Here is a 115,343-nt window from a genome sequence, read left to right as displayed (position 1 = left end):
GGACCTCCGGCGGTTCCGCCTCGGCGAGCCAGGCCCTCGCCCTGGCCCGGAAGGCGTCCAGGCTCTCCACCGCCGTCACCGTCCGGTGTAGACGGGAGCGCGCCTCTCGAGGAACGCGTTCACCGCCTCCTTGGAGTCCGCGTAGCCGGACAGCTCGTGGGTGAGGCTCTGTTCGAACTCGTAGCCCGGCTTGAGCTCCATGTACTCGATGCCGTTCAGGCTGCGCTTGGCCAGCTCGAGGGTGACCGGGCTGTGCCGCGCGATCGACCTCGCCAGGTCCTGGGCCGCCCCCAGCAGCCGCTCCTGCGGGACGATCTCCACGATCCCGCCGTAGGGCAGCAGCTTCTCCGCCGGGTAGAGATCGCCCGTGTAGTGCATCAGCCGGACCACGCCCTGGGGCACCAGCCGCGAGAGGTGCTTGGCGCCACCGAGCACGCCGACGTTGACCTCGGGCGTCGCGAACCGTGCGCCCTCGGCCGCGACGACCAGGTCGCAGGAGGCGGCGATCGCGAGACCGGATCCCACCGCGACCCCGTGGACCGCGGCGATCACCGGGTACGGCGAGTCGTAGATCGCCCAGAACGTCTCGCGGGCCAGCTGCAGCCGTTCCGGCGCGTTCTCCGGGTCCATGGTCTGGAACTCGGCGAGGTCGTTGCCCGCGCAGAAGTGCTTGCCCCTGCCCGCGAGCACGACGGCCCGGGCCCGGGGGAGGTACTCGGTGAGGTTGCGGAAGAACTCGCGGATCTCGCTGTAGAGCTGATGGTCGGTCGCGTTGACCGGCGGTCGATCGAGCCACACCGTGGCGATCGGGCCGTCTTCCTGCCAGTCGAGCAGCGTCAGGTCTCGCATCGGGCTCGTGGTCTCCTTCTCGATCCGGTCAGCGGTGATAGGCGGCGGCGAACGCCTCGAGCTCGCGCGGGATGTCGCGGCCTGCGGGCTGGAAGTGGACGAAGGAGCACCCGCCCTCCTCGAGCGCGGCGAACCTGTCCTGCCACTCCTTCGGGGTCAGCGCCGCGCCCGCGGATGCCATCACCTCGGCGGTGATGAAGGGTCGATCGACCTCGTTCACCCCGACCACGTGACGGTCGTGCAAGGCGATGTGGCGGACGTTCTCCGGGATGTGGTCGTAGGCGGCGGCCCAGATCCGGCCACCCTCGCCGAGCAACTCGTCGATCACGTCGTGCTCCACCGCCCAGTGCAGGAACAGGCCTGCCGCGTGACCCGCCGCGTCGATCGCCCGCTCGGAGCCGGGGTCCTCGCCCTCGTCGAGCACCGTGCCGATCACCATCATCATCTGCGGGTCGAACCCGGGTTCCGGTGCGGTGATCCGCAGGAGCTCGGCACCGAGGTCCCGTGCGACCGTGGTTCCCTTGGGGCCCTCGCCGGCCACGCCCCAGGCCACGGTGATCGGCAGGGCCGGGCCGAAGCGCTCGTCGGGGTGGATCAGCTGCATGATCGCCCCCTCCCACTCGACCTGCTCGCCGCGCAGCAGCGCCTGCACGATCCGCGCGTAGTGCTCGACCTTCGCCCACGGCACCGGCGGCCTGCCCATGGCCAGCCGCCCGGTGAACCCGCTGCCGATGCCCACCATCACGCGCTCCTGGCCCGCGGTGTGCACCAGCGTCGTGATCGCGGACGCGGTGACCATCGGGTGCCGCAGGCTCGGGATCAGCACTCCCGGTCCGAGCACGATCCGGTCGGTCAGCTCGGCGGAGCGGTTGAGCACCATCCATACATCGGGGTAGAGAGCGGGCGAGTCGTAGCACAGGGCCCGCTCGTAGCCGAGTTCCTCGGCGATGCGGATGTGCTCCGGAGTCTCCAGCGACGTGGCGAACGAGCATCCCAGCTTCATTGTCAGGGCCTCTCCGGGTCGTGGGGGACACACGCTCTCGGCCGCAGCGGTGCCAGGCGCACCAAGCTAGAGCCGGTGCTCGACGCTTGTCAATCGTCGATAACCAGCGTGTGCCATACCGGATGCCCTGAGATGTGAAAGCTGAGCCAATCAGGATGTGCCAGCTACGTTGGCTTGTGAGGATGAACTTGCAGATGGAGGCCATCTATGCCGTGTTCCGCTGGTCGCCCGAGAGTCGATCTCGCCGTCACCTCTCGTGCGACGGGAGCGCAGATGTCTATCATCGCTAACCTAGTCCTGTGCCTGCGACACGGAGGTCGCCATGCTGATCCACTGCCTCACCCTCAGGTTCACGAGGACGGCGACCGAGGCCGAGATCGAGGCGTTCCGCACTGCTCTCGCCGCGCTGCCGGACGAGCTGGACTTCATCGTCCGCATCCGCCAGGGCCGCGACCTCGGTGAGCGCCCGACGAACGCCGACTACGGGGTCGTCATGGAGTTCGAGAGCGCCGAGGACTTCCACGCCTACCTGACCCACCCTGCGCATCTCGCCCTGCCGCGGAGCCATGTCGAGTCCCTGCAGAGCGTTCAGTTCATGGTCGACGGTGGATGACGACGTCGGCCCCCGGTAACCCGGTGCGCCGATGCGACTTCGACGCGAAGGTGCTCGCGGGCGTCGAGTCCGTGCTTGTGGCCCACGGAACGCACGACGGCAGGAACTCCTCGGCTGAAGGAGGGTGCCCGCGATGCAGGATGTTGATCTCCGTCGTGACCGACTGGACGGTCAACGGTGCTCTCCGACGTGCCGTCGACATCAGCCGTCACGGACCGCCCAGTCGGAGCTGTCGAGGACGGTGCGCGGCCCGTGGAGCTCCGGGTGAGAATTCACCGGCGAGCAGGGGGGAGCTGACGGATGGCAGGACAGGGTTCGACCGCGGCACAGCATGGGCTGACCGGGCGGGACGTGACGGCGGTGCGCCAGGAGGTGTCCGCGGGCAAGACGGTGACGGTCTGGTTCACGACGGCCGCAGTCGGGGTGCCGGCGGGCGGGTCCGCCAAGGTCGTGGCCGTCGGTGATGTCGAGGAGGGTGACTTCATTCAGGTTCGCCCCGCAGGCTCGCGGGATGCGGTGTTCTGCTCGCCGAGCGAGCTCACGCGGAGCAGGCCGGCCCGCAGGCCGGCGACGTCGCGACAGCCGGCGGAGACGGCCGCGGACGACACGACGGCTCCACCTGCGACGCCCGCCCGTCCCGTCCGCGCTCGGCGGTCTGCCAGGTCCACGGCGTCGGCTGCGCCGTTGACCTCGACCCCCGACCTACCTGGGCCGGCAGAGTCGGCGCCCGAGCAGCCGACACCGGTGAAGTCCGGGAAAGCCGCCCCCGCGCGTACCCGTAAGCGAGGCGAGCGCTCGGGTGCGCTGACGGTCAGCCTGACCTCGAGCGCCGAAGGCGACTGGACGGTGGAGGTGTTGGTGGGCGCGAAGCGGGTCGTGTCGTCGACGCCGGTTCAGGCGACCGACGTCGCGGCGGTGTCCCGCTCCCTTCCACCGGCGGTCGCCGAGGTGATCACGTCGGCACTGGTCGAGGCCCGTCGGCGTCAGCAGGAGCGTGTGGCACAGCTGCGCGAGGAGCTCGCCGCCGCCCAGCGAACCCTCGAGCAGCTCGGCGTCGACTGAGGACAAGCGGAGGCTCTGACGGCGGCCACGGGACATCGCCGTCGGCGGCATGCGCGCCACGACTTCAACCCCGCGCTGTTCCGGGCGGCGGCCGAGGCCGGCAAGGCTCCGCCCCCGCTACCACGAGGGACTCGCCCGGCCGGACCTCCTGACCCCCGGCGAGGTCTACGAGATCGAGATCGACATGGCCGCCACGGCCAACGTGTTCCGCGCCGGGCACCGCATCCGAGTCGACGTCTCCAGCGGCAACTTCCCCCGCTTCGACCGCAACACCAACACGGACGGCAGGATCTGCGAGGAGTCGATCGACGACGCTGTGGTCGCGCGTAACACGGTGTGGACGGGTCCCCGACGTCCCAGCCGGGTCTGCCTGCCTCTTCGCCAGCCCGGGGGGACCGGATCAACGAGGACTCCCTAGCGCGCCGACACCTTCGCCCGTGTCGAGGTCAACCGGATCCCGACGCGACGAAGGCCGCGTTGACGTTCTGAGGAGGCCATCGCAGAGGAGTTGGCCGAGCGGTTTCGCTGTCCCTGCGAACCCCGGCGGTGACGGCAGCGGGGCCTGTGAGCACCTCGTCGGTCCGGAGGATTGACGGCGGTCGCACCGCGGGACGTAGAGTCGGACCACGGCCTCCGGGCCACCATCCAGAGCGGCCGAGAGACCTGGCTCGACGACGCCGCAGCAACCCGCCGGCCACGGCACGGGTGCTCACGCCGGGAGCGATGGGGGCAGTGGTGAGGGTCGGGGCAGCGGCGAGGGGCTCGTGGTCGCCGCCGACGGTGGGGTTCGTCGGCGCCCGCAGGCGACACGTCGACCTGCTCCGGGTCGCCAGCGCCTGCTGTCCGGGCTGACCGCCGGCTGCCCCCGCGGCAGCCCAGCCGCTCAGTCGCTCTGGTGGCCCGTCGTCGAACCGGGCCCCGTCCCGGAGGTACGCATGTCCGCCCACCGTCCGCCGCTGTCCGTGCTCGACCTCTCGCCGGTGCCCGCCGGCGGGACGGCCGGGGACGGGCTGCGCCATTCGATCGACCTGGCCCAGGTGGCCGAGCGGGCGGGCTACCACCGCTACTGGGTCGCCGAGCACCACCTCAACCCGGGCGTCGCCTCGTCGTCGACGCCGGTGCTGGTTGCCCTGATCGCCGCGGCCACGGAGCGGATCCGGGTCGGGTCGGGCGCGGTGCAGCTGCCGAACACGGCGCCGCTGTCGGTGGCCGAGCAGTTCGGGACGGTCGGCGCCGTGCATCCCGGGCGGATCGACGTGGGGCTCGGCCGGTTCGACCTGCACAAGCTGCTGACCCTGATCCGGCAGGGCCAGGCGGCAGGCGCGGCGGACGGTGCCCAGGCCCCGCCGCCTCCGCCCGCCCGGGTCGTCGACGGGCTGCTGATCCCGCCGCCCGCCCGGTTCGTCGGGGACCTGTCGCTGTTCGGGACCTTCGGCGAGCTCCTCGGCTTCAGCGCGGACGACCTCCCGCCGGACTACCGCGCGCAGGTCCTGGACATCCTGTCCTACTTCGACGGGACCTCCCGCCGCGCGGACGGGCGCCCGCTCGAGGTCACCCCGGCCAAGGGCGCGGACGTGGAGGTGCTGGTCCTGGGCGCGAGCGCCGGGGCGAGCGCGCAGGTGGCGGGTGAGCTGGGCCTGCCGTTCGCGGCGAGCTACCACACGGTGCCGAACGCGGTGCTCGACGCGGTGGAGGCGTACCGGGCTGCGTTCCGCCCCGGTCGGCTGGCGCGGCCGCAGGTGCTGGTCTCCGCGGACGTCGTCGTCGCGGACGACGACGAGCGGGCCCAAGAGCTCGCCGCGCCCTACGCGCAGTGGGTCCTCGACATCCGCAGCGGCCGCGGCGCACAGCCGTACGTCACGCCGGAGCAGGCGCGGGCCCGCGAGTGGACCGCCCAGGAGAGGGCCGCGGTGCAGGACCGGGTGGACACCCAGTTCGTCGGGTCGCCCGCCACGGTGACCGAGCGGCTGGAGACGCTGGCGCGGGTCACCGGCGCGGACGAGCTGATCGTCACGACGATCACCACCGAGCACGCCGACCGGGTGCGCAGCTACGAGCTGCTCGCGAAGGCGTGGGGCGTCTGATGAGCCGGGACGGGATCTTCCTCGCCTACAACCTGCGGACCTACGGCAACCTGCCCGAGGCCTGGCTCTCCCCGCGGCTGAAGCGGTTCTCGCTGTACGACCCCGCGTACTGGGCGGAGTTCGCGCAGCTCGCGGAGGCCGGGCTGCTCGACGCCGTGTTCACCGGGGACGGCTCGCAGATCACCGACCCGACCACCGCCGTCGCGGACGGGCTGGACCGCTTCACCGCGTGGACCGCCGCGATCGAGGCGACCGAGCACGTCGGCTTCATGCTGACCGCGTCGACCACCTACAACGACCCGTTCCGGCTGGCCGAGCGGCTGCTCTCGCTCGACGTGCTCAGCGGCGGCCGGCTGGCCTGGAATGTCGTGACCTCGCACTCCGGCGCCGCCGCGGCAAACTTCGGGCTCCCGGCGCACCCGCCGCGGGACACCCGCTACGCGCGCGCCGAGGAGTTCGTCGGGATCGTGACGGACCTGTGGTCGGGCGCCGCGGTGGACCACGAGAGCGACCAGTTCACGGTCCGCGGGCGGCTCGCCGTGCCGCCGTCGCGGCAGGGGCGGCCACCGATCGTGCGGGCCAGCACGTCCGACGCCGGCCGGTCCCTGGCCGGTCGGTACGCCAACGGGGTGTTCGCGGCAGACCTGACCCGGGCCGGGGCCGTCGAGCACAGGACGGCGTTCCGTGGGGACGCCCGCCGGTTCGGTCGCCCGCCCGAGCACCTCGACTACCTCTCGGGCCTGCGGCTGGTGCTGGGGAGCACGCAGGCCGAGGCGGAGGCCAAGGTCGCGGACGTCTACTCCCAGTCCCCGGACCAGACCGCCGAGCAGGTGGCCTGGCTGAGCTCGCTGATCGACTTCGACGTGTCGACGCTGGACCCGCAGGAGCCGCTGCCGGTGGAGCTGCTGTCCGCGCAGCGGCTGGCGGAGCTGCCCGCGAGCGAGACGGTCAGCCTCGGGTTCCGCGCGTCCGTGCACGGGTTCTTGCGGGAGCACGCCGGGCTGCCGCTGGCCCAGCTGCTGGTTCGCAGCCGGTTCGTCGGGTCCGGGCACTCGACGTTCGTCGGGACCCCCGAGCAGCTCGCCGACCGGCTGGAGGACTGGTACAAGGCGGGCGCGGCGGACGGGTTCGTGCTCGCCCCCGACCTGACGCTGGAGACCCTGCAGGTCCTGGTCGACGAGCTGGTCCCCGCGTTGCAGCGCAAGGGGCTCTACAAGCGTGGGTACACCTCGGACACCTTCGCGGGGCACCTGAACCTGCCGCCGTTCCCGGGCGCGGGCGAGCTCCGGTTCGACGCCGATCCCGCCCGCCGGGCGGCCGCCCGCGCGACCGTGCTGGCCCGGCGGGCCGATCCGCGCGCGGAGGATCCGTCCGCGGCGGCGCCCCACGGCGTGGCCGAGCCGTTCACCGCGCGGGGTCCACTGAACGTGGCCGCCCTGACCGGGAACGCCCTGCTCGAGGCGGTCGCGGACCCGGACCGGCTCTCCGCCGACCCGGACGTCTACGTGCTCGGCCTGGACCGGGTCCTCGGCCCGGCCCCCGAGTCCGCGCTGGACCCCACCACGGCCGCGGCGGTGCTGGGCCTGCGCCGCCCGGACCTGGCGTTCCTGCCGGTGGTCGCGGTCGAGCGCGAGCACCCCTGGAACCTGGCGCGCACTGTGGCCAGCCTGGAGCACTGGCTGCGCGGGCGGACCGGGGTGGTGCTCGCCGCCCACGACCGGCTCGCCGCCGAGGGCCGGCCCGGGGCCGGGGCGTGGGACCCGGGGCCGTTCGCCGCGCCCACGCCCTCCGGCCCCGCGACGACCGCCGAGGCGGCGCGGATCCTGCGCGCCCTGTGGGACTCGTACCCGAACTCGGCGCTGGTGGTCGACCGGGAGCGCGGCGTCTACGCGACGGGGGAGGGCATCGCCCCGATCGACCACGTCGGTGCCTACCGGGTGGCGGGGCCGGGGGCCGTGGCGTCGTCCTTCCACGGCCGACCCGTCGTCGCCCAGGTCGCCGGGGACCCGGCCGAGCTGCTCGACGCCTCCGACGCGATCGACCTCGCTCTGGTCGGCGCCTCGCGGCTGCCGTCGCTCCTCGCCCTGCTCGACCGGCTGCCCCCGCACCTGACGTTCCTCGTGGTCGGCGGCGCGGCACCCGCGGGCGAGCGGTTCCTCGGCTCGGTGAGCGTGGTCGATCAGGTGCCGCAGTAGGTGACGTGGGGGACCGCACCCGCCGGAGCGGGGCGGGTGAGGTCCTCCAGGCCGGGACGTGCGACGAAGGGGTCGCCGACCGCCCCGAGCAGGCGGTGGAACGGGGCGAGATCACCCTGCTCCGCGGCCTCCAGCGCGGCGTCGGTGACGTGGTTGCGCGGGATGTAGAGCGGGTTGACGCGGTCCATCGCCGCTGCGACGCCGGTGCGATCGGCGGGCAGCAGCGCCTCCCGGCGGGCGGCCCAGGCGTCGAACGCCTCCCGGTCGAGGAACAGGTCCCGTGCGGTGCCCGCGGCGAGCGCGCGGAAGAACGTGGTGAAGTCGACCCGCTGCGCGTGGAGCAACGCCATGAGGTCGGTGCTCAGGGCCACGTCCGGTGTGGACAGTCCGAGCTTCGCGGCCATGCCTTCCGCCCAGTACCGCTCGTAGGCGGCCGGGAACTCCTCCAGCACGTCCTCGACGTCGTCCAGCGGTCGGAGGCTCTCGCCGAACCGCGCGAGGTTCCACTGCAGAATCGCGGGCTGTGCGCCGTAGGCGTACCGGCCCGTCTTGTCCAGCGAGCTGAAGACGGTGCCCGGGTCGACGGCATCCATGAACGCGCAGGGCCCGTAGTCGATGGTCTCGCCCGAGATCGTCGTGTTGTCGGTGCTCATCACCCCGTGGACGAACCCGACGAGCATCCAGCGGGCCACGAGCGCGGCCTGCGCGTCGACCACCCGGCGGAACAGTTCCAGGTAGGGCCGGTCGGCGTCGGCTGCGTCCGGGAAGTGGCGGGCGATCGCGTGGTCGGCGAGGGCGCGCAGCGCGCCGGGCTCCGAGGCGGCGGCGTACTGGAACGTCCCGACCCGTAGGTGGCTCGCGGCGACCCGGCAGAGCACCGCACCCGGCAACGGCCGGTCCCGCTCGATCGTCTCCCCGGTCGCGACGACGGCGAGCGCCCGCGTCGTCGGGATGCCGAGGGCGTGCATGGTCTCGCCCAGGAGGTACTCGCGCAGCATCGGCCCGACGGCCGCCCTGCCGTCGTACCCGCGGGCGAACGGGGTGGCGCCGGTCCCCTTCAGGTGCAGGTCGCGCAGGCGACCGTGGGAGTCGACGACCTCCCCGAGCAGCAGGGCCCGCCCGTCGCCCAGCCGCGGCTTGTAGACGCCCCACTGGTGACCGGCGTAGACCAGCGCCCTCGTTCCCGCACCGGCGCCCACCAGCAGCGACACGTCCGCGCGCAGCGCGGCGGGATCGGCGCCCAGCTCGGCCGCGAGCTCGTCGTTGAGGACCAGCAGTCGCGGCGCCGGCGCGGTGACCGCGGGCCAGGGCACCGAGAGGGCCGGCACCTCGCGGGCGTACGTGTCGTCGAGATCGAGCAGGGTCCGCTCACCAACGACCACGGTGGACGACCTCCTCGAAGGGGCGGCGGTCGGGGGTCGCGATCGGACGCAGCGCCCGGTCGGCCGGGTGGCCGACGCCGAGCAGGAAGGAGACGACATGGGTGTCCGGCACCCCGAGGATCGCGCGCGCCTTGTCCTGCTCGCCCACCGAGGAGTGTCCGGTACCGATGCCCAGGTCGGCCGCGGCGAGCATCATCGCGAAGGTCGCCTGGCCGAGGTCGTACTGGTCGATGACCCGGGTCCGGTCGTCCGCCGGTTCGGGGACGACGAGGGCGATCGCGGCGGGCGCGTCGGCGATGTGCCGGGCGCCGCGCCACACGGTCGCGAGCTCGCGCAGCTGCGCGGGGTCGGTGACCAGGACGAAGTCCCAGTGCTGCCGGTTCGAGGCGGACGGCGCGCGCCACCCCGCCTCCAGGATCCGGGTGAGGTGCTCCTCGGACACCGGCTCGTCCGTGTAGCTGCGGACGTTGCGGCGGGCGCGGATCGCGTCCCAGGTCTCCATGGGTCCTCCTAGCTCGCCGACGCCTGGCGGGAGCGGCTCGGGTTGTGGGTGAGCGTGGGCAGCCCCAGGTTGTCCCGCAACGTGGTGCCGGTGTGGTCCGCGCGCAGCGAGCCGCGCTCCTGCAGGAGCGGGACCACCTTGTCGACGAACCCGTCGAGCCCGGTGGGGAAGCCGGCGCCGTCGAGCGCGACGCCGAGGGGCAGGGGATCGGGCATGGTTCTCCCTGATCGGAGGCGCGGGCAGGGTCCTGCCCGCGGCGGTGGAGCCTGATCAGGGACGACAGAGACCAGGCGGCGAGCCGAGGCCGTCCAGCCAGCGGCGCGCGACGAGGACAGCTGCCGGACCGGGCATCCGAACCTCCTCGGGACGTCGTCGTTCCAGCATCACCCGCGACGGACGCGCGCCGCGATGTGAGTCAGGGCACAGCGCGTCCGGAGTGGAGGTCCACGTATGGCCACACCATTGCCCGCCACCACCGCACGCAAGCGCCGATCATGGACGCGACTTCCTCTCATGATCGATATTCGGGGGGCACGTGCGGCTGGTCGAACGGTCACTGCCGCACGCCATCGCCGATCATGAGGCGGGGCTGCGTGGCCGGACGTTGATCATGGGCGACGCAGTTCCGGTGTCGAACGCGTGGCCGCGCCGCGACGGCCAGAAGCGTTCGAGGTCGACCGGGCGCACGACGGGCACCGCGCGGCCGCCGCTCCTGGTCCACACGGCCGTCATCGTGCGCGGAGGGGATCAACGGGACAACCCGGCGACCGTATCGCGGGACGACCGCCCTGACTGTCCGAACGCCCGAAGACCGGCTGGTCCCCGCTCGAGGAGTCAGGTTCGCGTGGCCCCGGCCAGCTGTTCGAGCTGCGCGACCCCGGTCGCGAAGTCGGCGGCGGTGACGCTGAGCCGGACGTGGTCCGCACCGGCCGCGTGATGGGCGCGGACCTCGCGAGCGACGTCCTCGGGGGTCCCGAAGGCCACGACTGCCTCCACGACCTCGTCCGCGACCTCCCGGACGGCGCGCTCGGGCAGGCCCAGCCGGACGAGGTTGGCCGCGTACGGCGAGTCCCCGCCGGCCAGCACCCCGGTGAGGAACCGGCGGGCCTCGGCCCGGGCGGCGTCCCGGTCCTCGTCCAGGACGACGGGCAGCCCGACGACCAGGATCTTCTCGGGGCCCAGCACCGCCCGGGCCTCCGCGGTGAACGCCGGTGGCTGGACCGTCGGGATCGCCCCGTCGGCGGCCTCGCGGGCCACGTCGAGCATCCGGGCGCCGTTGGCGGCCAGGATCGCGGCGTAGGGCGCGTCGAGCGCGGGCGTGATCGGCGGGACCTCCCGCAGCCGCTCCAGGTAGTGGCGGGCGGACGCCGCGGGCCGTCGGTACTCCCGCCCCACCGTCTCCGCCTGGAACGGGTAGCCGATGCCGAACCCCGCCACGAACCGCCCCGGGAACGCCTGCGCGAGATAGGTCGCCGCCCCGTGCGCCGTCTCCGGCGGCCGCGCCCACATGTTCAGGACGCCCGCCGCGAAGGTCATCCGCTCCGTGGCGGCGAGCAGGATCGCCAGCTGGGTGAACGCGTCCTTGCCGCCCACCCCCTCGTTGGTCCAGACCGTGGTGTGTCCGGCCTGCTCCCAGCGCGTCACGGCAGCCCGCTGCTCGGCCACCGTCGGCTGCGGGGCGAACGGGACGTTGGGCAGCATCACCCCGACCGGTCCGAGCGCTCTCCGCGCGGCCTCGACCGTCGCGCTGTCGGCCATGGATCCTCCTCGGGAGGGAAACGGCGGGGCCCGCCATTTCGGTCCGGCCACGATATGGCGGGCCCCGCCACTTCACAAGGCCGGGGAGAAGGTGCTCAGGAGTCGGCGCGCACGCCGCAACCGCGCGCGGATCCTCGCCGTCGCCGGCCCGGGCCCGCCCGCGCCGCCGTGACCGGCCGACGGTCAGGTGTCGACCAGGACGGTCCTCAGTGCCTCGGTCGCGATGTCGAGCAGGCGGGGGTCGGCGGCCTCGCGGGTCCGCAGGTGCAGTCGCTCCGGTGGTACGGCCGGGAGGTCGTCGCGGCGCTCCAGGCCTTCGGGGGCGTCGCCCGTGCCCGCCAGGAGGACGACGCCGAGGCCTGCCCGGGCGGCGTTGAGCACCCCGGCGAGATAGGCTGCCTCTCCGACGACGTTCGTCTTGAAGCCGTTGTGCGCCAGGGTTTCCAGCGCGCGTCGGCGGATCGTGCACGGACTGTCGATCACGACGAGCGGGATGGCCGCGCTCTTCGGTGGCCGCCGCCAGCCCGGTGCCGCGTACCAGGTCAGGGGGAGGGCTCCCACGGACACGCTGTCGGACCCGCGGATGTCACCGATGTACATCGCGAGGTCGAGCGTGCCGCGCTCGATGGCGTCGTTGAGCCGGCTGCTCCGGTCGAGCCGGAACCGGACGGCCGAGTCCGGGAACACCGAGCTGAGGGCGCCGGTGACCAGACCGAGCAGCTCGTCCGCCGCGTGCTCGGTGGTACCGAGGACGATCGACTCCCGCTCGTCGCCGACGCCGATGTGCCGCAGGGCTTCGTCGTGGACGGCCAGGATGCGCCGCGCCTCACCCACCAGGGCCTCGCCCTCGGGCGTGAAGCGGCTGTTGCGGCCCACCCGCTCGACGAGGGGGCGGCCGATCGTCTTCTCCAGCCGCCGGACGTGCTGGCTCACCGCGGACTGCGAGACGACGAGTTGCTCGGCGGCGCGATGGAAGCCACCACAGTCCGCGACCGCGACGAAGCTGCGCAGCGCGACGATGTCGAGGACGGCGGTGGGGCCAGGCATGGGAAGGACGCTCACACCGGTCGATCGCGCTCCCTGATCGATTGTGATGCGGATTCTTCGTTGGACACGGCGGTGGCCCCGCGGCTCACAGTCCTCCCATGCCCCGCACGACACCGACGCAGCACGCCGGACGCCGTCCGCGTTAGGTGGTGTCCCCGGCGGTGTGCCCCGGCCGCCGTGGGGGTCTGCCGCCGCGGGCCGGGCGCGGCCGCGGATCCGGGTGACCTTCCGACCGATCCTGGGGCCACCGAGGAGCAGGCCTGGGCGAAGGCGCACGACTACGCGGAGCGGATCGGCCGGACCTTCCGGGCGGGCAGCTACTTCCAGCGCGCCTTCGGCCGCGGCGCCGCCCCGGAGAACGTCGGCTCGCGGCGCGCGTTGGAGTTCGCGGAGCGCCGCGAGGTCGACGTGCGACCACCGTCCGGCAGGAGCGTCAGCGTAGAGCGAAGAGCAGATCGGTCCGGTCGTGTTCGAAGTGCAGGGAGCGGAACGCCTCCAGGAGGGCTTCGTCGTCGGCGTCCACCAGAGCTTCGACCATGGTGGCGCCCCGGTCCTTGAGCCAGGCCACGGCAGCCACGACGACTTCTCCGGCCGAGGCCTTCCGCTCGCTCGCGACACCGCGGATCTCTGCGACCCCGTCCCTGCCTGCCGGCCGTACCCGGGCGAGTCCCGAGTCCACGGCGAGCAGGACGGTCGAGGGGTCCTCCTCGCCGAGGTCGTCGAACGGCGGTGACGCAACGCCGTCGTCCGGGTGCAGCACCCGAGTTCCGGTGGGCGAGGCCCAGCTGGGTAGTTCCTCGCCGGCGGGCAGGACGAGGTGCGAGCGGGCCGAGGGGTTGCGCAGCCCGACACGGCGGGCGAGCCGCTCGGCCGCGGGGTGGCAGCCGTGGGCGACTGCCCACAGGGTGCGCAGCTCCGTGCCGACCCAGCCGGACGGGTTCGTGCCCAGGCGCTCGACGACCGCGGTGGCGACACCGATCGACCGGCGGTCGGGATCGACGACGAACCCGACGATGCCGACTCCCGGCCGGACCTCGCGCACGACCAGTACTGCCGCCGACACGTAGTCGTCGGGGTGGACGACGTCATGGCGGTGCAGGCAGGTGTCGACCTCGATCACTGTCGTCGGCCCGGGCTCCGCGCGGAGTGCGCTCCGCGGAGGACCGAAACCCATCTCCGTGTCGACGGCGGCGGCCCTGTCGAGCAGGCTGCGCGCTTCGGCCGAGACACCCGTCGCGGGGCGGAGCAGGACGAGGTCGGGTTCGGCGATGGTCGGTGGCATCAGTCCGTCGCCGGTTCGATCCTGACCAGGCGGTCGAGCTCACGTCGGAACAGGTGGTTCCCGAGCTCGTTGCGGCCCAGCAGCATCGTCCCGGCGTCCTGGCTGCGCATGGCCTTCTGCGAGCCCTCGAGGATCGGGAAGTCCTCGTCGTGGATGATCGAGATCATGATCTTCCAGTTCTTGGCCCAGAGCCTGTCCCACGCCTCCTGATCGAGGCCGGTGGCCTCCGTGGTGGGTGCCATGATCCGCATCTCCATGACCGAGCTCTCCGGGTCGGCGCCGTAGGGGCGGAAGGTGAGCAGCTCGACGTGCGTGGCGTGCTTGAGCAGCATGCTGTTCGGGGCCAGGAAGCAGCTCTCGATGGTGTGCTTCTCCATGTTCGCGCCCCCCGGGTCCGCGCCGATGAAGCGGTCGATGCTCTTGCGCGCGGCGAGGAACCAGAAGTGCCGGCCGAAGTCCTCCAGCGCGAGCTTGTTGGTGTGCAGGACCTTGCCCGCGGTGTTCGGGTGCGCGTACTTGACGTGGTAGTTGTCCAGGAAGCCGTCCTGCATGATCTTCCAGTTGGTGGGCCGGTCGAAGGAGTGCGGCGTGACGCTGACCAGGTCCTCGATCTTGTAGCCCGCGAGGACGGCGTCCATCTCGGGGCCGAGCCAGCTCTCGACGTCGATCGTCCGTCCGGCGTTGTCGATCACCCAGAGGAAGCCGTGACGCTCCTCGACCGGCAGCTCCACCAGCCCGAACCCGGAGCGGTCGAAGTCGCCGAAGGTGTCGTCGAGGGTGACGGTCCGGAGTTCGCCGCTGGGGTCGTAGGACCAGCGGTGATAGGGGCAGGAGAAGAGCCGGCAGCGGCCGGACTCCTCCTCGACGAGCTGGGCGCCGCGGTGGCGGCAGGCGTTGACGAAGGCCTTCACGCCGCCGTCGCGCTGGCGGATGACGATGGCGTTGTTGCGCGGGAGCGTGCGGGTGAGGAACTCGTTCGGCTTCGCGATCTCCGAGCCGTGCCCGACGATGAACGGCACCTCGCCGAACACGCGGTCGCGCTCGAGTGCGGCGAGCTCCCGGTCGCGGTAGTCGATCGCCTCCGACCGGGCGATCTCGCCGTACTCGTCCGTCGTCTCCTTCTCGACGTGGCGGAGCATCGTGCGGAACGCGCGCTCGTGCATCTCGCTGTCGAGCGTCATGGTGATGTCCTCCTCGGGCTCAGGCGGGCTGCGGCTTGCGGCCGTGCCGCCGGTGGTGGGCCGGGATGTCGGCGTTCTGCCGCCGCACCTTCGACTTGTCGATCTTCATGCTGGGCGTTCGCGGGAACGGCTCGGTGACGAGCACGACGTAGCGCGGGACCTTGTAGGAGGCCAGCCGCTCCCGGCAGTGGGCCAGCACGTCCTCCTCGGTGATCGGTGTCGCCGTGCGGATCACGAGCGCGGGGGTCTCGCCGAACTCGTCGTCGGGCACCCCGATGACCGCGACCTCGACGACCCCCGGCAGGGTCAGGGCGGCGCGCTCGACCTCGGCGGCGTAGACGTTCATGCCGCCGGTGATGATCACGTCCTTGGTGCGGCCGACGACCCGTAGCGCACCGTGCTCGTCGATCACCCCGACGTCCCCGGTCCGCAGCCAGCCGTCGCCCATGGTCTCCGCGGTGAGCGCGTCGTCGTTCCAGTAGCCCGCCGCGACGCCGGGGCCGGAGATCCGGATCTCGCCCGGCTCGCCGGGCGGCAGGGGGGTGCCGTCCGCGTCGGCCACGACCACGCGGGTCAGGATTCCGCCCTGGCCCACCGACTCAGGGCTGCGGAGGGACAGGTCGACGGTGGGCCAGGTGACGTTGGAGGAGGACTCCGTGAGCCCGTAGGCCTGTCGGAGCCCCACCCCCTTGGCCGACCAGGCGTCGATGAGCTCGGTGGTGACGGGGTTACCACCGGTGAAGGCGACGGTGAGGGAGGACAGGTCGGCGTCGGCGAAGGCGGGCAGCCCCGCCATCTGCTCGTAGAAGATGGTCGTCGCCGCGAAGGTCGTGATCTTCTCGTCACGGATGAGGGCGAGGGCGGTCCGCGGGTCCCAGCGGGGAAGGAGCACGACGCTGCCGCCGAGGACCAGCGGACCGAGGAAGCCGTTGAGCAGACCGGCGGCGAACGACATAGCGCTGACGTTGAGGGCCCGACCGCGCAGCAGCTCCGGCGCCTGCAGTACCCACTCGAAGAACGCGCCGAGGAGGGACTCGTGGGTGTGGACGACGCCCTTCGGCAGGCCCGTGGAGCCGGAGGTGGGGATCACGACGACGGGGCGCGCCGGGTCCCGTGGCAGATCCGGCAGGGGAGCGGTGCCGCCGTAGGTGTCGAAGGTTTCGAGGGCCACGACCCGTGGCCCGTTCACGACGCCCTCCACGGCGGAGTTCCGCTCGGCGGCGATGACGAGCGACGGACCGAGTCGCTCGAACACGTCCGCCAGCTCGTAGGCGCTGAGTCGCTCGTTGAGCGGGCACAGCACGGCGCCGGCGCGAAGGACCCCGAGGGCGGCGACGGCCCAGTCGGCCGAGAGGGGACCGAGCACGCCGACCCTGTCGCCCGGCCGGATCCCCGACTCGATCAGCCGCCCGGCGGCACGGTTCTGGGCCTCCACGAGGGACCGCCAGGTGAAGAAGCGCACCGGGTCCTGGAGGGCCGGAGCCTCGGGCTGGCGGAGCGACCAGGCGGACAGCGCATCGAGAACGGTGGTGGTGCGCATCGTCGGGCTTCCTCCGTCGGTGGTAGGTGGGGTGGTGTGGGTGAGTCGTAGGCTCAGGCGACCGGAAGGGGAGGGACGTGGGGCGAAGGCCGAGCATCACGCGGGACGCCGCGGCGCGGGCCGCGTTGTCCATCGTGGACACGGACGGCACGGCCGGCCTCAGCCTCGGCCGGGTGGCGGCGGCCCTGAACGTGCGGGCGCCGTCGCTGTACAACCATTTCCGGGACAAGGCCGAGATCCTGGCGGAGGTGGCGCGGATCGTCGTGCTGGACAGCGGGCGCGTGCCGGACCCCGAGCCGGGGCGGTGGCGCGAGTGGCTCGTGGCCGAGACCACCCTGTTCCGGCGGTCGCTGCTGCGCCATCCGCGCGCCGTCACCCTGGTGGTCGAGTACCTCCCGCAACAGCTGCTCGTGCGGCTGTACCAGCAGTACTCGCGGCTCCTCGCCGCGAACGGGGTGCCGGAGCGGATGCATCTCTTCCTCCTCGAAGCGGCGCATCGGATGACCCTCGGATCGGCGATCAGCACGGCGACCGGCCGGACGGCGCTCGAGGATCTGGAGCTGGACGACGAGGGGCGCGCCCGGACGGCGTCGGAGGCCGAGGACGAGCGGCGCTTCGTCGAGATGGTGCAGGCGTTCCTTCGTGGTGTGGACCTGCCCTCCTGACGGCAGGCGGTCGCGTCTGTGCGGTCGGGGCAGCGCGCGGCGGCGGTGTGCTGCGGTCGATAAGCTAACAGCTTTAGTAAACCCTGGTCAAACGGCGAGCTTCAGCAGCATTCACTCGTACGTGGACGTTGCGACGAGTGACCGTGCTCGCTAACGTCCCGGCCTGCGGCGGCAACGAGACCTTGCGATCGGCCCGGTCATGAGCGGGCGTCGGATCCCAGGAGGATCTCGGTACGTCCCGTCGCGCTCCCGATCCGATGGACTGCCGCCCCTCGTTGCCGCACGTCGCCGCCCGTGGGCGGTGCCGGACACCGCGAGCTCGAGGAGGAACAGGACATGGGACGTCTCGACGGCAAGGTCGTCTTCATCACCGGCGCGGCGCGTGGGCAGGGCCGTTCGCATGCGGTTCGGATGGCCGAGGAGGGAGCGTCGATCATCGCCGTCGACATCTGCGAGCAGATTCCGACGGTGTTCTATCCGTTGGCCACCAAGGCGGATCTCGACGAGACCGTGGCGCAGGTCGAGGCGGTCGACGGCCGGATCGTCGCGCAGGTGGCGGACGTGCGGAACCGCGATGCGCTCCAGGCGGCGTACGACGCCGGCATCGAGGAGTTCGGGCACGTCGACACGGTGCTGCCGAACGCCGGGATCATGCCCGTGATCAACGAGGGCGCCCGGCAGCAAGCCTGGTTCGACGGCATCGACACGCTGCTCACCGGTGTCTGGCAGACCATCGAGGTCGCGCTGCCGGGGATGATCGAGCGCGGGCGGGGTGGGTCGATCCTGATCACGAGCTCGGCGGCGGGGCTGTCGAGCATCGGGTTGAACGCGCTGCCGGGCCAGGCGGCGTACTCCGCGGCGAAGCACGGTGTGGTCGGGCTGATGCGGTTGTACGCCTCGCAGCTGGCCACGCACCTGATCCGGGTGAACACGGTGCACCCGACCGGGGTGAACACGCCGATGGTGGTCAACGAGGCGTACGGCGCGTTCGTGCAGGAGTTCCCGGAGATCGCGGGCAGCCCCCACTTCCAGAACCCGATGCCGGTGCCGCTGGTCGAGCCGATCGACATCAGCAACGCGATGGTCTACCTGGCCTCCGACGAGGCCCGGTACGTGACGGGGGTGACCTTCCCTGTCGACGCGGGTTACCTCAACCGCTGAGCCGGTCGGGGCACGAGCGTGCTCAGTCCGCGGCCGGCCCGTCGCGTCCCGGCACCGGGCTCAGGGCGGCGTAGCGGGACCGGTGGTGGTCGGCGGGGCCGAGCTCGTACTCGAGGGCGGTGAGCCGCTTGAAGTAGTGGCCGATCGCGAGCTCCTGGGTCATGCCCATGCCGCCATGGAGCTGGACGGCGTTCTGGCCGACGAAGCGGGCGGCGCGGCTGATCGTGACCTTGGCGGCGGAGGTGGCGCGAGCCCGCTCGGCCGGCTCCGCGTCCAGTCGCAGGGTGGCGAGGTACATGGCTGCCACCGACTGCTCGACCTCCAGGTGCATGTCGACCATGCGGTGCTGCAGCGCCTGGAACGAGCCGATGGCCTGGCCGAACTGCCGACGCTCCTTGCTGTAGGCGACGGTGTCGGCGAGCACCGTGCGCAGGCAGCCCACCGCCTCGGCGGCGAGTGCGGCGAGCGCCTCGTCGAGCGCGGGTGCGAGCACCGTCCAGCCGCGGCCCTCCTCGCCGACGAGCACGTCGGCAGGGACCCGCGCGTCGTCGAGCAGGAGATCGGCCGCGTGCCGGTCGTCGATCGTGCGGAAGCGGTGCACCTGCATTCCCGGAAGATCGACGGGGAGCAGGAACAGCGAGATCCCGTCGAGGTCTCGCTGCCCACCCGAGGTGCGGGCGGTGAGCAGCAGGTGGGTCGCCTGCGGTACGCCGGGCACGACGGCCTTGGCGCCGGTCAGCACCCAGTCCCCGCCGTCCCGTCGCGCCGTGGTCGCCACGGAATGCGCCGTGTGCCCTGACGTCGGTTCGAGCAGGGCGGGGGCGATGCGCACGGAGCCCGCGACGATGCCCTTCAGCAGGTCGCCGGTGCCGTGGAGTCGCCGCAGCACACCCCCGCCGAGCACCACGGTGTCGAGATAGGGCTCGACGACCAGGGCGCGACCGAGCTGTTCGGCGATCACCATCGTCTCCACCGGCCCGCCGCCGGAGCCGCCGACGTCCTCGGGCAGCGTGGCGCCGAGGATCCCGAGGTCCTCGGCGAACGCCCGCCACACCTCGGGCTGCCAGCCGGCCTCCGAGGTCGCGGCCTCCCGGCTACGGGCGAGGTCGTAGCGGTCGGCGAGCCAGTCGGCGAGCGAGTTGCGCAGGAGCTGCTGCTCCGCGGTCAGCGAGAAGTCCATCAGAGTCCCAGTGCCGCCTTCGCGAGGATGTTGCGTTGGATCTCGTTGCTGCCGGCGTAGATCGTCCCGGCCCGGTCGTTGAAGTAGCGCAGCGGCGCCACGGCCTGCCACTCCTTCCCGCTGACGTAGCCGTCGACCGGTGGGGCGAACCCGGCGAGCGGGCCACCCGGCCGCGTCGCGTGCGGCTGGTAGGCGCGTCCGCGCGGCCCCGCTGCCTCCAGCAGCAGCTCGGTCAGCGTCTGGCTCAGCTCGGTACCGAGGATCTTGAGCATCGAGGACGCGGTCCCGGGGTTCTTACCGCCCGCCGCCGCGGACAGCACGCGGAACTCCAGCACCTCGAGCACGTCGATGCGGATCCGGGCGTCGGCGAGCTTGGCGGCGAACGCCGCCGACTCGAGCAGGGGACGCCCGTCCGGCCCGGGCTGCCCGGCCGCGGCCCGAGCCACCTGGTCGGCCATGACCTGCAGCTTCGGGGCGGCGGCACTGCCGCCGCGCTCGAACTCCAGCAGGTACTTCGCGACGGTCCAGCCGTCGTCGATCTCACCGAGGACGTTGGCCTTCGGCACCCGGACGTGGTCGAAGAACTCCTGGTTCTGGATCTGCTCGCCGGAGGTCATCACCAACGGGCGCACGTCGATGCCCGGCGAGCTCATGTCGATCAGCAGGAACGTGATGCCCTGCTGCTTCTTGGCCGCGCGCGAGGTGCGGACCAGGCAGAACATCCAGTTCGCCTCGGTGGCGTGGGTCGTCCAGATCTTGCTCCCGGTGCAGACCAGGTCGTCGCCGTCGGCCTCGGCCGTCATCGACAGCGCGGCGAGGTCCGAGCCGGCCTCGGGCTCGGAGTAGCCCTGGCAGAAGAACACCTCGCCGGTCAGGATCCGGGGCAGGAAGAACTCCTTCTGCTCCGGCGTGCCGAACTCGATCAGCACGTGCGCCACCATGCTGATCCCCATGGGGGACAGCGGAGGTGCGCCGGCCAGGATCGACTCCCGGCTGAAGAGGTAGTGCTGGGTCACCGTCCAGTCGCAGCCGCCGTACTCGACCGGCCACGCCGGCGCGGCCCAGCCACGCTCGTGCAGGATCGCCTGCCACCGCATGCTCGCCTCGTGGTCGGCGTACACGCTCGTCATCAGTCGTCCCGCCCGGCGCAGGTCCGGCGTGAGCTTCTCGTCGAGGAAGGCGCGGACCTCGTCGCGGAAGGCGAGGTCGGCCGTTGACCACTCGAGGTCCATCGTTGCTCCTCCGGCTGACGTCCGAGGCAACCTAACAGATGTAGGTACGTGACGCGTCTGTCGGAAGTGTGCTGCGCGCGGACCGGGGATGCGAGAAGGGTGACCCTGGACACCGCTCACCTAAAGCCTCTAGGCTCGCGGCACCGCGACGTCGAGTGCGCAGCCCCCGCCGCCGACGTCCGTCCGCACACCCGTCCGGCCCGACGAAGGGACACCGGTGACGTCGTACCCGCTGGTGCCCCCGGTCGAGCCGACGGCCATCCCCCGAGTCACCGCGGCCCCGAAGGGACGACCATGACCATCCGTGACGAGCTCCTGATCGACGGCGAGTGGCGCAAGCCCAGTTCGTCGACCCGCATCCCCGTCGTCTCGCCCTCGACCGAGGAGGTCGTCGGCGAGGCCCCCGACGCGAACGCCGCCGACGTCGACGCCGCAGTGAAGGCGGCCCGCCGCTCGTTCGACGAGGGTGTGTGGCGGTTGCGGTCGGTCGAGGAGCGCGCCGAGGTGCTCGAGCGGGCGCTGGGCCTGATCGAGCCGAAGCTCGACGAGATCGGCCGGCTGGTCACGTCGGAGATGGGGCTGCCGACCTCGATCGCCGGCATGCAGATCCCGGGTGCGCTCGCGGTGGGCAAGTACTTCCTCGACGTCGCACGCAACAGCCCGCTGTCCGAGGTCCGGCAGACCATGTACGGCCCCGCCGCGGTGGTGAAGGAGCCGGTGGGCGTCGTGGCGTCGATCGCGCCGTGGAACGGTCCGTTCAACATGGCCGTGTCGAAGATCTGGCCGGCCCTGGTCACCGGGTGCAGCGTGGTCTACAAGCCCGCGCCGGAGACCCCGCTCGACGGGTTCTTCATCGCCGAGGCCCTGCACGAGGCCGGCGTCCCGGCCGGTGTCTTCAACTACCTCACCGGTGACCGGGACGCGGGCCGCGCGCTGGTTGCGCACCCGGGCGTGGACAAGATCAGCTTCACCGGCTCGACGGCCGCGGGCCGCCAGATCGGGCAGGAGGCGGGCGGCAGCTTCAAGCGCCTGCAGCTGGAGCTGGGCGGCAAGTCCGCGGCGATCGTGCTCGACGACGCCGACCTGCAGACCACCATGGCCGGGCTCGCGATGGGCTCGTTCTTCAACACCGGCCAGGTCTGCGCGGCGTACAGCCGGGTGCTGGTGCCGGCCTCGCGCTACGACGAGGTCGTCGGCGCCCTCGTGGCGACCGCGGAGTCGTTCGTGGTCGGGGACCCGTTCGACCCGGCGACGACCATGGGCCCGCTGGTGTCGAAGCGCCAGCAGGAGCGGGTGCTCGGCTACATCGAGGCGGGCAGGGCCGAGGGCGCCACTGTGGCCACCGGCGGCGGCATCCCGGCGGGTCTCGACAAGGGTGCGTTCGTCCAGCCCACCGTGTTCACCGGCGTCGAGAACGGCATGACGATCGCCCAGGAGGAGATCTTCGGGCCGGTCGCCTCGGTGCTCCGCTACGAGACGGTCGACGAGGCGATCGCGATCGCCAACGACTCGGAGTACGGCCTGCACGGCGCCGTGTTCACGACCGACCCGCAGAAGGCGGCGGACGTCGCGCGCCGGGTGCGGACCGGCACGTTCAGCGTCAACTCCTTCGTCTACAACACCGAGGCGCCGTTCGGTGGGGTGAAGTGCTCCGGGGTCGGCCGCGACACCGGTCCGGAGGCGGTCCAGTCGTACTACGAGCTGAAGACCGTGAACCTCACCGAGGACGTCGCGCCCCTCTTCTCCTGAAGTCCACCGGGGCGGCGGCCACCGACCCGCCGCCCCGGGTGCCACCACACCTGGAGGCCCCGTGAGCGGCACCGTCGTCGACGCCCTGACCTGGTGGGTCCGCACCGTCCCCGACCATCCCGCGATCGACTTCGACGGCGACGTCGTGACCTACGCCGAGCTGGACGGGTGGTCGGACGGCCTGGCCGCACGGCTGCGCGACGACGGCGTGGCGGCGGGCGACCGGGTCGGCATCGTCGGGGCGAACAGCCTCGAGTGGTGCGTGGCCGCGGTCGCGGCGTGGAAGGTCGGGGCCGTGGTGTGCGGCTTCAACCAGCGCTTCCTCGCCGCCGAGCTGGGCGCGCTCGTGGCGCTCTGCGAGCCGACCGTCGTGTTCGCCGACGACTCGCACCTCCCGCTGCTCGAGGAGGTGGCCGCGGACGGGGCCGTCGTCGCCGCGCGCAGCCTCCAGGACGTCGTCACGCCGCTGCGGGGCGGGGTGCACCCGCCGGTGCCTGCGCACGACGAGCTGCCCGACGACCCGACCGCGATCGTGTTCACCAGTGGCACGACCGGCACGCCGAAGGGCGTGGTGTTCACCCACCGCACGATCGCCGGGATCATGCACGAGTGGTCGCTGGCCGAGCCGGTGGCACCCAACGACCTCCGCGTCCTGCTGGTGCTGCCGATGTTCACCGCCGCCGGCGTGGTCTGGGGCCTGTCCCGGGCGCTCGTCCAGGGCGGCACGATGTACCTGCAGCCGCGCTTCGACCCGGCCCGCGCCCTCGAGGTGCTGCAGGAGGCCCGGATCACCACCTTCACCGGGCCGCCGATCCTGTTCGAGCAGGTGGCGAGGGTCCCCGGCTTCGACGAGGTGCGGCTGGACCACCTCACCACCGCCTGGGTCGGCGGGGCCCGGGTGCCGGTTCCGCTGCTCGAGCGTTGGCGCCCGCGCGGGGTGGCGCTGCGACAGATGTACGGCCAGACCGAGATCGGCGGCGGGGCGACGGCGATGTCCGCCGAGGGCTCGACCCGCCACCCCGACAAGTGCGGGTGGGGCGGCACGTTCACCCGCATCCGGGTCGTCGACGCCGACGGTCGCGACTGCCCGCCGGGCGAGGTCGGCGAGATCCTCATGCGCGGCCCGGGCATGTTCCCCGGCTACTGGCGCAACGAGGAGGCCACCAAGAAGGCCCTGCGTGGCGGCTGGCTGCACACCGGCGACCTCGGCACCCTCGACGAGGAGAGGCTGCTCGCCTACGTCGACCGGATGGGCGAGATGATCAACTCCGGCGGGTTGAAGATCTCGCCGGCCGAGCTGGAGACGGTCCTGCAGCAGGCGCCCGGCGTCGCCGAGGTGGCCGTGATCCCGGTGCCGGACGAGAAGTTCGGCGAGACACCGGCCGCCGTCGTCCACACCGAGGGCGAGCTGGACCCGGACGCGCTGGTCGCCTTCTGCAACGACCGGATCGCCGACTACAAGGTGCCGCGGTACGTCATCGTCCACGACGGCCCGCTGCCGCGCATGGCGAGCGGGAAGATCGCCAAGCGCGAGCTGCGCGGGGTGTACGCCGACGCCCCGCAGCGCTACCCGAAGGTCCGATGAGGACGGTCCGGGTCGGTGACATCGCACTGGCTGTGCGGGACGAGGGCTCCGGTCCGCCGGTCGTGCTCGTGCACGGCTTCCCCGAGCTCGCATACTCCTGGCGGCACGTGCAGTCGACCCTGGCCGCCGCCGGCTTCCGGGTGCTCGCGCCGGACATGCGCGGCTACGGCGGATCGAGCTGCCCGGCGGAACCCGCGGCCTACGGGATCGAGGAACTGACCGGCGACCTCGTCGGGCTGCTCGACGCGCACGGCTACCGCCGGGCGGTGTTCGTCGGCCACGACTGGGGCGCGACCGTGGTGTGGCAGCTCGCCCTGCTGCACCCCGACCGGGTCGCCGGCCTCGGCGCGTTGAGCGTTCCGTTCACCCCGCGCGCCCGCCGGCTCCCGCTCGAGATCTGGCGCGAGCGCCTGGCGGACCGGTTCTTCTACATCCGGCACTTCCAGGACGAGGGCGTGGCCGACGCGGAGCTGGCCAAGGATCCGGAGCGCACGATGCGGCTCGTCCTCGGCGGGCTGACCGTCGACGCCCTGCTCGGCCCCGACGACGGCCGCGGCTACCTCGACCGTCTCGCCGAGCCGGACCGCCTGCCGCCGTGGTTGTTCGACGCCGACCTGCGCACCTACGCCGAGGCCTTCGCCCGCACGGGGTTCACCGGGCCCCTGAACTGGTACCGGGCGATCGACCGGAACTGGGCGGCCACCCCGCACCTCACCGGGGCCCGCGTCATCGCCCCGTGCCTCTTCCTCGCCGGCACGGACGACCCCGCCCTCGCGGTGATGCCGCACGCCGGTCAGGAGCGCCACCTCGACGACCTCCGTGGCACGGTGCTGCTGCCGGGCGCCGGGCACTGGATCCAACAGGAGCGGCCCGCCGAGGTCACCGAGGCGATCCTGGGGTTCCTGCGCTCGCTCGATCCCTGGTGGACCTGAGGTCGCTCACGCCTACGCCTCCGCCGAGGACACGCGCAGGGCGACGGCGTCGGCGGGGACGGCGGGGTAGGCCTTGCGCAGCTCCGGCTTGGCGATCTTCCCGGAGAAGGTGCGGGGGAGCGGCCCGGCGGCGACCGCGAAGCGCGGCCGCTTGAACCCGGCGAGATCACCCCGGGCCTTCTCGGTGAGGCGGTCGAGCACGGGGGCCGGGTCGCCCGCGCAGTGCACGACGAGCATCGGGACCTCGCCCCACCGCTCGTCCGGCACCCCGATCACGGCCAGCTCGGTGACGCCCTCGACCCCGGCCAGAGCCCGCTCGATCTCCGCGGGGTACACGTTGATGCCACCCGAGATCAGCATGTCCTTGGTGCGGTCGACCACCTTGAGGTAGCCGCGCTCGTCCATGACGCCGAGGTCGCCGGACCTCAGCCAGCCACCCGGGAGCATCGTCGCCGCGGTGGCCTCGGGATTGCGCCAGTACTCGCGCATCACGTGCGCCCCGCGCACCAGGATCTCGCCGACCTCGCCGGGAGCGGCGGTGGCGGAGTGGTCGGCGGGATCGGCCGCGGCGATGCGGATCGCCGTCCCCATGATCGCCTTGCCCGCGTATCCCGGGTACGCCGCGGCGTCCTCCGCCCGCAACGCGCTGATCAACCCCGAGGCCTCGGTCATGCCGTAGACCTGCACGAGCGAGACGCCCCGCTCGCGGTAGGTCTCCAGCAGGTCCAACCGCACCGGCGCCCCGCCCACCGCGGCCGAGACCAGTGAGGAGAGATCGCGCCGGGCGAAGTCGGGCGACTGCGCCATCCGCTCCCACAGCACCGGCACGGTGGTGAGGGCCGAGATCCGGTGCCGCTCGATCATGTCGAGGTAGCGGTCCGGGTCGAAGTCCCGCTCCAGCACCATCGTGCCGCCCGCGTACACCGTGAACTGCATGAAGCAGGAGATGACGGCCCCGGTGTAGACCAGCGGGACGGCGACCAGGATCCGGTCCCGCCAGCTCAGCCCCTCGGAGACCACCTTGGCCTCGGCGGGCGCGAGGACGCTGCGGTGGGTCAGCACCGCGCCCTTCTGCACGCCCGTGGTGCCGGAGGTGTAGCAGAGGAACGCGGCGTCGTCGTCGGCGATCTCGACGGCCGGCGGCGTGGTCCCGACCGACAGCAGCTCGGCGTACCCGGGCAGGTCGGTGCCGCCGAGGCACACGACGTCGAGGGGCTGTGCGGCGGCCGCGACCTCCAGGGCCGGGGCCAGCGCCTCCTCGGTGACCACGACCCGGCAGTCGGCGTCGAGCACGAGCGGGGCGAGCTCGCCGGCCGTGAGCCGCACGTTGAGCGGCACGCTGACCGCGCCGAGCTTGAGCGTCCCGAGGATGACGTGCACCAGCTCGGGGCGGTTGCCCAGCAGCGCGCCCACGCGGTCCCCCGGGCGAACCCCGCGCGCGGCGAGGCCCGCGGCGACGGCGTCCGTGACGGCGTCGAGCTCCGCCCAGTTCTGCCGCACGTCGCCGCAGATCAGGGCCTCGTGCTCGGGGCGCCAGTGACCCCAGAAACGCACCAGCTCGGCGAGGTTCACGGCGCACCACTCCTGTCGGCGTCGACGGTGGTCCGGACGTGCCGTTCGGGAGTGGCACGGGCCGGGCGGTCTCACCCGAGCGGGTGGCCGCACCGACCCTGACACATGAGACAGTACGCGTCAATCGTCTCGTGAACGATCAGGTGGTGTGGACGATCAGCACGTCCACCCCGGCGGAGCGTGCGGCCTCCCCGGGAACGGAGCCGAGCAGGCGCCCGACCAGGGAGCCGAGCCCGCGGTTGCCGACGACGAGCAGGTCGGCGGCGTTGTCGCGGACGGCGCGGGTCAGGACCTCGACGGGGTCGCCGTCGGCGGCCGACGTGCGGACGCGGTCGGCCGCGAGCTCGCGGGCGGCGTGGTCGCGGGCGGTGCGGAGGGTCTCCTCGGCCGGCGTCCAGCCGTGGACGAGGTGGGACTCCTCCTTGAGGGCGTCGTCGGCGGGGCCGGTGTCCTTCTCGGTGGGGTGGTACGCCGAGACGATCACGAGGCCGGCGCCGTGCGCGTGCGCGACGGCCGCGGCCCGGGTGACCGCGGCGTAGGAGGTGTCGGAGCCGTCGGTACCGACGACGACGGTGGAGTAGGCGGGCATCGGTGCCTCCTGGTGGGTCGGGCCGGTCTCAGCGGACCCGCGGCAGCTCGGTGGTCGGGTCGTCGCCTGGGCCGACGCGCGGGATCGCGCGGGTCGGGTCCTCCGGGCGGCCGTAGGGGGCGGCCCCGTTGACCTGGGCGCGCGCCTGCGGGGCGGCGGACTGGGCGAAGGACCGGCGGATGGCCTCCTGTGCCGCGGGGGGGAGGGTGTGGAGCATGTCGAGCACGCGCTTCTGCCGGCGGGCAACGGCCTTGCGTTCGGGCAGCCCGGCGGTCGCGGTGAGCTGGGGCTTGATCGGGGGGAGGCCGTCGAGCTCGCCGACCTCGGCCATCTCCCGGGCGGCCTGGGCGGTGTCCTTCTCCTCGGACATGCCGATCGGGCCCTGGCGGCGGCCGTTGAGGAACTGGGCGACGACGGGGTCGTCGCTGGTGAGCAGGACCTCGCGGGGGCCGAACATGGCGAGGTGCTTGCGGTAGAGCATGCCGATGTTGTCCGGCACGGTCTGGGCGGTGTTGATGTCGTGGGTGACGATGAGGAACGTGGAGTCGGTCTGGGCGTTCAGGTCGATGATCAGCTGGTTCAGGTAGGCCGTGCGGACGGGGTCGAGGCCGGAGTCGGGCTCGTCGAACAAGATGATCTCGGGATCGAGCACGAGGGCGCGGGCCAGCCCGGCGCGTTTGCGCATGCCGCCGGAGATCTCGCCGGGCAGCTTCATCTCGTCGCCCTTGAGGCCGACCATGTCCATCTTCTCCATGACGATGTCGCGGATCTGCGACTCGCTCCTCCTGGTGTGCTCGCGCAGCGGGAAGGCGATGTTGTCGTAGAGGTTCATGGAGCCGAACAACGCGCCGTCCTGGAACAGCACGCCGAAGAGCTTGCGCAGTTCGTACAGCTTGGACTCGTTGCAGCGCACCAGGTCGGTGTCGTGGATGACGATGGAGCCCTTCTCCGGCTTGAGCAGCCCGATCAGGGACTTCAGGAACACCGACTTGCCGGTGCCCGAGGGACCGAGCAGGACCGACACCTCGCCCGGGGGCAGGGTGAGGGTGACGTCGGACCAGATGTTGGCGCGGCCGAAGGACTTGGACAGTCCCTCGACGGTCACCTCGACACCGGGCATGGGAGCACCTCCGTGGGCTCGTCGCGCGGGTCCGGCGCCCTACCTAATGGCCCTAGGGAGATGCGGTACGCTGTGGTGCGCGTCACCGACGTCGCCTCGAGCCGCGGTTTGACGCTCTGACCTGCGGTTCCGGGTAGATTTGATACGTACAACGCAATCTGTCAGATGAAGCATCGTCGTGCGGGATCGTTTCACCTGGACGTGTGAGAGTTCGTCAGGAATCTGCTGTTCACGGGCCGGGTCTCCGCACCGCTGCTCCGATCTTGCGTTACGAACGACGTAACTTGTCGCGCTACCCGTCGTTGAGCCCCTCGACGGACGCCGGATCCCCGACCGCGCCCGTCGCGCAAGGCCCGTCCCCGCGCAGTCCCCGCAGTCTCAGTGCAGAGGCCCAGATGCAGCAGCTCCCCACCGCAAGCCGGCCGCGCCTCTCCCCGTCCCCCCGGACGGGGGCGTGATGGCGGCTCCCACTCTGACGCGCGTCGTCAAGCCCATCGGCGGCTTCTTCGCGTTCACGCTCGACACCTTCGTGGCGATGTTCAAGCCGCCCTTCCAGTGGCGCGAGTTCGTCCAGCAGACCTGGTTCGTCGCGTCCGTGTCGCTCGGCCCGGCGATCCTGCTGGGCATCCCCTTCGTCGCGCTGGTGACGTTCCAGTTCAACCTGATCCTGGTCGAGATCGGCGCCATCGACCTGTCGGGCTCGGGCTCGGGCTTCGCCACGGTCACCCAGATCGGCCCCGTCGCGACGACGTTCATCATCGCCGGCGCCTCGTCGACGGCCATCTGCGCCGACATCGGCGCCCGGAAGATCCGCGAGGAGCTCGACGCCATGGAGGTGCTGGGCATCGACACCGTCCAGCGCCTCGTCGTCCCGCGGGTGCTGGCCACGGCGGTGAACGCCTTCCTGCTCAACGGCGTGATGATCCTGATCGGGCTGTCCGGCGGGTTCGTGTTCGGCGTGTTCCTGCAGGGCGCCTCGCCGGGCCAGTACGTCGACTCGATGAAGCTGCTGGTCGGCTTCCCGGACCTGGTCCACGGCGAGATCCGCGCCGTGGTGTTCGGCGTGGTGGGCGCCCTGATCGGCTGCTACCGCGGCATGACGTGTGCGGCCGGGCCGCGCGGCGTGGGCAACGCGGTGAACGAGACGGTGGTCTACACGTTCCTGGCGCTGTTCCCGATCAACATCCTGCTCACCCAGATCCCCTACTCGCTCGGCATCGTCGGAGGCCACTGAGATGAGTGCACGGACGGTGGCCGAGGGGGCGAGGCGGGCGCTGAGGGCGCCGCTGAACCTGCTCGACGACCTCGGCCGGCAGGCCGAGTTCTACGGCAAGTCGATCGCCTGGACCCCGAAGGCGGTCAAGTCCTACAAGACCGAGCAGGTCCGGCTGATCGCCGAGGTCGGCATGTCCTCCGGCGCGCTCGCGGTGATCGGCGGCTCGTCGGTGATCACGCTGTTCATCACGCTGTTCGCCGGGGTGACGGGCGGGGTGCAGACCTTCGATGCCCTGCAGAACCTGCAGCTCGAAGCGCTGGGCGGGTTCGCCTCGGCGATCATCAACCCGCGGCTGCTCACCCCGATCGTCGCCGGCGCCGCCCTGGCGGCCACGGTCGGTTCCGGCTTCACCGCCCAGCTCGGCGCGATGCGGGTGTCGGAGGAGATCGACGCGCTGGAGGTCATCGGCGTCCGGTCGCTGCCCTATCTCGTCACGACGCGCCTGGTGGCGGGCATGATCACCATCATCCCGATCTTCGCGATGGCGATGTGCGGGGCCTGGATCGGCTGGAAGCTGACCCAGGTCAACTTCTTCGGGCTGTCCGAGGGCACGTACGACCACTACATGGACACGTTCATGCAGTGGCAGGACGTCCTGTACTCCTTCGCCCAGGCCGTCGGGATCGCCGTGGTGGTGATCCTGATCCACACCTACTACGGCTACACCGCCTCCGGCGGCCCCGCCGGCGTGGGCCGCGCGGTCGGCAAGGCCGTCCGCACGAGCCTGATCGCGGTGCTCGCCGTCGAGCTGGCGATCTCCATGGCGCTCTACGCCGACTCCGACGCCTTCCGGATCTCGGGGTAGGCGGCCGTGTCACAGTCGATCAAGCTCAAGGTCTACGCCCTGATCCTGCTGGGCGTCATCGGCGGGTTCGCCGCGCTGTGCGTCGCCGTCTACAACAAGGCCTTCACCTCGACCGTGCCCGTCTACGTGCGGGCCGACCGGACCGGCCTGCAGATGTACCCCGGCAACCGGGTGCAGCTGCTCGGCGTCGACGTCGGCGAGGTCGGCGACGTCGCCCTCGACGACGGCGGGAGGACGGTCGAGATCACGCTGAAGATGGACCCCGACAAGCTCGGCGCGATCCCGGCCAACGCCGGGGTCCAGCTGAACCAGCTCACGGCCTTCGGCGCCAAGACCGTGGGCATCACCGTGCCCGCGCAGCCCTCGACCGTCCGGCTCGCGGCGAACGACACGCTCATGACCGACCGCGTCACCGTCGAGGTCAACACCCTGTTCGACCACCTCGACTCGGTGCTGACCACGCTGCAGCCGGACAAGGTCAGCGCCTTCCTCGGCAACATGGCCCAGGCCCTGCAGGGCCGCGGCGCGCAGATCGGCGAGACCGCCGGCGAGCTCGAGGCCTACCTGCGCCGGTTCAACGAGAACCTCCCGGACCTGCAGCGCACGCTCGCCAGCGGGGCGGACCTGACGAACCTCTACGCGGACATCACCCCGGACCTGACGAACCTGCTCGACAACGCAGCCTTCACCAGCCGGACCATCGTGGACCAGCAGGCCCAGCTGGACAGCTTCTTCTACCAGGTCACCCGGCTCTCCGGGGTCGGCGCCGACTTCTTCCGGCAGAACGGCGACAACCTGGAGGAGGTCGTGCACACCGCGCTGCCGACCACCGACCTGCTGCGCGAGTACTCCCCGGAGTTCGCCTGCTTCCTCCAGGGCATGGACGAGGGCCGCAAGCGGCTCGAGAAGACCCAGGGCGACACCGTCCCCGGCCTGGTCGGCAACACGACCTTCGAACCGGGTGACCGCGCCTACGACAGCCCCCCGATCGTCGCGGCGACGGGCGGACCGAACTGCAACGGCCTGCCCTCCGTCGACGGCCTGAGCACGCCGCCGCAGCTGCTGCGCAACGTCGACGAGGGCGGTGAGCCCAACCCGGACCCGGGTGACAACACCCTGCGGATCGGCGACCCGCCGCTCGTGGCGCAGCTGTTCGGCCCGCTCGCCGCCCAGGGCGCGGCGCAGCAGGGAGGTGCGCGATGAGCAGCAGCAACGCGCAGGCCATCGCCGCGCCGCTCACGAAGAGCATCGTCTTCGTGGTCGTCACGCTGATGGTGCTCGGCCTGATCGGCTTCGAGCTGTCCGGCGGCGGCTGGTTCTCCGCCACCAAGGAGTACTCGGCGGTCTTCCGGGACACGTCCGGTCTCAGGGCCGGCGACTCGGTGCGGATCGCCGGCGTGAAGGTCGGCAAGGTCGCCGACGTCGAGGTGTACGACAACACCCAGGGCAAGGTGACCTTCGACGTCGAGGCCGACCGGACCCTGCCGCAGGGGGTCCTGGCCTCCGCCCGGTACCTCAACCTCACCGGCGACCGGTACCTGGCGCTGAGCGAGGGCCCGGGCAGCACCGCCCCGCTGGAGGAGGGCGCCACGCTCCCGGTCGCGCAGACCACGCCGGCGCTCGACCTGGACGTGCTGCTCGCGGGCTTCAACCCGCTGTTCGAAGGTCTCGCACCGGAGAAGATCAACTCGCTGACGCAGGACGTCATCTCGGTGTTCCAGGGCGAGGGCGGCACGATCGAGTCCCTGCTCGCGCGGGCGGCCTCCCTGACCAACACGCTCGCCGACCGCGACCAGGTGATCGGCCAGGTCGTCACCAACCTCAACACGGTGCTGGGCACGCTCGACCAGCACGCCCCCCAGATCGACCGGACCATCGACCAGCTCCAGGAGCTGATCAGCGGGCTCAACGACGACCGGGGCCGGATCGGCCGGTCGTTCGACGACATCGACCGGCTGGTCAGCGGCACCGACAAGCTGCTGGGCAAGCTCCGCGGCCCGCTGAAGGGGACCGTCGACCAGGTCGGTCGCGTCGCCACGCTGGTGAACGAGGGCCAGGAAGCCGTCGACACCAACCTGTCGCTGCTGCCCGGTGCCTACCTGCGGGTCAGCCGCCTCGGCTCCCGCGGCGCCACCTACAACCTGTTCATCTGCTCCCTGCGGCTCAAGCTCACCGGGCCGGACGGGCAGCCGATGTACACGCCGTGGGTCGGCCCGTCGGACAACGTCGACCGGTGCAAGCCGAACATCGAGCCGCTCGAGACCCCGGAGCAGCGCGAGGCGTTCGACCCGGTCGTCGAGGAGCGCCGGGAGAACCCGCCGGGCACCGGGCCGGGGGAGAACCCGAACCCGGTCGACGCCCCGGCCCCGCAGCCGCAGGCCCAGGAGGGAGAGCGATGAAGCTCCGGTTCCGGGAGAAGAACCCGGTCGTGATCGCGATCGCCGGCCTGGCCGGGCTGCTGGTCCTGCTGTTCGGCTCGTTCCAGCTGGCCGCGCTGCCGGTCTTCGCGGGTACGACCTACGAGGCCCGGTTCGCCGAGGGCGGCGGCCTCAAGGCGGGCGACCGCGTCAAGGTCGCCGGGACCGAGGTCGGCAAGGTGAAGTCGGTCGACCTCGAGGGCGCCGACGTCGTCGTCACCTTCACGGCCAAGGGGGTGACGCTCGGCGACGCCACCCGGGCGGCGATCAAGACCCAGACCCTGCTCGGCGAGCGGAACCTGGGCCTGGAGCCGGCCGGCGACGGGGAGATGGGCTCCGGGGACACGATCCCGCTGGAGCGCACCACCTCGCCCTACAGCGTCACCCAGGGCATCGAGGACCTCACCAGGCGCACCGGCGAGGTCGACATGGACCAGCTCGGGCAGGCCATGGACACCTTCTCCGACGCCTTCGCCGACACCCCGGACGAGATCGCGCCGGCCTTCGCGGGCATCACGCGGATCTCGCAGACCATCGCCTCGCGGGACCGGGCGCTGCGGGAGCTGTTCGACCACGCGGAGAAGGTCACCGAGGTGCTCAAGACCAACACGGGGCAGCTGTCGACCCTGCTGGTCGACGGCAACACCCTGCTGCAGGAGCTGGAGCAGCGCCGGGAGGCGATCCACAGCCTGCTCGTGAACACCAAGGCGGTCGCCGACCAGATCGTGGGCCTGACCGAGGAGCAGCGGAACCGGCTCGCGCCGGCCCTGGACCAGCTCAACTCCGCGATGGAGGTGCTCAAGCGCAACGAGGGCAACATCGTCTCCTCGGTCCAGCGCGTGTCGAGCTTCATCACCGGCCTCGGCGAGGGCCTGTCGACCGGCCCGTACTTCACCGGACACGGCGACCTCTCCGGCCTGGCCCCGACGCTGTTCCCGGTCAGCGACTACATCCCCAGCCTCACGGTGCCGACCAACCCGGTCGCCGGGTCGGTGCCGGAGCTGCCGGCGCCGTCGAACCTCATCGGACTGGGAGGCAACTGAGATGGGCTCCCGAACCGCAGCGCTGTCCAAGGCCACCGGCACGGTCACGAAGGTCCTCGCCCTCGTGGTCGTGGCCCTGGTGATCGGCGCGGTGACCGTCCTGCTGCTGAACGGCGGCACCAAGAGCGGGGTCGCGTACTTCGCCTCGGTGAAGAACGTCTACCCGAAGGACCGCGTCCGCATCCAGGGCGTCGACGTCGGCGAGATCACCGCCATCGAGCCGCAGGGCGACACGGTCAAGGTCAGCTTCTCGTACGACTCGAAGTACGACCTGCCGGCCGACGTGAAGGGCGCGATCATCTCGCCCACGCTCGTCGCGACCCGCTTCCTCCAGCTCGCCCCCGCCTACACCGGCGGCCCGGTCCTGTCCGACGGCGGCGTCATCCCCGAGGACCGGACGGCCTCGCCACTGGAGTTCGACGACCTGAAGAAGGAGCTCGGGAACATCTCGTCGGCCCTGGGGCCGGACGGGGTCGACAAGGACGGCGCGCTGAAGCGCTTCGCCGACACCGTCGCGGCGAACGCGGCCGGCGGGCAGGGCGCGAAGTTCAACGAGATGGTGCGCCAGGCCTCGGCCGCCGTGCAGACGCTGACCGACGGCCGCGAGGACCTCTTCGGCACCGTCCGCAACCTCCAGGCCTTCGTCACCGCGCTCTCGGCGCTCGACGACCAGATCGTGGAGTTCAACGGGCGACTGTCCACGGTGTCGTCGTTCCTGAACGACAACACGGACGAGCTGACGCAGGCCCTGCAGGGCATCGACGCGGCCGCCGAGGCGGTCGACGAGTTCGTGGACACCAACGGCGCCCCGCTGAACACCGCGGTCGACAAGCTCGGGCACTTCACCCGCACGCTGGCCAACTCCCGCGACGACCTCGCGACGATCCTCCACGTCGGACCGAGCACCCTGATGAACCTGTTCAACATCTACTCGCCGCGCAGCGGGTCGCTCTCCGGCGCGCTGGTCGTGGACAACCTGAACACGCCCGCGGACTTCGTCTGCTCCGCATACTCGGTCGCCTACCAGAGCGTCGACGAGGGCGTGAAGTCCTGCAAGAGCTACCTCGGCCCGCTGCTCAACGTGCTGCGCGTGCAGCAGCCGCCGGTGGGTGTCAACCCGCTCCTCGTCCCGGGCGGCGGCGCCAACCAGCCCGACCCCGGTCCGATCGACCCGGCCCCGCCGACCGCGGAGGGCCCGGCCCAGCTGCCGCCGCCGGTCGACGTCCCCGGCCTGGGTGGCCTGCTCGTCCCGAACGGGGGCAACTGATGCGCACCTTCCGCAGGACCGCCGTGGCCGCGGCGCTGCTCGCCTCGACGCTGCTGCTCTCCGGCTGCGACTACAAGGGGCTCAACGACTTCACCCTCCCCGGCGCGGAGGGCACCGAGGAGGGCTCCTACCGCGTCCAGATCGAGATGCGGGACGTCGCCGACCTGGTGCCGAACAACCCCGTCCGGCTCGGGGACGTGACCGTGGGCAACATCGAGAAGATCGAGCTCGACGGCTGGAAGGCGCTCGTGACCGTCACGCTGAACCCGGACGTGACGCTGCCGGCCAACGTCACCGCGAAGGTCGGCCAGGTCAGTCTGCTCGGCGCGAAGTTCGTCGAGCTGGACCAGCCCGCGGACCCGGCGCCGCAGCTCGTCGCCGCGGACACCCGGATCCCGCTCGCACAGAGCGGCAAGTACCCGGAGACCGAGCAGATCCTGGCCTCGGTGGCGGCCCTGCTCAACGGCGGTGGGCTGCAGCAACTGAAGACGATCACCACCGAGCTGGACAAGGCGCTCGACGGGCGCACCGACCAGTACCGCAGCCTGCTCGACCAGCTGAACACCTTCGCCGGCGGGCTGGACGACCAGAAGCAGGACATCGTCCGCGCCATCGACGGGCTCGATCGGCTCTCCGGTCGGCTCGCCGAGCAGAACTCGAAGATCGCAGGCGCGCTCGACTCCATCCCGCCGGCCCTCGAGGTCCTGAACACGGAGCGGGACAAGCTCACCGGGACGCTGTCCGCGCTGGGCGACTTCGGGGTGGCGGCCGACGACGTCATCCGGCGGACGTCGGACGACCTGGCCGCCAACGTGGCCAACCTCGAGCCCGCCCTGCGCGGCCTCGCCGACTCGGGACGCTCGCTGACCGACTCCCTGGGTCTGCTCGGGACGATCGTGTTCCCGCTCAAGGGCTTCTCCGAGACCTTCCGCGGCGACTACGTGAACTTCTGGCTCACCCTGGACCTCACGTTGTCCACGCTGGACCGCAACTTCCTCACCGGGACGCCCTTCGCCGGGAGCCTCGGGAACTTCGAGAAGGTGCTCGCCGGGACCGGCGGCGCCGCCCTGCAGAACGCGAACCCGCTGCTGGCGCCGGTCCAGCCCGGCCCGGACGGGCAGCCGCCCGCGGTGCCGGTCCCGGACGTCGCCGGCGACCTGCTGCCCGGCGGCGGAGGGGTCGCCGGGTCGCAGCCCGCGTCCCGGCCGACCGACCCGCCGTCGCCGCCCTCCGGGGAGCCGATCCCGCCGGACGAGCGACCCCCGGGCGACCCCGGACCGGGGCCGATCGGTGGTCTCGTCGGCGGCCTGACGGGAGGCAACTGACATGCTGATCTCGCGCTTCGTCAAGGTCCAGCTGCTGATCTTCACGGTGCTCACGCTGGTCGCCGCGCTGCTGATCGTGTTCGTGTACGTGCGGGTGCCCAGCCTGATCGGGTTCGGCCGCATCACCGCGACCGCCGAGCTCCCGGCGGCGGGCGGGTTGTACCCGAACGCCAACGTCACGTACCGGGGCGTGACGGTCGGGAAGGTCACGGCGGTCGATCTCGCCGACGGCCACGTCGTCGCCACGATGTCGATCGACGCGTCCCGCCTGCCCGCGGCCGACAGCCGCGCCGAGGTGCACAGCGTCTCGGCGATCGGCGAGCAGTACCTGGACCTCCTCCCGCCGCCCGGGAACGGCGGGCCGGAGCTCGCGGACGGCGACGTGATCCCGCTGTCCCGCACCTCGATCCCGCCGGCGACCGCCGACGTGCTGCAGTCCGCGGACGGGCTGCTCGCCTCGGTCCCGCCGGAACAGTTCCGGTCTACGCTCGACGAGTTCGCCGCGGCCTTCGACGGCATCGGTCCCGACCTCGGCCGGCTGATCGACAACACGCAGACGCTCGTGCGGACGGCACAGGGCAACTACGAGCCCACGCAGAAGTTGCTGCAGGACTTCCAGCCCTTCGCCGACCCGCAGTTGGTCTCCAGCGACGCGATCCGCGGCTGGAGCCGCGATCTCGCCGGGTTCTCCCAGGCCCTGCGCGACAACGACCCCGCGCTGCGGAACGTGCTCACCGAGGGCTCGACCGCGGCCGCCAAGGCGACCGACCTGCTCAAGGACCTGAGCCGGACGACACCTACCCTGCTCTCGACGACCGGCGTGCTGACCCGGCTCGCCGAGGCCTACCACGCTCCGATCGAGCAGGTCCTGGTCGTCTATCCGATGTGGGCGGTCGTCAACCAGATGATCGTGCCGAAGGACCAGCCCGGCGCCCTGCGGTTCAACCTCGAGACGAACGTGAACCCGCCGAGCTGCGTCGAGGGCTGGACCCCGCCGGACCAGCCCGGCGGCGCGCGGAACTCCTCCGCACTGGGGGACCTGCCGCTGCCGCAGAACAGCTACTGCAAGCTGCCCCAGTCCGACCCCACGCTGGCGCGCAGCGCGCGGAACCTGCCGTGCTTCGAACCCGGGTCACCCCCCGGCCGGCGCGCGGCGACCATCTTCCAGTGCCGAGGCAGCGGGTACAGCCCCGAGGCCGCCGGGCGGCTCACCGTCGAGCCGCAGACGGCCCTGAACGGACAGCCCGCCTTCGCCGAGCCACTCGCCGCCATCGGCGCGAACGGCACTCCGGCACCGACGCCCGAGGAGCTGACATGGCACTCACTTCTGCTCACCGGGGCGGGCGCATGACCCGCCGCGGCGCGAGCCCACCACCCGTCCCGACGTGGGAGGACGGCGTCGTCGACGACGACGTCGACCTGGCCGTCGGGACGCCGACCGACGCCGGTCCGCCGGCACGGGAGGACCGCGAGGAGGACGAGCAGGCGACCACCGTGCTGCCGGCCGCCGACGAGACAGAGCCGGTGGAGGAGTCGGCGGAGGTCGAGCCGGCGGGTCCGGAGCCGCTGCTCCGGGGCCGTGGGCTGGCCGGCCTGGTCGCCCTGCTGGTGGTGACCGTGTTGCTCCTCGCCGCGGCGATCACCGCCGGTGTGTTCTGGGCGAACGGCGCCGCCGAGCAGGCCGACCGCGAGAACGCCCTGTCCGCCGCCCGCCAGACCGCCGTGAACCTCACGACGATCGACTTCCACCACGCCGAGGAGGACGTCCGACGGGTGCTCGACGGCTCCACCGGCGACTTTGGCGGCCTGTTCACCCAGAACATCGACTCCTATGTCGGCGTGGTCAAGGACGGCGAGGTCGTGACGACGGGCGAGGTGGCCGAGGCGGGCGTCGAGAAGTACGACGGCAACACCGCGAGCGCAGTCGTCGCCGTGAGGACCACGGTCAAGAACAAGACCGTGCCGAACGGCGAGCAGCGCTTCTACCGATTGGTGGAGCAGATGGAGAAGCACGACGGCCGCTGGCTCGTCTCGCGGGTGGAGTTCGTGCCGTGAGCCGGCTGGGTGGAGCGCTGGCCGCCGCGGGCGGAGGCATCGGGACCGGAGCCCGGGCGGTCGGCGGCGGGGCGCGGTACGCCGTGCACCTGCCGGGCGCGGCCTGGACGGGCGCACGACGACGGCCCCGGCGGGCCTTCACCGTGCTCGGTGTGGCGGCGGTGGTGCTCGCGATCGTCGCCGGGCTGTTCGCCTTCTTCGCCATCCGGCAGCTGCAGGTGGAGAACGCGCGCACGGCGGCGACGGCGGCGGCGGAGCAGAAGGTCACCGACCTGCTGTCCTACGACTACCGGTCCATCGCGACCGACCAGGACGCCCGCACGGCCATGCTCACCGGGCAGTTCAAGGACGACTACGCGTCCCTGCTGAAGGACGTCGTGGCCCCGGCCGCCGCGCAGCAGCAGCTGACGACCCGCTCGAGCATCGTGTCGACCTCGGTCGTCGGCACGGACGGCACCGACCGGGTCACGCTGCTGGTGTTCCTGAACCAGACCACACAGTCGTCGGCCAAGCCGGACCCGACCCTCTCGGGCAGCCGCCTGCGCGTGACCATGCAGGAGGTCGACGGGAACTGGCTCGTCTCGGAGCTGACCCCGGTCTAGCCCGAGCCCGGGGACGGGAGGTCCCCGGCCCGTCTCCCCGGTCCGCGAGGCCGGGCGGCCCCGCACCCGGCCGCCCGGCCTCGCGTCGTCGGAGCTCGTGATAGTGAGACAGAAAACGTTGCGTGTCTCGAACGCGCGGCCGTACGGTCCGGGAGCCGGGCCGCACGGACACGGCGCGTGGAACGGAGAACGACCAGTGGAAGCGACCCTCGACCGGCCCGCCCTCTTCGTCGGCGGTGACTGGCGCACTCCCGTGGCCGACGAGAGCACCGAGGTCCTCGAGGCCGCCACGGGGAAGCCCCTCGGACGGGCGGCGCTGGCCGGGCCGTCCGACGTCGATGCCGCCGTCGCGGCGGCGCGGGACGCCCTGCGGGGTCCCTGGGGCCGCACGACCGGCGCCGAGCGGGCCGAGGTGATCCGCGGGTTCGGTGCGGCACTCAAGGCCCGGGGCCGGGACACGGCCCAGCTGGTCAGCCGCGAGAACGGCATGCCGCGGGCGCTGTCGGTGGGCGCCAACGGGTTCGCCCCGGCGATCATGTTCGACTACTACGCCGGGCTGGCGGCGGGCCTGGACGCCGAGGACGTGCGCCACGGGCCTCTGGCCCGCACCCGCGTCCGTCGCGGGCCCGTCGGGGTCGTCGCCGCGATCACCCCCTGGAACTACCCGCAGGCCCTCGCCGCGATGAAGATCGCGCCGGCGCTGGCCGCGGGCTGCACGGTCGTCCTCAAGCCGTCGCCGGAGACGGCCCTCGACGCCTACGCCTTCGCGGACGCGGCGCTGGATGCGGGTCTGCCGCCCGGCGTGCTGAACGTGGTCCCCGGCGGCCGCGAGGCCGGGGCGTACCTGGTGGAGCACCCGGGTGTGGGCAAGGTGGCGTTCACCGGCTCCACGGCGGCCGGGCGCGCGATCGGGGAGGTGTGCGGGCGGCTGCTGCGCCCGGTCACCCTCGAGCTCGGCGGGAAGTCGGCGGCGATCGTCGCCGAGGACGCCGACCTCGATGTCTTCCTCGCCGCCCTGCCCGAGGTGTCGCTGGCCAACAACGGCCAGACCTGCCACGCGAGCACCCGGATCCTGGCGCCGCGCTCCCGCTACACCGAGATCGTGGACGCGGTGACGGACACCGTGAAGGCACTGCGGGTCGGCGACCCCCTGGACAGGTCCACCCAGATCGGGCCGCTGGTCAGCGCGGCCCAGCGCGAGCGGGTGCTCGCCCATGTCGACGCCGGCCGTCGGAGCGGAGCGCGCCTGACGGCCGGCGGATCCATCCCCGCCGCCCTGCCCGAGGGCTGGTTCGTGGAGCCCACGGTGTTCGCCGACGTCGAGAACACCAGCCCGCTCGCGCGCGAGGAGATCTTCGGGCCCGTCCTCGTCGTGACGCCGTACACGGACGAGGACGAGGCCGTCGCCCTGGCCAACGACTCCGAGTACGGCCTCGGCGGCACCGTCTGGACCGCCGACCAGGAGCGCGGCGAGGCCCTGGCCGCGCGGATCGAGACCGGCACGGTCGGTGTCAACCACTACGCCCTGGACGTGCTCGGCCCGTTCGGCGGGGTCAAGGCCAGCGGGCTCGGGCGGGAGCTCGGACCCGAGGGCCTCACCCCGTACGTCGCGCTGCAGTCCGTCTACCTGCCTCCGGAGGCCCGATGACCAGCACGGACACGACGACCGAGCCCGCCGCGCTCTTCGCGCGCCGGGGACATGTCGGCGTCGTCACCCTGAACCGGCCGAAGGCCATGAACGCGGTGGACGCCGCGTTGTCCATCGCCGCCGGTGCCGCCCTGGAGCAGGCGCAGCAGGACCCCGAGGTGCGGGTCGTGGTGATCACCGGCGCCGGTCGCGGGTTCTGCGCGGGCGCGGACCTCAAAGAACTCGCCAAGGGCAACCGGATCGACGACCGCGAGCACCCGGAGTGGGGCTTCGGCGGCATCGTGCAGCACTGGATCGGCAAGCCCACGATCGCGGCCGTGAACGGCTACGCGATGGGTGGCGGCACGGAGATCATGCTGTCCTGCGACCTCGCCGTGATCGACGAGACGGCCTCGCTCGGGCTGCCGGAGGTCAAGCGCGGGCTGTTCGCCGCGGCCGGTGGTGTCATCCGGCTGCAGCGGCAGATCCCCCTGAAGATCGCGATCGAGACGATCCTGACCGGCGAGCCGATGTCCGCCGCACGCGCCTACGAGCTGGGTCTGGTCAACCGGGTCGCGCCGCAGGGCACCGCGCTCGACGTCGCGCTGGAGCTGGCGGAGGTCGTCGCGGCCAACGCCCCGTTGTCGGTGCAGCAGAGCAAGCGTGTGGTGCACGAGACGTGGTCCGCGGGCTCGGACTGGGGCCCGGAGACCTGGGCGATCAACCGGGACGCGGTGAAGATCGTCTTCGCCAGCCGGGATGCGAGGGAGGGCCCCACGGCCTTCGCGGAGAAGCGCGAGCCGGTCTGGGAGGGGCGCTGATGACGGGGGCGGCGATCGCCGGTCTCGGCCTGACCGAGATGGGGAAGGTGTACGGGCGGTCGTCGACCTCGCTCGCCGCCGAGGCGGTGCGGCTCGCCGTCGCGGACGCCGGGCTGGGCCTGGGCGACCTCGACGGGTTGCTCGTCAGCGCCGGGGTGAAGCAGGACGTCAACGTCAACCTCGCCGCCGTGCTCGGCCTGCACGAGCTCTCCGTGCTGAACCAGATCAACGCGTACGGGGCCACGGCGGGGGTCATGGTGGCGCAGGCCGCCCAGGCGATCGCCGCAGGTGCCGCGACCACCGTGGCCTGCGTGTTCGCCGACACCCCGCTGAAGCCCAGGCAGTCGGCGGGTGCGGCGTGGGGCTCCGGGGCCAAGCGTCCGGGCGCTGCGAGGAACCTGCGGGGCATGGCGGGTTGGTCCGTGAACTCCGGCGCCACCAACCCGAACATCCTCTACGCGCTGTGCGCCCGGCGGCACATGGAGCGGTACGGGACCACGTCCGAGCAGCTCGCCGAGATCGCGGTGGCCCAGCGGGCGTGGGCGGTGCACAACCCGCGTGCCCAGATGCGTGAGCCGCTGACGGTGGCCGACCACCAGGCGTCGCGCTGGATCGCCGACCCGTTGCACCTGCTGGACTGCTGTCTCGTCAGCAACGGTGCGGTCGCGGTGGTCGTGACGGCGGCGGACCGCGCGGCGTCGCTGGCGACGCCGCCGGTCCACGTGTGGGGGTACGGCCAGGCCCATGCCCCCCGCCGCATGCACGCCGGGTCGGACTGGGGGCTGGTCACCCCCGCGGGGAGGTCCGGGGGAGCGGCCATGCGCATGGCCGGGATCGGGGTCGACGACGTGGACGTCGCCGAGCTCTACGACTGCTACACCTACACCGTCCTGGTCACGCTGGAGGACTACGGCTTCTGCGCCAAGGGCGAGGGCGGGGCCTTCGTCTCCGACGGCCGCCTCGCGCCGGGCGGGAAGCTGGCGTGCAACACCGGCGGTGGGCAGCTGTCGTCGTACTACATGTGGGGCTTCACGCCGCTCTCGGAAGCGATCATCCAGGCGCGTGGCGACGGGGGAGCACGGCAGGCCCCGCGCAACGACGTCGTCCTGGTCAGCGGTAACGGCGGGATCCTGGAGCATCACTCGACGCTGGTGTTGAGTCCGCACGAGAGGAAGGCCTCGTGAGCGGAGACGGGGTGAGCGCGTTCCCCCTGGTCGAGCGGGACGAGGCGAGCGCGGCGTTCTACGACGCCGCCGCCCGCGGCGAGCTGCTGATGCAGCGCGGACCGTCCGGCACCGTCCTGTCGCCCGAGGCCCGCACCGACCCGGCGAGCGGATCGGCGGATCTCGAACCGGTCGTCGTGTCGGGGGAGGGCACCCTGGTCAGCTGGGTCGTGGTGCACCAGGCCCCGCTGCCGGCGCTCGCGGCGGCCGTGCCGTACGTCAGCGCCGTCGTGGAGCTGGCGGAGGGGCCGTGGCTGATGGTCCGGTTGGTGGTCGACGATCCGGCCGATCTGCGTGCCGGTGCGCAGGTCCGGGTGCGTTTCGTCCCGTCGGGCTCCGGGGAGGAGCCGGGCGAGGTCCTGCCCGTGTTCGAGCCGGTCTGAGCCGTGCCGACCGGTACGCTGACGGTCCGAACGGCGGGGGGATGAACGTGGGACGAGGACGGGGGCCCTTCGCGGGCGGCCCGGAGCAGGCACGGCGCCGGCTGGTCGCCGCGGCGGAGGAGTGCTTCCTCGCCTACGGGGTGCAGCGCACCACGATGGACGACATCGCCAAGCGCGCCGGGGTCTCGCGGCCCACCGTCTACCGGTACTTCGCCGACCGCGACGCATTGATCGTCGAGGTCGTGTCCCGGCGCTCGCGGGCCTTCAGCGGGCACGCGCGCGAGTTCATCGACAGTCGCACGAGCTTCGCCGACAAGCTGGTCGACGGGCTGGCGTTCCTCATCGACGGCGGCCGCAAGGACCCGATCCTGCGGGCCCTGCTCCGGCCGGAGAACCTCGGCGCGGCCAGCGGGATCCTCACCTCGAGCAACGTGGCGGAGAACCTCACCTACGAGATCTGGGAGCCGATCCTGTCGGCCGCCCAGGCCGCGGGGGAGATGCGCCCGGAGGTCGACCTCCACGAGCTCTGCGCGCTGATGGCCGACCTCGAGCTCATGATGGTCAGCCGCGAGGACCTGTTCGACCCGGACGGGCCCACGGCCCGCGACCTCATCGGGGACTTCCTGCTGCCGGCGCTCGCGCCCGCGGGCTGATCCCGCGGGCGCGAGCCCGCTCAGCTCGCCCGGACCGCGCCGCGGTCGTACTCCACGGCCTGGTGCAGCGCGGGCACCACGAACCGCTCCATGAGCCGCCGGTGGGAGGGGTCCTCCGCGCCGAGTCGCCCGATGCGGCCCACCAGGATCAGCTCGACGAAGGTCAGCCAGGCGCAGAAGCGCTCGACGTCGAGGTCCGCGCGGACCTCGCCGGCCTCCTGGGCCTCCCGCAGGATCGGGGCCCAGAGCTCGGCGGTGAGGTCCGTGGCCAGCTTCGGCGTGTCGCTGACCCGGTTGGCCACCTCGAGGAACTCGAGGCTGACGAGCTGCAGGACCATGGGGTCCCGTCGCCCGCTGTCCACCAGGAAGATCATCCCGTCGACGAGCTTCGCGTCGATCGTCGAGCGGGTGTCGATGAACCGGCGGGCCCGGTCCAGCAGGTCCCGGGCCCGGGCGAGCAGGACACCGGTGATCAGGTCGTCCCGCGTCGCGTAGTGCCGGTAGACGGTGGGGCGGGAGACGCCGGCCTCCCGCGCGACGTCGTCCATCGTCGCCTTCGTGATGCCGAGGCGGAGGTAGCACGACTCCGCGGCGAGCAGGATCGCCGTGGCCGGGTCCGTCACCCGGGCACGCGGCGCCCGCTTCCGCCCTCCCTCGGAGCCCTTCGCCATCGCCTTCCCCCTCCGTGCGCCCGTCGACGCTACCGGACGGGGCTCGTCGGACAGCTTTGTGACCGTCCCCATATCAGGCGATCGTCCAGGTGTCGCGGCCGTCGAGCAGGGCCTGCAGGTCCGCGTTCGGGTTGGCGTCCTTGGCCTGCTGCAGCTGGGCACGGGCGGCGTCGTCGTAGGTGGTGCGGTCGACGTTGCGGAAGATCCCGGTGACGGTGTGGTTCAGGTCCTGGTCCGACAGCCGGGACAGGGCGAACGCGAGCTCGAGGTTGCTCGCGTCGTGGACCATGATCTCCGACGGGTCGTCGGCGGCCTTGACGACCTCGAGCCGGAACCCGCGCTGGACCACGGCGTACTGGCCGAGCCCGTCGTCGCCCGCGGGTCCGAAGCGGATCGGCTCCCCGGGCCGGACCGGGACGAGCCGCTGGTCCTTGGTCTCCGGCTTGCGCAGCACGTCGAAGGAGCCGTCGTTGAAGATCGGGCAGTCCTGGAAGATCTCCACCAGCGCCGAGCCGCGGTGCGCGGCGGCGGCACCGAGGACCTCGGTGAGGCCCTTGCGGTCGGAGTCCAACGCCCGGCCCACGAAGCTGGCCTCGGCGCCCAACGCGAGGGAGATCGGGTTGAACGGGTGGTCGAGGGAGCCCATGGGGGTGGACTTGGTGACCTTCCCGACCTCGCTGGTCGGGGAGTACTGGCCCTTGGTGAGTCCGTAGATCCGGTTGTTGAACAGCAGGATCTTGAGGTTGACGTTGCGGCGCAGCGCGTGGATCAGGTGGTTGCCGCCGATGGACAGGGCGTCGCCGTCGCCGGTCACCACCCACACGGACAGGTCCGGCCGGGACACGGCCAGGCCGGTGGCAATCGTCGGGGCGCGGCCGTGGATGGAGTGCATCCCGTAGGTGTTCAGGTAGTACGGAAAACGGCTCGAGCAACCGATCCCGGACACGAACACGGTGTTCTCGCGGCGGATCCCCAGGGTGGGGAGGAACTGGCGCACGGCGGCCAGCACGGCGTAGTCGCCGCAGCCGGGGCACCAGCGGACCTCCTGGTCGGAGGTGTAGTCCTTCGCGGTCTGCTTGGCGTCGGTGTGCGGGACGAGGTCGAGGCCGCCGAGGGCGGGCATGCCCAGGTCCGTGCTCATGCGTGCGCCTCCTGACGCGCGGTGGTGTTCAGGAAGTCGGGGTCGAGGTACTCGAGGAACACGTTCTGGAGTTCCTCGGCCTTGAACGGCAGCCCGGAGACCTTGGTGTAGGACTTCGCGTCGATCAGGTAGCGGCCGCGCAGCAGCAGGGCGAGCTGGCCGAGGTTCATCTCCGGCACCAGCACGGTCCGGTAGCCGGACAGCACGTCGCCGAGGTTGGCGGGCAGCGGGTTGAGGTGGCGCAGGTGCGCGGTGGCCACGGCGTGCCCGAGCGCGCGGACGCGGCGGGCGCCGGCCTCGATCGGGCCGTAGGTGGAGCCCCAGCCGAGCACGAGCAGGTCGGCGTTGTCGTCCGGGTCGTGCACCTCGACGTCGGGCACGCCGATGCCGTCGATCTTGGCTTGGCGGAGTCGGACCATCCGGTCGTGGTTGTCCGGGTCGTAGCTGATCGAGCCGCGGCCGTCGGCCTTCTCCAGCCCGCCGACCCGGTGCTCGAGCCCCGGGGTGCCGGGGATGGCCCACGGCCGGGCCAGGGTCTCGGGGTCGCGCAGGTAGGGCCAGAACTCGTTCGACCCGTCCGGGGCGTTCGGCTCGGTCGCGAAGCCCGGGTCCACGCTCGGCAGCGACGCGGCGTCGGGCACCTTCCACGGCTCGGAGCCGTTGGCCAGCGCCCCGTCGGAGAGCACGATCACCGGGGTCCGGTAGCGCACGGCCAGGGCGGCGGCCTCGACCGCGGCGTGGAAGCAGTCCCCGGGCGAGCGCGGCGCGATGATCGGCAGCGGGGCCTCGCCGTTGCGCCCGTACATGGCCTGCAACAGGTCGGCCTGCTCGGTCTTGGTGGGCAGCCCCGTCGAGGGGCCGCCGCGCTGCACGTCGATCACCAGCAGCGGCAGCTCCAGCGCCACCGCGAGCCCGATGGTCTCGGATTTCAGCGAGATCCCCGGGCCGGACGTGGTGGTCACACCCAGCGCCCCGCCGAAGCTCGCCCCGAGCGCTGCGCCGACGCCGGCGATCTCGTCCTCGGCCTGGAACGTGGTCACGCCGAAGGCCTTGTGCTTGGACAGCTCGTGCAGGATGTCCGAGGCCGGGGTGATCGGGTAGCTGCCGAGGAACACCGGCAGCCCGGTGGTCCGGCCGGCCGCGACCAGGCCGTAGGCCAGCGCGGTGTTCCCGGTGATCTGCCGGTACGTCCCGGGATCCAGCTTCGCCGGGGCCACCTCGTAGGTCACCGCGAACGCCTCGGTGGTCTCGCCGTAGGCGTGCCCGGCGCGGAACGCGAGGATGTTGGCCTCGGCCAGGTCGGGGCGGCGGGCGAACTTCTCCCGCAGGAACCGCTCGGTGCCCTCGTGCGGACGGTGGTACATCCAGGACAACAGCCCGAGGGCGAACATGTTCTTCGCCCGCTCCGCGTCCTTCTTCGACAGCCCGGTCTCCTCCAGCGCACCCCGGGTCAGGGTGGCCATGGCGATCGGGTGCACCTGGAAATCGGCCAGGCTGTCGTCCTCGAGCGGGTTGGACTGGTAGCCGACCTTGGTCAGGTTGCGCTTGGTGAACTCGTCGGTGTTGACGATCAGCACCCCACCGGGCGGCAGGTCGGCGATGTTCGCCTTGAGCGCGGCCGGGTTCATCGCCACCAGCACGTCCGGCCGATCCCCGGGCGTGAGGATGTCGTAGTTCGCGAAGTGCAGCTGGAACGACGACACCCCCGGCAGCGTCCCGGCAGGGGCGCGGATCTCGGCCGGGAAGTTCGGCAGCGTGGACAGGTCGTTGCCGAAGGTCGCGGTCTCCGAGGTGAACCGGTCACCCGTGAGCTGCATCCCGTCGCCGGAGTCACCCGCGAACCGGATCACCACCCGGTCCTTCGTGCGGACCTGCGGGCCCGCCTGGTTCGTCGTCACGTTCGTCCTCCTCGGCGGCGACCGCCGGTGGGGTGATGAGGGGGCGGAGGCCGCGACGCGGTGTGACGCGCGTGGGGCCGATTGCCGCCGCGGACTTCAACCTAGTACTGTTAGAAACAGATTACGTCATCTGTATCAACGATGAGAGGATGGCCGTGGTCACTCTGTATCGCTCACTCGTCCGGCTGATCGGCCGGCCGACCCCGCCGGTCACCGGCCGAGTGTGGCCCGGCTGTGGGCACGGCCCGCAGCGCCGCCGCAGACGGACGGCCCGGCACGCGCTCCGCTGAGGTGCGCTCGCCCCATGACAGCACGGCGGCGGTGCCGCCGATACCGGAAGGGTTGGCATGACGCCCGAGTCGTCCCCGACGCTGCCCCTGCGCGCGCTGCGTGTCCTGGACCTCACCGAGGGGGCGGCCGAGTCCTGCGGCCGCTTCCTTGCCGATCTCGGTGCCGAGGTCGTGCGCGTGGAGCCGCCGGGCGGATCGCGCGGCCGGCGCGACGCCATCGGGTTCGCGCTGCGCAACGCCAACAAGCTCGGCGTGGTCCTCGACCTCACCGACCCGGCGGGCCGGGCGGAGCTGCTGCGCCAGGCCCGTGCCGCGGACGTCGTGCTGGAGTCCTTCCACGAGCGGGAGGCGAGTGCGCTCGGACTCACCCCGGAGGACCTGCACGCCGCCAACCCCGCCCTCGTCGTGGTGTCGATCACCGACTTCGGCCGCACCGGCCCGTGGGCCGACCGGGTGGCTACGGAGGACGTGCTGGCCGCGGCCGGCGGAGTGCTCTCGCGCTCCGGCCTGCCGGGGGGCACACCCCTGCTGCCGCCGGCGGGCCTCGTCGCGCAGACCGTCGGCGTCCACGCGGCGTGGGCCACCCTCGTCGCCCATGTCAAGAGGATCCGGACCGGCCGTGGCGAGCACGTCGACGTCTCGTCGTTCGAGGCCGTCGTGCACGGCTTCGACCCCGGATTCGGCACCCAGGGCTCGGCGGCGGCCGGACGGTCCGAGACCTTCCCCAGGGACCGCCCGGACGCCGCCAACTACTACCCCGTCTACCCGTGCGCCGACGGGCACGTCCGGATCTGCCTGCTGGCCAAGCGGCAGTGGCGGGCCATGTTCGAGTGGCTGGGCGAACCGGAGGAGTTCGCCGATCCGCGCTACGACGCCATCCCGGCCCGGTTCGAGGCGTCCGACCGGCTGAACCCGCTCATCGCCGCCCTGTTCGCGGACCGGACCCGCGAGGAGCTCACGCTCGAGGGCAGCCGCCGGGGCATCCCGGTCGCCGGCATGCTGACCCTCGACGAGGTGCTGGAGGCGGACCACTTCACCGTCACCGGCACCCTGGTCGACGCCGAGCTCGGCGACGGGCTGCGGGCCCGGGTGCCCACCGGGTACGTGTCGGTCGACGGCGTCCGCGCGGGTCTGCGGACCCCTGCGCCCCGGCTCGGCGAGCACGACGCGCTGCTCGGCGACCGCGCGGAGGCCCGCGAGGAGCCTGCCCTCGGCCTGCCCGCCCTCGACGAGGATGCGCGGCCGCTGGCCGGACTGCGGGTGCTCGACCTCGGGGTGATCGTGTTCGGCGCCGAGCTGGGCCGGTTGTTCGCCGACCAGGGCGCGGACGTGATCAAGGTCGAGAACTCGGCGTTCCCCGACGGACTGCGTCAGACCCGCAAGGGCGGCGGCATGAACGCCTCCTTCGCCTGGGGTCAGCGCAACAAGCGCGGCCTGGGCCTGGACCTGCGCAGCGAGGAGGGCGCGCCGCTGTTCCGCGAGCTCGTGGCGCAGGCGGACCTGATCGCGGCGAACTTCAAGCCCGGCACGCTCGAGTCCCTCGGCTTCTCGCACGCCGAGCTCGCGAAGATCAACCCGCGGATCGTCGTGTCGGACAGCAGCGCCTTCGGCGGTCGCGGCCCCTGGCGCACGCGCATGGGGTACGGACCGTTGGTGCGGGCCTCCTGCGGGGTCTCCGCGCTCTGGCGCGACCCGGACCGCGACGCGAGCGACCCGGCCGCCTTCTGCGACGGCTCGACCGTCTACCCCGATCACGTCGCCGGGCACGTCGGCGCCGTCGCGGCGCTCGCGGCGCTGATCGGGCGGGGTGCGGACGGGCCGGGGCAGGCCGTGGAGATCGCCCAGGCGGACGTCGCCGTCGTCGCGCTCGGACCGACCCTGGCTCGTGCCTCCCTGCACCCCGGGACCGTGGGTGCCGAGGGCAACGCGCGCACCGGAGCGGTCCCCGCTGGCGTCTTCCCCTGCGCCGGCGACGACGAGTGGTGCGTGATCGAGGTGCGGGACGACCAGGACTGGCAGCGGTTGGCCGGGGTCACCGGGCTTCCCGACGAGCCGGACCTGCGCATTCTCGACGGCCGGCTCGCCCGCCGGGAGGAGATCGAGAAGCAGCTCGCGGCGTGGACCGCCGAGCGGGCCCCCGAGGAGGTGGCCGAGCTGCTGCAGGCGGCCGGCGTCCCCGTCGCGGGCATGCTCCGGCTGCCCGACGAGCTGACCCACCCCCAGCTGGTGGCGCGCGACTCCTTCCACCCCCTCGCGCACCCGTTGCTGTCCGCGCCGGTCCCGGCGGCGGCGCGGATCGCCCGGTTCTCGAGCATCGCCGACCCGGACCAAGGCCCCGCTCCGACGCCGGGGGAGCACACCCGCGAGATCATCCGCACGCTGCTCGGGCACGATGACCGGGAGATCGACGGGATCGTCCGCTCCGGTGTGCTGCAGCCCCCGCCGGACGACCCTGGGCTGTCGGACGAGCCGGCCTGAGCGGGCACGAACGGCGCTCTCGCTCACCTCTGGTGAACGAGAGCACCGTTCGCTCAGTGGCCCGACATGCCGCCGTCGACGGCCAGCGTCGCGCCCGTGACGTAGCCCGAAGCGGGAGAGGCGAGGAAGAGCATCGCGCCGTCCATCTCCCGCTGGGTGCCGAGGCGGTGCAGCGAGCCGGTGGCGAGGAACCGGTCGAGCCACTCCTGGGGCATCCCCGCGTTCATGTCCGTGGCGACGAAGCCCGGGGCGATGGCGTTGACGCGGATCCCACGCCGCTGCGTCCACTGGTGCGCGAGATCGCGGGTCAGGCCGATCATGCCCGCCTTGCTGGCGGCGTAGGCGGCCTGCGGCAGCACGGACTTCACCAGGCCCAGCACGCTGGCGACGTTGACGATGCTGCCGCCCTGCTCCATCACCCGCGCACACGCCGTGGCCAGCTGGTAGGCGGCCACGAGGTTCACGTCGATCACCCGCCGGAAGTCCGCCGGGTCCTCCTTGAGCGCGGGGGAGACCGTGCTGATCCCCGCGTTGTTGACCAGCACGTCCAGCCGGCCGAACTCGGCGACGGCCGCCTGCGCCGCCGCCTCGCAGGCCTGCGGATCGGTCACGTCCGTGGCGACCGGGAGCGCCCGGCGCCCGCGCTCGCGCACGGCGGCCGCGGTCTTCTCCAGGCCGTCGAGCCGGCGGGCGGCGAGCACCACGTCGGCGCCGGCCTCGGCCAGCGCACACGCGAAGCCGGCGCCGAGTCCGCCACTCGCGCCGCTGACGAGGGCGACCCGCCCGTCGAGGCGGAACAGGTCCAGCACCGAACCGGCGGCAGCGGGCGGGATCTCGGGCACGGGTCCTCCTGGGTCTCGACGGCGTTCACCCGTTCGGCTACGTTACCAGCTGACACATCTCGTCGTTTGTAAAGTCAGCGAGTCACAGGCGACCCGACAGGAGAGTGCCATGCCCACCACGCGTGCGGACGTCAGACCGGATCTCGTCGTCGACTTCGACATCTACGACCCCGCACTCACCATGCCGGTCGACCGGATGCAGGAGCGGACGGCGGAGCTCGCGAAGGTCGGGCCGATCGTCTGGTCACCCGCGTACGGTGGCCACTGGCTCGTCACCGCGTACGACGAGGTGCACGAGATCCTGCGCGATCCCGCGACCTTCTCCAGCTACCCGAACAACCTGGTCGACGCCGGCCAGGGCAAGTTCCTGCCGATCGAGCTGGACCCGCCGGAGCACACCTCGTACCGGCAGGCGCTGCAGCCGCTGTTCAACCCGACCCGGATGCGGGCGCTCGAGCCGCGGATCCGCGAGCTGGTCGTGGAGCTGATCGAGAAGTTCCAGGGCGCGGGCAGGGTCGAGTTCGTGGAGCAGTTCGCCCACGAGCTGCCCACCACGGTGTTCCTCGCGCTGATGGGCTGGCCGCTCGAGGACGCGCCGATGTTCACCGAGGCGACCGAGATCGCCATGAACGGCAAGCCGGGCGACACCCCCGAGCAGGCCGTGGCCTCGCGGACCGAGGCCGCCATGCAGATGTTCGGCTACTTCATGCAGGTCATCCATGCACGCCGGGCCGCGGCCGAGGCGGGCGAGGAGCTCGACGACATCACCACCGCCGTGATGCACACCCGGATCAAGGACGCGGAGGGGGTGGAGCGCGATCTCACCGACGACGAGCTGGCGCGGATGTTCTTCCTGCTGCTCATCGCGGGTCTGCACACCGTGCAGGGCACGCTGTGCTGGATGATGCTGCACCTCTCGACGAACACCGACCAGCGGGACGCGGTGATCGCCGACGTGGACGCCATCCCGGCGGCGGTCGAGGAGGTCCTGCGCTACGAGGCGCAGATCGCCATGGGGCGCCGCGCGGTGCGCGACGTCGAGATCGGCGGCGTGACGATCAAGGCGGACGACCAGCTGCTGCTCCTGCTGTGCTCGGCCAACCGGGACGACTCGCAGTTCGTCGACCCGCAGTCGTTGCAGGTCGACCGGACCCCGAACCGGCACCTGTCCTTCGGCTCGGGTCCGCACCGGTGCATCGGCTCGCACCTGGCCCGCGTGGAGCTGCGGATCGCCATGGAGGAGATCCACAAGCGCATCCCGGACTACCGGCTGGATCCGGAGGACCCGGCCGTCGTGCTACCGAGCCAGGTCCGCGGGTTCGCCCGGTTGCCGCTGCTCTTCACGCCCGTCGCCGCGGCCTGACGGGTCATTGACGAAGCGGAACCTAAAGCTATAAGGTGCGGCGGTCGGAAACGCCGCACCGCAATTCGATCACCATTCCCCGGTGGGTCGGCGCGCGATTTCCGCCGCCGCCCCGTCCGCTCCCGCCGAGCGGCCCGGGCCGCGGACAACCATCCGCTGGACGTCTCAGGGAGGACACGTCATGGCGAGGCTCGAGAACAAGGTCGCGATCATCACCGGTGCGGGATCGGGGCTGGGGCGCCAGTCGTCGCAGCTGTTCGCCGCCGAGGGTGCCAAGGTCGTCGTGATGGACGTCGACGGCGACCGTGCGGACGCGACCGTCAAGCTGGTGAGCGAGCAGGGCGGCACCGCCGTCGCCGTCCAGGCCGACACCACGGTCGAGGCCGACGTGAAGCGCACCGTGCAGACCGCGCTCGACGAGTTCGGCAAGATCGACATCATGTGGGCCAACGCGGGCATCGTGTCCCGCGGCGGCGTGCCCAGCGTCGCGGGCGGCGAGCACATCGAGTTCGAGGACTACCTGCTCGAGGACTGGAACCACGTCATCACGACGAACCTGACGGGGCCGTTCCTCTGCGCCAAGCACGTCGCCAAGCCGATGCGGGAGCAGGGCAGCGGGGTCATCCTGGTGACGTCGTCGGCGGCCTCGATGCAGGCGTACCACCAGATCCCGTCGTACTCCGCCAGCAAGGCGGGCGTGAACGCCATGGTGCGCGGCCTGGCGCTGGACCTCGGCAAGTACGGCATCCGCGTCAACGCGATCGCGCCGACGCACGGCATGTCGCCGAACTTCCTCATGGAGCCGGGCGCCCCGGTCGTCGGGCAGTCCTACGAGGAGGTCGCGGGTCCGTGGGACAAGACCGTGACCCCGATCCCGCTGAAGCTGGACCGGCCGCCGTCGCTGCTGGACAACGCGAAGGTCGCGCTCTTCCTGGTCTCCGACGACGCGGCCTACACCTCCGGCCAGGTCATCTCCTCCGGCGACGGCGGCACCATGGGCCGGGTCGCCATCTGGTTCCCGGAGGACCTGGGCCAGGCCTGACCTCATCACCAGGAACGACCGGGGAGGACCCGAGATGGACCGGTACCTGACGGTCGATCGCGGCGCCTGCGCCGGGCACGGCCTCTGCTACGGGGCCGCGCCCGAGATCGTGGACTGCGACGACCAGGGTGACCCGATCATCCTGACCGAACCCGTGCCCGACGGGATGGTCGGCCAGGCCGAGCACGTCGTGGACATCTGTCCCGAACGGGCCCTGGCGCTGCAGGAGTCGCCGTCCGCCTGACCGGGCGCGTGGCAGCAGGTTCGTGATGGCCGGACCGCCCGTGGGAGCCCCCGGGCGGTCCGGTCGTGTCGGAGGAGTCATCGTCGTGAGCAGGACGACCGGAGCACCCGAGCACGAGATCGACGTCGAGGTGTCGGCGCGCGAGGCCGTCGCCGACGGCGTCGTGCGGCTGACCCTGCGCCCCACGGACGGGACCGAGCTGCCGGAGTGGGAACCGGGAGCCCACCTGGACCTCGATCTCGCCCCGGACCTCGTGCGGCAGTACTCGCTGTGCGGGGACCGGCACGACCGCGCGTGCTACCAGGTGGCGGTGCTGCGCGAGCCCGCCGGGCGGGGCGGGTCCGCCCACGTGCACGACGCCGTGGAGGTCGGACGGGTGGTGCGCGTGCGCGGCCCGCGCAACAACTTCGCCCTCGCGGACTCGCCCCGGTACCTGTTCCTCGCCGGCGGCATCGGCATCACCCCGATCGTGCCCATGATCGCCGAGGCGGAGAAGGCGGGCGCGGACTGGCGGCTGGTCTACGGCGGCCGTTCCCGGGCGTCCATGGCCTTCCGTGACGAGCTCGTCGAGCGGTACGGCGATCGCGTGTCGCTCCAGCCGCAGGACGAGGTCGGGCTGCTCGACCTCGAGGCGCTGCTCGACACCCCGAGCGACGGGACGCTGGTCTACTGCTGCGGCCCCGAGGCGCTGCTCGAGGCGGTCGAGGAGCGTTGCGCGGCCTGGCCGTCCGGCGCCCTGCACGTCGAGCGGTTCGCGCCGAAGGCGGTCCCGAGTACGGCCGAGGACGGCACGTTCGAGGTGGAGTTCGCGCAGTCCGGGGTCACCGTGACGGTGCCGCCCGGCGTCAGCATCGTCGATGCCGCCGCGGAGGCCGGCGTGACGATCGAGACATCCTGCCGGGAGGGAACGTGTGGCACCTGCGAGTCCACGGTCCTCGGCGGGGTGCCCGAGCACCGCGACTCGCTGCTCACCCCCGAGGAGCAGGCGGAGAACGACGTGATGTTCCCCTGCGTGTCCCGCGCGGCCTCGGAGAAGCTGGTCATCGACCGGTGAGAGCGGGTTTGGCGCGGCCCCTCGCGTGGTAAACCTTATGCCTGTAGGATAACGACCGAACGACTTCCCGAGCCGCGTCGTACGGACGCGCGGAGCCAGGAGGCGACGATGACCATCCAGGACATCGAGCAGCAGGAGCGCAGGTCCCACGCCCCGCGCAACGACCGGATCCGGCGGGCGCTCGACCACATCCGCAACGACAGCACGGACGAGTTCGAGGGTGTCAACGGCTTCACGGCCGAGGAGTTCACCGACCCGGAGACCGCCCGCCGCGAGCGGGACGCGGTCTTCGGGCGCGTGCCGTCGATCGTGTGCCACGGCAGCGAGATCCCGGAGCCGAACGACTTCCTCACGCTGCAGATGCCGCGCAACAAGATCATCGTGGTGCGGCAGAAGGACGGCTCGGTCAAGAGCTTCGTGAACCTCTGCCGGCACCGCGGCGCCCTGCTGGAGGAGCAGGAGAAGGGTCGCTGCCGGCTGTTCTCGTGCGGCTACCACCGCTGGTCCTACGACACGGACGGCTCGCTGCGCGCGATCACCCGCGACAACACGTTCGGTGAGATCGACCGCTCGCAGTTCGGGCTGATCGAGCTCCCGACGGAGGAGCGCCACGGGTTCGTCTGGGTGGTCGACGACGCCGACGCCGAGATCGACGTCGCCGCCTGGCTCGGCCGGGACATGGACGAGATCCTCGGCGGCTACGGCATGGAGCAGCTCGTCTCCGCGCGGGCCGAGGGCTTCGACGAGCCGGTGAACTGGAAGATCATGCAGGACGCGTTCCTGGACGGCTACCACATCCAGTACGCGCACCCGAACACCGCCGCGAAGCACATCCACACCAACGTCATGGCGGTCGAGGACTTCGGGCGTCACGCGCGCTTCATCGCGCCGCGCAAGACCATCGACAAGTTCCTCGAGGAGGCCCCGGCGCCGGACGAGGACCTGTCGAAGTACGTCACCGAGACACATTTCCTGCTGCCCAACAGCACGCTGCTGCGCCAGCCGGACCACTTCGAGCTGCTGACCTTCCGCCCGCACCCCACCGACCCGGGCCGGTGCAGGATGGAGATGCGCCTGGTCGTGCCCAAGGTCGAGGACTCCGGCATGGACTCCGAGCGCTGGAACCGGATCTGGGACAAGAACTGGAAGATCCTGCTCGCCGTGCTGCACCAGGAGGACTTCCCGCTGCTGCGCAGCTCGCAGGCGGGCATGACCAGCGCGAACGCCGGCGGGATGGTGCTGGGCCGCAACGAGTACGTCAACCAGATCTTCCACCGTGAGCTGAAGAAGCTGACGTCGTGATCGACTTCGAGTGGTACCCGGCGGGCGGGGAGGGTTTCCCGCCCGAGGTCGAGGCCGAGCTGCGCGAGATGCTGCACGAGGCCGCCGAGGCCGACGCCGAGGCGGGCTTCCCGCAGCTCTCCCTCGACGACGACACGGAGCCCGGCACGACGCAGCTCCTCGTCTGGCTCCTGCCGGACGAGCGCTCGGGCCGCAACGTCCCGCTCGCCCCGAGCCTGGCCGCCTACCTGCGCGTCGAGCCGTTGCACGACGAGGACGCCGGGATCGGCGAGGTCTCCTACGTGGTGCGGCCGGACTACCGGTCGCGCGGCATCACCACCCTGCTCGTGGAGAAGATCGGCCTCGAGCTCGGACAGCCGGACGGCTGGTGCGGCACGGGTGTACGGGCGCTGAAGGTGTGGGCCCGCGGCAACCACCCCGCCGCGCTGCGCATGTCGCTGCGCTTCCGCCGCTACGGGATCAGGACGGCCTTGCGCCGCTGGCAGCTGGTGATACCGCTGCGAACGGGGCGCGAGATCGACCCCGGTGCCGAGCCCGGGGGCCCGCAGGTGCGCGAGGCGACCACCACCGCCGAGCGCGTGGCCGCTGCCGAGCTGTGGACCGCGAGCGGCCGCAGGCACCAGCCGCCGGCCGACACGCAGCTGCTGATCAGTGGCCCGTCCGAGGCACCGGACGGCGCGGTGTGGGTCGACCCGGACTCGGGAGAGCCCACCGAGTGGGGAGCTGCGGGCCGGCTCGTCGCGCTCTGCACCCGGGACGCCGACCGCGCTCACGAGGACGATCCCCTGGTGCGGGCGTTGCTGGTGGCAGGCCTGGAACGGCTGCGGGACACGGGCGTCCGGGCCGGGATGATCACCGTCGACGCGCAGGACCGCCCGCTGGTGCACGAGGCCCGGAGCCTCGGCCTGATGCACGATCAGACGGACGTGCAGTACACGGTGACCAACACGGCGACCGAGCCCCGATGGGCCCTCCGGTGAACGAGGAGACAGGGTGACCGCGAAGGAGTTCCCGGGCGCTCCGGCCGACCTGGTCGAGGTCGTCGAGCGGCACGGCCACGCCGTCGCCGCGGGCGACAACGCCACCGTGCTGGCGGACTTCCGCACGGACCGTGTCGGGCAGCTGCTGGCCTCGGCCCGGCCGCCGGAGGGGATGCACTCCGCCGAGCTGCTGGACATCGAGCCGGGCCCGGACGGCCTGTTCTCCGCACACATCCGCTACACGGGCACCGGTGGCGAGGCGGTCTTCCGGTCGCGGTGGATCCAGCTCGACGGCACGTGGCTGGTCACGCAGGTCCGCAACGTCCCGGACACCCCGCCGCGCACGTCGATGGCGCACCCGTCGGACGACGGGCTCGACGCGCCGCACTGGGAAGGCCTGCGGCACGGCGAGCTGCGGATGCAGCACTGCCCGCACTGCGACCGGTGGACCTGGTCGCCGCGGCCGATCTGCCCGGGCTGCCACGCGACCGACCTCGAGTGGCTCGTGGTGGACCCGGTCGGGCGCATCTACTCCTGGACGCGGACCTGGCAGCCCTTCTCGCCGGAGGTCACCGGCCACCTGCCCTACGTCGTGGTCGTCGTCGAGCTGCCCGGGGCGGGCCACCGCCGCCTGCTCGGCGTGCTGCTCGACGGCGACGACGCGGACGTGCGCATCGGCGCGGAGGTCAAGGGTGAGATCGAACCCGCCGCGGACCCGGAGGGCTACCCGCTGCTCCGCTGGCGACTGGTGTGAGGGACTGACATGACAAGCAGGGACCGCGCGTTCCGCGGCGCCACGGCCGTGGTCGGGATCGCCAACACCCCGTTCCACAAGCGCGGCACGGCCACCCGGACCTCGGCGCAGCTCACGTGCGACGCCATCCTCGCCGCGGCGGCCGACGCCGGGATCGACGCGCACGACATCGACGGATTCGTCTCCTACGCCAACGACGACAACGAGGGCCTCGCCATCGGCGCCGCCCTGGGTGCCAAGGAGATCCGCTGGTCGACGATGGTGTGGGGCGGCGGAGGCGGCGGGGTGGCCGCGGCCGTCAACGCGGCGTCGGCGGCGGTCGTCTCCGGCCAGGCGGACATGGTCTGCGTGTACCGCGGCATCTCCGAGGCCGACGCCGGGCGGCAGAGCTACAGCAAGGGCCACATGGGCCCGCTGCTGTCCGGGCACGGGGTGTTCGCGCCCGCCCAGATCTGTGCCCTGCGCACCCAGCGGATGCTCGAGGTCGACGGGGTCCCGGCCTCGGCGATGAAGGCGCTGGTCCAGGCCGCCTACCACCACGCCCAGAACAACCCGGACGCCGTCGCGTACGGGAGGCCGCTGGACCCGGCGGTGTACGACGACGCCCGCTGGATCTCGGAGCCGCTGCGCCTCTACGACTGCTCGCGGGAGAACGACGCGGCGGGCGCCGTGCTCGTCACCACCGCCGAGCGGGCCCGGGAGCTGCGGCAGAAGCCCGCGTACGTCCTCTCCGGCGTGCAGGGGGCCGGGCCGGACTGGTCGGAGTCGGTGGAGAACGACCTCGCCTACACCAGCGCCGGGTTCCACCCGGCGATGGTCGCGCGGCTCTGGGAGGGCGCCGGCGTGAAACCCGGCGAGGTCGACGTCGTGCAGGTCTACGAGAACTTCTCCGGGCCCGCGGTCGCGTCCCTGATCGACTTCGGCTTCGTGCCGAACGGGCCGGACGCCGGTCGCGTCATGCAGTTCGAGAACCTCATCGCCCCGACGGGCTCGCTGCCGCTGAACACCGCGGGCGGCAACATCGCCGAGGGCTTCGTGCACGGCTTCGGGCTGATCGTCGAGGCCGTGCGGCAGATCCGCGGCACCTCGCCGAACCAGGTACCCGACGCCGCGCTCTCCCTCCTGCTGGGGGGCCCGATGGCCCCGTCCGTCGGGGCCACGCTGTTCGGCTCCGACGCCGTGCTCTGACACCACCCCCACCACTGTCGCGACGACGCGAGGAGACCCCATGGCCACGTCGGTCGGTTCCGCCCTCCACTGGTGGGCGCGCACGAAGGGCGACCACACGGCCCTCGTCTTCGGCGAGGACACCGTCGACTACCGCACCCTCCGGGACTGGTCGGGGGCCGTGGCCCGGTCGCTGCACCAGCGTGGCGTGGCCGAGGGCGACCGCGTCGGGCTGCTCGGCGGCAACACCCCCGAGTGGGCCGCCGTCGCGCTCGGCGTGATGAAGGCGGGCGCGGTGCTCGTCCCGCTCAACCCCCGGCTGGTCGGCGCCGAGCTGCACAAGCTGCTGCAGGACTCCGGGGCGCGCGTGGTCGTGGCCGACCCGCAGTTCGCGGGCACGCTCGACCAGGCCCGGGAGCTCGGCAGCAGCGTCGACACCGTCCCGTTGCCCGAGTTCGCCGCGTTGCGCGGAGCGGGTCGCGAGGAGTTCCGGATCGACCGCGACCCGGCCGAGCCGGTCGCGCTGCTGTTCACCAGCGGCTCCACGGGCCTGTCCAAGGGCGTCATCTGCACCAACCGCACGCTGCTCGACATCGTCTTCGAGGCCTCTCTCTGCGAGGAGGGGCTGCGGCCCGGCGGCAGCAGCCTGCTCCTGCTCCCGCTGTGCTTCACCCCCGGCCTGGTCTGGGGCCTGGTCATGCAGGTCGTGCTCGGCGGGACGCTGGTCGTCGAGGCGCAGCTCGACCCGTCCCGCGCGGTCCGCCAGCTCGACCGGCACAAGATCGAGACGATCTTCGGGGTCCCGCTGATCTACGAGGTGATGGCGAAGGCGCCGGAGTTCGCCGCGGCCGACCTGTCGCACCTCAAGACCGCCGTCGTGGGCGGCGCCGCGGTGTCCGTGCCGCTGCTGGAGGCGTGGGGGAGCAAGGGCGTGAAGCTCCGCCAGATCTACGGCATGACCGAGGCCGGCGGGGTCGCCACGGCCACCTGGCCGTCGGAGGCCGAGACGCACCCCGACTCCTGTGGCAGCGGCTCGGCGTTCACCGAGCTCAAGGTCGTGCGGTCGGACGGGAGCGAGTGCGAGCCCGGCGAGCAGGGCGAGGTCCTGCTGAAGGGGCCGGGCGTCTCGCCCGGGTACTGGCAGGACCCGGAGACCACGGCCCGGGCCTTCCAGGACGGCTGGCTGCACAGCGGCGACCTGGGCGTCCGGGACGCCGAGGGTCGGCTGACCTTCGTCGACCGGATGAAGGACCTGATCATCTCCGGCGGGATCAACATCTCGCCGGTGGAGATCGAGGCCGTGATCGGCCGGATCCCGGGCGTGCGCGAGGTGTCGGTGATCGCGGCGAAGGACGACCGGTTCGGCGAGACGCCCGCGGCGATCGTCACCGCGGACGAGGGCGTGACCGAGGCGGCGATCGTCGAGGCCTGCGGGGCGCAGATGGCCGACTACAAGGTCCCGCGCTACGTGGTGCTGCGTCGCGACGACCTGCCGCGGCTGCCCAGCGGCAAGATCTCGAAGCGGGCGATCCGGGACGAGTACTCGGACGTCTCCGAGCGCTACGCAAAGGTGCGCTGACCAGCGGGGATCCCTCACCCGCACGAGGGTGATGAGACAGATTGACGTATCGCGTCATCTATCTCTACCCTGCCTCCTCGGGAGCCGGCACCGACGTCGGCGCGGACCTCACGGAGGCGCGATGAGCACGGCGACGGAGTCGAGACCGGCCGGCGAGGGGGCGGCCGGTCCGCGGCTGGACGTGCACTGCCCGGCCGATGGTCGGTTCGTCGGGTCCGTGCCGGCCCAAGGGTCCGCCGAGGTCGAAGCGGCCGCAGCGGCCCTGCGTGCGGCCCAGCCCGCCTGGGAGGCGCTCGGGCCGGCCGGGCGCAGCCGCCACCTGCTGCGCTGGCTGGACTGGTTGCTGGACAACGAGCGCCGCATCCTCGAGCTCGTCCAGGCCGAGGCGGGCAAGTCCTGGTCGGACGCGGCGATCGAGATGACCGTCGCCGTGGACGTCATCAACTACTTCACGGCCAACGCCGGGCGGTTCCTCGCCGACCGGAAGGTCACGCCGGCCGGGATCGCGAACAAGGCGCGGCGGCTGCGCGTCCAGGCGCGGCCGCACCAGCTCGTCGGGCTGATCACCCCGTGGAACGGGCCGTTGGGCGGGCCGATGATGGACGTCGTCGGCGCGCTCGTCGCTGGAGCGGCGGTGTTGAGCAAGCCGTCCGAGGTCGTCCCGCTGACCTGGGCCGAGGTCGTCAAGGGCTGGGACGAGATCGGCGCCCCGCCGGTGCTCGCCTGCATCACCGGGGACGGCGCGGCCGGCGCCGCCGTCGTCGACGAGGTCGACATGGTCATGTTCACCGGCTCCGTGCGCACCGGCCGGAAGATCGCCGTGCGCGCCGCCGAGCGGCTGATCCCGTGCAGCCTCGAGCTCGGCGGCAAGGACGCGATGGTCGTGCTCGCCGACGCGGACGTCGAGCGGGCCGCGGGCGGTGCGGTGTGGGGCGCGATGATGAACGCCGGCCAGGCCTGCGTCTCGGTCGAGCGTGTCTATGTCGAGGCGCCCGTGTACGACGAGTTCGTCGCGAAGGTCGTCGAGAAGGTGAAGGCGATCCGGCAGGGCATGGACGCACCCGGCTCCTACCTGACCGAGATCGGGGCGATGATCACGCCGGCTCAGGCCGACGTCGTGGAACGGCACGTCGCCGACGCCGTCGCCAAGGGGGCCCGCGTGCTCGCCGGGGGGAGGCGCGAAGGGGCGTACTTCGAGCCGACCGTGCTGGTCGACGTCGACCACTCCATGACGTGCATGCGCGAGGAGACCTTCGGGCCGACGCTGCCGATCATGAAGGTCGCCGACGCCGACGAGGCGATCCGGCTGGCCAACGACTCCGACTACGGGCTCAGCTCGAGCCTGTGGACCAGGGACCGGCGCCGGGCGGACCAACTCTCGCGCCGGATCGAGGCGGGATCGGTGTCGGTCAACAACACCGTCATCGCCACGTTCCAGACGCCGGTGCCGATGGGCGGGTGGAAGCAGTCCGGGCTGGGCACGCGGTTCGGTGGCGCGAACGGGGTGCTCAAGTACTGCCGTCAGCAGTCCGTCGTCGAGGAACGCATCGCACTCACCGCCGAGCCGAACTGGTATCCCGTCGTGCCCGCCAAGAGCGAGTTCATGGCGAAGGTCGTGCGGTTCCTCGGCGCCCACGACTGGCGCCGGAAGCTCGGCCGTTCACCGCGCTGACCAGCGTGAACGCCGTGGTGTGTGGCGCTTGACACGTCAGAACCTAGGTGTATAAGGTTTCTGCCGACGGTGGCGCTCCCACCCTCCCGAACGCACCTGCCGAGTCGCTTCCGGCAGTGCTCCTCCCTGCTCAATGCCGACAGGAGAGTCCCACCATGACCACGAGCCTGACCTCGGTCCCCGAGCACCTGAAGACCGACTTCGACATCTACGACCCGGCGTTGACCTTCCCCACCGACCAGATCAACGAGAAGGTCCGCGAGATCGCGGACCGGTCGCCGCTGGTGTACTCCGAGAAGTACGGCGGCCACTGGATCGTCACCCGGTACGAGGAGATCCACGAGGTGCTGCGGCACCCCGAGACCTTCTCCAGCTTCCCCAACAACCTTGTGCCGCACGGTGCCGGCAAGTTCCTCCCGCTGGAGGTCGACCCGCCGGAGCACACCGCCTTCCGCAAGGCCCTGCAGCCGCTGTTCAACCCCACCCGCATGCGGGCCCTGGAGCCGCGGATCCGGGAGATCATCAACGAGCTGATCGACGGGTTCGCCGCCCGCGGGTCCGCCGAGTACATCTCGGAGTTCGCACACGAGCTGCCGGCGCGCGTGTTCCTCGCGCTGATGGACTGGCCGCTCGACGACGCGCCGATGTTCACCGAGGCCACCGACACCACGCTGCGCGGGGTGCCGGGCGGGACCGAGGAGGAGAACAACGCCGCCCGCGAGGCCGCGGCCGGGCGGCTGTTCGCCTACTTCGCCGGCGTGGTCGCCGACCGCCGGGCGCGCGGCCCGGAGGCCGAGGACATCACCGCGAAGATCGTCCACCAGTCGATCGAGCTCGACGGGCAGGTCCGGCCGCTCACGGACGAGGAACTGTGCAACATGTTCTTCCTCCTGCTGATCGCCGGTTTGCACACCGTGACCGGCACGCTCGCCTGGTCCGTGCTGCACCTGGCCGACCGGCCCGACGAGCGGCAGCGGCTGATCGACGACCCGTCCCTGATCCCGGCCGCGGTCGAGGAGATGCTGCGCATCGAGGCCGCGGTGTCCCCGGGCCGCCGCGTCCGGCACGACACCACCCTCGGCGGGATTCAGCTCAAGGAGGGCGACCAGCTGCTGCTGGTGCTCGCCGGCGCCAACCGGGACGGGCGGGAGTTCGACGACCCGGACGTGGTGCACATCGAGCGCACGCCCAACCGGCACCTGTCCTTCGGCTCCGGCCCGCACCGCTGCCTCGGGTCGCACCTCGCGCGCGTCGAGCTGCAGCTGGTGTTCGAGGAGCTGCACAAGCGGATCCCGGACTACCGGATCGACACGGAGAAGCAGGTCGTCTCGCACCCCAGCCAGGTGCGCGGCGTACTCGAGCTGCCCATCCTGTTCACGCCCGAGCGGAGCTCGTAGCGAGCGTCGGCTCGCACGCTGACACCTCGCGAGGAGACCCCATGACGGAGCTGGTGACCGACGGTCTCGGCTACTGGGCGGTGGCCGCACCCGAGCGGCCGGCGATCGTGTTCGACGGCACGGACGTCGTCGACTACCGCACGCTGGACCGCTGGACGGACGCCGCGGCGCACTTCCACGCCGCCTGCGGCGTCGTGCCCGGAGACCGGGTCGCGATCATCGGCGACAACGCCCTGGAGTGGGTGGTCGCCGGGATCGGGGCGTTGAAGCTGGGCGCGATCGTCGTCCCGCTCAACAACCGATTCACCAGCGACGAGCTGCGCCACCTCGTCGAGGACTCGGAGCCGCGGGTGGTGCTCGCCGACGAGGCGCACCGGGAGCGGATGGCCGCCGCCGTCGGGGGCACGTCGGTGAGCCTGCTCGGGCTGTCGGAGTTCACCGGTCTGCGGGACACGGACCCGGCCCCGGTCCCGCGGCCGACGGCGGGGCCGGACGACGTCACGCAGATCATCTACACGAGCGGCACCAGCAGCCGTCCCAAGGGCGTGATCTTCACGCACCGCAGCACGTTCAACCTGATCGCGGACTTCGCCTTCGCAGAGCCCGCGATCCGGCCGGGCGCACGGATGATCTACCTGCTGTCGATGTCCGGCGCACCCGGGCTGCTCTGGCACTTCCTGCACCCGCTGACGCGCGGCGTGTCGATGTACTACGAGAAGGGCTTCGACGCGCCGACCGCCCTGCGGCGGCTCGCCGACGAGAAGATCCAGGTCATGTGCGGCGTGCCGGTGTTGTTCGAGCAGATCGCCGCGCGTCCCGACTTCGCGGAGGCGGACCTGTCGTCCCTGGAGCTGGTCACGATCGCCGGCGCCCGGGCGTCGGTCGGCACGATCCGGGCGTGGCTGGACAAGGGCGTGCTGCTCCGCCAGGCCTACGGCATGACCGAGCTGGGCGGCATCTCCACGCTCAACCCGGCCGACCAGGCCGTCGCCCGGCCCGAGTCGATCGGCCGCGGGACGGTGTTCACCCGGCACAGGGTCGTCCGGCCCGACGGCACGGACTGCGACCCGGAGGAGCCAGGCGAGATCATCGTGGCCGGCCCCGGCGTCACGCCCGGCTACTGGCGCAACGAGAAGGCCTATGCCGACGCCATGCGGGCCGGCTGGTTCCACAGCGGCGACGTCGGGATCAAGGACGCCGAGGGCTACATCCGGGTGGTCGACCGGCTCAAGGACATCATCATCACCGGCGGCTACAACGTCGCCCCGTCCGAGATCGAGGCGGTGATCTCCGAGATCCCCGAGGTCGTCGAGGTGTGCGTCATCTCGGCCGACGATCCCAAGTTCGGCGAGACGCCGGCGGCGATCGTGTACGCCGAGGCGGACCTCGAGCCGGAGACGGTCACGGCGTTCTGCCGGGAGCGGCTGGCCGGCTACAAGGTGCCCCGGCACGTCGTGGTGCAGCGGCAGCCGCTGATCCGGATGGCGAGCGGCAAGATCGCGCGCCGGCAGATCCGGGAGGCGCATCCCGAGCTGGCGGCCTCCGCGCAGCCGGTGACGTGAAGCTGGGTGTGCTCGCCGACGCGCACGGCAACGTCGAGGCGTTCGACCGTGCGCTCGGTGAACTCACCGGCGAGGCCGACGCGCTGCTGGTCGCCGGGGACGCCTTCTCGGACCACCGGTTCTCGAACGACATCGTCCGGGCGATCCGGGAGGCCGACGCGCTCTACGTGCTCGGCAACCACGAGCTGACCTTCCTCGGGCCCGGCGGTGTCCGGGCTCGCGAGTCACCGCGCGTCTCGCGCACCGAGCTGGCCCACGTCGCCGAGGCGCCGACGGAACTGCGGTGCACCATCGGCGGGCTGCGCCTGCTGATGGTCCACGGCAGCCCGTTCCCGCCCTACGGCCGCTACCTCGACCCGGACAGTCCCGAGTTCGAGCGGGCCGGGGAGCTCGACGCCGATCTCGTCGTGCTCGGGCACACCCACCTGCCGATGGCCCGACGGGTGGGCTCCACGCTGATCGTCAACCCCGGCTCGGTCGGGATGAGCGACCAGCCCGCCCGCGGCGACGACGTCGGGTACGCGATCGTGGACACCGACTCGGGCGAGGTGGCCTTCCGTTCCTTCGCCAATCCGCGTCGGGCAGGCGGATAGGCTGCGACGATGCCTCGTCCGAAGCAGCCGTTGATCTCTCGCGAGGCCGCCGTCACGGCCGCGTTGCGGCTGATCGACGAGGAGGGCTACGAGAGCTTCTCGCTGGAGAAGCTGGCCCGCGAGATGGGTGTGCGCAGCCCCTCGCTCTACCACCACTTCGCCAACCGCTCGGACCTGCTCACCGAGGCCTCGCGCGCGCTGCTGTCGTCGGTGCGGCTCGCCCCGGCCCCGCCGGCGGGGGAGTGGCAGGAGTGGTTCGTGGGCCTCTGCCTCGGGACCTACCGCCTGCTGCTCGAGCATCCGCGGGCCGCCGGGCTGCTCTACGCCTACTTCCCCAACACCGTGATCATGCCCTCGCACGAGCGGGGTGCCCGGGTGCTCGCCGAGGGCGGCGTGCCTGCCGAGGATCGCTGGATGATCATGCGCGGGCTGGAGAAGCTGGTGTTCGGCATGGCCTTCGCCGACGCCGGCGACGCGGTCCACGGCCGCACCCACATCCCTCAGGGCGTGGAGCGCGAGCGCTACCCGTACCTGGTCGAGGCGATCGAGTCCGGCGGCGCGGAGGGCGAGGCGCTGCTCGAGCGGGCCGTGCGGCTCTACCTCGCCGGTGCGACGGCGGCGGTGTCGGCCGTCGCGCGCTGAGTTCAGGAGGCGGCAGGGGCTCCCGGATCGGCGGTCGTGATCGCGGCCCGGCTGGGCGCGGGCGCGTCGGCGTCGATGTACGGGAGCGCGCCGCGCAAGAAGCAGCGGATCGACTCCGCGAACAGGTCCTCGACGGACCGCGGGTTCAGCTCCGCGGCCTCGGCCAGCGTCGGCTCCGTCGCGGGATCGACGTTCGCGAACGCCCGGCCTCGCTCGTCCGGACCCTTGACCGCCTCCGTGATGGCGGCCGCGACCGTGAGCTTGTCCATGCCGTCGAGGATCAGGACCCGCTGCTCGGGTGGCACGCCGAGCTCCGCGAGCAGGCGCGCGCTGGTGTCGTAGGTGCGGGTGAGGACATCGCGGGGCATGAACTGGAGCAGGACCGGCGCGGCGTTCCGGTGCCGCAGCACCGCGCTCCGGAAGTCCAGGCTCAGCTGCACGAACCATTCGACCCAGTTCGGCACGCTCCGCTCGTCCGGCCACCTCGCCTCGAGCACGATCGCGCGCGCGACCGCCCGGAGGATCTCGGCCTTGTCCTGGAAGTGGTGGTAGAGGGAGGGCGCGCGGACGTTCAGCTCGCGGGCCAGCCGCGGGAGGCTGAAGGCGTCGAGGCCTTCGGTGTCGATGATCCGCAGGGAAATCTCGATCACCGAGTCGTACCTGATCAGCGGCTTCGCCGGGCGGGGCATGCCGGCCATTATCCGCGACCCCGCCCCGCACTTGTCGCGCGCCACGCTGCCTATTACCTTTAGATTTCTCGACGCGGAGGGGGACGGGGATGTCCGGAGAGCGACGCACGGCCACCTACTGCCGGGTGTGCGAACCGGCGTGCGGCCTCGTCGCCACCGTGCGCGACGGCGAGCTCGTCGCCCTGGAGCCGGACCGCGACCATCCCGTCTCCCGCGGCTTCGCCTGCCGGAAGGGCCTGGCCGGCGCGGCGATCCACTCCGATCCCGACCGCCTGGACCATCCCCTGCACCGCTTCGACGGCGAGACCGAGGTCCGGAGCTGGGACGATGCCGTCGGCGGCATCGCGGCCACGCTGACCTCGCTGCTGGAGGAGTACGGCCCCGAGAGCATCGGGCTCTACATGGGCAACCCGGCCAGCTTCAACTCGCAGGTCGGCATCGGCACCCCGGAGCTGTTCGCCCGGCTCGGCGTCACTCGCGTGTTCAACTCGGCCACCCAGGACTGCAGCAACAAGTTCGCGGCGGCCACGGCGATGTTCGGGACGTCGGCGCTGCACCCGCTCCCGGACCTGCGCCGGACGGACGCCCTGCTGCTCCTCGGCTCGAACTGGCGGGTCAGCAAGGGGAGCTTCCTCGTGGTGCCCAACGCGTACCGCGAGCTCACCGACGCCGCCGCGCGCGGCGCCCGTATCTGGTTCGTCAACCCGCGCGACACCGAGACCGCGGGTTCCCGGACCGGCGAGACCGTGCCGATCAAGCCGGACACGGACGTCTACCTCCTCGCCGCACTGATCCACGAGATCGACCGGACGTGCGGATTCGATCCCGTCGCCGGCGAGCAAGGGGTGCGGCTCGACGGGCTCCGCGCCTTCGTCGCGGACTACCCGCCCGAGCGGGTCGCCGAGGTCTGCGGGATCCCGGCGGACCGCATCCGCGGGATCGCCCGTGACTTCGCCGCCGCCCCGCGCGCGGCCGCGCACATGTCCACCGGGGTCAACATGGGCCGGCAGGGCATGCTCGCGTACTGGCTGATGACCATGCTGGTGCTGGTCACCGGCAATCTCGACCGCGAGGGCGGCAACATCCCCGGCCGCGAGGTCTACCCGGCGACACGGAAGGCGCGCGGCGACCTGTCGCGCGACGTCGTCGACGGGGAGTTCGGTCCGATGCGCCGCGGGCACCTGCCCGGCGCGCTGCTGGCCGACTACGTGCTCGACGCCGAGCAGCCGATCCGTGCCCTCGTCGTGATCGCCGGGAACCCGCTGCTCACGATCCCGGGGGAGGAGCGGTTGCGGAAGGCCTTCGAGGCGCTCGAACTGCTCGTCGTGATCGACCTCTACCCGAACGCGACCGGTGAACACGCGGACTGGCTGCTGCCCGCCGCCGACATGTACGAGCGGGCGGACGTCAACGTCGCGACCCTCGGCATGGCGGCCAGCACGTTCGTGCAGTGGACGCCCGCCGTCGTCCCGCCGCGCCACGAGCGCCGCGAGGAGTGGTGGATCCTCGCCCGGATCGCGCAGGCGATGGGGCTGCCCTCGGTGCTCGACGCCGACGACCCCGACTCGGCGCGCTGGTCGCGCGTCGACCACATGTTGGCGTCGGGTGGTCTGACCCGGGAGCAGGTGACGTCCCTCCCGCACGGGCTCCCCGTGGGCGACGCCGAACCGGGTTCACTGTTCGCCCGGCACATCCAGACCGCCGACGGTCGGGTGGACTGCCGCCCGGCGGCGTTCGACGCCGCCGTCGCGCGGTGCGCCCGGATCTTCGCCGAGCTCGCCGCCGAGGAGCCGGGCCGGCTCAAGCTCATCGCCCGGCGGGACGCGAAGGCGCAGAACTCCTGGTACGCGAACGTGCCGGAGATGAAGCGCGGGACGCGGGACCGCAATCCGCTCACGCTCAGTCCGGCCGACGCCGGGCGCCTCGGCCTGTCCCCGGGCGACGAGGTCGTGGTGCGCTCGGAGTGGGGGGAGGTCCGGGCGAGCGTCGCTCTCGATCCCGGGCTGCGCGAGGGGGTCGTCGCGATGGAGCACGGCTGGGGGCTCCAGCCGGGACTGCGGCTGTCCCGCGAGCGCCCCGGCGTGAACGTCAACCGGCTGATGCCGCACGGGCCGGGCAGCTACGAGCCGGAGTCGAACATGGCTCGGCTGACCGGGATCCCCGTCGAGGTGCGCCCCCTTCGGCTTCCGCTGGAGCCCTCGGTGGTGTAAACCTAGAACTAGTAGATAAACGTCGACGAGGGGGTCGCCATGACAGCTGCGCCTCGAGGGGACCGGATCCGGCGGGCGCTGGACCACCTGCGCAACGACACCACCGAGGAGTTCGACTCGGTCGTCCCGTTCGGTCCGGAGCAGTACCGCGATCCGGGCATCGCGCAGCGGGAGCGCGATCTCGTCTTCGGCCGGGTGCCGTCGATCGTGGCGCACGCGACCGAACTGCCGAAGCCCGGCGACTTCCTCACGCTGCAGATGCCGCGGAACAAGGTCATCGTGGTGCGGCAGAAGGACGGCTCGGTCAAGTCGTTCGTGAACCTGTGCCGGCACCGCGGGGCGCTCCTGGAGGAACAGGAGAAGGGCCGTTGCCGCTTGTTCTCGTGCGGCTACCACCGCTGGTCGTACGACACGGACGGCTCCTTGCGGGCGATCACCCGCGACAACACCTTCGGTGAGATCGACCGCGCGCAGTTCGGGTTGATCGAGCTCCCGACCGAGGAGCGGCACGGTCTGATCTGGATGGTCGACGACGCCGGTGCGGAGATCGACGTCGCCTCCTGGCTGGGTCCGGAGGTCGACGACATCCTGGCCGGCTACCGACTGCAGGACCTGCTCGCCGTCCGGTCCGAGGGCTTCGACGAGCCCGCGAACTGGAAGCTCATGCAGGACGCGTTCACGGACAACTACCACATCCAGTACGCGCACCCGAACACCGCGGGCAAGCACGTGCACACGAACGTGCAGGTGGTCGAGGACTTCGGCCGCCACGCCCGGATGCTCTCGCCGCGCAAGAAGATCGACCGCTGGCTGGAGGAGGACCCCGGCGACCGGGACCTCGGCCGCTACGTCATCGACGGGCACTTCCTGTTGCCCAACAGCACCCTGCTGCGCCAGCCCGACGACCACTTCGAGCTGCTCACCTTCCGTCCGCACCCCACCGACCCGGGGCGCTGCCGGATGGAGATGCGGCTGCTCGTGCCCAGCCTCGAGGTCAGTGGCATGACCAAGGAGAAGTGGGAGGAGGTCTGGGAGAAGAACTGGAAGATCCTGCTCGCCGTGCTGCACCAGGAGGACTTCCCGCTGCTGCGGGCCGCCCAGACCGGGCTCGTCAGCGCGAACGCGGGCGGGATGGTGCTGGGGCGCAACGAGGTCGTGAACCAGATCTTCCACCGCGAGCTGCGCAAGCTGCTCGCCTGACCGTCACGCGAGGAACGCGGGCACCAGGAACCTGCGCAACTCGCGCCGGAGCTCGTCCGGTGCGGGGCGCATGCCCTCCTCCTGCGACACCATCATCGTGGTGATGCGGGCCAGCCACCGTGCGGCCTCGTGGAGGTCCAGCTCGGCCCGCATCTCGCCGTTCTGCTGCGCCGCCTGCAGGATCGGTTCCCACAGCTCGTAGGTCAGCTGGTGGGACACGCCCTCCCCGCCGAGGATCCGCGCGGCGAGACCCGGCTGGTCGCCCGTGACGAGCAACTGCACCACCGGGTCCTTGTGGCCGCGGTCGACGTTGTAGACCAGGCCCTCCACCAGCTTCTCCCCGAAGCTCGGGAAGCGCTCGAGGTGCGCCTGCGCGCGGGGGATGTTCATGCGCGCGCGCCGGGTGATCGATGCAAGGACCAGCGCCTCCCGGTCGGCGAAGTACCGGTACACCGTGGCGCGCGAGACGCCGCCGGCCTTGGCGACGTCCTCCATCGTCGTCTTCGCGATCCCGAAGCGCTCGAAGCACGCCTCTGCGGCGTCGAGCAGCTGCGCCTGCATGCCGGCAGGCTCCTCGAGGGTGCTCGCGCGGGGGATGGCCATGACCGGGAGTCTAGGGCAAAGCTGCGACATGAGACGCTTGACGAATATTGTCTCATGTGCCACCGTCGAGGTATCCCGGACCTGGAGGCGTCGACGATGGAGTCGAGGACGTGAGCGGCTACTCCCTGCTGGCGGGCGTGCGGATCCTGGAGGTCGCGCAGCTCGCGCCGTCGTCCGTCGGCGGCCACCTCGCCGACCTGGGCGCGGACGTGATCAAGGTGGAGAGCGGGGCGGGGGAGGGCGTGCGGCACAACGGCGCCCGCGCCGTCGGTGGCCCCGACGGCCCCGGCTTCATGCACCTGCGGTGGAACCGCGGCAAGCGCAGCGTGGCCCTGGACCTTCGGTCGGAGGAGGGCAAGCGGGCCTTCCTGCGGCTCGCCGCGACCGCGGACGCGGTGGTCGAGGGCACCCGGCACGGCCACCTGGAGCGGCTCGGCCTCGGCTGGGCGGCGCTGCGCGAGGTGCGCCCGCAGACCGTGCTGTGCGAGGTGTCCGGCACGGGCGCCGAGGGGCCGTACCGTGACCTCGCCACCGGCGGCATGTGGTTCGACGCCTACGCGGGCATGCGCCCGGTCGACACCGACCACCCGTCGCCGCCCGGGGTGATGGGCGGCTCGGCCGAGGTCCCGCAGGCGATGTACGCGCTCGGTGCGTACGGCGCGATGGCGATCCTGGCCGCGGTGCTGCGGGCCCGCGAGACCGGCGTCGGCGCCCGGCTGCAGGTCAGCAGCATCGACGTGGCCACGGCCTGGATGCCGGACAAGATCGACGCTGCACTCAACGCGGACCGTACGGTCACCCGCCCCGGCTGGATGCCCGACGGCAGGCTCCCGGACTGGCCCCTGCTCGACGCCTACGCGACGAAGGACGGCGGTGCGATCGTCCTCGGCTCGCACTACCCCAAGTTCTGGCGGGCGTTCTGCGAGGCCGTGGGCCGCCCGGACCTGCTGGGGATCGACCTCTCGACCGTGGACGAGGGGAGCGAGGAGCGCGCGCTGCACGTCTGGCGGGAGCTCGACGCCCTGTTCCGGACCCGTACCAAGCAGGAGTGGACCGACCTGTTCCTCGCCCACGACGTCGCGGGCGGACCGGTCAACACCGTCGAGGAGCTGCTCGACGACCCCCACTTCCGGGCGCGGGCCACCACGTACGAGAAGGGCGGGTTGCGCTTCGCCGCCAGCCCCGTCCGCGTCGTGGGGGAGGACTTCGCCCCCGAGCTCGCCCCCGACCTGGGGCAGCACAGCGACGAGATCCTCGGGGAGCTGTCGTGAGCGGTCACTTCTCCGCGCTGCTCCGCTTCTGGGCGCGCCGGCTGCCGGACCACCTCGCCGTGCGATTCGCGGAGCGCGAGTACACGTGGGCCGAGCTGGACCGCGCCACGGACGAGCTGGCCGCCGGCCTGTACCGGGCGGGGCTGCGCCCGGGCGACGTCCTCGGCGTCCTCATGACCAACAGGGTCCAGTTCGTCGAGGCGATGCACGCCGCGTTCCGAGTGGGTGCGGCCGTCGAGCTCCTCAACATCCGGTTCACGCCGGCCGAGATGGTGCACCCCGTCGTCGACGCCGGCACCCGCTTCGTGGTGACCGAGCCCGCGCTGGTTCCGGTGCTCGCCGACGCCCGCACCGCGGTCCCCGGACTCACCGTGCTCACCACGGAACCGGTGGAGGGCTGCACCCCGCTCGACGACCTCCGGCTCGTGGGCGAGCGACCGCCGGCCCGCCGCGCGGACCCCGAGGAGACGGCGCTGCTCGCCTACACCTCCGGTACCACCGGCGTCCCCAAGGGCGGGATGCTGCCGCACCGCGCGATCATCGCCAACGGCAACGCCCGGGCCGTCGCCGACGCTTTGACCTGGAAGGACCGCGTCCTCATCATCGTGCCGATGGCGTTCACCGGCGGCTCGTCGAGCTACCTGCGCGAGTCGGTGACCACCGGGGCGCCCGCGATCGTCCAGGGCACCTTCGACCCGCCGAAGATCCTGGAACTGCTCGAACGCGAGCGGATCACGGTGTGCTCGGCCGTGCCGGTGGTGTGGGAGGGCGTGCTCGCCCTGCCCCAGCTCGCCGACGCCGACCTTTCGGCGCTGCGCGCGGGCGTCGGGGCGGGCGCACCGATGGCGATCGAGGTCATCCGCGCCTGGCAGCGGCTCGGCGTCGGGATGCGGCAGGGCTACGGACAGACCGAGTTCGCCGGCGGCTACGCCACCCTCCTCTACGAGGACGAGGCCGCGGACCACGTCGGATCCGTCGGGCGTGTGATCATGCACCACGAGATCCGCGTGGTCGACTCGGCCGACCGGGACGTCCCGGTCGGGGAGCCCGGGCAGATCCTGCTCCGCGGCCCGTCGGTCATGACCGGGTACTGGAAGCGCCCGGAGGCCACCGCGGAGACACTCGCGGGCGGCTGGTTGCACACCGGCGACATCGGACGGCTCGATGAAGGGGGCTTCCTCACCCTCGTCGACCGGGCCAAGGACATGCTGATCTCCGGCGGGCTCAACGTGTACCCCGCCGAGATCGAGACCGTGCTCGCCGGACGGCCCGGGCTCGAGGAGTGCGCGGTCGTCGGCGTCCCACACGAGCGGTGGGGCGAGGTCCCGATGCTCGTCGTGCCGGACCTGACCCGGGTGGACGTCGACGAGCTGCGCGCGCACGTCGGCACCGTCCTGGCCGACTACCGCCGTCCGAAGTGGATCGTCGGCACCGGCGGCCCGCTGCCCCGCACGCTCGGCGGCAAGATCCTCAAGCGCGAGATCCGCGCGACCTATCCCGAGGTGCCGCCGGACGCGGTGCCCCTCACCACCCGGGGGAACCAGCCATGACCCTGCTGAACAGCGACGTCGCCGACCTGCTCGCCGAGCACCTGCGCGCGGGCACCACGGAGATGTCCGCCACCGACCTCCGCGTGCCCATCGCGCACTTCGTCAGCGACGAGCGCGCGGCGAAGGAGCGCGAGCTGATGACCCGGCTGCCGGTGATCATCGGTCACGGGTCGGAGATCGCCGAGCGCGGCAGCTTCGTCACGCGCGGGGTGCTGGGGATCCCGCTGGTCGTGGTCCGGAAGTCGGACGGGACGGTCGCCGGCTACCTCAACATCTGCCGGCACCGCGGCGGCCGGGTCGAGGACGCTCCGTGCGGGAAACAGCGCTACTTCACCTGCCACTACCACGGCTGGAGCTACTCCCGGGAGGACGGCGGCCTGCGCGGCGTCCCCTACGACGACTTCTACACCCACGTCGAGAAGGACCGGCACGGCCTGCACACCGTCCGGATCGAGGAGCGACACGGCTTCCTGTTCGCGGACCTGTCCGGCCGGCAGGACTGGGACATCGACGACTGGCTCGGCCCCGAGGTCGACACGCAGCTCGCCCCGTTCGGCCTCGACGGCGCGGAGATCTTCCTCGACAGGTCGTTCACCTTGGACATCAACTGGAAGATCGTCCTGGACGGCGCGATCGACGTCCTGCACCCGAAGTTCCTGCACCCCACCGGCGTCGGCAAGCTGATCGAGACCAACACCAGCGTGTGGCGGCAGTACGGGCGGCACGGGCAGTCCTTCAGCCCGCGCACGCGGATGGGCGACGCCGCCCGCGCGGGCGAGCCGACCGACGCGAGCTTCCGGTACATGGGCAGCAACCTGTTCCTCTACCCGAACTCCATGGTCATCTCCACGCCCGACCACGTGGAGTTCTGGACGGTCTGGCCCGACACCGAGACCGCGGGCCGCTCGACGACGAACATCCGGTTCCTCGTGCGTCCCGAGAAGCGCGACGAGCGCATCGAGCGCCGGATCATGCGCAGCTGGGAGATCCTCGAGGAGGCCGCGGTCAACGAGGACTGGCCCATGGAGCTGACCATCCAGCGGAACGCCGAGGCCCACCCCCACGGCACCTTCCTCTACGGCCGCAACGAGCAGTCCTGCCAGCACCTGCACCGCGAGCTGGCGGCGGACCTGGGGGACTGAGCGAAGCTCTGGCGCTGGTCCCGATCACCGTCCGCAATTCGCCCTTGCGGACCTTCCCGGTGGCGTCGCGGGGCGGCTCGGCATCCCGATCACGGCGACCTCGCCGATGCCGAGGCCCGCCCGAATGGTCCCGCGACTTCCGGGGCCGCCTCCGTCCAAGCATGACGAGAGCTGCTGCCTGCCGTTGACAGGCGCTCATCCTGCGCGGTCCGCATCTCGTTTCGCCGGTCGCGAGTCCAGCACCATCTGAGTCCGAGAGGAGGGACCCCGTGTCCCCCACCCCCCGCACGGTCCTCGTCACCGGTGCAGGTCGCGGCATAGGCGCCGCCATCGCGCGCACCTTCGCCGGAGGCGGCGACACCGTCGCGATCCTCGACATCGCCGACGACCTCGCCGAGAAGACGGCGCTCGAGTTGCGCGAGTGTGGCCACAACGCCTTCTCCGTGCGCGCGGACGTCTCGCGAAGCGACGAGGTCGACGCGGCCGTCGACGCGATCGAGTCCCAGGTCGGCCCGGTCGAGGTCCTCATCAACAATGCGGGCCTCGCGGCGGAGGGCCTGGCCGGGGTCGTCGATGTCGACGAGGCAGCCTGGGACACCGACTTCGGTGTGAACGTGAAGGGCCCCTTCCTCCTGTCCAAGCGCGTGCTGCCCGGAATGCTCGAGCGGAGTGGCGGGATCATCGTGACCGTCGCGTCCGTCGCGGGCCTTCGCGGCCGTCGGGCCGGTGCGGGATACACCGCCAGCAAGCACGCCGTCATCGGGTTGACCCGAAGCATCACCGCCTCGTACGGCCTCCGCGGTATCCGCTGCAACGCCGTGTGCCCCGGCGGAGTGGACTCCGGAATGCAGGCGGGCGTGCCCGGGGACGAGGAGACCGCCCGACTGGTCGCCGAGTTCCGGGCGACCATGCCCCGCCGGGGCCTGCCGGACGAGGTGGCCTCCATCTGCCACTTCCTCGCCTCCGACGCTGCCTCGTTCATGAACGGCGCCGCTGTCGTCGCCGACGCGGGCTGGACGGTGCCATGACCGGACCCGCGCTGCAACGATCCGTCGTCTTCCCGAGCCAGGAGCTCCCCGTCGAGCCGGGGGCCGTCCGGGCCTTCGCTCAAGCCGCCGAAGATCTCGGCTACTCCCGAGTGATCGTCTACGACCACGTCCTCGGAGTGGTTCAGGACGATCGCAACCCACCTCTGGCCGCACCGTACGACGAGACCGTCCCCTTCCACGAGCCACTCACGCTGCTCGCGTTCCTCGCTGCGGTGACCACACGGATCGAGCTGGCCACCGGCGTCGTGGTCGCACCGCAGCGGCAGACCGCGCTGCTCGCCAAACAGGCGGCGGAGCTCGACGGCCTCTCCGAGGGCAGGCTTGCGCTCGGGCTGGGGATCGGCTGGAACCATGTGGAGTTCGAGGCGCTGGGGATCGAGTTCTCCGGTCGGGCGGCGCGGCTGGAGGAGCAGGTCGCACTGCTCCGTCGACTCTGGGCCGAGCCCGTCGTCGACTTCACGGGGACCTTCCACCGCGTCGACCGCGCTGCGCTCGTCCCCCGGCCGGCGAACCGCATCCCGATCCTGCTCGGTGGCCGGACGCGGGCCGCGGTCCGCCGCGCCGGCAGGATCGCCGACGGGTTTCTCTTCGCCTTCGGCGGGGACGAGACCTTCGACCAGGTCGGAGAGCTCGCCGACGCCGCGCGCGCCGCAGGACGAGATCCGGCGGACGTGCCCGCCGAGCTCTTCGTCTCCTACGGCGTGGGGCCCGACTCCTGGGCCGTCGACCGGGACCGGTGGATCGCGGCAGGCGGAGCCCGCCTCGCCGTCCGGACCTCGATGGCGAGTGCCGCCGCGATCGGGCTACAGGTTCGACCTCTGGAGACCGTCGACGACCACATCGCTGCCATCGCGGACTTCGCCGAGTGGTGGGCCGCCACCGCGAGCCCCGTCGGGGCGCCCGCACCGCACGAAACCTCGCCGCAGTCGCCATGGCGGTCGAGGTCGTCCGCACCTGTCGATCCAAGGAGGCATCGATGAACGAGAGCCGCCCACGTGCGCTCGACGAGACACTCGACCGAATCGGGTTCACGACTCGCCAGAAGGCGATCGTGGCGTTGTGCGCCCTCATCGCGATGGCAGAGGGCTTCGACACTCTCGCCATCGGCTACCTCATCCCGTCGATGGCGAAGGAATGGGCGATCTCGCCCGGGCAGTTCGGGGTCGCCGTCACCGCCGGGTCGATCGGAATGATCGTCGGCCTGGTAGCGCTGGGCCAGGTGGCCGATCGGCTCGGCCGCCGTATCGTCATCATCGTCTGCACGTTGACCTTCGCGCTGTTCACGGGGCTGATCGTGTTCGTGCAGAGCGTCGAGGCACTCTCAGTGCTCAGGTTCCTTGCCGGCCTCGGGCTCGGTGCGGCGCTGGCCAACGTCATCGCCCTCGCCGTGGAGCTCGTACCCACCCGATCGAAGGCGAAGGTCGCCACGCTGGTGGGGAGTGGCGCAGTGGCGGCCGGCGTGGTGTGCGGGCTGGTCGCACAAGCCATGGTGCCGGCCTTCGGCTGGACCTCGGTCTTCGTGGTCGGCGCCGTGATCCCGCTTCTGCTCGCCGTGGTGGCGATGTGGATGCTGCCCGAGTCCGTCGAGTACCTCCTGGCCAAGGGCAGGCAGGCCGAGGCCCGGCGGTTCCTGCTGCTGATCGACCCCGGAGACTCCGGCGCACCGCTCGCAGCGGTGGGCGAGGCCAGGAAGGGCGCGCCGAAGGCGCCCGTCGCCGCGCTGTTCACCGACGTTCGGAATCGGAACCCAGAATGCGCTCAGCCCGGTCGCGGCGGCCATGTACCCGTCGCACGCCCGCTCCACCGGCGTGAGCTGGATGCAGGGGATGGGGCGGGTCGGGTCGCTGATCTCCCCCGTCCTCGGTGGGCTCCTGCTGAGCCAGGGCATCTCCGAGGTCACCATGTTCCGACTGGCCATCGTGCCGACGCTGGTCGCCGCGATCGCCATCACCCTGCTCGTCACCCGGCTGTGGGTGACGCAACGGAAGGCCGCGTCGCAGCCCCTGAGCGGATCGTCGGACAGCAACACCGCTGTTCCCGCCGACCCGACACCTGGGGCCTGACCGCCCTGTCCTCCTCCACATCGCAGCCCCATTCGCTCGCGATGTGAACGGGACGGGCGACGGGTTGTCGCCCGCTTCGCCCACCAGCCCTCGGCGACTAGAGCATCGGGACGCCGCGCACTCGTCGTCCCGTCTCGTCCAGGACCACGCCGACCCGCTTCGTGCAGCGCAGGACCACGCAGCGGTCGACGATCTCGACCGCCGTGAGCTGGCTCTCGATCGCCGCCTCGAGCCTGCTGACGTCCGTGAGCTCACGCAGCCACACCGCCATGATCACATTGCTCGGGCCCGCGATCTGCAGGACCGTGCGGATCTCCGGCAGCGAGCCCAGCCGCGGGCTGATCGTGGTCGCCGCGGCGGCGGGCACGCGGAGGAAGAACCAGGCGTAGATCGGCCACCCGCTGGCCGCGGCCTGCAGCTCGGTCCGCAGGACCAGCCGTCCGGAGCGGAGCAGGTCCCGGACGAGGTCGCGGACGCGGCGCGGGCTCAACCCGGTGTGGGCGGCCAGCTCGGTGGTGGAGGCCCGGCCGTCGGCCACCAGCCCGCCGAGCACCGCCCGCTCCTCCGCGTTCAGCGGCCCCGCCGCGCTGCGGTCGACCGGCGTGACGGCCTTCCGCAGGCGCGCCTGCTCGGCGTCGGTGAGCGCGGCGAGCCGCCAGCCCGAACCCTCCGCGATGACCCGGGTCGCGAGGTGTGTGCGGACCGCACGGGCATGGTCGAGGGTGCCGAGCCGCTGCAGCAGGTACTCGGTGAGCTGCGCCATGTCCCTCGCCGTGACGGTGAGCAGGAGGTCACGGCCGCCTGACGTGATGTCGATCGTGGCGCACTGCGGGTCGTCGACGAGGCGGTCGGCGATCTCGAGAGAGTGTCCGGCGCTGTCGATCTCGACGATGGCCAGCGGACCGCGGTCCCCGGACGGAGCGGGGTAGGCCGTGATCCAGGCGGTCCGGTCCTCGCGCAGCCGCTCCCAGCGCCGCGCGGCCGTGACCGGGTCGATCCCGAGGGCGGCACCCACCTGCGCCCAGGACGCCCGCGGGTTCACCTGTAGCGCATGGACGACTCGTCGGTCGAGGTCGTCCAGCCGGTCCGGATCCTGCATGGGAGAACGGTACTGGAGCCGGATCCTGCAGATATGGAGCAGTCTTGCGCCGGTTCGCCGATAGTTCACGGGTCTCACTCGTCGGATCCCCCATGGAGCGTGCCGGGATGTCCAGCAGTCCCCCCGTCGCAGTCCCGACCCCGGTGCGGGTCGCCTCGATCGTCGGCTTCCTGGTGGTCACGGAGCTGGCCTCGGGGATCACGCAGGGCTGGATCTCGCCCCTGCTGCCCAGCTTCATCGAGCGCTACGGCCTGACCTCGGCCGACGCGAACTGGATCACCGCCTCGGCGCTGCTGTCGACGGTGGTCTGTGTGCCGCTCCTGTCGAAGCTCGGCGACGTCTACGGCCACAAGCGCCTGCTCGTCCTGGCCGCCTCGCTGGTCGCGCTCGGCTCGGTGATCGTGGCCCTCGCCCCGTCGTTCGCGCTGTTGCTCGTGGGTCGGGTCCTGCAGGGTGCGATCACCGCCTTCCTCCCGCTGGAGTTCGCGATCGTCCGCGAGCGGGCGGGGGAGCGGGCCGGCCGGGCGATCGGCCTGCTGGTCGGCGCGCTGACCATCGGCGCGAGCCTCGGCCTGCTGCTCGCGGGCGTCGCCAGGCAGTTCCTCGGCCTGACCGCCACGCTGTGGATCCCCGCGGTCATGATGATCGTCGTCGTGCCGCTGCTGGCCCGGCTCGTCCCGGAGACGACCGTCCGGAAGCCGGGCGGCATCGACTGGCCCGGCGCCGTGCTGCTCGCGGTGGGCCTGGTCCTCTTCCTCGGCGCCGTCGGCAACGGCAGCCGGTGGGGCTGGGGCGACGCCCGCACCCTGGTCGGGATCCTGGGCGGCCTGGCGCTGCTGGCGGTCTGGGTGCGGGTGGAGAACCGCACGACCCACCCGCTCGTCCCGCTCGACGTCCTGCGGCGCGGCGGACAGGGGCTTCCCTTGCTGACGGCGTTCGTGTTCGGCGCGCACCTGTTCGGCAGTTCTGCCCCCACCGCGGTCTTCCTCGGCACCGACCCGGCGGCCACCGGCTTCGGGCTCGGGCTCACCGGTGCCGCGCTCGGCGGGGCCCTGCTGGTCCTCGGTGCCTCCATGTTCCTGGCCACGACCATCGCCGCCCGGCTCACCCAGCGTGTCGGCGAGACCGCGGTGCTGGTCACCGGCACGCTGATCTCGGCCGCCTCGTACCTGCTGACCGCTCTGCTGCACTTCGACGTCGCGCTCGTCCTGCTCTGGCAGGCGGGCCTCGGCTTCGGCGGCGGCCTGGTCGCGGCGACGCTGCCGACGATCGTCGTGGAGCGAGCGCCGCGCGACTCGGTCGGCATCCTCTCCGGTCTCTACAACACCGCCCGCACGGCAGCCGGCGCAGTTGCGGGTGCCGTCTTCGCCGCCGTGATGTCCGCCCTGGTGATGACCGGGTCGAACGGCAAGGTGGTGGCCGCGGAGTCCGCGTACGTCGCCGTCTGGTGCATCTGCGCCGGGCTCGCGATCGTGGTCGCGGCGCTCGCGATCGGCGTGCGGCGGGGCGCCCGCGCCGCCCGTGCCGCCCAGGTCGAGGTCGCGGCCGAGGTCCCCGCGTGACCGTCGCGGTCCCCCCTCGCGAGCTGCGGTCCGTGGTGGACCTCTTCGCGATCGGGATCGGGCCCTCGTCGTCGCACACCGTGGGGCCGATGCGCGCGGCCGCCGCCTTCGCCCGGACGCTCGGCCCGGACGTCACGCGGCTGCACGTCGAGCTGCTGGGGTCCCTGGGCTCCACCGGGATCGGCCACGGCACGCCCGACGCCGTCGTGGCCGGGCTGCGCGGGCTCGATCCCGCCACCTGCGACCCGGCCGAGGTGCACGGCTCGTGGGCTGCGTTGGGCGACGGCCGCCTGCTGCGACTGGCCTCCGGGCACGCGGTGTCGGTGCGCACGGAGGACGTGCGGCTCGTGCCGGGGGAGCGGCTGCCCGGGCACCCCAACGCCCTGCGGATGCGCGCCTGGCGTACCGGCGCCGTGACCGAGCGGATCTTCTACTCGGTCGGCGGCGGGGCCGTCGTCGAGGAGGGGACCGTGGCGGAGGACCGCAGGGTCGCCCTCCCGCACCCGTACACCACGGCGGCCGAGCTGCTCGACCACTGCATCGCGGAGCGCTGCGACATCGCGGAGATCGTGCGGCGCAACGAGACCGCTCGGCATGGACCCGAGCTCGACCGTGGCCTGACCGAGCGGTGGGCGGCGATGCGCGCCTGTCTCACCGCGGGACTCGGCGCGCACGGGACGCTGCCCGGCGGGCTGGGCACCCGGCGTCGGGCAGGCGCGCTCGCCGCCGCCCTGGGCGCCGACGCCGTCCCGCTCGACTCGCCGGAGTGGCTGTCGGCGTACGCGATGGCCGTCAACGAGGAGAACGCGGCGGGCCACCGGGTGGTCACCGCCCCCACCAACGGGGCGGCCGGCATCCTCCCCGCGGTCCTGCACCACCACCTGACCGCGACCCAGGCCCGGGAGGCCGAGGCGGTGCCCCGGTTCCTGCTCACCGCCGCGGCGGTCGGCGGGATCGTCGCGCACAACGCGTCGATCTCCGGCGCCGACGTCGGCTGCCAGGGCGAGGTGGGCTCCGCCGCCGCGATGGCCGCGGCGGGGTACTGCGCGGTCCTCGGCGGCGCGCCCGCCGTCGTGGCGAACGCCGCCGAGATCGCCCTCGAGCACCACCTCGGGCTGACGTGCGATCCCGTCGCGGGGCTCGTGCAGATCCCGTGCATCGAGCGCAACGCGATCGCCGCCGGCACCGCCGTCAACGCCGCCCGGCTGGCCCTGCGCGGCACCGGCGCGCACCGCGTCCCGCTCGACGTCGCCGTCGAGACCATGCGGCTGACCGGGCGCGACATGTCCCATCGCTACAAGGAGACCTCCGACGGGGGTCTCGCCGTGACCGTCCCCTACTGCTGAGGAGATCCCGATGACCACCGCCCCCAGCCGGGCCGCGCTCGCCTCGGAGCTGCGAGAGCGCGTCGTGCGCTCCGTCGACGAGCAGGCCGACCGCGTGATCGCGCTGAGCCACGCCATCCACGCGAACCCCGAGCTCGGTTACGCCGAGCACGCGGCCGCCGCCCTCGTCGGTCGGGCGATGTCGGACGCCGGGTTCGCGACCGAGGTCGGCGCCTTCGCGGTCCCGACCGCCGTCGAGGCGGTCACCGGCAACGGCGAATTGACCGTCGCCGTGTGCGGCGAGTACGACGCCCTGCCGGACGTCGGGCACGCCTGCGGGCACAACCTCATCGCCGCGATGGGGGTCGGCGCCGCCGTGGCGTTGGGCGAGGTCGCCGACGAGCTGGGCCTGCGGGTCAAGCTGCTCGGCACCCCGGCCGAGGAGCACGGCGGCGGCAAGGTCGACCTGCTGCTCGCGGGGGCCTGGGAGGACGTGACGTTCTCCCTGATGGCCCACGGCGGCACCGGCGCCGACGCCCCCGCGGACGCCATGCGCAGCACCGCCGTCGAGCGCCTCGAGGTGATCTACACCGGTCGGGCGGCGCACGCCGCGGGCGCGCCCGAGAAGGGGATCAACGCGGGCGCCGCCGCCACCGTCGCGTTGACCGCGCTCGGCCTGCTCCGCCAGCAGCTCGGCCCGGGCGTCAACGTCAACGCGTACGTGTCGCACGGCGGCGAGGCCACCAACATCATTCCCGAGCGGAGCGTCGTCGCGCTGGAGATCCGGGCCTACGACCTCGACGATTGGCGCGACGTGCGCCGCCGCGTCCTCGCCTGTTTCGAGGCGGGCGCGGTCGCGACCGGCTGCTCGTGGGAGCACCGCCGCACCGAGCATCCCTACGCGCCGCTGGCCCCGCACGGCGGTCTCGCCGAGACCTGGAACCGGGTCTTCCGGGGGCTCGGCCGCGTGCTGGACCCGGACCGCATCCTCGGCGGCGGCTCCACGGACATGGGCAACGTCTCGCAGGTGCTGCCCGCGATCCACCCCCTCGTCTCGGTGGGGGCCGCCGAGGCCATTCCGCACAACGCCGAGTTCACCGCCGTGGCCGCGAGCCCGGAGGCGGACGCCGCGATCCTCGACGGGGCGAAGGCCCTGGCGCTGACCGTCGTGGAGGTCGCGCTCGACGAGTCCCTCCGCACCGAGCTGCTCGCCCTCCAGCAGGCCCGGCCCGCCGGCGCCACACGCACCACTCTGGAGGGCTGAGATGACCTCGCTGATGACCTCGGCCCAGGGCCTGCAGCCGTTGATCGCCGAACTCGCGCCCGAGTTCCACGCCCTCGCCGACGCCGTCTGGGACCACCCCCAGCTGCGCTGGGAGGAGCACGACGCGACGGCCCGGCACCTCGCCGTCGTGGAGCGGGAGGGGTTCGCCGTTGTCCGGGACATCGGGGGCATCCCGACCGCGTTCGCGGCCGAGAAGGGCAGCGGGGGACCGCTGATCGCCTTCCTCGGCGAGTACGACGCGCTCGCCGGACTCGGCCAGGAGTCCGGCGCGACGGACCGCCGCCCGGGGGACACCGCGGACGGCCACGGCTGCGGCCACCACCTCCTCGGCGCCGGGTCGCTGCTCGCCGCCGTCGCACTCGCCCGGCACCTGGAGGCGCGCGGGTTGCCCGGTCGCGTCCGCTACTACGGCTGCCCGGCCGAGGAGGCCGCCGCCGGCAAGTCGTTCATGGCCGCAGCGGGCGCGTTCGACGACGTCGACGCCGCGCTGACCTGGCACCCCGCCGGCGGCACCGGCACGATCTCCACGCAGGGCCGCTGCCTCGCCTACGCCCAGGCCCGCTTCCGGTTCACCGGGATCTCGAGTCACGCTGGCGTGTCCCCGCACCTGGGCCGGAGCGCGCTCGACGCGGCCGAGCTGATGAACGTCGGGGTCAACTTCCTGCGGGAGCACATGCCCGACAGCGCCCGGATCCACTACGCCTTCACCGACGCGGGCGGGGAGTCCCCGAACGTCGTCCCGGCGAGTGCCGAGGTCTACTACCTCGTCCGCGCCGAGACCGTTCCGGCGATGCAGGAGCTCTTCGACCGGGTGGTCGACATCGCGCACGGGGCCGCGCTGATGACGTCGACGACGGTCGAGGTCGGGCTCGAGGGCGCCAGCGCGGAGATCCTGCCCAACCGGGTGTTGGAGGAGGCCCTGCACGCCACCCTCCTCGAGGTCGGCGGCGTGCCGTTCGACGCCGAGGACCAGGCCCGGGCCGCCGAGTTCTGCGCCGGTCTCCCGGCCGGGGACGTCCGACGGGCCCGGATCGCCGCCGGGCTCGAGGCGGCCGATCCCCGCTGTCTGCACGACGGCGTCCCGGAGCTCGCGGCGCCCGAACACCGGCACCTGAACAACGGCTCCAGCGATGTCGGGGACGTCAGCTGGATCACGCCGACGGTGCAGATCCTGAGCTGCGCCGCCGCCTTCGGCACGCCGTGGCACTCCTGGCAGTACGTGGCGCAGGGCAAGCTCCCGGCGGCGCACAAGGCGATGACGCACGCCGCCACGGTGATCGCCGCGACCGCGCTCGAGCTGGTCACGCGCCCCGAGCTGCTGGCGGCGGCGCGCGCCGAGCACGCCGCGGTCACCGCCGTGACGCCCTACGTCTGCCCGATCCCGAAGGACCTCCTCGCACCGCCCGCCCGCGGAGCCTGACCTCGCCGAGATGAACCGCGGTGTCGTTCGATCATGGTCGTTCAGGCCACCGAGCCGCTCCGGCCGGCGGCGTAGTCGGCCTGGGCCTTGCGGATGCCGGCGTGGAAGCGCTCGCTGAAACCGTCCTTGCGCTCGGCGGTCCAGGCGTAGGAGCGGTTCAGCGACTCGGTGGTACCGGTGAAGCGGGGCATGATCTCGTCGGCGAACAGCTCGTACTGCCGGGTCGTCGCGGCGGTGTCGGCCCAGTCGTGCGCGGTGAGCAGGAAGGTGCCGAATCCGCCGGTCAGCTCGACGAGCCCGCGGACGTACTCGTGGACCCGCTCGGGGCCGCCGATGCAGCCGTAGCCGGACTCGTTGACCCGGCGGACCAGCTCCTCGTGCGGGACCTCCTCGCCGGGGGCGATCATCTGCATCGGGGTCGTGACGTGCCGGTACGCCATGAAGTCAGCCAGCCCGAAGCGGGTGTCCTCCAGCGCCTGCTCGTCCGACTCCGCGAGGTGCACGTTGCCGACGATCGCCCAGTCGTCGCGGGACACGACCTGTCCGTGCGCGGCCGCCTCGGCCTCGGTGATGCCCCAGGTCTTCGCGAGCAGCTCGGCGGCCGCCGCCGAGGTCCCGCCGACGGACAGCAGCCCGAGGCCGTACCGGCCGGCCAGCTTCGGGCCCGACGGCGACATCGCGGCGGCCACGGCGAGCGGGATCCCCCCGGGGCGGTGGCCCCGCAGCTGCAGGCGGGCGTCGTCGAGGGTGAACCAGTCCGTCTTCCGGTACACCGGTCCCGGGGTCCCCAGCAGCTCGATGATCGCGTCGAGCGCCTCCTCCATCCGCGGCCGGAGCAGGTTGTAGTCCATGCCCATCATCTGCGAGTCCGCGACCAGCGCTCCCGGGCCGAACCCGATCCGGACGCGGCCGCGGGTCATGTGGTCGAGGAACGCGATCCGGTCCGCGACCATCAGCGGGTGGTGGTACGGCAGCGAGATCACGCCGCTGCACAGCTCGATCCGCGAGGTCCGCTGCGCGGCCGCGGCGATCATCAGCTCGGGGGACGGGATGTACTCGAAGCCGCCGCTGTGGTGCTCGCCGAACCAGACCTGGGAGTAGCCGAGACCGTCGAGCGCCTCGATGTGCCGCAGGTCCTGCTCGATCGCGACGGACGGGCTACGGCGGGGATTGTGGTACGGCGGCATGAACAGACCGAAACGCAACATGGCGGTTCTCCAGGGTCAGGAGGAGTGGACGACGACGCTGCGCAGGGTGCTGCCCTCGTACATCGCGGCGTAGCCGTCGTTGATCTCGTCGAGGGTGAACGTGCGGGTGATCAGCTCGTCGAGCTTGAGGTGGCCCGCCCGATAGAGGTCGAGCAGGGCGGGGACCGCCTTGGTGGCGGACCACGCGCCGTAGAGGCAGCCCTGGATCCGCTTCTGGTACGCGGACAGCTGAGCGAGGTCGAGGGGGATCGGGCTCGGTGCCCGTCCGGGGACCGCGGTGGCGACGACCGTGCCGTCCTTGCGCACCGCGTCGAACGCCTGGGCGATGTGCTCGCCCTTCAGTACGCTGGTGGTCACGACCGCCACGTCCGCCCCCTGGCCGTTGGTCAGCGACCGGGCGAGGTCGGCGGCCTCCTCGATCGTCTCGACGGCGTCCGTGGCGCCGAACTCCAGCGCGCTCGACCGGCGGAAGGGCAGCGGGTCCGCGGCGATGATCCGCACCGCGCCGGCGTGCCTCGCGCCCTGCACCGCGTTGATCCCGAGGCCGCCGCTGCCCATCACGATCACGACGTTCCCGGGCTCCACCCCGCCGGCGTTGACCGCCGAGCCCCACCCGGTGGGGACGCCGCAGCCGACGAGCGCCGCGGTCTGCAGCGGGATGTCCTTGTCGATCGGGATGCAGCACAGCTCGGGGACCACGCTGTACTGCGAGAACGTGCCCACGAACGCGGCCTGTGCGACGTCGCGGCCGTCGAGGTGCATCCGGTACGTGCCGTCGAGCATGGCGCCCTTCGGGATCAACGCACCCAGGTCGCAGAGGTTCTGCATCCCGCTCGCGCACCATCGGCAGCGCCCGCAGCCGGGGATGAACGCGGTCACGACGTGGTCCCCGGGCCTCAGCATGGTGACGCCGGGCCCCACCTCCTCGACCACTCCCGCCCCCTCGTGGCCGCCGCAGTAGGGCAGGACCTGGGTCGCGTTGTCGCCGGTCGCATGGTGCTCGTCGGAGTGGCAGAGGCCGGTCGCGACGTACCGGATCAGCACCTCGTTCGCGCGGGGCGCGTCGACGTCGACCTCGACGACCTCCCACTTGCCGGGCACCTCCATCAGCAGGGCGGCCCTGGACTTCATCGGTCCTCCTCCTCGTCGCGTCCGCACTGGACGCGGGGTCACTGGCCGAGCGCGGCCAGGGTGTCGTGGTCGGCGACGGCCGCGGCGTAGCGCTCGCCCATCAGCCGGCAGACCTCCTCGCCCTGCTTCTCGGGCGGGCACACGGCGAAGAGCAGGCCGTGCAGGTGGTGCCGGCGGTAGGCGGTCCACGCCTCGTCGAAGGCCGGGGCGGGGGCGCCCGTCGCCGCGAGCGCGGCCAGGTAGGTGCGCAGCAGGTCGCGTTCGCATGCCCGGCGGGTCTCCACGTCGAGCGCCCCGACCAGGAAGTACGCCGTGTCGTCCGACCACGGGCCGAGGCAGGCGACCTGCCAGTCGAGGAAGCGGATCACTCCGTCGACGAGGTAGGTGTTGCCGATGTGCGGGTCGCCGTGGGCGAGGGACTGGACCTCGCCGTCGTCGATCTCCCACAGCCGGTGCATCGCCCGCTCGACGCGCCGCCGGTCCCGCATGGCGGGGGTGAAGCTGTCCGTGGTGGGGCGCTCCATGGCCGTCGCCCAGTGGGTCTCGGACAGGAAGCCCGTCACGACGGTCCGGTACTGCGGCGAACCGACGACGAGCCAGGCCGTCGCCCCCGGGCCGGTGCGGTCCCAACTCCGCCCGTGCATGTGGGCCAGCAGCTCCAGCGCGGCCGCGACCTGGTCCGGCGTGTAGCGGTCCTGCGGACGACCGAAATCGATCCCGGGCCCGCGGAGGTCGTCGAGCACGACGAGGCCCTGCTCACCCTGGTCGTCGACCTCGGTACCCCAGCAGCGCGGCACGGTGTCGCCGAGCGCGGGCGCGATGTCGGCGTAGAAGCGGGCCTCGGCGCGGTAGCCGCGGTGGCCGAGGGCGCGCAGGGCGTCGTCGAACCCGCCCTTGAGGCACAACGCCTCCGGTGGTCCGCCGGGCGGGTTCGCCGCGTACCGGACCCGCAGCATGACCTTGGTCGCGGTGCCCCGGGTGACGGAGTCGACCGCCACCTCGGCGACCTCGACGCCCGGGGTGGTGCCCGCGAGGATCCCGGTCAGCCACTCCGGCGTGATCCCCTCCAGGGCGGTGGGGGACCGGACCGCGGTGCGCTGTGCCGATGATCCGCTCGCACGCTCGCTCATCGGACCTTGGCGTGTGTGGTCGGGACGTCGGCGTAGAGCTCCCGGATCTCGCGGCGCGCGATCTTGCCGCTCGCCATGCGCGGCAGCGGTTTCGCGGCGTGGACCACGTACCGGGGAACCTTGTAGCCGGCCAGGTGCTCGCTGCAGTGGGCGACGACGGTCGCCGCGTCCGGTGCGCCGAGGCCGTGCACGACGGCAGCGGGGGTCTCGCCGAACCGCTCGTCGGCCACGGGGACCACGCACACCTCGTCGACCCCGGGCAGCCCGGCGATCACGTTCTCGATCTCCGACGGCGCGATGTTGTACCCACCGGAGATGATCAGGTCCTTGACGCGGTCGACCATCCGGATCAGGCCGGTCTCGTCGGCCACGCCGAGGTCGCCGGTGTGGAACCAGCCACCCCGCCACGCCGCCTCCGTCGCCTCGGGGTTCCGCCAGTAACCTGGCGTGATCGACGGGCCCCTCGCGACGATCTCGCCCTCCTCGCCGGGGTCGCACTCGGTCCCGTCCGCCCGGACGACGCGGTGCGGGGTGAAGACCGAGCCGCGGCCCACCGCCTCCGGGTGCGCGATCGCCTCCTCCACGGGGTTCATCGACGAGAGCCCGTGCAGCTCCGTCATCCCGTAGGACTGCCGCAGCACGACGCCCTTGTCCAGCCAGACCTTGAGGTTGTCCGGGGACACGCGCGCACCGGCGACGGTCGCGAGCCGGATGCAGGAGAGGTCGGCCTCGGCGAACTCGGGAAGCGCCGACATCTGCTCGAACAGCAGCGGGACCCCGCACACGACCTCGACGCGCTGCTCGCTGATCCGCTGCAACATGGCCTTGGCGTCGAAGCCGCGCTCGTAGAACAGCGTCATGCCGCGGGTCAACGGGTGCAGGACGTGCCAGGGCAGTCCCGGCATCCCGGACATCGACAGCACGAAGATCATCCGGCCACCCGGGCGCATCACGGGCTCGGTCACCGCGAACTCGGTAAGGAAGCTGACGAAGCTGCGGTGCGAGAGCGTCACGCCCTTGGGCTTCGACGTGGTGCCGCTGGTGTAGACGATGATCGCGACGTCGTCCGGCGCCACCGGGGGCGGAGGCACCGGGATGTGCGGTTCGGTCCGCTGTGCGGCGAAGGACTCCATCGACAGGAACTGCACGTCGTCGTCGCCGATGGCCTCCGCCATCCGCTCGGCCGACGCCTCGTCGGCGACCACCGCGACGGGCTCCGCGTCGGTGAGCTGGTGACGGAACTCCGTCGCCGTGAAGCGGTTGTTGAACGGGACGGCGATCGCCCCGAGTTTCAGGGCCCCGATCGCCGCGGCGATCCACTCGAGACTGTTGGCGCCGACGAAGCCGACCCGGTCACCGGTGCCGACGCCGAGTGCGGCGAGCCGGCGGGCGGCGTTGTCGGTCCAGCGGTCGAGGGTCGCGTAGTCCACCTCGTCCGCGCCGTCGAAGACGATCGCGAGGCGCTCGGGGTTGTTGCGCGCCCACCAGCGGACGCCGTCGGTGATCATGCGTTTCTCCCGGTGGTGGGCAGGAGAAGACGGGGCCGAAAGCGCGACGAGACGGAACACGAAGGCATTCGTCCGCACTCCTGTCTGCATTGACGAGGTATCGCACGGAATTGTTCGGGAAATCGCCGAACGAAAACTTACCTTACGTAGGTAGGTAGAGGGGTGTCAAGGGTCGGCCGGTACGCCCGGATCAGGGGCGGCGGCGGCCGAGGCGCGGGTCGTCGATGCCGCGGAGGAAGGTCCGGATCGACTCGGCCCACAGCGTCTCGGGATCGAGGTCGTTGGCCTCGATCGCCCGCGTGAGCGCCGGCTCCGACCCGGGGTCGACGTCGGGGAAGATCTCCTTGCGGGTCGCGGGGCGCTTCATCGCCTCGGTCAGCGCGGCGCCCAGGGTGAAGCGGTCGAGACCGTCGAGCACGAGAACCTGCAGGTGGTCAGGTACGCCGACCTCGGAGAGGAACGCGGCCGAGATCTCGTAGACGGGGGCGAAGACGTCCCGCGGCATGAACTGGAGCAGTACGGGGGCCGCGTTCGCGTGCCGCAGGATCGTCCGCCGGAAGTTGAGGCTCTGGGTGACGAAGTACTCGACCCAGTCGTCCGGGTCCCGGTGTCGCGGCCGGGGCGTCTCCAGCACGATCGCCCGGGCGACCGCCTCGAGGATCGAGGCCTTGTCCGGGAAGTGGTAGTAGAGCGACGGCGCCTGCACGTTCATCTCGCGGGCGAGGCGCTTCAGGCTGAACGCCTCCAGGCCCTCCTCGTCGATGATCGCCAACGCCGACGACACGATCGACGAGTAGCTCAGGAGAGGCTGGGCGGGCCGCGGCATGGCGGGAGTATGGCGCACCCGCGATCACCTCGGGTCTCCTCATCACCTATTTGCGTAAGGTACGGTCCGCTGGATTCGGGACCTGGCCTGGTCCCGGCGGCGGGAGGGCCGGCCATGGGTGTGCTGGACGGGAAGATCGCTCTGGTGACCGGGGGAGCCTCGGGGATCGGGCTGGCGTCGGCGCGGGCGTTGGCGGAGGCGGGCGCGGCGGTGGCGATCGCCGACCTCGACCCCGATCGCGGAGTGGCTGCGGCGGAGGAGCTGGCCGCCGACGGTGCGCGCAGCCTGTTCGTGCGCGTGGACGCGACCGCGGAGGCGGAGGTCGCGGACATGGTGGGCCGGGTCGTCGACGAGTTCGGCGGGCTCGACCTCGCCCTGAACAACGTCGGCCGGGGTGAGCTCGGCCGCACCGTCACCACCACCTCGCTCGAGAGGTGGAACTGGATCCTCGGCATGTCGCTGACCTCGGCGTGGCTGGGCATGAAGTACGAGATCCCCGCCATACGGGCCCGCGGCGGGGGCGCGATCGTCACCATGGCGTCGAGCGCGGGGGTGAGTCCGCAGACGACCGCCTCGCCGGCCTACGCCGCCGCCAAGGCCGGCGTGGTCCATCTGACCCGGTACGCCGCCAAGCAGTACGCGGCGGAGGGGATCCGGGTGAACGCCGTCGCGCCCGGGTTGACCCTCACCCCTACCGTCGAGGCGTGGTTCACCCCCGAGGCGGTCGCCGAGCAGGTGTCGAGCGGGCAGTTCGTCGAGCGCGCGGTGCGGCCCGAGGAGGTCGCGGCCGCCGTCGTGTACCTCTGCTCGCCCGCCGCCGCGATGGTCACGGGGCACACGCTGCCGGTCAGCGGGGGTGTGGCATGAGGCCACCGTTGACAACGTTCTATCTACACTCGTAAGGTAAAGATCGGTCGTCACGGAATTCCCTGTGACCGTGTTGTCCGCGCCGTTTCTGGGGCCGATTCTGCGCCCATTTTCCGGAGCCTGCCCGACGAGGGGGAGTGCACGTCGTGACCTTCGATCTGTACGTGGACGGGGCGTGGACCGCCTCGGCGAGCGCCGAACGGGTCGAGGTGCTGAACCCGGCCACCGAGGAGCGGATCGGCGACGTGCCCGCGGGCTCACCCGCGGACGTCGACCTGGCGGTCGCCGCGGCCCGGCGGGCCCTGGAGGGGTGGGCCGCGACGGACCCCGGCGAGCGGGCCAAGCTCGTCTCCCGGCTCGCCGACGAGGTGGAGCGTCGGCAGGAGGAGTTCACCGACATCGTCGTGGCCGAGGTCGGCACGCCGCGTCGCACCGCCCGCTGGGCCCAGGTCGGGCTCGGCATCGTCGACCTGCGGGAGGCAGCGGCCGCGGCCGCGGACTTCCCGTGGGAGGAGCCGCTGCGCACCTCGCTGATCGTGCGCGAGCCGGTCGGCATCGTCGGGGCGATCACGCCCTGGAACTACCCGCTGCACCAGATCACCGCGAAGATCGGCGCGGCGTTCGCCGCCGGCTGCACCGTCGTGGTCAAGGCCAGCGAGGTCGCCCCGCTCACCGCACGGGCGCTCGCCGAGGCGATCGACGCCGTCGGGGTCCCGCCGGGGGTGTTCAACCTGGTCAACGGCTACGGGCCGGTCGCCGGCGAGGCGCTCGCCGTGCACCCGGACGTCGACATGGTCAGCTTCACCGGGTCGAACGCCGTCGGCAAGCGGATCCTCGAACTCGCCGCGGCCACCGTGAAGCGGGTGTCGCTGGAGCTCGGCGGCAAGAGTGCTGCGGTCCTGCTCGACGACCTGTCCGACGAGGAGTTCGCCGAGGCCGTCCCGCACACCGTGCGGGCCTGCTACATGAACGGTGGACAGTCCTGCAACGCGCAGACCCGGATGCTCGTGCCGCGTGCCCGGCTCGGGCAGGCGGAGGCGCTGGCGAAGGCCGCGGCGGAGGTCTATGTCCCCGGCGACCCCACTGCGGACGCCACCAAGCTCGGTCCCGTGGTCACCGCCGCGCAGCGCGACAAGATCCTGAACTACGTGCGAACGGGCCTCGAGGAGGGGGCGAAGCTGGTCACCGGCTCGTCCGAAGCGCCCGCAGGTCCGGGTTTCTTCGTCGCCCCGACCGTTCTCTCCGATGTCGCACCGACGGCCACCGTCGCGCAGGAGGAGATCTTCGGCCCGGTCCTGTCGATCATCCCGTTCGACTCCGAGGAGGAGGCCGTCGCCATCGCGAACGGCACGATCTACGGGATCGCCGGGGCGGTCTGGTCCGCGGACCCGGCCCGGGCACAGGCCGTCGCGCGCCGGCTGCGCGCGACCCAGATCGAGGTCAACGGCGGCCGGTTCAACGGCGCGGCCCCGTTCGGCGGCTTCAAGCAGTCCGGTCACGGTCGCGAGGGCGGCGCGTTCGGCCTCGACGAGTTCGTCGAGATCAAGAGCCTGCAGCTGTAGGGCTGCGTCTTGACCTCGGCAACCTAACCCAATAAGGTGACGTCGACCACGCACCGGAACGGTGCGCGGCGGCGCCACCATCAACCGGGCGATACGTGGAGCGGGCCTCTTTCCAGGGCCGCGCGAGCGGATTCTCCCGGTCACATTTTCCCGTTCCCGACAATCGTCGACGACGACGAGCCGGAGCCGTCCACCACCACGGCATCATCCACAGTGGAGGGCGGCCCTCAGGAGGAGGGCCCCGATGGTGTACGCCGACCTGCCCTACGACGCGGAGACGAAGGCCGGGTTCGCCCGCGCCCTCTTCGACCACCTCGACCACGGCACGACCGACCTCGCGCCCGAGGTCCTCGAGATCGACGCGCGGGTCTACTCGGACCCCGCCCTCGCCGCGCGGGAGCGCGCCGATCTGTTCGGCCACGTGCCGATCATCGCCGCCCACGGCAGCGAGCTGCCGAACCGCAACGACTTCCTCGTGGCCCAGCTGCCGAACAACGAGGTGGTGCTGGTCCGCCAGGCCGACGGCCAGGTGCGCGGCTTCGTCAACACCTGCCGGCATCGCGGCGCGCGGCTGGTGAACGAGGACACCGGCTCGCGGCGGTTCTTCTCCTGCCGCTACCACGGCTGGTCCTACGCCGGGGACGGCTCGCTGCGGGCGATCGCGGACGAGCCGACCTTCGGCGAGGTCGACAAGTCCTGCCTGGGCCTCAAGGAGGTGCCGGTCGAGGAGCGGCACGGCTTCGTCTGGGTCGTCGACTCCGCGGCGGACGACCGGAAGATCGACGTCGGCGAGTGGCTCGGCCCGGAGTTCGAGGCGTCCCTCGGCGCGCTGGAGATGGACCGCTACACCTGCTACGTCGCGGGGAACTTCGACGTGGACATCAACTGGAAGGTGCTCATGGACGCCTTCCTCGACGGCTACCACATCGCGTACGCCCACACCGGCACCGTCGCGCCGTACTTCTACAACAACCTGCAGACCTGGCAGCCGATGGGCCGGCACGGCCGCATGGTCTCCGCGCGCAAGAGCGTCGACAAGGTCCGCGGGCAGGACCCGGAGACGGCCGAGATCGACCGGCACATCACCGTCGCGCACTTCCTCATGCCGAACATGAGCGTGCTCCGCCAGCCGGACCACCTCGAGGTGCTCAACTTCGTGCCCGCGCCGGGCACCGCCGCCGGCACCCGGATGCAGATGCGGATCCTCACCCGTGAGCCCGCCGTGACCGACGAGCAGAAGGCCCGCTGGGACAAGAACTGGAACATCCTCATGGCCGTGCTGCGGGACGAGGACCTCGTGGTCAACGAGGGCCTGCAGAAGGCCGTGTCGAACACCGACATCGGCCCGCTGCTCTTCGGCCGCAACGAGATCGCCAACCAGCACTTCCACCGCTGGATGGCGGCCGCGCTGGACGACCCCCGGCACTGGGGATGAGGAGGGGACCCGTGGAGTACAGCTTCCACGCCCACCGGATCACCGGGGGCATCGGCGCGGACGACCGTTACTGGGAGTCCCTGGAGGAGGGCGAGTTCCGGCTGCCCCGCTGTGCGGACTGCAAGCGCTGGATGTGGCCGGCGCACTTCCGCTGCGGGCACTGCGGCGCCTGGGACCAGCTCTGGGAGCCGGTGGAGATGAGCGGGCGGATCTACTCCTGGACCCGCGCCCACTACGCGTTCGACCGCACGAAGGAGCGCACCGAGGACCTCCCGTACGTCGTGGTCGTCGCGGAGGTGCCGGCGGCCGACGGGGCCCGGGTGGTCGGCGTGCTCGCCGGGCCGGACGAGGGCGTGCACGTCGGTGCGGAGGTGCGCGGGCACATCGACCCGCCGTCGGAGAAGTCGAAGGGGTACCCGGCCGTGCGGTGGAGCGTGGTGAACTGATGGTCGGCGCGATCATGCGAGGGACGACGGCGGTCGTCGGCGTCGGCGAGACGCCCTGGTACAAGCGGGGCACGTCGGGTGAGCCCGCGTTGAAGCTGGCACTGCGCGCCATCGTGGCCGCCGCGGAGGACGCCGGGATCGACCCGTCGGAGATCGACGGGTTCGTGTCCTACGGTTCCGAGCGCAACGACGGCCAGCGCATGATGCCCGCGCTCGGCACCAAGGAGCTGCGCTTCGGCGCTCTGGTGTGGACGCACGGCGGCGGGATCCCGGGTGCGCTGGGCCTCGCGGCCACGGCGATCGTCACCGGGCAGGCGGACGTGGTCGCGGTGTACCGGGCGATGTCGGAGTACCGCGGCCGCCGGCTGCGCGTGGACGTGGCGCAGGACGACACGTCACCCCAGCACCTGGTCAACGGCCTGGACTCGCCCGCACAGCTGTGCGCGTTGCGGTCGATGCGGCTGATCGAGGCCGAGGGCGTGCCCGCGCGCACGTTGCGGGACATGGCGCTGGCCTCGTACCACCACGCGAAGCGCAACCCCCGGGCGATCGGCCGGGACACCGAGCTCGACGCCGAGACCTACGAGGAGTCCCGCTGGGTCTCCGAGCCCTACCACCTCTTCGACTGCTCCCGGGAGAACGACGCCGGGTCCGCCGTCATCCTGGTGTCCGCGGAGCGGGCGAAGGACCTCAAACAGAGGCCCGCCTACCTGCTCGGCGCGCCGATGGGTGCCGCGTCGGGCTGGGGGATGCGCGAGGAGAGCGGCAACCCGTACTGGTCGGCAGGCTTCCAGGGCGTGGCCGACCGGCTGTGGGCGGACACCGGCTACGGGCCGGGCGACGTCGACGTCGCGCAGATCTACGAGAACATGACCGGGATGGGCGTGTCGGCCCTGATCGAGCACGGCTTCTGCACGCCGGAGGGCGCGGGCGAGTTCGTCACGTTCGACAACCTCATCGCCCCGAACGGCGGGCTGCCGATCAACACCTCCGGCGGCAACCTCGCCGAGGGCTTCATCCACGGCATGAGCCTGGTCGGCGAGGCCGTCCGGCAGATCCGGGGCACCTCCACCAACCAGGTGGCCGACGCGAACCTGTCCCTGATGACCGGCGGCCCGGGCGACCCGGTCGTCTCCACGGCGCTGTTCGCGAGCGCGGCGGCCCTCTGATGCGCCGCGTGGTGACCGGCGAGGGCGGACCATCCCCGCGGGCACGACCGGCGAGGACCCGGACGACATCGTGCAGAGCACGGGGGAGCGGCCGGGCTTCCATTCGACGGACCCGGTCGACGTGAACGTGGTCCTGTCCGGCGAGGTCGTGCTCGAGCTCGACGAAGGCGAGGTCGCGCTGCGTGCCGGCGATCTCGTCGTGGTGAACGGCAGCAGGCACGCCTGGCAGAACAGGTCGTCGGAGCCGGTGCGGGTGCTCTCGACGATCGTCGGGGGCACCCGCACACCCACCACCTGACGTACTCGACGACGAGTCCAAGGAGCCACCAATGTCCCGACCTGCCGCGCGTACCGCGGGGTCCAGGGCGGTCGTCCTGACCTGCCTCGCGGTCACCGTCCTCGACGGCATCGACCTGCTCATGTTCGGCGCCGTCATGCCCGTCCTGATCCAGAACAAGGAATGGGGCATCACAGCGGTCGAGGCCGGATTCATCGGCAGCCTCTCGCTGATCGGAATGATGCTCGGCGCGATGCTCGCCGGGTACCTCACCGACATCGTCGGCCGCCGACCCATCGTGCTCGCCTGCGTCGCGAGCTTCAGCATCTTCACCGGACTGTGCGCGGTGGCGACGAACCTGCAGATGTTCGGCGCCTTCCGCCTGCTGGCCGGCCTCGGCTTCGGCGGGGCGCTGCCCACGGTGATCGCGCTGACGATGGAGTACGTGCGGATCGAACGCCGCCAGTTCTACAACGGTGTGATCCAGACCGGCTTCCCGATCGGTGGCGCGATCATCTCGGTCATCGCGATCTTCGTCATCCCGGCGTTCGGCTGGCACTCGCTCTTCGCGGCCGCTGGTGTCATCGGGATCGGGCTGTTCGTGGTGGCCTACCGGAACCTGCCGGAGTCACTCGCCTTCCTCGTGGCCCGTGGCCGGCACGAGGAGGCGCAGGCGCTGGCCGAGCGGTACGACCTGGGTCGGAGCGCGGAGTCGGCCGTCGCGCTGCAGGCGGCTCCGCCCGTCGCGGACGGCCGGCGGCGGTCCGCCCTGCGGACCCTGTTCGTCCCGGGCTTCCGCCTCGCCACCGTGCTGTTCCCCCTGATCAGCTTCTTCGGGCTGCTCGTCTCGTACGGCATGAACACCTGGATCCCGCAGATCCTCCGGTCCACCGGCTACGACCTCGGCTCCGCGCTCACCTTCCTCCTGGCGTTCAACATCGGCAGCGCCATCGGCATGGTCGTCCTGACCGGGCTGGCGGACCGCTTCGGCTCCCGCAAGGTGATCTCGACCGGCTTCGTCCTGGGCGCGTTGGCCGTCGCCACGCTGACGCTGGGGCCGGCGCAGGGCGTGGTGTTCGCCCTGGTGCTCCTGATCGGCTTCTGCGCCTCGTCGCAGACCGCCGTCTACGGGTTCGCGGGGATCTACTACCCGGCTGCCTCGCGCGGGACCGTCCTCGGCCTCTGCACCGGCCTCGGCCGGCTCGGCGGCGTCGTCGGGCCGATCATGGTCGGTCTGATCATGGCCACCTCCGCCGGCGCGACCGGCGCCTTCTGGGCCTTCGCGGCCGTGGGTCTCGCGGCGTCCGTCCTCGTGGCCGCCGTGCCCCGGACCGGGCTGGCCGATCGCCGGCCCGAGGCGCGTCCCGTCGTCGAACCGGGCGCCTCCGAGTCGCCGGCGACCGCATGAGTACGAGCGAACGCGCCGCACTGTCCGCCGAGCAGCTGTACGGCACCTGGGACCTGGTCCGCTTCGTGCGGCTCGTCGACGGCGAGGTCATCGGCGACGTCCTCGGCCCCGACCCGGTGGGCCGCATCAGCTACCAACCCGACGGGCGGGTGACCGCGCTGCTGATGCAGCGTGACCGCGCCTGGCCCGCCGACGGCGACTTCCTGCAGGTCGACGACGCGACGCGCGGCGCCGCGGCCCTGGGCTTCGTCGGGTACGGCGGCTGGTTCGAGCTGGCGGGGGACACGGTGACCCACCACCTCGACATCTCCCTCTACCCGGAACACCCGGGCACGGACCTGGTGCGGGTCGCGCGCCGGGAGGACGGGCTGCTGGTGCTGCGCACGGAGGAACGCCGAACCCGGTCCGGACGGCTGCTGTACGACGAGCTGAAGTGGCGCCCGCTCGCCGGTCGTCCCTACCCGCGTTCGCCTCTCATCGAGGAGTGACCAGTGGACGGAGCCGTCCGCATCACCGAGGTCGTCGACCGGAGCCGGCTCTCCGGCTTCCAGCGGCGGGTCCTCGCGATCTGTTGCCTGCTGACCTTCGCCGACGGGCTCAACGCCCTCTCGATCGGCTACACCATCCCGGCGCTGGCCCAGGACTTCCGCACAGGGCCCGAGGCGTTCGCGATCGTGGTCGTCGCGGCGCTCGTCGGTGAGCTGGTGGCCGAGTTCGTGCTGGTCCCGCTCGCCGACGTCGTCGGGCGTCGCCGGGTGATGCGGTTCGGCATCCTGCTGTTCGGCGTCGCGACGGTGCTCTGCTTCCTGGCCGGCTCGGTGACCGAGCTGGCGGTCCTGCGGTTCCTCGCGGGCATCGGGGTCGGGGCCTCGGTGCCCACCTGCGCGGCCCTCGCCGCGGAGTTCACCCCGAGCAGGCTGAAGGCCACGATCCAGACCGTGGTCAGCGTCGGGGCCGCGGGCGGCGGCATGGTGATCGGGTTCATCGCGGCAGCGGTCGTCCCGCGGTTCGGCGGCGCGACGCTGCTGCTCATCGCCGGCGCGCTCCCGCTGCTGCTCCTGCTCGCGACCTGGTTCCTGCTCCCGGAGTCGATCGAGTTCCTCGCGCGGAAGCGGCGGTACCCGACCGTCGCCCTACTGCTCGGTCGCGTCGATCCGACGCGGAGCTACCCGATCGAGGGTCCGTACCCCGTGGAGGGCCCGACCGGACCCGGCGGTCTGCGCCGAATCGGCGTGCTGTTCCGCGACGGGTTCGCCGGACGGACGCTGACCGTATGGTTCATGTTGTTCTTCGCCCTGTTCACCAGCTACTTCATCTTCAGCTGGCTGCCCTCGCTGCTCGGTCGGGCGGGGGTGGGGGAGGCCGGTGCGGCGCTCGCGACCTCGGTCGCCTCGCTCGGCGGGATCCTGGGCGGGATCACGCTGGGCGTTCTGATGGACCGGCTGCGGCCGCGCGCGGCGATGATCGCGGCGGGCCCGGTGGTGCAGATCGTCGCGGCGATCCTTCTGGTCCTCGCCCTCGGTGCGGGCGCGCCGGACGGGCTCGTCGTCCTGATCGCGTTCTTCTACGGGTTCGGGTCGCTCGGCACCGCATCGGCGGTCACCGCGTTGGCAGCCCTCGCCTACCCGACGCCGATCCGGGCGATCGGGCTGGGCTGGGCCACCGGATTCTCCCGGATCGGTGGCCTGTTCGCGCCTGCTCTCGGGGGCGCCCTGATCGCGGCGGGCCTGCCCACCCCGACCATCCTCGCGATCTCCCTCGCGGCCCCGGTGGTGGTGGGTGCGCTCGCCGTCGTCTATCGGGTCGCCGAGGTCCGCCGGTCCCGGTCCGTCCGCCTCGCACCGACGTCCGTCCTGTCCTGATCGCGCTGCGCCCCACCAGGAGGCCCTGTGCCCACCCGAACCGAGGACGTCCCCGCCGAACTGGTGGTGGACTTCGACATCGCCGATCCCGCCCTCGCCGTCCCACACGAGACGCTGGCCGCGTACCAGGAGAAGACCCCGGTCGCCTGGTCGCCGCGGCACGGTGGGCACTGGATCCTCACCCGCTACGACGACTGCCACGAGGCCTGCCGGAACTGGGAGGTCTTCTCCGTCGAGAACGCGCAGGTCCCGCGCATCACCACCGAGCCCTCGATCCCGAACGAGATCGACCCGCCCGCGCACAAGCACTACCGGGACGTGCTCAACCCGTTGTTCAGCCCGCGCCGGATGAAGGCCCTCGAGGACCGGATCCGCGCGGTGGCCGTCGAGCTGATCGACGCCTTCGCCGCGCGGGGGACCTGCGAGTTCGTGACCGAGTTCGCGCAGCCGATCACAGCGGGCACGTTCGTCGCGCTGATGGGCTGGCCCGCCGAGCACGCCCCGCAGTTCGACCGCTGGACCACCGACATGCTCGTCGGGAAGCCGGGGGCATCCCCGGAGGAGGACGCCCGGGTCCGCTCGGAGGCCAACGACGCGGTGTTCGCCTACTTCGGCGACATGATCGCCCGGCGGAACGACCCGCGCCCGGACGACGTCATGTCCGTGCTGTTCACCGCTCGGTACGACGACGAGCGCCCGCTCACCGACACGGAGCTCCAGAAGATGTTGTGGCTGCTGATGGTCGGGGGCCTGCACACCGTCCGCGGGGTGCTGTCCTTCGGGATGTTGCACTTCCTGCGCGACCTCGCCCAGCGGGACGCCCTGATCGCCGATCCCGGCCTCGCCGGTGCCGCGGCGGAGGAGCTGCTGCGCATCGACTCGCCGGTCGCGCTCGGCAGGCTCGTGAAGAAGCGGACGGTCGTGCGCGGGGTGACCCTCGAGCCCGGCGACCGGGTGCTGCTGATGTCGTCGGCCGCGGGCCGGGACCCCGCCGAGTTCGAGGACCCGGGCACTCTCCGGCTCGACCGCCCGACCAACCGCCATCTGGCGTTCGGGGCCGGAATCCACCGCTGCGTGGGCTCCCACCTGGCCCGCATCGAGATCCGCACGGCGCTGGAGGAGATCCACCGCCGGATGCCCGACTACGAGCTGGACGGGGATCCGGTCTTCCACCACAGCCAGGTGCGAGGGCTCGAGTCGCTGCCCCTGCGCTTCACCCCGTCCCGATGAGCGCGGCGGCGAAGCTCGACTTCCACAGCCGTCGGGCGCTGGTCACCGGCGCCGCCTCGGGCATCGGCCGGGCGACGGCACACTGGCTCGCGGACGCCGGGATCGCGGCACTGGTCCTCGTCGACGTCGACAAGGACGGCCTGGCCGCGCTCGACCTGCCCTGCGGGGTGGAGCGGGTGGTCGGCGACGTCGGCGACCCGGCGCTGTGGGAGCGGATCGAGGCCGAGACGCCGCGGCTGGACCACGCCGTGCTGAACGCCGCCGTGAACGCGACCGGGCTCCCGGTGGCGGAGACGTCGGTGGACCAGTGGCGTCGGGTCATGGGCGTCAACCTGGACGGGGTGTTCTACGGCCTGCGCTGCGCCCTGCGGCTGCTGCAGCGCGGGACGGGCGGCAGCGTCGTCCTGACCTCCTCGGTCGCGGGAATCCGACCGATGGAGAACACCGCGGACTACGGGACGGCGAAGGCGGCACTCCTCCACCTGGCGAAGATCGCGGCGCTGGAGAACGCCGATCGCGGCATCCGGGTCAATGTGGTCGTGCCCGGCAGTGTGGACAGCGGGATATGGGACGCCCAGCCGGCGTTCCGGAAGGCCGTCGCGGACCGGGGCGGGGACCGTGCCGACCTCGTCGCGGAGCTCGGCGCGCTCAACACCCCGCGCGGCCGTTGGGCGCGGCCGGAGGAGATGGCGGACTCCATCGGCTTCCTCCTCTCCGACCTGGCCGCCAACGTGACGGGCGCCCACCTGGTCAGCGACGGCGGGATCTCCCTGGTCAGCGCCCGGAGCCGGATGCCGGAGCCACGGTGACCGCGATCGACCCGGAGCTCGCGCCAGTCCTGGAGCGGATGCCCACGCGGCCGTTCGGCGCGGACACCCTCGAAGCCGACCGGGCGGGGATGCGCGCCGTCTGGTCCGCCGCGTCCCCGCCGCCGGAGGACGGGGTCACACGGTCCGAGCGACGGGTGCCCGGCACGGACGTCGGGGTCGTGGTCTTCGAGCCTGCCGTGCGGACAGGTGTGGTGCCCGCGCTCCTCTTCATCCACGGCGGCGGGTTCGTGGGGGGCACGGCCGACAACGGGGCGCCGTTCAACCGGCGGATCGTGGCTGAGCTGGGCGTCGTGGTCGTCTCCGTCGACTACCGGCTCGCGCCCGAGGCGCGCTACCCGAGCCAGCTCGACGACTGCGACGCCGTACTCCGCTGGCTGCACGCCGATCCGGGAGCGCTCGGCATCGACCCGAGCCGGATCGCGGTGGAGGGCGTGAGCGCGGGCGGCGCGCTCGCGGCGGCGCTCGCCCTGCGCGTTCGCGACGAGTGCGAGCTCCCGCCGCTGGTCCTGCAGTCGTTGATCTACCCGATGCTCGACGACCGCGGCGTGGAACCGGACGGGGTCACCGGGGAGATCGCCTGGTTCCGGGAGAGCAACGACTTCGGCTGGTCCTGCCTGCTCGGCGCCGATGCGGTGGGTGGGCCGGACGTCTCGCCCTACGCCGCCCCGGCGCGCGCGACCGACCTGTCCGGGCTGCCGCCCACCTACATCGGCGCCGCCGGCCTCGACCTGCTGGTCTACCAGGACCTCGACTACGCCACACGCCTGATCGCGGCGGGCGTCCCGACCCAGGTGGAGGTCTACCCGCGGACCTTCCACGGCTTCGACGTGGGATCGGCGCGGGTGAGCGAGGACTTCAGGCGCAGCCGCCTCGCCGTGCTGCGACGCGCATTCGGCCTCGACGGAGGGGACACCCCATGACGACCTGTGGACCCTCGTCCACGCCCACCGACCTCGACCTCCCGGCCCTGCGCGAGAAGTACGCCGCGGAGCGGGACAAACGGCTCCGCAAGGAGGGCTCGGCGCAGTACGTCCACACCGGACGCGGGGAGCGCGACGACTTCTTCGAGAAGGACCCGCACAGCCGACCGGTCGTGCGCGACCCGATCCACGACGACGTCGAGGTCGTGGTGGTCGGCGGCGGGTTCGCCGGGCTGCTCACCGGGGCGCACCTGAAGAAACTGGGCGTCGAGGACGTGCGCATCGTCGACATGGGCGGCGACTTCGGCGGTGTCTGGTACTGGAACCGGTACCCCGGGATCCAGTGCGACAACGAGGCGTACTGCTACGTCCCGCTCCTCGAGGAGCTGAACGCCATGCCGTCCAAGCGGTTCCCGGACGGCGCCGAGATCTACGAACACTGCCGCGCCATCGGCAAGCACTTCGGCCTGTACGACGGCGCCCTCTTCGGCACCATGATCCGCGCGATGCGGTGGGACGAGACGATCCGGCGTTGGCGCGTCACCACGAACCAGGCCGACGAGCTGCGGGCCCGCTACGTCGTGATGGCGATCGGCCCGTGGAGCAAGCCGAAGCTGCCCGGGATCCCCGGGCTGCACGACTTCACCGGGCACACCTTCCACTCGGCCCGGTGGGACTACGGGTACACCGGGGGCAGCCCCGGCGACACGGTGCTGGACAGGTTGCACGACAAGCGCGTCGCGGTTGTCGGGACCGGGGCCACGGCGGTCCAGATCGTGCCGTACCTGGCCCGGTACGCGCAGCACCTCACGGTCTTCCAGCGCACGCCGTCCGCGGTGGACGCCCGCCGCAACCCACCCACCGATCCCGGGTGGGCGGCGTCGCTCGAGCCCGGGTGGCAGAAGCGGCGCCAGGCCGCCTTTCACGCGTTCGCCTCGGACCCCTTCCCCACGCTCTCGCCCGCGGAGGACGTCGCCTGCGACTTCTTCACCGAGGTCGGCCGGAACGTGTCCGCACGCATCGCGGGCCTGTCGCTCACCCCGGAAGAGCGCGCCGCGATCCGCGAGGAGGAGGACTACGGCGTCATGGAGCGGGTCCGCCGCCGGGTGGACGACATCGTGCACGACCCCGAGACGGCCGAGGCCCTCAAGCCCTACTACCGCTACCTGTGCAAGCGGCCCTGCTCCAGCAACGACTACCTGGAGGCGTTCAACCGGCCCAACGTCACGCTCGTCGACGTCTCCGCGACCAAGGGCATCGAGCGCATGACGGCGACGGGCGTGGTGACGGGCGGGCGGGAGCACGAGCTCGACTGCGTGATCTTCGCCAGCGGGTTCGAGATCTCCGCCCAGGACCAGCAGCTGGCCTCGGGCATCGACGCCATCGACGGCCGCGGCGAGCTCTCCCTCTACGACCACTGGCGGGACGGGTTCCGGACCCTGCACGGCTTGACGAGCCACGGGTTCCCGGGACTCTTCTTCACCGGGAACACCCAGGGCGGCGGCAACGCCAGCGTCACGGCGAACTACGTGCAGCAGGGCGAGCACATCGCCTACATCATCGCCGAGGCGAGCGCCCGCGGCGCCGCGACCGTCGAGCCGACCCGCGAGGCGCAGGACGCGTGGGTCGCGCTGATCAAGGAGCTCGCCCCGCCGAAGACCTTCCTCGAACAGTGCACGCCGGGCTACTACAACAACGAGGGCGGCGGCCACGGCGGCATCCGGCCCGCCACCGGCGAGCGGTACGGGCGCGGGTTCTACGAGTTCGACCGCCTGCTGCGGGAGTGGCGGGACGCGGGTGACCTGGCCGGGATCGAGCTGGTGCGCTGAGATGAGGATGGGGGCGGTGTTCCCGCAGTACGACGTGCTGCGGGACGCGGCCGACATCGCGGAGTTCGCGCGCGGGGTCGAGGAGCTGGGGCTGGACCACCTCCTCGTCTACGACCACGTGCTCGGCGTCGATCCGGCGGTCCGTCCGGAGTGGAACCACCTCTACCGGAACGACTCGGAGTTCCACGAACCCTTCGTGCTCTTCGGGTACCTGGCCGCCGTGTGCCGGCTCGAGCTGGTGACCGGCGTGCTGGTGCTGCCGCAGCGGCAGACCGCGCTCGTGGCCAAACAGGCGGCGCAGACGGACTGGCTCGCCCCGGGCGGCGTGCGGCTCGGGGTCGGCTTGGGCTGGAACGAGTCCGAGTACCGCGCGCTCGGCGTGCCCTTCGCCCGTCGCGGGGCGCGGATCGAGGAACAGGTCGAGCTTCTGCGGTCGCTGTGGTCGGCGCCGTCGGTCACGGCGCGGACGAGCGTGGAGGAGTTCGACGGTGTCGGCCTCGCGCCGCGGCCGCGCCGGGAGATCCCGGTGTGGCTGGCGGGGAAGGCACCCGCTGCGCTCGCCCGGGTGGGGCGGATCGCCGACGGCTGGTTCCCGTTGGAGAAGCCGGGCGCGGAGGCAGCCGCGCGGTTGGAGGCGGTGCGCCGGGCGGCACGCGAGGCGGGGCGCGGCGCGGCCGAGATCGGCGTCGAGCCGCGGATCCGGGTGCCGGGTCGACCCGCGAACGAGCTCGCGGCCGAAATCGGCTTCTGGATCGACCACGGCGCGTCGCACCTGTCGTTCAGCACGATGGACTCCGGCCTGAGGTCGGTGGCGGAGCACCTGCGCCATCTCGAGAGCGCGCTGAGCACGGTCTCGCGAGGAGGGTGAACCTCCCGTCCCCTCCCGGGCTCAGGCGCGGGCCAGGCGGACCGGGATCGCGTTCATCTGCACCGTCCCCGACAGCGGGTCGAGCACCGTGCCGTCGGTGAGGGTGTTGCTGTTGACCCCGGGCTTCCGTGCCGCGACCCGCAGCCGGGCGTGCGGGTCGTCGTGGCCCCAGCCGTGGCCCAGCGAGACGACGCCGGCGCCCACCTCGTCCGTCACCCGGACCGGGACCCGGATCTCGCCGGCGGCCGAGGTCACCAGCGCGACTCCGCCGTCGGTCAGGTCGTACGTCTCGGCGTCGGCGGGGGAGACGTGCAGCACCGACCGGTCCTTGCCCTTCGCGAGCGGCGAGACGTTGTGCAGCCAGGAGTTCTTCGACCGCAGGTCGCGCCGGCCGATCAGCAGCAGGGTGCCGGACTCGGGCTGCGGGACCTCGACCCGGGCGAGGGCCTCGAGGATCATCGGCGGGGCCAGCTCGATCGTGCCGGACGGCGTGCGGATCACCTCGTCCAGGCGTGGCTCGAGCGGCCCGAGGTCGACGCCGTGCGGGAACTCCAGCAGCCGGGACAGCGACAGCCCGCCGGGATCGCGGCCGAACCGGTCGCCGTAGGGCCCGGAGCGGATCCGCAGGTCCAGCAGCCGTCGCGGACCCCCGCCGGGCACCCCGGCGACGATCCCGGACTCCTCGGCGTCCAGGCTGCGCGCGATCGAGCGGCGGAGACCGGCCGCGATCTCGTCGTCGATCTCGTCGGGGTCGGCGTCGGCGCCGCGGCCCTCGTAGATCGCGCAGAGCCGGAGCAGGATCTCCCACTCCGAGAGCATCCCGTCGGGGACCGGGCGGGCGGGCGTGGAGAAGCGGGCGTAGTTGCGCTGCGCGTACTGGTAGAGGACGAGGTCGAAGTGGTCCCGGGTGAGAGAGCCCGGCGGCGGGAGGATCACGTCCGCGTACCGCGTCGTCTCGTTCAGATAGGGGTCGACGCAGATCAGCGCCTCGACCTCCGCGAGGGCGCGCTGCATCTGCGCGGAGTCCGGCAGCGAGCGTGCGAGGTTGCCGGCGTACACCACCAGGCCGCGGACGCGGCCGGGCCCGGGGGTGAGGATCTCCTCGGCCAGCGCCGCGACCGGGAGCTCGCCGAGCACCTCGGGATGCCCGCTCACCCGCGTCCGGTACCGCCCGACGGTGAACGGTCGCGCGGGCTTCGTGGCCTTCCGCGTGGTCGGGCCGCCGGTGACGGGCCGGGTGAACAGCAGCCCGCCCGGCCGGTCGACGTGTCCGCAGAGGACGTTGACGGCCTGCAGCGCCCAGCAGGTGAGGGTTCCGTACCTGTTCAGGGTGGTGCCGAGCCGGCCGTAGACGGCGGCCCGGTGGGCGGTGGCGAGCTCCTGGGCCAGGCGGGTGATCGTCTCCGGCGGGATGCCGCAGACGGCCGCCACGACGGCGGGCGGGTACGCCGCAACGGCCTCCCGCAGCTCGCGGAGCCCGCTGATGCGGCCCTCGGCCGCGCGGGGGCGCACCAGGTCCTCGGCGAACAGCACGTGCAGGAGCCCGAGGAAGAGGAACAGGTCGGTGCCCGGGCGGATCTGCAGGTGCTCGTCCGCCGCGGCGGCGGTCGCGGTCCGCGCCGGGTCGACGACGACCACGCGGCCGCCGCGGGCCCGCAGCGCCTTCAGCTTCCCGCGGTAGTCCGGGGCCGCGCCGATGCTGCCGTTGGACACGAGCGGGTTGCCGCCCACGATCACCAGCACGTCCGTGGTGTCGAGGTCCGGCACCGGGATGCTGCTGGGGTCGCCGAACAGCAGGGCCGCCGTGACGTTCTGCGGCAGCTGGTCCATGGTCGCCGGCGAGTAGGCCTGGATGCTGCCCAACGACCGGGCGAGTCGGCCCGCGAGCAGGGTGAACGCGACGTTGTGGCCGGTCGGGTTGCCGGTGTAGGCCGCGACCGAGTTGCGGTCGTCGGCGAGCAACGGGCTCAGCAGGCGGTCGACCTCGGCGAACGCCTCCTCCCAGGTCGCCTCGCGCAACTCCCCGTCGCGTCGCACGAGCGGGCGGGTCAGCCGGTCGGGATCGTCGTCGACGGCACCGAGCGAGGCGCCCTTCGGACAGAGGTAGCCCTTGCTGTAGACGTCCTCGGCGTCGCCGCGGACCGAGACCACCCGGTCGTCGGCGTCGAGGGTGACGGAGAGGCCGCACATGGCCTCGCACAAGGGGCAGCCGCGGGTGACCGTGCGGAGCGGGATCGAGCTGCTCGTGGCGGGCCGGGTGACGGTCTCGCTGGTCATCGAGCGGGCCTCCTCGCCTGTATCTAACGACTATAGGTTAAGGCTGCCGGCGGGGCGGGTCAACCGTGGTCGTGCGCCGTGAGCCAGGCCCGGTGCTCGGCCGAGGGGGCGCCCCGCTCGCGGACTGCGAGGTGGCCGGACCCGAGCCGGCCGCCACAGCGCCAGACGCCGTGGGTCTCGGTCGCGAAGTGCCCTCCGTCGTGGGTGGACACCGACGACACCTCGGTCTCGCCGATGAACTCGTAGCCGCGGCCGGTGTCCGTCCACACCCGCAGCCGGGCGGCGAGCGGGGTGTGGCCGTCCTCCGCCATCTCGACCCGGTTGTCGACCCGGACCACGCGGTGCCGCTCACCGCCGGACCGGGTCACCGGGTCGTACCAGGAGGTCAGCCAGGCCTCCTGCCACTGCTCCGAGTCACCGACCGGGTGGTGGCGGAAGTGGTCGCAGGCGGTGTAGGTGCTCATCCGGCGAGCCGGACCGGGCCGTCGAGGAAGTCCATCAGGTGCTCGCCGAACACGTCGTTGTCGTCGCCCGCGACCATGTGCCCGGCCCCCTCGACGTCGACCAGGCGGGCGGACGGGACCAGGCTCAGCAGCTCCTCCGCACCCGCGGCGCTCACCACGCGGGACTGCCGGCCGCGCACCAGCAGCGTGGGCACGGCCAGCCCGCGGGCGGCCTCGCGGGCCCGCCGCGCGTTGGCGTCGAGCGTGCGCGGGTCGGTCTGCCGGCTGTCGAGCAGGCGCGGGTCCCAGTGCCAGTACCAGCGACCGTCGCGGCGGCGGAGATTCTTCTTCAGGCCCTCGGGCCGCGGCGGCCGGGTGCGGTGCGGGTTGTAGGCCGCGACGGCCGCGGCGGCCTCGTCCAGCGTGGCGAACCCCGCCGTGCCCGAGCGCATGAAGTCGGTGATCTCGGCCGTCCCCGCCCGCTCGGTGGTGGGCGTGACGTCGACCAGCACCAGGCCGCGGGCCAGTGCGGGATCGGCGGCCAGCGCGAGCAGGGACGTCATACCGCCCAGGGAGGCGCCGACGAGCACCGGGGGCTCGTCGAGCACGGTGACCGCGGCGCGCAGGTCGGCCACGTGCGCGTCGAGGGTGTAGTCCCCGTCAGGGGCCCAGTCGGTGTCGCCGTGCCCGCGCAGGTCGAACGCGATCGCGGTCCAGCCCTCCGCGGCCAGCCGACGGCCGGTGTGCCGCCACGAGTGCCGCGTCTGTCCTCCGCCGTGCAGCAGCAGGACGGTCCCACGGCGGGAGCGCAGCGGCGGCGCCCAGCGGTCGGCGGCGAGCCGGACGCCTTCGCCCGGAAGGGTGAGCCGGCGGTGGCCGTGTTCCATCGTTCGTCTCCTCGTGGGCGGGGTGGGTCCGGTGCGCGGGATCAGTCGGTCCCGGACAGACGCTCCTCGATGCGGTCCAGCAGGCGTCGAACGCTGCGGGGGTCGTCGTCGGTGGGCACGGGCAGCCCGGCCCGGGTCCGGTCCGCGAAGGCGCCCGCCCGCAGCAAGGAGAGCTGGAAGAGGGCGAACACCTCGTGCCGGCGCAGACCGACGAGCGGGAGCCCGGTGCGCCCGCGCCACCGGTCGATCGTCTCCTCGCGGGTGCCCAGTCCGGCGAGGCGTGCGACGCCCGCATCCGTCGAGTGGTTGCGGTCGAACATCAGCCACCAGGCGAGGTCGACCATCGGCCCGCCCAGCGAGACCATCTCCCAGTCCAGGACGGCCACGCACCGGGTGCCGGCGAACATCATGTTGCCCAGGCGTGCGTCGCCCCAGGAGAGGCCGCGAGGGGTGCCGGTCGGGAGGTTCCTCTCCAGCCAGTCGCGAACGTCGGCCAGCGGGCCGAGCGGGGTGCGCTCTCCGACCCAGTCCGCCATCCGGTGCCAGTAGCGGACCAGCGGCTCCAGGCCCGGTTCGAGGAAGCCGACGCCCGCGGTGTCGGCACGATGCAGCGCGCACACCGTGTCGAGAGCGTTGCGCCACAGAGCACGACGGCCCTCCTCGTCGAGCTCCGCCACGGGGCCGGAGACGTTGTAGTTGGGGTAGTCGGGCGGTACGACGCCGGCGACCCGCTCGAGCAGCAGGAACGGGGCCCCGAGCACCGTGCCGGTCGGTTCGACGCCGCACACGGCCGGGACCGGGACGTCGGTGTGTGCGGCGACCCAGCGCAGCGCGGCGGCCTGGCGTTCCAGGTCGACGTCGAGGTAGGCGGCAGCGCCGGGCACGGTGAGTCGGACGACCAGGCCGCGCACGCCCACGGGCGTCCGGCAGTCGACCAGCAGCGTCTCGTTGGCGGTCCCGGCTCCGTGGGGGTGCCGCGCGCCCTCGACCACGCAGCCGTCGAGGATCCCTTCGGTGCGGAGCCACTCCGTGAGCCTCCGCTGCAGGTCGCCGAGATCCCGGTCGGTCTGGCGGAGCAGGTCGACGACCACGTCAGCCCGCCCGGACGCCCTCGGCCACCCGCTTCAGGCCGGCCAGGGAGGTGGCGAGGGTGCGGCGCTGGAAGGCCGCGAAGGTGTGGCCTCCCGTCACGACGCGATCGACGACCGCGGCCGGCGGGTCGGGCCAGCCGCGCTCGTCCGTCCAGGTCAGGGCCACGCGGGTGCCGCTCCCGGCGGCTGTCGGGTCCGCGACCAGCCCGTACACCGTCTCGGGAGCGGTGCCGACGAGCAGCGCATCGGAGACCGCCGGCACTCGGCCCTCGGGTGTTCGGACCATGGCGCACCCCTCGCGTCGTCGCGGCGTCCTCCGTCGCGAGAGTGCGACGGTGGACGGCTGATGTGTCATCGTAACGTGTCCTTACCTTATCTCTTTAGATTGACCCTTCGGGAGGGTGTCGTGAGCGATCTGTCCGGCCTGCACGCGGTGATCACAGGTGGCAACGGCGGAATCGGTCTGGCGGTGGCGACGGGGATGGCCCGGGCCGGGGCGAACATCACGCTCTGGGCCCGGGACGCCGCCAAGGGCGAGGCCGCGGTGGCGCACCTGGGCGGGCTCGGGGTCAAGGCGCAGGCCCTGACGTGCGACGTCGCCGACGAGGAGCAGGTCGTCGACGCGATGGCACGCTCGGTCGAGGCGCTCGGCCCGCTCGGTTGCGTCGTCGCGAACGCGGGGACCGCGGCGGCCAGCCCGTTCGTGGACACCTCGCTCGCCGACTGGCGGGGGGTCATGGCGACGAACCTCGACGGCGTCTTCCTCACCTGTCGCGAGGGTGCCCGGCGGTTCGTCGAGCAGGGCGACGGCGGCTCGATGATCCTCGTGTCGTCGATGGTGAGCCGCTTCGGTGCGGCGCAGCAGGCCGCCTACGCGGCGAGCAAGACCGGCGTGCTCGGGCTGGCCCGCACCCTGGCGGTCGAGCTCGCCCGCCACCGGGTCCGGGTCAACACCCTGGTGCCGGGCTGGACGCGCACCGGTCTCACCGTGCCGCGGCAGGAGGACGAGCGGTTCATGGCCGCGACGACGGCGCGCACGCCGGTGCGGCGCTGGGCCGATCCCGAGGAGTTCGAGGAGGTCGGAGCCTTCCTGGCCGACCCGTCCCAGACCTTTCACACGGGCAACGAGGTCGTGGTGGACGGAGGCTACTCCGTCTTCTGAGGGCCCTTGCACTAGTAATACTTGTAAAGATAACCCTTCTGTGTGACTCTCTCCCGCGTGCGACGCGGCTCACCACCTCGGGAGCCGCGTCGCCGTCGTCGCGGAGGGTGGGGTCGAGGGACCGCACCCGGAGGAGGAGCGCAATGACGGACGTCCAGCCTTCGGTCGCCGGGGAACGCGCCGGCCCGGACGGGTCGCGGAGCGGGCGGGCAGGGAAGGCCGCCTTCGTCGGCACCGTCCTCGAGTACTACGACTTCAGCCTCTACGGGTCCGCGGCCGCGACCGTGTTCGGCACCGTCTTCTTCGCCGGCTCGTCGCCGTTCCTCGCCACCCTGCAGTCCGTGGCGACCTTCGCGGTGGCCTTCCTGGTCCGGCCGATCGCCGGCGCGGTGCTCGGCAGCGTCGGCGACCGCGTCGGACGCCGACGGGTCCTGGTCGGGACGATGCTGGTGATGGGCGTGGCCACGATGGGCATCGGCCTCGTCCCCGGCTACGCCACCCTCGGCGCAGCGGCTCCGGTGCTGCTCGTCGCCCTGCGGGTGCTGCAGGGGATCGGGGCGAGCGCCGAGTTCGGCGGAGCGACCCTCGTCGCGGTCGAGTTCGCCAGGCCGGGACGGCGCGGCCTGCTCGGCTCGCTGCCGGGCACCGGGGCGGCGCTCGGTGGCGTGTTGGGCACCTTGATGCTGCTCGCCGTGTCGTCCCTGACGACTCCCGAGCAGTTCCTCGACTGGGGCTGGCGAATCCCGTTCCTGCTGAGCGCCGTGCTGGTGGGGTACGGCATCTGGCTGCGCCGGCATCTGCCCGAGACCCCCGAGTATCGCCGCGCCGAGGAGGCGGGGGCCACGGTGCGGACCCCGCTGCGCGAGATCCTGCGCACCCGGCGCCGTGAGGTGCTGGCGATCATCGCGATCGTCACCGCGCAGACCGGGTTCGGTTACTTCTACATCGTCTTCGTCGTGTCCTACGCGGGCGGCGAGCAGGTCGGGCTCTCCCGCACGGTCACCTTCGCGGCCCTGCTCTCCGCGCAGCTGGCCGGCACGGTGTTCACCCCATTCTTCGGTGCGCTGTCCGACCGCATCGGCCTGCGGCCGGTGATCGCGTTCGGGCTGGCCCTCTCGGCCGTCCTGGCCTTCCCGTTCTTCGCCCTGGTGCGGGGCGACTGGCCGCCCGGGCTGTTCATCGCGATGATCCTGGCCAACGGCGTCGCGGCCACGGCGATCGTCGCGGTGGCGGGGACGCTGGTCACCGAGCTGTTCGACCCCGGTGTCCGGTACAGCGGCATGGGCCTCGCCCGCGAGACCGGGAACATGATCGGCGCCGCCGCGACGCCGCTCCTGGCGGTCCAGCTGGCGCACCTCGGCGCCGGTACGTGGCCGCTGAGCCTGCTGCTGCTCGCGTTGTCCGCGATCGGCACGCTCGGGCTGCTGGCGGTTCGTCGGCGGTCCCGGGCCGTCGTCACCAGCTGACCACCGAGGTCCTGCGCCCCCGATTCGGGTGAACTGCGCATCCGTCTGTCTTCGTCATCGTTGTAAAGATTACTGGTGATCACTGGCTCTCGCCGCCGACGGCCGAGGGCCCGGTCGGCCAGTTCGACGACCGGACGTTGACCGAGGAGAGCGAAGAGCTGATGCGGGCTTCAAGGACGAGGCGCAGGGTGGCGGTCGCGGCGACGACGAGCGCCGCGCTGGTGGTGGGCGCGGTGCTCGTGGCCGGGCCGGCCGCCGCGGAGCCGGGCGCCGCCCGACCTGGATCCGAGGGGGCGGCCGCCGCGGCCGCCGAACCGTGGGCGACGGACGCCCCCGGGATGAAGTCGGGTACGGCGACGCTGCCCGGCACGGGGCCGATCCACGAGTTCCCGGCCTTCCCGACCCCCGCGGGCTTCTCCTGCGAGGTGGCGATCGCGAACAACGGCGACCTCGTCTCCGACGAGTTCGTCGGCAACGCAATGGGGGTCGTCGACCCGCACACCGGCGAGGTGCGCGACGTCCCGCTGCCCAACCCGGGCGGCCTGCCCGGCGGCCAGAACCGCGGGCCGGACGGCCACATCTGGTTCGGCGAGGTCGGCGGCAACGCGCTGGGCGAGTTCGACCCGGAGACCGACGAGATCACCACCCACGCCTTCCCGTGGGCGAACGTCGGCGTCCCGACCCAGCCGCTGCCGGTCGAGATCAACAACGGTCCCGGCGTCTCCTTCGACACGACCTGGGCCAAGGACGGGAAGATCTACTTCACCGCGATCGGGCTCAACGCGATCGGCAGCTTCGAGCCGGAGTCCGAGGAGTGGGAGCTGTTCCCGATCCCGACGCCGGCCGCCGGCCCGGTCGCGATGGAGGAGGGTCCGGGCGGGACCGTCGCCATCACCGAGGGCTTCGCCAACAAGGTCGCCACGTTCGACGTGGACACCCACGAGTGGAAGGAGTACCCGATCCCGACCCCGGGCGTGACCTTCCCCGCCGGGCTGACCGTGTCGCCGGACGACAAGTACCTGTACTTCGGCGAGACGCTCGCGTCGAAGATCGGGCGCCTCGACCCGGTGACGGGCGAGATCAAGGAGTACGACCTCCTCGCCATGCGCAACGACCTGCTCGGCGGCAGCCTCTCGATCGGCAACCCGCTCCCGCAGCCCGGGCAGCTGCGCTTCGGCAGCGACGGCAAGATCTACTTCGTCGAGGGCACCTTCACCGGCGGCAGCCGGATCGGGCAGCTCGACGTCGAGAAGAACACGCTGGCCGAGATCGACACCCCGTCGCCGGTGTCCATGCCCTGCGACCTGAACAACACGGTCCCCGGCAAGATGATCTTCGCGAGCTTCGCCACCAACCGGATCTCGTACTTCGACATCCCGAACACGGTCGACATCGGCAACACCTACCCGCTGCACGGCTGAGCGGAGCGTGCGGAGCGAACATCAGCACTGAGCGGAGCGTGCGGAGCGAACCTCGGCACTGAGCGGAGCGTGCGGAGCGAACATCAGCACTGAGCGGAGCGTGCGGAGCGAACATCAGCACTGAGCGGAGCGTGCGGAGCGAACCTCGGCTCTGAGCCGGAGCTCCCCGAGGCCCGGTCGTCCGACTCCCGTGAGGAGGACGACCGGGCCTTACTTCTGTAGGTTCAGGGTCTTGACTGCATAAGCTTTATAAACTTTTATGGCACAGCACGGCCCGGAGCATCGACGAGGAAGACGATGGCGAACGAACGCGACGAGGTGCATCCATTCTCCGACCGCGTCGACCACCCCTACTGGGAGGGTCTCGGTGCGGGGGAGCTCCGCATCCAGCGCTGCGCGAGATGCCGGCGGTGGAGCTGGCCTGCGGACTGGCGGTGCCCCGCGTGCGGTGGCTACGACATGGCCTGGGAGCAGGTCGAGCCGGTCGGGCGCGTCTACTCGTGGATCCGCACCCATCTGCCGTTCGTGCCCGCGTACGCCGATCTCGTGCCGTACGTGAACGTGCTCGTCGAGCTCCCCCAGGCCGGAGGCGCCCGGATCATGGGGCTGCTCACCGGCACCGAGGAGGGCATCCGCATCGGCGCGTCGCTGACCGGCTCGTTCGAGCCGCCGTCCCCGCGGACCGCCGATCTGCCCGTTCTCAGCTGGTCGCTCACCGAGCAGGTGGCGGCATGAAGCCCGCCCAGGTCGCCGCCGTCGGGTTCGGGAGCACGGCGTACCACAAGCGCGGCAAGTCTCCCGATCCCGAGCGCAAGCTGCTTCTCCAGGCGATCGACGACGCCGCGGCGATGGCCGGGATCGACACCGCCGACATCGACGGCTTCGTCTCCTACGGTGCCGACCTGCAGGACGGCCCGCGGCTGACGGGCCCGCTCGGGACGAAGGAGCTGCGGTGGAGCAGCCTGGTCTGGGGCGGCGGTGGCGGCGGCAGTGCCGGGGCGATCGCGCAGGCCGAGGCGGCCATCGTGTCCGGGCAGGCCGAGACAGTGGTCGTGTACCGGGCCACCGCGGAGTCGACGAGCGGGCGGCTGAGCTCGGCCGTCAGTCAGGGCGTGTTCGGGCTCGCCTACCGCGCCCATGGCATCGACGCGCCCGCCCAGGCGCTCGGGCT

General features: G+C 72.1%; 103 protein-coding genes, 1 pseudogene and 1 riboswitch (2 of these 105 cut by a window edge). Of the genes and pseudogenes, 71 read left to right on the top strand and 33 right to left on the bottom strand.

Going from position 1 to position 115,343, the window contains the following annotated elements; genetic code table 11:
- The 3 genes in view from AB0B41_RS03530 to AB0B41_RS03520 are tightly spaced (at most 28 nt apart) and all read right to left on the bottom strand, a layout consistent with a single transcriptional unit that may run on beyond the window.
- Positions 1–70 carry the beginning of an acyl-CoA dehydrogenase family protein gene (locus AB0B41_RS03530; RefSeq protein WP_358198505.1) on the bottom strand. It extends 1,067 nt beyond the left edge of the window, so the window shows 70 of its 1,137 coding nt (coding positions 1–70); its start codon is at positions 68–70; its stop codon lies beyond the left edge, outside the window.
- 5 nt (positions 71–75) lie between these two features.
- The gene (locus tag AB0B41_RS03525; RefSeq protein WP_358198503.1) at positions 76–849 is read right to left on the bottom strand and encodes an enoyl-CoA hydratase-related protein; all 774 of its coding nucleotides are present in this window, start codon (positions 847–849) and stop codon (positions 76–78) included.
- Between the two features lie 28 nt (positions 850–877).
- Complete coding sequence (locus tag AB0B41_RS03520) at positions 878–1,852, bottom strand: LLM class flavin-dependent oxidoreductase (protein ID WP_358198501.1); 975 nt, start codon at positions 1,850–1,852, stop codon at positions 878–880.
- A 322-nt stretch (positions 1,853–2,174) separates the two neighbouring features.
- Between AB0B41_RS03520 and AB0B41_RS03515 the strand changes: the two genes are divergently transcribed.
- The 5 genes from AB0B41_RS03515 (at position 2,175) to AB0B41_RS03495 (ending at position 7,806) form a co-directional block, all read left to right on the top strand.
- Complete coding sequence (locus AB0B41_RS03515; RefSeq protein WP_358198499.1) at positions 2,175–2,465, top strand: Dabb family protein; 291 nt, start codon at positions 2,175–2,177, stop codon at positions 2,463–2,465.
- Positions 2,466–3,149: 684 nt separating this feature from the next.
- Positions 3,150–3,527, top strand: coding sequence for a DUF6319 family protein (locus AB0B41_RS03510; protein ID WP_358198497.1), 378 nt, complete (start codon positions 3,150–3,152; stop codon positions 3,525–3,527).
- A gap of 34 nt (positions 3,528–3,561) precedes the next feature.
- Entirely contained in the window at positions 3,562–3,945 is a 384-nt protein-coding gene (locus AB0B41_RS03505; protein ID WP_358198536.1) for a CocE/NonD family hydrolase, read from the top strand.
- Positions 3,946–4,165: 220 nt separating this feature from the next.
- A riboswitch (SAM riboswitch) is annotated at positions 4,166–4,257 on the top strand.
- Positions 4,258–4,462: 205 nt separating this feature from the next.
- On the top strand, positions 4,463–5,611 hold the full coding sequence (locus AB0B41_RS03500) for an LLM class flavin-dependent oxidoreductase (protein ID WP_358198495.1): 1,149 nt from the start codon (positions 4,463–4,465) through the stop codon (positions 5,609–5,611).
- Entirely contained in the window at positions 5,611–7,806 is a 2,196-nt protein-coding gene (locus AB0B41_RS03495) for an LLM class flavin-dependent oxidoreductase (protein WP_358198493.1), read from the top strand. Before AB0B41_RS03500 ends, AB0B41_RS03495 begins: the two co-directional genes overlap by 1 nt.
- On the opposite strand, the gene AB0B41_RS03490 is transcribed toward AB0B41_RS03495, so the two are convergent.
- The 8 genes and pseudogenes from AB0B41_RS03490 to AB0B41_RS03455 all read right to left on the bottom strand — a co-directional run bounded on the left by AB0B41_RS03490 (position 7,791) and on the right by AB0B41_RS03455 (position 16,498).
- Positions 7,791–9,188: a protein adenylyltransferase SelO gene (locus AB0B41_RS03490; RefSeq protein WP_358198491.1), complete on the bottom strand. Its 1,398-nt coding sequence runs from the start codon at positions 9,186–9,188 to the stop codon at positions 7,791–7,793. The genes AB0B41_RS03495 and AB0B41_RS03490 overlap by 16 nt on opposite strands.
- Entirely contained in the window at positions 9,175–9,690 is a 516-nt protein-coding gene (locus AB0B41_RS03485; RefSeq protein WP_358198489.1) for a nitroreductase family protein, read from the bottom strand. Before AB0B41_RS03485 ends, AB0B41_RS03490 begins: the two co-directional genes overlap by 14 nt.
- Positions 9,691–9,698: 8 nt before the next feature.
- Positions 9,699–9,857 (bottom strand): annotated as a pseudogene (locus AB0B41_RS03480) (F420-dependent methylene-tetrahydromethanopterin reductase); the annotation flags it as partial.
- A gap of 667 nt (positions 9,858–10,524) precedes the next feature.
- Positions 10,525–11,448, bottom strand: a complete 924-nt coding sequence (locus AB0B41_RS03475; RefSeq protein WP_358198487.1) for an LLM class flavin-dependent oxidoreductase — start codon at positions 11,446–11,448, stop codon at positions 10,525–10,527.
- Between the two features lie 183 nt (positions 11,449–11,631).
- Positions 11,632–12,495 carry a LysR family transcriptional regulator gene (locus AB0B41_RS03470; protein WP_358198485.1) on the bottom strand — a complete coding sequence of 288 codons (864 nt, stop codon included), beginning with the start codon at positions 12,493–12,495 and terminating at the stop codon, positions 11,632–11,634.
- Between the two features lie 433 nt (positions 12,496–12,928).
- The gene (locus AB0B41_RS03465) at positions 12,929–13,777 is read right to left on the bottom strand and encodes a hypothetical protein (protein WP_358198483.1); all 849 of its coding nucleotides are present in this window, start codon (positions 13,775–13,777) and stop codon (positions 12,929–12,931) included.
- Complete coding sequence (locus AB0B41_RS03460; protein ID WP_358198481.1) at positions 13,777–14,958, bottom strand: aromatic ring-hydroxylating dioxygenase subunit alpha; 1,182 nt, start codon at positions 14,956–14,958, stop codon at positions 13,777–13,779. The genes AB0B41_RS03465 and AB0B41_RS03460 overlap by 1 nt, the downstream gene beginning before the upstream one ends.
- A gap of 19 nt (positions 14,959–14,977) precedes the next feature.
- Positions 14,978–16,498 carry an AMP-binding protein gene (locus AB0B41_RS03455; protein WP_358198479.1) on the bottom strand — a complete coding sequence of 507 codons (1,521 nt, stop codon included), beginning with the start codon at positions 16,496–16,498 and terminating at the stop codon, positions 14,978–14,980.
- 77 nt (positions 16,499–16,575) lie between these two features.
- Here AB0B41_RS03455 and AB0B41_RS03450 point away from each other — a divergent pair, with 77 nt between their 5' ends.
- Positions 16,576–17,163, top strand: a complete 588-nt coding sequence (locus tag AB0B41_RS03450; protein WP_358198477.1) for a TetR family transcriptional regulator — start codon at positions 16,576–16,578, stop codon at positions 17,161–17,163.
- A 336-nt stretch (positions 17,164–17,499) separates the two neighbouring features.
- Positions 17,500–18,324, top strand: coding sequence for a mycofactocin-coupled SDR family oxidoreductase (locus AB0B41_RS03445; protein ID WP_358198475.1), 825 nt, complete (start codon positions 17,500–17,502; stop codon positions 18,322–18,324).
- Between the two features lie 22 nt (positions 18,325–18,346).
- Here the strand turns inward: AB0B41_RS03445 and AB0B41_RS03440 are convergent, their stop codons facing one another.
- Both AB0B41_RS03440 and AB0B41_RS03435 read right to left on the bottom strand, forming a co-directional pair.
- Positions 18,347–19,504, bottom strand: a complete 1,158-nt coding sequence (locus AB0B41_RS03440; RefSeq protein WP_358198473.1) for an acyl-CoA dehydrogenase family protein — start codon at positions 19,502–19,504, stop codon at positions 18,347–18,349.
- On the bottom strand, positions 19,504–20,736 hold the full coding sequence (locus tag AB0B41_RS03435; RefSeq protein ID WP_358198471.1) for an acyl-CoA dehydrogenase family protein: 1,233 nt from the start codon (positions 20,734–20,736) through the stop codon (positions 19,504–19,506). The genes AB0B41_RS03440 and AB0B41_RS03435 overlap by 1 nt, the downstream gene beginning before the upstream one ends.
- A gap of 294 nt (positions 20,737–21,030) precedes the next feature.
- On the opposite strand from AB0B41_RS03435, the gene AB0B41_RS03430 reads away from it, so the two are divergent.
- From AB0B41_RS03430 to AB0B41_RS03420, 3 genes are all read left to right on the top strand, one after another.
- The gene (locus AB0B41_RS03430; protein ID WP_358198469.1) at positions 21,031–22,485 is read left to right on the top strand and encodes an aldehyde dehydrogenase; all 1,455 of its coding nucleotides are present in this window, start codon (positions 21,031–21,033) and stop codon (positions 22,483–22,485) included.
- Between the two features lie 61 nt (positions 22,486–22,546).
- A complete protein-coding gene (locus AB0B41_RS03425) occupies positions 22,547–24,070 on the top strand; it encodes an AMP-binding protein (RefSeq protein WP_358198467.1) in 1,524 nt (507 codons plus the stop codon).
- On the top strand, positions 24,067–25,002 hold the full coding sequence (locus tag AB0B41_RS03420; RefSeq protein ID WP_358198465.1) for an alpha/beta hydrolase: 936 nt from the start codon (positions 24,067–24,069) through the stop codon (positions 25,000–25,002). The genes AB0B41_RS03425 and AB0B41_RS03420 overlap by 4 nt, the downstream gene beginning before the upstream one ends.
- Positions 25,003–25,014: 12 nt before the next feature.
- Here AB0B41_RS03420 and AB0B41_RS03415 read toward each other — a convergent pair whose 3' ends face one another.
- The 3 genes from AB0B41_RS03415 to AB0B41_RS03405 all read right to left on the bottom strand — a co-directional run bounded on the left by AB0B41_RS03415 (position 25,015) and on the right by AB0B41_RS03405 (position 28,283).
- Complete coding sequence (locus tag AB0B41_RS03415) at positions 25,015–26,574, bottom strand: AMP-binding protein (protein WP_358198463.1); 1,560 nt, start codon at positions 26,572–26,574, stop codon at positions 25,015–25,017.
- Between the two features lie 139 nt (positions 26,575–26,713).
- Positions 26,714–27,163, bottom strand: a complete 450-nt coding sequence (locus AB0B41_RS03410; protein ID WP_358198461.1) for a universal stress protein — start codon at positions 27,161–27,163, stop codon at positions 26,714–26,716.
- A gap of 28 nt (positions 27,164–27,191) precedes the next feature.
- The gene (locus tag AB0B41_RS03405) at positions 27,192–28,283 is read right to left on the bottom strand and encodes an ATP-binding cassette domain-containing protein (RefSeq protein ID WP_358198459.1); all 1,092 of its coding nucleotides are present in this window, start codon (positions 28,281–28,283) and stop codon (positions 27,192–27,194) included.
- 457 nt (positions 28,284–28,740) lie between these two features.
- On the opposite strand from AB0B41_RS03405, the gene AB0B41_RS03400 reads away from it, so the two are divergent.
- From AB0B41_RS03400 to AB0B41_RS03330, 15 genes are all read left to right on the top strand, one after another.
- The gene (locus AB0B41_RS03400; protein ID WP_358198457.1) at positions 28,741–29,517 is read left to right on the top strand and encodes an ABC transporter permease; all 777 of its coding nucleotides are present in this window, start codon (positions 28,741–28,743) and stop codon (positions 29,515–29,517) included.
- A gap of 1 nt (position 29,518) precedes the next feature.
- Complete coding sequence (locus AB0B41_RS03395; RefSeq protein ID WP_358198455.1) at positions 29,519–30,364, top strand: ABC transporter permease; 846 nt, start codon at positions 29,519–29,521, stop codon at positions 30,362–30,364.
- Between the two features lie 6 nt (positions 30,365–30,370).
- Positions 30,371–31,567, top strand: a complete 1,197-nt coding sequence (locus AB0B41_RS03390) for an MCE family protein (protein WP_358198453.1) — start codon at positions 30,371–30,373, stop codon at positions 31,565–31,567.
- Positions 31,564–32,763 (top strand): MCE family protein, encoded by a 1,200-nt coding sequence (locus AB0B41_RS03385; RefSeq protein WP_358198452.1) that lies wholly within the window; start codon positions 31,564–31,566, stop codon positions 32,761–32,763. The genes AB0B41_RS03390 and AB0B41_RS03385 overlap by 4 nt, the downstream gene beginning before the upstream one ends.
- Complete coding sequence (locus AB0B41_RS03380) at positions 32,760–33,824, top strand: MCE family protein (protein WP_358198450.1); 1,065 nt, start codon at positions 32,760–32,762, stop codon at positions 33,822–33,824. The genes AB0B41_RS03385 and AB0B41_RS03380 overlap by 4 nt, the downstream gene beginning before the upstream one ends.
- A 1-nt stretch (position 33,825) precedes the next feature.
- Positions 33,826–35,091: an MCE family protein gene (locus tag AB0B41_RS03375; RefSeq protein WP_358198447.1), complete on the top strand. Its 1,266-nt coding sequence runs from the start codon at positions 33,826–33,828 to the stop codon at positions 35,089–35,091.
- The gene (locus AB0B41_RS03370) at positions 35,091–36,416 is read left to right on the top strand and encodes an MCE family protein (protein ID WP_358198445.1); all 1,326 of its coding nucleotides are present in this window, start codon (positions 35,091–35,093) and stop codon (positions 36,414–36,416) included. Before AB0B41_RS03375 ends, AB0B41_RS03370 begins: the two co-directional genes overlap by 1 nt.
- A gap of 1 nt (position 36,417) precedes the next feature.
- Positions 36,418–37,767 (top strand): MCE family protein, encoded by a 1,350-nt coding sequence (locus AB0B41_RS03365; RefSeq protein ID WP_358198443.1) that lies wholly within the window; start codon positions 36,418–36,420, stop codon positions 37,765–37,767.
- A complete protein-coding gene (locus AB0B41_RS03360) occupies positions 37,731–38,471 on the top strand; it encodes a hypothetical protein (protein ID WP_358198441.1) in 741 nt (246 codons plus the stop codon). The genes AB0B41_RS03365 and AB0B41_RS03360 overlap by 37 nt, the downstream gene beginning before the upstream one ends.
- Complete coding sequence (locus AB0B41_RS03355) at positions 38,468–39,073, top strand: hypothetical protein (protein WP_358198438.1); 606 nt, start codon at positions 38,468–38,470, stop codon at positions 39,071–39,073. Before AB0B41_RS03360 ends, AB0B41_RS03355 begins: the two co-directional genes overlap by 4 nt.
- A gap of 196 nt (positions 39,074–39,269) precedes the next feature.
- Positions 39,270–40,721 (top strand): aldehyde dehydrogenase, encoded by a 1,452-nt coding sequence (locus AB0B41_RS03350; protein ID WP_358198436.1) that lies wholly within the window; start codon positions 39,270–39,272, stop codon positions 40,719–40,721.
- Complete coding sequence (locus AB0B41_RS03345; RefSeq protein ID WP_358198434.1) at positions 40,718–41,521, top strand: crotonase/enoyl-CoA hydratase family protein; 804 nt, start codon at positions 40,718–40,720, stop codon at positions 41,519–41,521. Before AB0B41_RS03350 ends, AB0B41_RS03345 begins: the two co-directional genes overlap by 4 nt.
- Entirely contained in the window at positions 41,521–42,705 is a 1,185-nt protein-coding gene (locus tag AB0B41_RS03340) for a thiolase family protein (RefSeq protein WP_358198432.1), read from the top strand. Before AB0B41_RS03345 ends, AB0B41_RS03340 begins: the two co-directional genes overlap by 1 nt.
- Before the next feature lie 11 nt (positions 42,706–42,716).
- The gene (locus AB0B41_RS03335; RefSeq protein WP_358198430.1) at positions 42,717–43,127 is read left to right on the top strand and encodes an OB-fold domain-containing protein; all 411 of its coding nucleotides are present in this window, start codon (positions 42,717–42,719) and stop codon (positions 43,125–43,127) included.
- A gap of 47 nt (positions 43,128–43,174) precedes the next feature.
- Entirely contained in the window at positions 43,175–43,780 is a 606-nt protein-coding gene (locus AB0B41_RS03330; protein WP_358198428.1) for a TetR/AcrR family transcriptional regulator, read from the top strand.
- A 20-nt stretch (positions 43,781–43,800) separates the two neighbouring features.
- On the opposite strand, the gene AB0B41_RS03325 is transcribed toward AB0B41_RS03330, so the two are convergent.
- From AB0B41_RS03325 to AB0B41_RS03315, 3 genes are all read right to left on the bottom strand, one after another.
- Positions 43,801–44,403 (bottom strand): TetR/AcrR family transcriptional regulator, encoded by a 603-nt coding sequence (locus AB0B41_RS03325; RefSeq protein ID WP_358198426.1) that lies wholly within the window; start codon positions 44,401–44,403, stop codon positions 43,801–43,803.
- Positions 44,404–44,524: 121 nt separating this feature from the next.
- A complete protein-coding gene (locus AB0B41_RS03320) occupies positions 44,525–45,592 on the bottom strand; it encodes a 2-oxoacid:ferredoxin oxidoreductase subunit beta (protein ID WP_358198424.1) in 1,068 nt (355 codons plus the stop codon).
- Complete coding sequence (locus tag AB0B41_RS03315) at positions 45,589–47,490, bottom strand: 2-oxoacid:acceptor oxidoreductase subunit alpha (protein WP_358198422.1); 1,902 nt, start codon at positions 47,488–47,490, stop codon at positions 45,589–45,591. Before AB0B41_RS03315 ends, AB0B41_RS03320 begins: the two co-directional genes overlap by 4 nt.
- A 347-nt stretch (positions 47,491–47,837) precedes the next feature.
- On the opposite strand from AB0B41_RS03315, the gene AB0B41_RS03310 reads away from it, so the two are divergent.
- A complete protein-coding gene (locus AB0B41_RS03310; RefSeq protein ID WP_358198420.1) occupies positions 47,838–50,258 on the top strand; it encodes a CoA transferase in 2,421 nt (806 codons plus the stop codon).
- Between the two features lie 53 nt (positions 50,259–50,311).
- Here AB0B41_RS03310 and AB0B41_RS03305 read toward each other — a convergent pair whose 3' ends face one another.
- Positions 50,312–51,100, bottom strand: coding sequence for a glucose 1-dehydrogenase (locus AB0B41_RS03305; protein ID WP_358198418.1), 789 nt, complete (start codon positions 51,098–51,100; stop codon positions 50,312–50,314).
- A 109-nt stretch (positions 51,101–51,209) separates the two neighbouring features.
- Here AB0B41_RS03305 and AB0B41_RS03300 point away from each other — a divergent pair, with 109 nt between their 5' ends.
- The 14 genes from AB0B41_RS03300 to AB0B41_RS03235 all read left to right on the top strand — a co-directional run bounded on the left by AB0B41_RS03300 (position 51,210) and on the right by AB0B41_RS03235 (position 66,451).
- Positions 51,210–52,463, top strand: coding sequence for a cytochrome P450 (locus tag AB0B41_RS03300; protein ID WP_358198416.1), 1,254 nt, complete (start codon positions 51,210–51,212; stop codon positions 52,461–52,463).
- Positions 52,464–52,644: 181 nt separating this feature from the next.
- A complete protein-coding gene (locus AB0B41_RS03295) occupies positions 52,645–53,505 on the top strand; it encodes an SDR family NAD(P)-dependent oxidoreductase (protein WP_358198414.1) in 861 nt (286 codons plus the stop codon).
- 34 nt (positions 53,506–53,539) lie between these two features.
- Positions 53,540–53,749: a ferredoxin gene (locus tag AB0B41_RS03290; protein ID WP_358198412.1), complete on the top strand. Its 210-nt coding sequence runs from the start codon at positions 53,540–53,542 to the stop codon at positions 53,747–53,749.
- An 85-nt stretch (positions 53,750–53,834) separates the two neighbouring features.
- Positions 53,835–54,803 (top strand): PDR/VanB family oxidoreductase, encoded by a 969-nt coding sequence (locus AB0B41_RS03285; RefSeq protein ID WP_358198410.1) that lies wholly within the window; start codon positions 53,835–53,837, stop codon positions 54,801–54,803.
- 108 nt (positions 54,804–54,911) lie between these two features.
- Positions 54,912–56,105, top strand: coding sequence for an SRPBCC family protein (locus tag AB0B41_RS03280; RefSeq protein WP_358198408.1), 1,194 nt, complete (start codon positions 54,912–54,914; stop codon positions 56,103–56,105).
- On the top strand, positions 56,102–57,085 hold the full coding sequence (locus tag AB0B41_RS03275) for a hypothetical protein (RefSeq protein WP_358198406.1): 984 nt from the start codon (positions 56,102–56,104) through the stop codon (positions 57,083–57,085). Before AB0B41_RS03280 ends, AB0B41_RS03275 begins: the two co-directional genes overlap by 4 nt.
- 13 nt (positions 57,086–57,098) lie before the next feature.
- A complete protein-coding gene (locus AB0B41_RS03270; RefSeq protein ID WP_358198404.1) occupies positions 57,099–57,839 on the top strand; it encodes a zinc ribbon domain-containing protein in 741 nt (246 codons plus the stop codon).
- A gap of 9 nt (positions 57,840–57,848) precedes the next feature.
- Positions 57,849–59,027, top strand: coding sequence for a transporter (locus tag AB0B41_RS03265; protein ID WP_358198402.1), 1,179 nt, complete (start codon positions 57,849–57,851; stop codon positions 59,025–59,027).
- 40 nt (positions 59,028–59,067) lie between these two features.
- A complete protein-coding gene (locus tag AB0B41_RS03260; RefSeq protein ID WP_358198400.1) occupies positions 59,068–60,585 on the top strand; it encodes an AMP-binding protein in 1,518 nt (505 codons plus the stop codon).
- Between the two features lie 121 nt (positions 60,586–60,706).
- Complete coding sequence (locus AB0B41_RS03255; RefSeq protein WP_358198398.1) at positions 60,707–62,257, top strand: aldehyde dehydrogenase family protein; 1,551 nt, start codon at positions 60,707–60,709, stop codon at positions 62,255–62,257.
- A gap of 155 nt (positions 62,258–62,412) precedes the next feature.
- On the top strand, positions 62,413–63,654 hold the full coding sequence (locus AB0B41_RS03250) for a cytochrome P450 (RefSeq protein WP_358198396.1): 1,242 nt from the start codon (positions 62,413–62,415) through the stop codon (positions 63,652–63,654).
- 41 nt (positions 63,655–63,695) lie between these two features.
- Complete coding sequence (locus AB0B41_RS03245) at positions 63,696–65,216, top strand: AMP-binding protein (protein WP_358198394.1); 1,521 nt, start codon at positions 63,696–63,698, stop codon at positions 65,214–65,216.
- Positions 65,213–65,809 (top strand): YfcE family phosphodiesterase, encoded by a 597-nt coding sequence (locus tag AB0B41_RS03240; protein ID WP_358198392.1) that lies wholly within the window; start codon positions 65,213–65,215, stop codon positions 65,807–65,809. The genes AB0B41_RS03245 and AB0B41_RS03240 overlap by 4 nt, the downstream gene beginning before the upstream one ends.
- 9 nt (positions 65,810–65,818) lie before the next feature.
- Positions 65,819–66,451: a TetR/AcrR family transcriptional regulator gene (locus AB0B41_RS03235; RefSeq protein WP_358198390.1), complete on the top strand. Its 633-nt coding sequence runs from the start codon at positions 65,819–65,821 to the stop codon at positions 66,449–66,451.
- A gap of 2 nt (positions 66,452–66,453) precedes the next feature.
- Here AB0B41_RS03235 and AB0B41_RS03230 read toward each other — a convergent pair whose 3' ends face one another.
- Positions 66,454–67,140, bottom strand: coding sequence for a TetR family transcriptional regulator (locus AB0B41_RS03230; protein WP_358198388.1), 687 nt, complete (start codon positions 67,138–67,140; stop codon positions 66,454–66,456).
- A gap of 89 nt (positions 67,141–67,229) precedes the next feature.
- Between AB0B41_RS03230 and AB0B41_RS03225 the strand changes: the two genes are divergently transcribed.
- Positions 67,230–69,350, top strand: coding sequence for a molybdopterin-dependent oxidoreductase (locus tag AB0B41_RS03225; RefSeq protein WP_358198386.1), 2,121 nt, complete (start codon positions 67,230–67,232; stop codon positions 69,348–69,350).
- A 39-nt stretch (positions 69,351–69,389) separates the two neighbouring features.
- Positions 69,390–70,550 (top strand): SRPBCC family protein, encoded by a 1,161-nt coding sequence (locus tag AB0B41_RS03220; RefSeq protein WP_358198384.1) that lies wholly within the window; start codon positions 69,390–69,392, stop codon positions 70,548–70,550.
- A gap of 3 nt (positions 70,551–70,553) precedes the next feature.
- Here AB0B41_RS03220 and AB0B41_RS03215 read toward each other — a convergent pair whose 3' ends face one another.
- A complete protein-coding gene (locus tag AB0B41_RS03215) occupies positions 70,554–71,153 on the bottom strand; it encodes a helix-turn-helix domain-containing protein (RefSeq protein WP_358198382.1) in 600 nt (199 codons plus the stop codon).
- A 110-nt stretch (positions 71,154–71,263) separates the two neighbouring features.
- Between AB0B41_RS03215 and AB0B41_RS03210 the strand changes: the two genes are divergently transcribed.
- The 6 genes from AB0B41_RS03210 (at position 71,264) to AB0B41_RS03185 (ending at position 78,275) form a co-directional block, all read left to right on the top strand.
- The gene (locus AB0B41_RS03210) at positions 71,264–72,424 is read left to right on the top strand and encodes a CoA transferase (RefSeq protein WP_358198380.1); all 1,161 of its coding nucleotides are present in this window, start codon (positions 71,264–71,266) and stop codon (positions 72,422–72,424) included.
- The gene (locus tag AB0B41_RS03205; protein ID WP_358198378.1) at positions 72,421–73,974 is read left to right on the top strand and encodes an AMP-binding protein; all 1,554 of its coding nucleotides are present in this window, start codon (positions 72,421–72,423) and stop codon (positions 73,972–73,974) included. Before AB0B41_RS03210 ends, AB0B41_RS03205 begins: the two co-directional genes overlap by 4 nt.
- Positions 73,971–75,116 carry an aromatic ring-hydroxylating dioxygenase subunit alpha gene (locus AB0B41_RS03200; protein WP_358198376.1) on the top strand — a complete coding sequence of 382 codons (1,146 nt, stop codon included), beginning with the start codon at positions 73,971–73,973 and terminating at the stop codon, positions 75,114–75,116. Before AB0B41_RS03205 ends, AB0B41_RS03200 begins: the two co-directional genes overlap by 4 nt.
- 269 nt (positions 75,117–75,385) lie before the next feature.
- Positions 75,386–76,144 (top strand): SDR family oxidoreductase, encoded by a 759-nt coding sequence (locus AB0B41_RS03195; RefSeq protein WP_358198374.1) that lies wholly within the window; start codon positions 75,386–75,388, stop codon positions 76,142–76,144.
- Positions 76,141–77,145, top strand: a complete 1,005-nt coding sequence (locus AB0B41_RS03190; RefSeq protein WP_358198372.1) for a TIGR03619 family F420-dependent LLM class oxidoreductase — start codon at positions 76,141–76,143, stop codon at positions 77,143–77,145. Before AB0B41_RS03195 ends, AB0B41_RS03190 begins: the two co-directional genes overlap by 4 nt.
- Positions 77,142–78,275 carry an MFS transporter gene (locus AB0B41_RS03185; RefSeq protein WP_358198370.1) on the top strand — a complete coding sequence of 378 codons (1,134 nt, stop codon included), beginning with the start codon at positions 77,142–77,144 and terminating at the stop codon, positions 78,273–78,275. Before AB0B41_RS03190 ends, AB0B41_RS03185 begins: the two co-directional genes overlap by 4 nt.
- A 50-nt stretch (positions 78,276–78,325) precedes the next feature.
- Here the strand turns inward: AB0B41_RS03185 and AB0B41_RS03180 are convergent, their stop codons facing one another.
- Positions 78,326–79,327, bottom strand: a complete 1,002-nt coding sequence (locus AB0B41_RS03180) for an Lrp/AsnC family transcriptional regulator (protein ID WP_358198367.1) — start codon at positions 79,325–79,327, stop codon at positions 78,326–78,328.
- A 107-nt stretch (positions 79,328–79,434) separates the two neighbouring features.
- On the opposite strand from AB0B41_RS03180, the gene AB0B41_RS03175 reads away from it, so the two are divergent.
- From AB0B41_RS03175 to AB0B41_RS03160, 4 genes are read left to right on the top strand one after another with little or no spacing between them, the layout of a single operon-like run.
- Positions 79,435–80,889: an MFS transporter gene (locus AB0B41_RS03175; protein WP_358198365.1), complete on the top strand. Its 1,455-nt coding sequence runs from the start codon at positions 79,435–79,437 to the stop codon at positions 80,887–80,889.
- A complete protein-coding gene (locus AB0B41_RS03170; RefSeq protein ID WP_358198363.1) occupies positions 80,886–82,235 on the top strand; it encodes an L-serine ammonia-lyase in 1,350 nt (449 codons plus the stop codon). The genes AB0B41_RS03175 and AB0B41_RS03170 overlap by 4 nt, the downstream gene beginning before the upstream one ends.
- A 10-nt stretch (positions 82,236–82,245) precedes the next feature.
- A complete protein-coding gene (locus tag AB0B41_RS03165) occupies positions 82,246–83,478 on the top strand; it encodes an amidohydrolase (RefSeq protein WP_358198361.1) in 1,233 nt (410 codons plus the stop codon).
- Between the two features lies 1 nt (position 83,479).
- Complete coding sequence (locus tag AB0B41_RS03160; protein WP_358198358.1) at positions 83,480–84,919, top strand: amidohydrolase; 1,440 nt, start codon at positions 83,480–83,482, stop codon at positions 84,917–84,919.
- A gap of 41 nt (positions 84,920–84,960) precedes the next feature.
- Here the strand turns inward: AB0B41_RS03160 and AB0B41_RS03155 are convergent, their stop codons facing one another.
- From AB0B41_RS03155 to AB0B41_RS03135, 5 genes are all read right to left on the bottom strand, one after another.
- The gene (locus tag AB0B41_RS03155; protein WP_358198356.1) at positions 84,961–86,127 is read right to left on the bottom strand and encodes an LLM class flavin-dependent oxidoreductase; all 1,167 of its coding nucleotides are present in this window, start codon (positions 86,125–86,127) and stop codon (positions 84,961–84,963) included.
- 15 nt (positions 86,128–86,142) lie between these two features.
- Positions 86,143–87,258, bottom strand: coding sequence for an NDMA-dependent alcohol dehydrogenase (locus AB0B41_RS03150; protein WP_358198354.1), 1,116 nt, complete (start codon positions 87,256–87,258; stop codon positions 86,143–86,145).
- A gap of 38 nt (positions 87,259–87,296) precedes the next feature.
- Positions 87,297–88,388 (bottom strand): hypothetical protein, encoded by a 1,092-nt coding sequence (locus AB0B41_RS03145; RefSeq protein ID WP_358198352.1) that lies wholly within the window; start codon positions 88,386–88,388, stop codon positions 87,297–87,299.
- Positions 88,385–89,896 carry an AMP-binding protein gene (locus tag AB0B41_RS03140; protein WP_358198350.1) on the bottom strand — a complete coding sequence of 504 codons (1,512 nt, stop codon included), beginning with the start codon at positions 89,894–89,896 and terminating at the stop codon, positions 88,385–88,387. Before AB0B41_RS03140 ends, AB0B41_RS03145 begins: the two co-directional genes overlap by 4 nt.
- Positions 89,897–90,086: 190 nt before the next feature.
- On the bottom strand, positions 90,087–90,722 hold the full coding sequence (locus AB0B41_RS03135; protein WP_358198348.1) for a TetR family transcriptional regulator: 636 nt from the start codon (positions 90,720–90,722) through the stop codon (positions 90,087–90,089).
- A 114-nt stretch (positions 90,723–90,836) separates the two neighbouring features.
- Between AB0B41_RS03135 and AB0B41_RS03130 the strand changes: the two genes are divergently transcribed.
- From AB0B41_RS03130 to AB0B41_RS03065, 14 genes are all read left to right on the top strand, one after another.
- Positions 90,837–91,589, top strand: a complete 753-nt coding sequence (locus tag AB0B41_RS03130) for an SDR family oxidoreductase (protein WP_358198345.1) — start codon at positions 90,837–90,839, stop codon at positions 91,587–91,589.
- Positions 91,590–91,735: 146 nt separating this feature from the next.
- Positions 91,736–93,151: an aldehyde dehydrogenase family protein gene (locus AB0B41_RS03125; protein ID WP_358198343.1), complete on the top strand. Its 1,416-nt coding sequence runs from the start codon at positions 91,736–91,738 to the stop codon at positions 93,149–93,151.
- 244 nt (positions 93,152–93,395) lie between these two features.
- Positions 93,396–94,586 carry an SRPBCC family protein gene (locus AB0B41_RS03120; RefSeq protein WP_358198341.1) on the top strand — a complete coding sequence of 397 codons (1,191 nt, stop codon included), beginning with the start codon at positions 93,396–93,398 and terminating at the stop codon, positions 94,584–94,586.
- Positions 94,587–94,597: 11 nt separating this feature from the next.
- Positions 94,598–95,032, top strand: a complete 435-nt coding sequence (locus AB0B41_RS03115; protein WP_358198338.1) for an OB-fold domain-containing protein — start codon at positions 94,598–94,600, stop codon at positions 95,030–95,032.
- On the top strand, positions 95,032–96,201 hold the full coding sequence (locus tag AB0B41_RS03110) for a transporter (protein ID WP_358198336.1): 1,170 nt from the start codon (positions 95,032–95,034) through the stop codon (positions 96,199–96,201). The genes AB0B41_RS03115 and AB0B41_RS03110 overlap by 1 nt, the downstream gene beginning before the upstream one ends.
- Before the next feature lie 70 nt (positions 96,202–96,271).
- Positions 96,272–96,499 (top strand): cupin domain-containing protein, encoded by a 228-nt coding sequence (locus AB0B41_RS03105; RefSeq protein ID WP_358198334.1) that lies wholly within the window; start codon positions 96,272–96,274, stop codon positions 96,497–96,499.
- A gap of 31 nt (positions 96,500–96,530) precedes the next feature.
- Complete coding sequence (locus AB0B41_RS03100) at positions 96,531–97,886, top strand: MFS transporter (protein WP_358198332.1); 1,356 nt, start codon at positions 96,531–96,533, stop codon at positions 97,884–97,886.
- Positions 97,883–98,374, top strand: a complete 492-nt coding sequence (locus AB0B41_RS03095) for a lipocalin-like domain-containing protein (RefSeq protein ID WP_358198330.1) — start codon at positions 97,883–97,885, stop codon at positions 98,372–98,374. Before AB0B41_RS03100 ends, AB0B41_RS03095 begins: the two co-directional genes overlap by 4 nt.
- A 3-nt stretch (positions 98,375–98,377) precedes the next feature.
- Positions 98,378–99,748 (top strand): MFS transporter, encoded by a 1,371-nt coding sequence (locus AB0B41_RS03090; protein ID WP_358198328.1) that lies wholly within the window; start codon positions 98,378–98,380, stop codon positions 99,746–99,748.
- A gap of 27 nt (positions 99,749–99,775) precedes the next feature.
- Positions 99,776–100,978 (top strand): cytochrome P450, encoded by a 1,203-nt coding sequence (locus AB0B41_RS03085; protein WP_358198326.1) that lies wholly within the window; start codon positions 99,776–99,778, stop codon positions 100,976–100,978.
- On the top strand, positions 100,975–101,787 hold the full coding sequence (locus AB0B41_RS03080; protein ID WP_358198324.1) for an SDR family oxidoreductase: 813 nt from the start codon (positions 100,975–100,977) through the stop codon (positions 101,785–101,787). The genes AB0B41_RS03085 and AB0B41_RS03080 overlap by 4 nt, the downstream gene beginning before the upstream one ends.
- A complete protein-coding gene (locus AB0B41_RS03075) occupies positions 101,784–102,728 on the top strand; it encodes an alpha/beta hydrolase (protein WP_358198322.1) in 945 nt (314 codons plus the stop codon). Before AB0B41_RS03080 ends, AB0B41_RS03075 begins: the two co-directional genes overlap by 4 nt.
- Complete coding sequence (locus AB0B41_RS03070; protein ID WP_358198320.1) at positions 102,725–104,557, top strand: NAD(P)/FAD-dependent oxidoreductase; 1,833 nt, start codon at positions 102,725–102,727, stop codon at positions 104,555–104,557. Before AB0B41_RS03075 ends, AB0B41_RS03070 begins: the two co-directional genes overlap by 4 nt.
- 1 nt (position 104,558) lies before the next feature.
- A complete protein-coding gene (locus AB0B41_RS03065; protein WP_358198318.1) occupies positions 104,559–105,425 on the top strand; it encodes a TIGR03619 family F420-dependent LLM class oxidoreductase in 867 nt (288 codons plus the stop codon).
- 21 nt (positions 105,426–105,446) lie between these two features.
- Here AB0B41_RS03065 and AB0B41_RS03060 read toward each other — a convergent pair whose 3' ends face one another.
- From AB0B41_RS03060 to AB0B41_RS03040, 5 genes are read right to left on the bottom strand one after another with little or no spacing between them, the layout of a single operon-like run.
- Positions 105,447–107,702 carry a molybdopterin-dependent oxidoreductase gene (locus AB0B41_RS03060; protein ID WP_358198316.1) on the bottom strand — a complete coding sequence of 752 codons (2,256 nt, stop codon included), beginning with the start codon at positions 107,700–107,702 and terminating at the stop codon, positions 105,447–105,449.
- 59 nt (positions 107,703–107,761) lie between these two features.
- Positions 107,762–108,166 (bottom strand): hypothetical protein, encoded by a 405-nt coding sequence (locus AB0B41_RS03055; protein ID WP_358198314.1) that lies wholly within the window; start codon positions 108,164–108,166, stop codon positions 107,762–107,764.
- The gene (locus tag AB0B41_RS03050) at positions 108,163–109,032 is read right to left on the bottom strand and encodes an alpha/beta hydrolase (protein ID WP_358198312.1); all 870 of its coding nucleotides are present in this window, start codon (positions 109,030–109,032) and stop codon (positions 108,163–108,165) included. Before AB0B41_RS03050 ends, AB0B41_RS03055 begins: the two co-directional genes overlap by 4 nt.
- 41 nt (positions 109,033–109,073) lie before the next feature.
- A complete protein-coding gene (locus AB0B41_RS03045) occupies positions 109,074–110,123 on the bottom strand; it encodes a phosphotransferase family protein (RefSeq protein ID WP_358198310.1) in 1,050 nt (349 codons plus the stop codon).
- A 1-nt stretch (position 110,124) separates the two neighbouring features.
- Positions 110,125–110,409, bottom strand: a complete 285-nt coding sequence (locus AB0B41_RS03040) for a hypothetical protein (protein WP_358198308.1) — start codon at positions 110,407–110,409, stop codon at positions 110,125–110,127.
- Between the two features lie 120 nt (positions 110,410–110,529).
- On the opposite strand from AB0B41_RS03040, the gene AB0B41_RS03035 reads away from it, so the two are divergent.
- The 5 genes from AB0B41_RS03035 to AB0B41_RS03015 form a co-directional block, all read left to right on the top strand.
- Positions 110,530–111,285 (top strand): SDR family oxidoreductase, encoded by a 756-nt coding sequence (locus AB0B41_RS03035; protein WP_358198306.1) that lies wholly within the window; start codon positions 110,530–110,532, stop codon positions 111,283–111,285.
- A 143-nt stretch (positions 111,286–111,428) separates the two neighbouring features.
- Complete coding sequence (locus AB0B41_RS03030; protein WP_358198304.1) at positions 111,429–112,751, top strand: MFS transporter; 1,323 nt, start codon at positions 111,429–111,431, stop codon at positions 112,749–112,751.
- A gap of 188 nt (positions 112,752–112,939) precedes the next feature.
- Entirely contained in the window at positions 112,940–114,172 is a 1,233-nt protein-coding gene (locus AB0B41_RS03025; protein ID WP_358198302.1) for a hypothetical protein, read from the top strand.
- A 297-nt stretch (positions 114,173–114,469) separates the two neighbouring features.
- Positions 114,470–114,907: an OB-fold domain-containing protein gene (locus AB0B41_RS03020; RefSeq protein ID WP_358198300.1), complete on the top strand. Its 438-nt coding sequence runs from the start codon at positions 114,470–114,472 to the stop codon at positions 114,905–114,907.
- Positions 114,904–115,343: the beginning of a transporter gene (locus AB0B41_RS03015; protein WP_358198297.1), read on the top strand. It continues 718 nt past the right edge of the window; 440 of the gene's 1,158 nt are visible here — the first part of the coding sequence; its start codon is at positions 114,904–114,906; the stop codon falls past the right edge of the window. Before AB0B41_RS03020 ends, AB0B41_RS03015 begins: the two co-directional genes overlap by 4 nt.

The sequence above is a fragment of the Pseudonocardia sp. NPDC049154 genome, assembly GCF_040648315.1.
GTDB lineage: Bacteria > Actinomycetota > Actinomycetes > Mycobacteriales > Pseudonocardiaceae > Pseudonocardia.
This window is presented reverse-complemented; position numbering and strand designations above follow the sequence as displayed.

Coding starts and splice junctions, on each gene's coding strand:
- AB0B41_RS03525 (WP_358198503.1), bottom strand. CDS start 849: ATGCGAGACCTGACGCTGCTCGACTGGCAGGAAGACGGCCCGATCGCC.
- AB0B41_RS03520 (WP_358198501.1), bottom strand. CDS start 1,852: ATGAAGCTGGGATGCTCGTTCGCCACGTCGCTGGAGACTCCGGAGCAC.
- AB0B41_RS03515 (WP_358198499.1), top strand. CDS start 2,175: ATGCTGATCCACTGCCTCACCCTCAGGTTCACGAGGACGGCGACCGAG.
- AB0B41_RS03500 (WP_358198495.1), top strand. CDS start 4,463: ATGTCCGCCCACCGTCCGCCGCTGTCCGTGCTCGACCTCTCGCCGGTG.
- AB0B41_RS03495 (WP_358198493.1), top strand. CDS start 5,611: ATGAGCCGGGACGGGATCTTCCTCGCCTACAACCTGCGGACCTACGGC.
- AB0B41_RS03485 (WP_358198489.1), bottom strand. CDS start 9,690: ATGGAGACCTGGGACGCGATCCGCGCCCGCCGCAACGTCCGCAGCTAC.
- AB0B41_RS03475 (WP_358198487.1), bottom strand. CDS start 11,448: ATGGCCGACAGCGCGACGGTCGAGGCCGCGCGGAGAGCGCTCGGACCG.
- AB0B41_RS03470 (WP_358198485.1), bottom strand. CDS start 12,495: ATGCCTGGCCCCACCGCCGTCCTCGACATCGTCGCGCTGCGCAGCTTC.
- AB0B41_RS03465 (WP_358198483.1), bottom strand. CDS start 13,777: ATGCCACCGACCATCGCCGAACCCGACCTCGTCCTGCTCCGCCCCGCG.
- AB0B41_RS03460 (WP_358198481.1), bottom strand. CDS start 14,958: ATGACGCTCGACAGCGAGATGCACGAGCGCGCGTTCCGCACGATGCTC.
- AB0B41_RS03455 (WP_358198479.1), bottom strand. CDS start 16,498: ATGCGCACCACCACCGTTCTCGATGCGCTGTCCGCCTGGTCGCTCCGC.
- AB0B41_RS03445 (WP_358198475.1), top strand. CDS start 17,500: ATGGGACGTCTCGACGGCAAGGTCGTCTTCATCACCGGCGCGGCGCGT.
- AB0B41_RS03440 (WP_358198473.1), bottom strand. CDS start 19,504: ATGGACTTCTCGCTGACCGCGGAGCAGCAGCTCCTGCGCAACTCGCTC.
- AB0B41_RS03435 (WP_358198471.1), bottom strand. CDS start 20,736: ATGGACCTCGAGTGGTCAACGGCCGACCTCGCCTTCCGCGACGAGGTC.
- AB0B41_RS03430 (WP_358198469.1), top strand. CDS start 21,031: ATGACCATCCGTGACGAGCTCCTGATCGACGGCGAGTGGCGCAAGCCC.
- AB0B41_RS03420 (WP_358198465.1), top strand. CDS start 24,067: ATGAGGACGGTCCGGGTCGGTGACATCGCACTGGCTGTGCGGGACGAG.
- AB0B41_RS03410 (WP_358198461.1), bottom strand. CDS start 27,163: ATGCCCGCCTACTCCACCGTCGTCGTCGGTACCGACGGCTCCGACACC.
- AB0B41_RS03405 (WP_358198459.1), bottom strand. CDS start 28,283: ATGCCCGGTGTCGAGGTGACCGTCGAGGGACTGTCCAAGTCCTTCGGC.
- AB0B41_RS03400 (WP_358198457.1), top strand. CDS start 28,741: ATGGCGGCTCCCACTCTGACGCGCGTCGTCAAGCCCATCGGCGGCTTC.
- AB0B41_RS03395 (WP_358198455.1), top strand. CDS start 29,519: ATGAGTGCACGGACGGTGGCCGAGGGGGCGAGGCGGGCGCTGAGGGCG.
- AB0B41_RS03385 (WP_358198452.1), top strand. CDS start 31,564: ATGAGCAGCAGCAACGCGCAGGCCATCGCCGCGCCGCTCACGAAGAGC.
- AB0B41_RS03380 (WP_358198450.1), top strand. CDS start 32,760: ATGAAGCTCCGGTTCCGGGAGAAGAACCCGGTCGTGATCGCGATCGCC.
- AB0B41_RS03375 (WP_358198447.1), top strand. CDS start 33,826: ATGGGCTCCCGAACCGCAGCGCTGTCCAAGGCCACCGGCACGGTCACG.
- AB0B41_RS03370 (WP_358198445.1), top strand. CDS start 35,091: ATGCGCACCTTCCGCAGGACCGCCGTGGCCGCGGCGCTGCTCGCCTCG.
- AB0B41_RS03365 (WP_358198443.1), top strand. CDS start 36,418: ATGCTGATCTCGCGCTTCGTCAAGGTCCAGCTGCTGATCTTCACGGTG.
- AB0B41_RS03360 (WP_358198441.1), top strand. CDS start 37,731: ATGGCACTCACTTCTGCTCACCGGGGCGGGCGCATGACCCGCCGCGGC.
- AB0B41_RS03345 (WP_358198434.1), top strand. CDS start 40,718: ATGACCAGCACGGACACGACGACCGAGCCCGCCGCGCTCTTCGCGCGC.
- AB0B41_RS03340 (WP_358198432.1), top strand. CDS start 41,521: ATGACGGGGGCGGCGATCGCCGGTCTCGGCCTGACCGAGATGGGGAAG.
- AB0B41_RS03320 (WP_358198424.1), bottom strand. CDS start 45,592: ATGAGCACGGACCTGGGCATGCCCGCCCTCGGCGGCCTCGACCTCGTC.
- AB0B41_RS03310 (WP_358198420.1), top strand. CDS start 47,838: ATGACGCCCGAGTCGTCCCCGACGCTGCCCCTGCGCGCGCTGCGTGTC.
- AB0B41_RS03300 (WP_358198416.1), top strand. CDS start 51,210: ATGCCCACCACGCGTGCGGACGTCAGACCGGATCTCGTCGTCGACTTC.
- AB0B41_RS03295 (WP_358198414.1), top strand. CDS start 52,645: ATGGCGAGGCTCGAGAACAAGGTCGCGATCATCACCGGTGCGGGATCG.
- AB0B41_RS03290 (WP_358198412.1), top strand. CDS start 53,540: ATGGACCGGTACCTGACGGTCGATCGCGGCGCCTGCGCCGGGCACGGC.
- AB0B41_RS03280 (WP_358198408.1), top strand. CDS start 54,912: ATGACCATCCAGGACATCGAGCAGCAGGAGCGCAGGTCCCACGCCCCG.
- AB0B41_RS03265 (WP_358198402.1), top strand. CDS start 57,849: ATGACAAGCAGGGACCGCGCGTTCCGCGGCGCCACGGCCGTGGTCGGG.
- AB0B41_RS03260 (WP_358198400.1), top strand. CDS start 59,068: ATGGCCACGTCGGTCGGTTCCGCCCTCCACTGGTGGGCGCGCACGAAG.
- AB0B41_RS03255 (WP_358198398.1), top strand. CDS start 60,707: ATGAGCACGGCGACGGAGTCGAGACCGGCCGGCGAGGGGGCGGCCGGT.
- AB0B41_RS03250 (WP_358198396.1), top strand. CDS start 62,413: ATGACCACGAGCCTGACCTCGGTCCCCGAGCACCTGAAGACCGACTTC.
- AB0B41_RS03245 (WP_358198394.1), top strand. CDS start 63,696: ATGACGGAGCTGGTGACCGACGGTCTCGGCTACTGGGCGGTGGCCGCA.
- AB0B41_RS03235 (WP_358198390.1), top strand. CDS start 65,819: ATGCCTCGTCCGAAGCAGCCGTTGATCTCTCGCGAGGCCGCCGTCACG.
- AB0B41_RS03230 (WP_358198388.1), bottom strand. CDS start 67,140: ATGCCCCGCCCGGCGAAGCCGCTGATCAGGTACGACTCGGTGATCGAG.
- AB0B41_RS03225 (WP_358198386.1), top strand. CDS start 67,230: ATGTCCGGAGAGCGACGCACGGCCACCTACTGCCGGGTGTGCGAACCG.
- AB0B41_RS03220 (WP_358198384.1), top strand. CDS start 69,390: ATGACAGCTGCGCCTCGAGGGGACCGGATCCGGCGGGCGCTGGACCAC.
- AB0B41_RS03215 (WP_358198382.1), bottom strand. CDS start 71,153: ATGGCCATCCCCCGCGCGAGCACCCTCGAGGAGCCTGCCGGCATGCAG.
- AB0B41_RS03200 (WP_358198376.1), top strand. CDS start 73,971: ATGACCCTGCTGAACAGCGACGTCGCCGACCTGCTCGCCGAGCACCTG.
- AB0B41_RS03190 (WP_358198372.1), top strand. CDS start 76,141: ATGACCGGACCCGCGCTGCAACGATCCGTCGTCTTCCCGAGCCAGGAG.
- AB0B41_RS03185 (WP_358198370.1), top strand. CDS start 77,142: ATGAACGAGAGCCGCCCACGTGCGCTCGACGAGACACTCGACCGAATC.
- AB0B41_RS03180 (WP_358198367.1), bottom strand. CDS start 79,327: ATGCAGGATCCGGACCGGCTGGACGACCTCGACCGACGAGTCGTCCAT.
- AB0B41_RS03175 (WP_358198365.1), top strand. CDS start 79,435: ATGTCCAGCAGTCCCCCCGTCGCAGTCCCGACCCCGGTGCGGGTCGCC.
- AB0B41_RS03165 (WP_358198361.1), top strand. CDS start 82,246: ATGACCACCGCCCCCAGCCGGGCCGCGCTCGCCTCGGAGCTGCGAGAG.
- AB0B41_RS03160 (WP_358198358.1), top strand. CDS start 83,480: ATGACCTCGCTGATGACCTCGGCCCAGGGCCTGCAGCCGTTGATCGCC.
- AB0B41_RS03155 (WP_358198356.1), bottom strand. CDS start 86,127: ATGTTGCGTTTCGGTCTGTTCATGCCGCCGTACCACAATCCCCGCCGT.
- AB0B41_RS03150 (WP_358198354.1), bottom strand. CDS start 87,258: ATGAAGTCCAGGGCCGCCCTGCTGATGGAGGTGCCCGGCAAGTGGGAG.
- AB0B41_RS03145 (WP_358198352.1), bottom strand. CDS start 88,388: ATGAGCGAGCGTGCGAGCGGATCATCGGCACAGCGCACCGCGGTCCGG.
- AB0B41_RS03140 (WP_358198350.1), bottom strand. CDS start 89,896: ATGATCACCGACGGCGTCCGCTGGTGGGCGCGCAACAACCCCGAGCGC.
- AB0B41_RS03135 (WP_358198348.1), bottom strand. CDS start 90,722: ATGCCGCGGCCCGCCCAGCCTCTCCTGAGCTACTCGTCGATCGTGTCG.
- AB0B41_RS03130 (WP_358198345.1), top strand. CDS start 90,837: ATGGGTGTGCTGGACGGGAAGATCGCTCTGGTGACCGGGGGAGCCTCG.
- AB0B41_RS03120 (WP_358198341.1), top strand. CDS start 93,396: ATGGTGTACGCCGACCTGCCCTACGACGCGGAGACGAAGGCCGGGTTC.
- AB0B41_RS03110 (WP_358198336.1), top strand. CDS start 95,032: ATGGTCGGCGCGATCATGCGAGGGACGACGGCGGTCGTCGGCGTCGGC.
- AB0B41_RS03100 (WP_358198332.1), top strand. CDS start 96,531: ATGTCCCGACCTGCCGCGCGTACCGCGGGGTCCAGGGCGGTCGTCCTG.
- AB0B41_RS03095 (WP_358198330.1), top strand. CDS start 97,883: ATGAGTACGAGCGAACGCGCCGCACTGTCCGCCGAGCAGCTGTACGGC.
- AB0B41_RS03080 (WP_358198324.1), top strand. CDS start 100,975: ATGAGCGCGGCGGCGAAGCTCGACTTCCACAGCCGTCGGGCGCTGGTC.
- AB0B41_RS03070 (WP_358198320.1), top strand. CDS start 102,725: ATGACGACCTGTGGACCCTCGTCCACGCCCACCGACCTCGACCTCCCG.
- AB0B41_RS03065 (WP_358198318.1), top strand. CDS start 104,559: ATGAGGATGGGGGCGGTGTTCCCGCAGTACGACGTGCTGCGGGACGCG.
- AB0B41_RS03060 (WP_358198316.1), bottom strand. CDS start 107,702: ATGACCAGCGAGACCGTCACCCGGCCCGCCACGAGCAGCTCGATCCCG.
- AB0B41_RS03055 (WP_358198314.1), bottom strand. CDS start 108,166: ATGAGCACCTACACCGCCTGCGACCACTTCCGCCACCACCCGGTCGGT.
- AB0B41_RS03050 (WP_358198312.1), bottom strand. CDS start 109,032: ATGGAACACGGCCACCGCCGGCTCACCCTTCCGGGCGAAGGCGTCCGG.
- AB0B41_RS03040 (WP_358198308.1), bottom strand. CDS start 110,409: ATGGTCCGAACACCCGAGGGCCGAGTGCCGGCGGTCTCCGATGCGCTG.
- AB0B41_RS03030 (WP_358198304.1), top strand. CDS start 111,429: ATGACGGACGTCCAGCCTTCGGTCGCCGGGGAACGCGCCGGCCCGGAC.
- AB0B41_RS03020 (WP_358198300.1), top strand. CDS start 114,470: ATGGCGAACGAACGCGACGAGGTGCATCCATTCTCCGACCGCGTCGAC.